Genomic DNA, 115343 nt, shown 5'->3' with positions numbered 1-115343 from the left:
TCGGCCGCGGCGATGTAGGTGACGTCGACCGAGTTCTTGCCACCGTTGTTCACCCCGAGAGCGCCGTCGCCGTTGGTGTAGGACGGTGCCATTTCTCCGCGCAGTTCTGCGAGGGCGTAGTTCCAGTCGATCGGCATCGGAATCTTCGATACCGGAAATCCCTCACGCTCCGCGTTCCGGGCGAACACTCGCGCTGCCTGGTAGTTGGGACTGTCGATCAGTTCGTCCGGTGCGGTGGCCAGCCCGAGCATGCGTGCCACGCGCGGGTAGTGCACGCGGTCGAGGGTCTTCCAGTCGAGGCCGTCCGGGAAATTGGCGTCGAAGACGTGTTCCGCGGGTTGCAGTGTCATTCCCTGGTAGACGAGTGACCCGCCTCCGACGCCGGCCGCACACAGCGCCGTCATGTTGTCTCCGACGACGGCCTCGAGGAGACCGGCGTACGGATCGAAGGCGACCGGTCTCCCGAAGAGCTGCGGGTTGGACCTGTGCCACAGAATGCGTTTGTCCGGGTTGGCCGCGTGCGGGAACGTCTCGGCGTTCGGGCCGGTCGGCCAGCGCATTCCACGCTCGAGCACCGTCACCGGCACACCGGCCTCCGCCAATCGAAGCGAGGCGACGCCGCCGCCGAATCCGGACCCCACGACGACGACGCGGTGGTCCTCTCGAACGAGGGGCACCCGGTTCACCCTCGAGCGGGCACCGGCCCGGCTACCTCCCAGTGCGGCGCCCGCAACAGCGACCCCCGCCCCGGTCAAGAACGTTCTGCGACTCACAGTCGGCAACGAGCCCACCCCCACCCCGTCGGAAACGACAGCCCCTTCGGACCGCGCGGATCCAAAACTAGACACCCCAGCGAAGAAGTGTCAAGGTTTTCTCGGGTGCGGTGTCAGGCCAGTCGGTCGAGCGCGGGTTCGAGCCACCTGCCGAGGAACTCACGAAGGGACTCGTCCGTACGCACTGCATCGCTGTCGAAGACGATCACCGACAGGCCGAGGCGCACGGTGATCTCGACGATCTCGTCCAGGTGCCGCTCGTCGACCATGCCGCGATCGACGAGCGAGTCGAAGAACTGCCGCGCAACAGGTTTGGCGCGCGCGATCATCCCGTAGTCGAAGACAGGGTTTCCCTGCTCCGCCACCAGAAGCGCCGCGAGCACGGGATTGGAGCGAAACGCGTCACGTCCCGACACGATCATCTCGGTCGCGAACTCCGCCACGGAGCCGGTGGATTCGAGCCTCGCACGAATGCCGCCCAGAATCTCCAGCACCAGACTGGCCACCGCCTGAGACACGACCTCTTCGCGAGACCCGAAGATGCTGTAGACGGTTTGCCGCGAGACCCCCGCGGCACCGGCGACCGCGGCAACGTTGACCCCCTCGAATCCACCGTCCTCGATCAACCGCAGAGTTGCGTTGAGGACCTTCTGGCGCGACCGCATTCGTCCATTATCTACGTCGTCAGCAGTTTCACGCGGACAGGCGCGGTGGCAGGTGTTCGCGAAGATGGTCGACGGCCGCGCGCACCCGTCGTGGAACCTGCGGAGCCGCCGAGTAGACGGCATGAATGTCCGCGTCGGGGGTAGCGATGTCCGGAAGAACCTGCACCAACGAGCCGTCGCGCAGCATCGGACCGACGTGCCACAGCGATCGCATCAGCAGACCGCGTCCCTCCACACACCACGCGGTGGTGACGTCCCCGTCGTTGCTCGTCATGTTCCCGGAGACCCGCAGCGCCGTCTCGTCGGCGCCGACGCCGAATCGCCACAGCGCGAAGTCACCCGCGTCCTGCCGCAGCACGATGCAGTTGTGCCGGCGGATCTCCTCGATGGTGCGAGGCGATCCGTGTTCGGCGACGTACCCGGGCGAGGCGACCACGATCCGACGGCTGCGCGCGAGCCGCTTGGCGGTGGACCTCGAATCCTGCAGCGCACCAACCCGGATGGAGAGGTCGTACGGCGTCATCGATGCCGCCGGAGGTGTCGCGGAGAGTTCCACGTCCACCTCAAGTCTCGGGTGCAACGCCACGAACTCCGCCATCAGTGGCGCGATGTGCGCCCGCCCCAACCCGACCGACGAGTGAACCCGAAGTCGACCCCGCAGCTCCGCGTAGTGGCCGCTGATCGATTCCTCCAGCTCGGCCACGTCGGCCGAAATGGCCGCGGCACCGCGTGCGTACCGCTCACCTTCCGGCGTCAACGTGAGCCTGCGGGTACTGCGATGGACCAGGCGGACCGCCAACCTGGATTCGAGCTGAGCGAGTCGTTTGCTGACCGAGGAGACGGACACCCCCAGCTCGCGCCCCACAGCGGTGAGGCTCGCCGATCTGGCCACCACCTCGAAGAATCCGAGATCGTCCTTCTGCATTCGACGCCTTTCTTTCCTCCAAGGAAAGAATACTTTGCCAGATGCCCCCTTTCTCCGCGGCTTCTTGCGAATTACTGTCGAACCGAACGTTCACCTACAGACCGACGCCTACAGACCGACACCTACAGACCGAAACCAGGAGGACCGCTCGATGGGTTCCACGCACAGAATCGCTGTCATCGCCGGAGACGGAATCGGCAAGGAAGTGGTTCCCGAGGGTCTCGCGGTTCTGCAGGCGGCCGCGTCGACGTTCGACTTCACGCTCGACATCGAGGAGTTCGACTACGCGAGTGCGGAGTACTACACCGCCCACGGAAAGATGCTGCCCGACGGCTGGTTCGATCAACTGAATCGCTTCGACGCCATCTTCTTCGGCGCGGTCGGGTGGCCGGATGTGGTGCCGGATCACGTGTCGTTGTGGGGCAGCCTCCTGCAGTTTCGTCGCACGTTCGATCAGTACGTCAACCTCCGGCCGGTCAAGTCGATGCCGGGCGTGACAAGCCCTCTGGCCGGACGCGAGCCGGGCGAGATCGACTTCTATGTCGTTCGCGAGAACACCGAGGGTGAGTACTCGAGCATCGGCGGCACGATGTTCGAGGGCACGGACCGGGAGACCGTCATCCAGGAAACCGTGATGACCAGGACGGGAGTCGATCGAATCCTGAAGTACGCCTTCGATCTCGCCCAGCAGCGGCCTGCGCGCCACCTGACCTCGGCCACGAAGAGCAACGGCATTTCCATCACCATGCCGTACTGGGACGAACGCGTCGAGAAGATGGCCGCCGGGTACGACGACGTCCGAGTGGACAAGTACCACATCGACATTCTGACCGCGAACTTCGTGATGCATCCGGATTGGTTCGACGTGGTCGTCGCCAGCAACCTGTTCGGCGACATCCTGTCCGATCTCGGCCCGGCATGCACCGGGACGATCGGGATCGCGCCCAGCGCGAACATCAACCCGGAGAGGAAGTTCCCGAGCCTGTTCGAGCCGGTGCACGGCTCCGCACCCGATATCGCCGGGCAGGGCGTCGCCAATCCGATCGGGCAGATCTGGAGCGCGTCGCTGATGCTCGAGCACCTCGGCGAGCCCGAGGCAGGCGCCGCGGTTCTGCGTGCCGTCGAGTCCGTTCTGGCCGACGGCTCCTACGCCACACCGGATCTGGGTGGCACGGGTACCACCGCCGGCCTCGGCGCCGCGGTGAAGGATGCTCTGCTCGCGTCGGACGTCAGCGGCCACTGAGCATGGCACGGATTCTGATCACCACCGACTATCTCGAACCGGGTGACGACGTCGACCGGCTTCTTCGCGGCCGTGGGCACACCACCGTCCACAGCCCGGCACGCGGTGCGCGCCCTCCGGGTGAGATGGCCTCGCTGCTCTCCGTCGCCGAAGCCGCCCTCGTGGCGGGAGAACCGATCACGGCCCAGATGATCGATGCAGCACCCGATCTCACCGTCATTGCGCGCAGCGGGGTGGGTTACGACACCATCGACGTGGACGCGGCCTCGCGGCGTGGGGTCGCCGTGTGCAACACACCGGGGGCCAACAGCAACGCCGTCGCCGAGATGGCGTTCATGCTGGTCTCGATGTGCGCTCGACGCGTCGGCGAGACGCTCGCCGGGGTGGCGAGCGGAGGTTGGCCGCGGCACGACACCGTCGAACTACGCGGGTCGACGCTGGGGATCATCGGATTCGGGCCGAGCGGGTCACGTCTGGCCGAGCTTGCCGCGTGTTTCGGAATGCGAGTGCTGGTCCACACGTCGTATCCCGACCCCGCGAGGCCGGTGCAGTACTGCGGTCTCGACGAGGTGCTGGCCGAGTCCGATTTCGTGTCGCTGCACGTGCGGCCGACGGCCCGAAACACGCACATGATCGGCGTTCGCGAACTGTCGATCATGAAAAGCACTGCTTCGCTGATCAATACGGCCCGAGGTTCCCTGGTCGACGAGGACGCCGTGGCGGACGCGGTGCGCTCGGGCGGTATCGCCGGGGCCGGGCTCGACGTGGTGGACGTCGAGCCGTTGCCGACCGCCAGTGCGCTGCGCGAGCTTCCGAGCGTCGTGGTCACCTCCCACCTCGCCGGCCAGACCGCGCAGGCACGCGCGAGCGCGAGTCGCTCGGCAGCGGAAGACATTCTGCGAGTCCTGGACGGTGACGAGCCGCTCTCCCGTGTCGACCTGGCCTGACCCTGACAGTTCAGTGCGAGGTGTAGACCTTCAGCAACACGATGACGGCGGCCAGAGCCGCGGTCACCAGGCCGGCGACGAACACCTTGAACGTGAGGGGTTCGCCGCGTAGTCGCTGAGCGACGATCTGCAGTGTCGCGATGCGGAACACCACGACCCCACCGGCGATGAGCTGCGCCCAGAACGTCGGCAGGATCCACAGCCAGGCGAGGGCGAGGATCGCCGCCGGAACGGTGCCGGACGACGCGATGGGGACGGCGTCTCGGATCTCGTCGATCACCGTCTGCTTCTTCTGGGTGTCGGTCGATCCGTGCACCGACTCGGGAATGTTGCTGCGCGCGACGATCTCGGCGAACACGTGGGCAACGAACGTCGTCGATGCGGTGGCCAGCACGAGGAGGAACGCGTCGCCGTCGTCGATGCTCGCGGGCGACGCCGCGACCACCGCGGTCAGCACGAGGATGTTTCCATAGACGTACGCCGACAGCCTGGCGGCAGCGCGGGTGGGGGTCAGCGGTCCGCTCGCCCGAGTGGACAGGCGCCGGTACGCAGCCGTCCGAACGATGCGGCTCCGCAGTGTGGCAATCATGTGGAGAAGACTATTGCTGCCCGATCACCTGTCGCAGTTCACCGCGCGTAGTTCGATAGATTTCCGCGAGATCGGCGTCCTCGCCTGCATCGACGCGTGTGGCCCACTCGTCGAACGCGATCCGAAGCGTCATCCCCGCACTCTCGACCATCAGCCGTGCGAACGTGCGTGATCGCGTGCCGTTCAGGGCGCTAGTCAGCGCGTCGGACAGGCGGCACAGCGCGGTCGCATCCATCGCGATCGCAGTGGCTCGCAACTGCGCGTCTCCGTTGATGAGTCGACGCGCACGCAGCACGCGGCTCGTGGTTTCCTCCGAGGCTCCGACGAGCCGAAGAGCGGCGCGTTCGTAGATCGCTTCCATCCCGGCGAGGTCGATGTCGCGTGCGTCGGTGTGCTCGAGCCACTGCTCGATCTCGGCGTCCAGATCGAGATCCACCGACAGGATCGACTCTTCCTTCGTCTTGAACTGACGAAAGAACGTACTGGGCGACACGCCTGCCGCTTTGGCGATCTCGTCGACGGTCGTCGCGGCCACTCCCCGCTGCTCGAACAAGTCGAGCGCAGCCAGGTTGATGTCCAGCCGGGTCTCGCGCCGCCGTCGTTCCCTCAGATCGAGCACCGGCGGCGCGTGATCGGACTGCGCATGATCGGACTGCGCATGATCGGACTGCGCGTGATCGGACTGCGCTGGCGCCCCACCCGCATTGTTCATCTCCGCGTCACCCTTTCTGTTGGCCTCAACATACCAGTCCATTCCAAGTTGACAGTCACTGTCAGTTCGCCGCACACTGTCAACAAGAACGTCGGCCACACTTCGAGGAATCACTGAACATGCAGACAGACGCGATGGATACTTCGCCGAGCAAGAACGAGGCCTCACAGCTGCCGCCGGGCGGGAGGCTGCTCATCGGCGTCCTGGTGGTCGCGGCATTCGTCATGATCCTCAACGAGACGATCATGAGTGTCGCGCTGCCGCGGTTGATGGTGGACCTGAGCATCACCGCAACGACCGCACAATGGCTGACCACCGGCTTCATGCTCACCATGGCCGTCGTCATCCCGACGACCGGATACCTGTTCCAGCGCTTCACGTTGCGTCAGGTGTTCGTCGCCGCGATGACGTTGTTCACCGTCGGCACCCTGCTGGCGGCGTCGGCTCCCGGGTTCGAACTGTTGCTCGCGGGCCGCATCGTCCAGGCCAGCGGCACCGCCCTCATGCTGCCGTTGCTGATGAACACCGTCCTCAACCTCGTTCCGGCCCACGAGCGAGGAAAGATGATGGGCGTCATCTCCATCGTGATCGCCGTGGCTCCTGCCGTCGGCCCGACGATCTCCGGCATCATCCTCGACGCACTCGACTGGCGCTGGATGTTCTGGCTCGTGCTGCCGATCGCGTTGATCGCCTTCGGCATCGGCGTCGGACTGGTCAAGAACGTGACGCCGACCAGCAGGCCATCCTTCGATGGGTTGTCGGTCGTACTGTCCGCGCTGGCATTCGGTGGACTCGTCTACGGGCTGAGCAGCATCGGCCACTCCGCCGAGGGATCGTCGATCCCCGTGTGGATTCCGTTGACCGTCGGAGTGGTTGCGCTGGCGATCTTCGTGATGCGACAGATCGCCCGTCAGGACTCGGAGCGTGCCCTGCTCAACATGCGGCCGTTCTCCACACCGACGTTCACCATCGGACTCGGCATGCTGATGATCAGCATGATGGCCCTGTTCGGTGCCTTGATCCTGCTGCCGATGTACCTGCAGAACATCCTCGGACTCGACACGCTGACCACCGGACTCATGCTTCTGCCCGGCGGTCTGACGATGGGCTTGCTCGCGCCGTTCGTCGGACGCGCGTTCGACCGAATCGGCCCGCGGCCCCTCGTCATTCCCGGGGCGATGATCGTCAGCGCCGCTCTCTGGGCGATGACCCTGCTCGACGCCGAGTCCTCGCTCCCGATGGTCGTCGCGATCCACTGTGTTCTGTCGGTCGGTCTCGCCACGATCATGACACCGCTGATGACGTCGTCGCTGGGATCGCTGCCGAAGCACCTGTACTCGCACGGCAGCGCGATCTTCAACACCCTCCAGCAGTTGGCGGGCGCCGCCGGTACGGCACTGTTCGTGACCGTCATGTCCACGACGGCAGCCTCACGCGTTGCCTCCGGAGTCGCGGAGACCGCGGCCAGCCAGGACGGTATCCACACCGCCTTCCTGTGCGGAGGCGTCGTCTCCCTCGTCGCGGTAGCGGCCTCGTTCTTCATCCGCAGGCCTGCAGCCGACCAGCCGGCCGAGCGCGTTCAGCCGGAGGAAGTCAGGACCGCCTAGCGCCCGTACCGTGCCCGGCGGTTGAAGCCGCTGGACAACGGTTACTCCAGTCGGCATGACCAACACCCCTGACCACAGCAACACCCCTGACCACAGCAACACCCCTGACCACAGCAACACCGATGCCCGCTCCGAGGATTCTCCGAAGGGCGGGCATCCTGGTCCCGTCGACGAAGGCAAGAACGGCGGCATGGCCACCCGCGAGCTCGCTCCGGATCTCGCCGACGGGGATGCAACCGACGGGGATGCAACTGAAGGCAAGTCCTCGGACTGACGCCCGGCGTCGAACTCGCACCACGTGCGGTCCGCGATATCCGGCGTTACGGTGTTGAGCCGAGCCGAGCCGAGCCGAGCAGTGAGGACCGTCCGTGGATCTTGCCCAGTACGACGTATTGAGTTTCGATTGTTACGGCACTCTGATCGATTGGGAAACCGGAATCGCCGCGGTTCTCGCGCCCTGGGCGCGGGATGTCGGGCTGACGATGTCCGACGAGGAACTGTTGCTCGCGTACGCCGCGAACGAGGCGCAGGCCGAGGTGGATTCACCCGGGTCGCTGTATCCCGACATCCTCGCCGACGCGTTCCGTCGCACCGGCGAGGTTCTCGGGGCTCCGGTCTCCGATACGTGGGCGACGCGCCTGGGCAGTTCGGTCCCCGAGTGGCCCGCGTTCGCAGACAGTCACGACGCTCTGGCGGCTCTCGCGTCGAGATACTCGTTGATCATCCTGTCCAACGTTCACCGCGACGGATTCGCCGGAAGCAACGCCCGTCTCGGCGTTCGATTCGACCGGATCATCACCGCGGAGGATGTCGGAGCGTACAAGCCGGCACCCCAGCACTTCGACGCTCTCGACGCCACGCTCGCGGATCTCGGCATCCCGAGGACCCGACTTCTGCACGTCGCGCAGAGCCTGTTCCACGACCACGTCCCTGCTGCGCGCCACGGCCTCGACTCCGTGTGGATCAACCGTCGACACGCACGACCGGGGTGGGGCGCGACACCCGAGCCGACGGGCGACGTCGGCTACGGTCTCGAGTTTCCGTCCATGGCGGACTTCGCTGCCGCAGCTTTAGAGTCGAACGACTGATGACGGCGGACGCACCGCCGATGCACACTGCTCTCTCGACACCAGCGTGAGGGAGCGTGATGGCAGGGCTGCGGGTAGTGATCGCCGATGACGACGTACTGCTGAGGGAGGGGCTGTCCAGCCTGCTGACTCGGGCCGAGCTCGACGTGGTCGGCACGGCAGGCGACGCGGAGGAACTGCTCGCACTGGTGGACCGTGAGCGTCCACAGTTGGCGATCGTCGACATCAGAATGCCGCCGACCTACACCGCGGAAGGGCTCGACGCCGCACTCCGCATTCGCAGCGAATTCCCGGGCGTCTCGATGCTTCTGCTCTCCGCTCACGTCGAGGTGGAGCATGCGCTGGAACTGCTCGACGACATGAAGAACGGGTCGGCCCAGGGCATCGGGTATCTGCTCAAGAGTCGCGTCACCGACGTCGACGATTTCGTCGGCGTCGTCGAACGCGTCGCCGCAGGATCGTCCGTGATCGATCCCGCGCTCGTCTACGAGTTGGTTGCGGCGAAACGCCGCGACGATCCGCTGGGCGCGCTGACCGCGCGGGAACGCGACGTGCTCACTCACATGGCCGAGGGGCTGTCCAACGCCGGTATCGGCCGTCGCCTGTGGATCACCGAAGGCACCGTCGAGAAGCACGTCCGCAGCATTCTCACCAAGCTGGATCTGGCCGAGACCGCGGACGACCACCGACGCGTGCGCGCCGTGATCATGTATCTCGACACACTGTCGTGAGCAGCGTTCGAATCGACTCGGCCGACAGGTCGAACTTCGGCAGGAACCCGACGGCCGAGCTCGATTCCACGAGGTCCGCGAAGTCGTCTTCGTCGTGCGTGGACACCAGGATGATCGACGGCCGTGATTCGGCGCCCGCCTCGGCGATTGCTTCCACCACATCGAACCCGCTCTCGTCACCGAGGTCGATGTCGACCAGAACCAGATCCGGGCGTGCGCCCAGGACGATCTCCACCGCCTGCGCGAGCGTCGACGCAGTTCCGACGACCGTGACCTCTGCCGCCTCCAACATTCGGCGCGCCGACAGGCAGAACGCGTCGCTGTCGTCGACGATGAGGCAGCTGCGGGCGAAGGACTTCACTTCACCCAGGGTGTCAGACGCCGCCTCGGCCGACATGCCCGCTAGCCGGAATACTCGTCCCGCGGGCTACGTCCGATGACGACGTCCGTGACGCGTAAGGAGCGCCTCGTCACCCTGGTGCTGCGTCCCAGCTCCCCTCCCGTCGCCTGCGGAATCGCCCTCGCCGCGGCGCTCGTTCTGGTCGAGATCGTCGTGGTTCTGATGCTCAAACGGATCGCACCCGAGAACGCCTTCGGCGCGGTCTTCCTGTTCGGTGTGCTGGTCGTCTCCGCCGGTTGGGGATTTCGGTTGTCGATCGCGACCTCGATTGCCAGCGCCGCGGCATACGCGTACATCCACGTCATCGAAAGCAGCGAAAGCCTGGTCCCCGCAGTCGTCGTCTTCCTGGCTCTCGCGCTGCTGACGAACACGCTCGTCGGGCAGTCCCGTTTGCGTGCAGTGGAATCGGCGCGGCAGAACCGCCGAGCCACGGCGTTGGCGCGACAACAAGCGTCGCTTCGACGGGTCGCCACCCTCGTCGCCTCCAGGGCCGAGCCGGACGAGGTCTACGCCGCCGTCACCGCCGAGCTCGCCGGAGGTCTCGGCATCGAGCACGTCTCCGTCGTGCATTTCGACCCCGTGCATTCCGACCCCGTGCATCTCGACCCCGTGCAGGCTCGTTCGGGGTTGGACAGCTCGACGCCGGGGACGTACGTGGTGCTCGCGGGGCGTGACACCACCGAAGGACATCGGCTCACTCCCGGTGAAAGGCTCACGCTCGGCGGACACAACGTGTGCACCGCGGTCGCCGCGACGGGCCGACCCGCGACGATCGACTTCACCACCGCAACAGGCGATATCGTCGACCGTCTCCAGGGCCGAGGAATTGCACTCGGCCTGGGCGTACCGATCAGCGTCGACGGAAGAATCTGGGGTGCGATCGTCGTCGGCTCCACCGAGAGCTCGGTCGAGCCCGATCTGCAAGACCGACTGACCGACTTCGCGGACCTCCTCGCCACCGCCGTCTACAACAGCGAGACGCGAGAAGAGCTCACCCGGTCGCGGGCTCGTGTCGTCGCCGCTGCGGACCAGGCCCGACGGAGCATCGAACGAGACCTGCACGACGGCGCGCAACAGAGAATCGTCTCTCTCGGAATGGAATTGAGAACAGCACAGGCCGTCGTTCCCGAGGATCTGCGCGAGCTGAGACAGAGCCTGGACCGCAGTGTCGACACACTCGCGCAGATACACTCCGATCTCCGCGAGCTCTCACGCGGCATACACCCCGCCATCCTCTCGCGCGGCGGACTGGCGCCTGCACTCAAGACGCTTGCTCGTCGCAGCCCGGTACCGGTATCGCTCACGACGGACATTCCGGTCCGCCTGGACGACTCCATCGAAGTGGCAGCGTATTACGTCGTCGCCGAATCACTCACCAACACAGCCAAATACGCCGGCGCCTCACATGTCCAGGTGACTGCGGTCGTCACCGACGGCGACCTGACCCTCACCGTCGCCGACGACGGTCGGGGCGGCGCCGACCCCACCCTCGGATCGGGCCTGATCGGTCTGCACGACAGGGTGGCGGCAGCAGGCGGCACGCTGGCACTGCACAGCCCTCCCGGTGCGGGCACGTCTCTCACGGTCACCATCGCGGCGCCTACCGGCTAGCCGGTATCGCGCCCGGCCGAAATCAGGCACACGGTGTGGACGCCAGCCGCGACGACATCGACGCGCGCGTGGACGAGTGTTCTGGGTACCACCCTTTCGGGGCCCAGCATTTCCATTCGAGGAGCTCACCATGCCGTACATCACCACAACCGACGGAACCGAGATCTACTACACCGAGCAGGGCACCGGTAAGCCGGTGCTGCTCAGCCACGGGTGGCCGCTGTCCTCGGATGCGTGGCAGCTCGAACTCAAGCTGCTCGCCGACGCCGGATACCGCGCCATTGCCCACGATCGCCGCGGCCACGGACGTTCCTCGAAGACCTACACCGGCAACGACATGGACACGTATGCTCGCGACCTCGCCGAACTCGTCGAGGCACTCGATCTGCAGGAGCTCACTCTCATCGGTCACTCCACCGGAGGCGGCGAGGTCGTCCGCTACGCAGCGCAGCACGGCGGAACCCGCGTCGCCCGGGTCATCACGGCGGGTGCCGTACCTCCCATCATGCTGAAGTCCGACGCCAATCCGGAGGGCACCCCGATCGAGGCGCTCGACGACATCCGCAACGGCGTCCTGACCGACCGGTCGCAGTTCTACAAGGATCTCGCCGAGCCGTTCTTCGGGGCCAACCGCGACGGCGCACAGGTGTCGCAGGGAGCGAAGGACGACTTCTGGCGTCAGGGCATGCTGGTGAACCTCGCCGCGGCGTACGACTGCGTCAAGGCGTTCTCCGAGACCGAGTTCACCGAGGACCTGAAGGCTCTGACCGTTCCCGTGTTCATCGCTCAGGGCGACGACGATCAGATCGTGCCGATCGCCGCGGCAGCGCTGAAGTCCATCGAACTCGTCAAGGACGGCACGCTCAAAGTCTATCCCGGTGCACCGCACGGCATCCACGGCGATTACCAGAAGGCCTTGGACGCAGACATTCTCGCTTTCATCGCGAAGTAGCGCGGGCCGTACCTCTCTTCCGTGCGTGTGGAGTCACGACCGTGGTGGTTCCACACGCACGGCACGGAATCTGCCCGATACTGCAAATTACATAGTGCAACATGCAGTCACGGGTGTATCGTCATCGCCACAGTGCGCAGCGTCCATCGTCGGGATCGGCGCGCCTGCCAAATCGATCTGTGCTCGTGGACTCGTGGACAGTGCCCACGAACCGTCCACGTGAGAACACGTGACGCTTCGGACGGAGCAACTCGATGGTCGGGACATGCACTCCCCTCGTTCGTGCGCGAATGTCGGCTCTCACCCTCCTCGCACTCGGGATGACCGTGCTTCTGGCGTGTAGTTCCACCGCCGGCACGGACTCCGCTTCCAACGCCGACTCCAATGCAGGATCGGAGACGAACGCGAGCGCACTCGCCGAGACTCCTCCGCAGGTTCCACCCGCGTCGATCGACCGGGCAGCCGTCGACGCCGCCGTCGGACAACTCGACGGGTACGTGGAGGACATGATGGCACGAACGGGCGCTCCCGGTATCGCCGTCGCGGTCGTCTACCAGGACGAAGTGCTGTATTCGAAGGGATTCGGTGTTCGGAAGGTCGGCGAACCGGACCCGGTGGACACCAGCACGATGTTCCAGCTTGCCTCGGTGTCGAAGCCCGTTGCGTCGTCGGTGGTCGCCTCGCTGGTCGGCGAAGGCAAGCTCGAGTGGGACGAGCCGATCCGCCGGTTCGAACCGGGTTTCGCGGTGTCCGATCCGTACGTCACCGAGAACGCCGGCTTCACCGACCTGATGTCGCACCGCTCCGGCCTGCCCGACCACGCAGGCGACCTCCTCGAGGACCTCGGCTACAGCTACGACGAGATCATCGCTCGCTTGAATCAGGTTCCGTTGGAACCGTTTCGAGACAACTACGACTACACCAACTACGGGTTCTCCGCAGCAGGCGTGGCAGCAGCCAAATCCCAGGGCACCACGTGGGCGGAACTGTCCGAGGAGAAGATCTACGAACCCCTCGGCATGACCAACACGACGTCGAGCCAGCAAGAATGGGTCGACTCACCCAACCATGCCTTCAATCACGTTCCGACGGAACCGGGTTCGACCACGTGGGAAGCGAAGTACGTCAGCGATCCCGAAGGCCAGGCCCCGGCGGGTGGTGCAGCGTCCTCCGTCGACGACATGGCCCAGTGGATCCGCATGGAACTCGCGGGCGGGGAGTACGACGGCACCACCGTCGTCGAGCCCGAAGCCCTGCAGTTCACCCACCAAGCGCATTCTCTCGCCCACCCCGCGGAGACGCCAGGAGCGCGAGACACTTTCTACGGCATCGGCTTCAATGTCGGCACCGACAGTCAGGGCCGCGTCGAGGTCAGTCATGCAGGGGCGTTCGGACTCGGCGCGAGCACCGACGTCGTGATGCTACCGAGCGAGCAACTCGGCATCGTCGTACTCGCCAACACCGCACCCGTCGGTGTCTCGGAAACCATTGCGGCACAGTTCATGGACTACGCCAAGAACGGTGAACTCACCGTCGACTGGGCGCCGTTCATCGCAGGCCAGTTCGAGAAGATGGTCGCGCACGGCCGTTCCGAGACGGACTACGAGAATCCGCCCGCGTCGACGACGCCTGCGCGGGAGCCGAGCAGCTACGTCGGCACGTACACCAGCCCGTTCTACGGCACTGCCGAAGTCACTGCCGAAGGCGACGAACTGGTGCTGAAACTCGGCAAGGAACTGCAGTCGAGTTACCCCCTCACCCACTACGACGGCGACACCTACTGGTTCGAGCCCGTCGGCGAGAACGCGTCGGGGCCTACGGGTGCCGAGTTCGCCCTCACCCCCGGGGCGCCGACCACACTCACCGTCGAGTATCTCGATCCTCTCGGACTCGGCACGTTCACCCGCTCCTGACTTCGTAGACGCCCACGACACGAACGGACCCCAGACGATGCACCGCACTTCAGGCAAACTACTGACCATTCTGTTCACTGCAGGACTGCTCGTCGCGGCATGTTCGTCGGGCAACGACAGTGCTGTGTCCGAGAGTGCTGTGTCCGAGAGTGCTGTGTCCGAGAGTGCTGATTCGTCCTCGGCCCTCGTGCCGTTCGACACTGCGGCGATGGACGCGGTAGTGGACGAGAAGGCGAAGGAATACCGCGAGATCGGCATGGTGGTGTTGATCCGGACTCCGAACGGCGAGTACGTGAACACCTGGGGCAGCACGGATGCTGGTACCGCGACGCCACCTACGCTCGACACCAAGGTGCGCGTCGGGTCCAACACCAAGACGTGGACGGGCACCGTCATCCTGCAGATGGTTCAGGAAGGCAAGATCTCCGTCGACGACCCGGTGAGCCAGTATCGCCCCGATGTCCCCAACGGTGAGAACATCACCATCGGACAACTCCTCGACATGCGCAGCGGTCTCTACAGCTACACCCAGACCGTCGAGCTCAACCGAGCGCTCGACGAGGATCCCGAAAGAGTCTGGCAACCAGAGGAACTGGTTGCACTCGGGCTCTCGAACCCGCCGACGTCCGCTCCGGGCACCGAATACAACTACTCCAACACCAACACCGTGCTGCTCGGGCTGATCGCGGAGCAATTGGACGGAAAGCCGATCGCGCAGATCTACCAGGATCGACTGTTCTCCGCGCTCGAGTTGACGGACACCTCGTTCCCGGCGAACACCGACACCTCCATTCCCGCGCCGTACACCGCCGGATACTCCTACAGCGGAAACCTCGAAACCCTCGGCGAAGGAAAGGAATCGCTGTCGCCCGAACGTATCGCCGCCATCGACGCAGGCTCCGTCACGCCGAGAACGACGACGAACGACAACCCGTCGTGGACGTGGTCTGCCGGACAAGGAATTTCGACGGCGAACGAGATGGCCACGTGGGTGAAGGCTCTCGCCGTGGGCGAACTGCTCGACGCCGACACCCAGCAGCTGCGGATGGACAGCATCACCCCGAGCGACGACACGGGAACCGCGGCGTACGGCTACGGAATCGCACAGATGGGTCCGCTGTACGGGCACATCGGCGAGATGCCGGGATACAACTCCTTCATGGGATACGACCCGGAGAACGACGTCACGTTCGTAGTCTGGGCCAACCTCGCCCCGGCGGTCGACGGCAGCGCACCCGCCGCCAAGGTCGCCCGAGAACTGTTCCCGTTCGTGTACGCGGCGCCGTCCGCCGAAGCCTCGAACGCCGTCGAGGAGCACAGTGACGATGCCGGCGAGTGACAGGCAGGCACATGACAGGCAGGCACATGACAGCTCGGGCCGATAGTTAGGATCGGGACGTCGGCGCCGATCGGCGATCGGTCTTTCGGCAGGAAGGACCATCGGTGGCGCAGGGCGATCTGAACACAACCTCGTACGTCATCCTCGGATTGCTCGCCACGCGGGATTGGACGGCTTACGACATCTCGGTGCAGTTCGGCCGTGGAGTCGCCGAACTGTGGCCCCGGGCCGACCGCCAGCTGTACAACGCGCCGAAGAAGCTGCTCGAACGGGGCCTCGTCTCGGCATCGACGGATCCGGTGGGCACCGGCCGCAGCCGCACCGTCTACTCGATCACCGACGCAGGCCGCGACGCCCTCGCATCATGGCTCGCGACGGCGTCCAGGCCGTCGGCCATGGAGTTCGAAGGCATGATTCGGGTGCTGTTCGCCGAACAGGGCTCGCTCACCGACCTGCGCAACAACATCACCACGATGCGCGATCAAGCCCGGCAGACCCGTGCACTGTTCCTGGCCCACGCCGAGCGTCTGCACGACGTCGACAACTCGACGTTCCCCGAACGCCAACACCTGATGACGCTGGCCAACCGCTTCATGATCGGCCACTTCACCCACATCTCCGACTGGGCGGAGTGGGCTCTGACCGAAACCGACACGTGGTCGGACACGACGTCTCCGGCCACCACTCACCGCGAACGCAGCCGCGCCATTCTCGAGGAATCTCTGGAGCAGGATCGAACGCCACCGGACTGAACACTCCGGCCTGCAGGTTTGAGAGCACGCCGGGGTGGAATCCATGCTCGTGAACTCACCCAGCGGCGCAACTACGTGCTGAGCATTCTCGGACTCGTGTTGGCCGCGACGGCGCTGATCGTCCTGGCGCAGGTCGTGTCCGAGAAGTCGTCGATCCCTGCCGCAGCGTTGCTCACCGTGGCAGGTCTTGCGGTGTCGACGTCGTCGCTACCGGACATCGTGTTGGACCCGGAACTCGTGCTGACGCTGGTGATTCCGCCGCTGCTCTACAGTGCAGCGTTGAACTCGTCGCTGGTCGCGATCCGTCGCAACGTGTGGACGATCCTGAGTCTGTCCGTCGCGTTGGTCGTGGTGACGGCCTCCATCGTCGGCGTCGGATTGGCGCTGCTGATACCCGGGGCGACCCTCGCCGCGGGAATGGCCCTGGGAGCTGCCGTCGCACCGCCCGATCCCGTGGCTGCACTCGCGGTCGGCAGGCGAGCCGGCATACCGCCGAAGTTGATCACGCTGATCGAAGGCGAGGGACTGCTCAACGACGCGACCGCGCTGACGATGCTGACCGTCGCGGCCACGGCGATCGCGGCGCAGGACATGACCTTCACGCACGCGGGCGGACTCTTCGTGCTGGCCGCGGTCGGCGGAGTCATCGTCGGGTGCGCGATCGCGCTCGTCATCAGGTTCGTGCAGAAGTTCCTCGGCGATGCGCTTCTGCTCAATGTCGTATCCCTGGCCACACCGTTCGTCGCCTACGTCGCCGCGGAGGAAGTGCACGCGTCGGGAGTGCTCGCTGTCGTCGTCGCTGCTCTCTTCATCGGCCACGACACTCGCCACGCCGTGTCCGGAGCGAGCAGATTGCAGACGGGCGCCGTGTGGAGATTGATCGATCTGCTGCTCGAGGGTTTCGTGTTCCTGCTGATCGGCGAACAATTGCCGACGGTGATCGAGGGGCTTGCGGCCTACCCGCTCACCACCGTCGTCGGCGCCGTCGCGGTCACGCTCGCCGGCGTGCTGCTCGTCCGTCCCCTGTGGCTGCTCGGCACCGAGGCAGCGGCACGCATGGCCGACCGGTCTTCCTCTCGGTCTTCGCGGCTGTCGGGACGGGAGGTTGTGGTGATGAGCTGGGCGGGAACTCGCGGAGTGATCACCGTCGCCGCCGTGTTCTCGCTACCGCTGACGACGGAATCGGGTGAGCCGTTCGAGATCCGAAATCTATTGCTGTTCTGTGCTTTCGTGGTCGTCCTGGTGACCGTGGTGGCGCAGGGCACGACGTTCGCCCCTCTCGTGCGACTGCTGAACGTGCGGGCCGACCCCGCCGCCGAATCGAGGTTGCGCAACGAAGCGCGCGTGGGCGTGACGAAAGCGGCCTTGCAGCAACTCGATCACATCGCCGACGAGGAGGAGATCGACGACGACGGCCGCGCGCTCATGCGCCGCGAGCTCGAGGAGCGCATCGACCGGTACAACCGCAGGCTCGATCATCTCGACGAGACCGACGACGACGCACCCGTCATCTCCCCCGAGCAGCAGGCAGCGACAACGGTCCGCCGTCGCCTCATCGACGCCCAGCGCGAGGAACTGGTGCGCTGGCGTGACGCCGGGCGCCTCCCCGACGCCGGGATGCGGAGCCTCGAGCACGAACTCGACCACGAGGAGCATTCCTTCAAACAGCACCCGGACGAGACGGACCAGCCGGGCTAGGTTTTCCTCAGCGCAGTTTCCTCAGCGCAGTTTCCTCAGCGCAGTTTCCTCAGCGCGTGGAATCGCGGATGGTGAGGGTCGGCTGGAACTGCACGTGGCGTGGTTCGGCGCGGTGGTCCTGGGCCGATTCCTCCAGCAGATCCACCGCTGCCCTGCCGATGTCGCGGCTGGGCTGCCTGATCGAGGACAGCGACACGACGGCCGACGCTGCGAAATCGATGTCGTCGTAGCCGATCACGGCGATGTCGTCGGGGACGACCGAGTTGCCCAGCATCACCAGGCTCTGCAGAACTCCCAGTGCGAGCAGGTCGTTGGCGCAGAATATGGCATCCGGTCGGTCTTTCGGGGCGCGCTCGGCGATCGAGGCCGCAGCCGCTCGGCCTGCCAGCACGCTGGGCTCGCGGGTCGGCACGACCTCGATGACGGCGCCCGCCGCCTCCGCGGCCATGCGCGCGCCTCGCAGTCGATCCGCGACCTGTCTCAGCGAGGTGGGCCCACCGACGTAGGCGATTCTGCGCCGGCCCTGCTCACACAGATGACGGACGGCGAGTTCGCCTCCGGCGATGTCGTCCACCGCGACGGACGAGAACGACGTACCCGTTCCGTCGCGGTCGACCAGTACCACCGGGGTGCCTCGGGACTGGAGGAGTTCGAGTCGCTCGAGATCCTCCCCGACCGGAGACACCAGCAGGCCGTGGACACGTTGCTCGTCGAACGTGTCCAGGTAGAGACGCTCACGTTCCGGATCGTCGTCCGTGGACCCCAGCAGAACGGTGAGCCCTCGGTCTGTGGCACTGGACTCGACGCCTCGTGCGATCTCTGTGAAGAACGGGTTGCCGATGTCGAGCACCACCAGCCCGACGCATCGAGACCGGCCGGCACGCAGCTGCCGGGCAGCGTCGTTGCGGACGAATCCGAGTCGGTCGATCGCGGACATGACACGTTTCACCGTCGCGGGCGCAACCTTGTCGGGTGCATTGAGCACGTTGGACACCGTGCCGACGGACACACCCGCCGCCGCAGCAACCTGCTTCATGCTCTTCGCCACGACTGCAGTCTTACCAGCCGACCACGGTCACCGTGGGCGCGGGACCAACCGCTCGAGCTGAGTGACGTGGCCAGGGCCCAGTTCCTCCAACGCGGTGACACCCAAGAGACGCATGGTGCGTTCGACCTGCTCGGACAGAATGTCCACGGCACGGTTGACCCCGGCTTCGCCGCCCGCCATGAGCCCGTACAGGTAGGCGCGGCCGACGAGCGTGAATCGGGCTCCGACGGCGATCGACGCCACGATGTCGGCGCCGGACATGATGCCGGTGTCGATCATGACCTCGGTGTCCTTGCCGACCTCGCGGGCCACCTCGGGCAGAAGGTGGAACGGAATCGGAGCACGGTCGAGTTGTCGTCCGCCGTGGTTGGACAGAACGAGACCGTCGACGCCCAGTGCGGTGACGGCCTTGGCGTCGTCGAGCGTCTGGATTCCCTTGACGACGAGCTTGCCCGGCCACTGCTCCTTGATCCACGCCAGGTCCTCGAAGGTGACCGTCGGGTCGAACATCGTGTCGAGCAGTTCCGCCACGGTGCCGGACCAACGGTCGATCGACGCGAACGACAGCGGTTCGGTGGTGAGGAAGTCGATCCACCACTGTGGACGCGGCAGCGCGTTCAACACGGTTCCCGGTGTCAGTGCAGGCGGAATCGTCATGCCGTTGCGCTTGTCTCGCAGCCTCGCTCCCGCCACAGGAACGTCGACGGTGACCAGAAGGGTGTCGTACCCCGCCTTCGCGGCACGGTCGACGAGGCTCATCGACCGCTCGCGGTCCTTCCACATGTACAGCTGAAACCAGTTGCGACCGTGCGGGTTGGCGTCGCGGACGTCCTCGATCGAGGTCGTTCCCATCGTGGACAACGAGAACGGGATGCCCGCGCGAGCTGCCGCATGCGCACCGGCGATCTCCCCCTCGGTCTGCATCATGCGGGTGAAGCCCGTCGGGGCGATACCAAAGGGCTGCGCCACCGGTGCGCCGAGCACGTCCCATCCCGTCGACACCTTGGACACGTCGCGCAGGATCGACGGAGAGAACTCGATGTCCTGGAACGCCTGACGCGCCCGGCTGATCGACAGTTCGGCCTCCGCCGAGCCGTCGGTGTAGTCGAACGCCGCCGTCGGGGTCCGACGCTTGGCGATCCGGCGAAGATCCTCGATGGTCAGGGCGGCGTCGAGCCTGCGCTTCTTGCCGTTCAACTCCGGCTTCTTGAACTGCATCAGGGGCGCGAGATCGCGCACCTTGGGGATTTGCCTCTTGACCATGGTCAATCCTTTGTCGTGTGTGTCATAGCGCTGTGGTTCAAAGAGCTGTGGTTCAAAGAGATGCCGCCCGGCGGGAGGACGCAGGTTCGTGACGAACGGGAGGGAAGGTGGTTGCGACCGTGTGCCGCAGCCGTGTCAGATCTCCGGAGATCAACCCGTGGGTCCGTGCCTGTACCAGCACGTTACCCAACGCGGTCGCTTCGATGGGCCCGGCCAGTACGTCGAGTCCGGACCTGTCGGCGAGAATCCGGCACAGCAACGAATTCTGTGCTCCGCCGCCGACGACGTGGATCCGCCGCACGTCGATGCCTGCGAGTTCCGCGGCGTCGTACACCGCCGCGCTGAAGGCGACGGCCAGGGATTCGACGATCGCCCGAACCATCTCCACCCGTGACGACGGAACCGCAAGGCCACGATCGGAGTACCAGGCCGCGATTCGTGTCGGCATGTCGCCGCGAGGAAGGAACATCGGATCTTCGGCGTCGAAGACATGCGTGGGGGCCGGGCAGTGTGCCGCTGCCGCCAACATCTCCGGCAGGTCCACCGCCGCGCCGTCGGCTCGGCTCCATTCGCGCACCGATTCCGACAGCAGCCACAGACCCATCACGTTGTGCAACAACCGGTTGCGACCGTCCACTCCGGCTTCGTTGGTGAACCCCGCGTCGCGCACTCGGGAATTCACCACCGGCGAGGAGGTCTCGGCGCCGACGAGACCCCAGGTGCCGCAGGAGATGTAGACCGCCGAATCAGGATCCATCGGTACCGCGGCAACCGCGGAGGCGGTGTCGTGGGAACCGACAGCAGTGACCGACACCGACGGATCACCGTCCACCACACCGGGCAGGATCGGCCCGAGAACCTCGCCCGGGTCGACGACATCGGGAAACAGCGACCTGTCGATTCCCAGGAGATCCAGCAGGACATCGTCGAGCACGCCGTCGGTACCGAAAATGCCCGTCGTCGACGCGTTGGTGCGCTCGGCGACCTCGCGGCCGGTGAGCCAGTACGACACGAGATCCGGCACCAGTAGCACGCGGTCCGCTGGTTCGAGCAGACCGTCGGCCCGGTCCACCGCAAGCTGGTACACGGTGGTGAACGGGAGGAACTGCAAACCGTTGCGGGCGAACAACTCCGCGCGGTCGACGACGGATTCCACGAGCTCGACGCCCCGCTGGGATCGTTCGTCCCGGTAGTGGTGCGGCAACCCGACCAGGCGACCTCCGCGCATGAGGCCGTAATCGACGGCCCACGAGTCGACTCCGACGCTCACCAGGTTGTCCGCGTCGCGAGCGGCGTCGGCGAGACCACGCCGAACGTGCCCGAACAATCCGGGCACGTCGGTGTGCAGCGCTGCCCGCGACCCGTTCCAGAGCCGGCAGGGTTCGTTGGGAAACCGGGTGACGACGTCGAGACGCAGCACGTCCCTGCCTGCGGTATCGCTGCCGACGGTGCCGACCACGACGCGACCGCTCGTCGCACCGAGGTCGACGGCCGCGACCTGAGCTGTACTCATGCCCGTCTCATCTCAGGAAGGCGGCGGCGACACCCGCGTCGACGGGCACGTGCAGTCCGGTCGTGTGCGAGAAGTCCGACGTGCACAGTGCGAACGCGGCATTGGCGATGTTCTCCGGCAACACCTCTCGCTTGAGCAGCGTGCGCTGCGCGTAGAACTTGCCGAGGTCGGCCTCGTCGACGCCGTAGACCGCAGCGCGGGACGCTCCCCAGCCGGCGGCGAAGATGCCCGATCCCTGCACCACCCCGTCGGGGTTGATGCCGTTGACCTTGACACCGTGTTCGCCGAGTTCGGCGGCGAGCAACCGAACCTGATGTGCCTGATCGGCTTTCGTCGCCGAGTAGGCGATGTTGTTCGGTCCCGCGAACACCGAGTTCTTCGACGAGATGTACAGGATGTCGCCGCCCATCTTCTGGGCAATCAGCGCGGCCGCCGCAGCGCGCGAGACGAGGAACGATCCGCGAGCCATCACGTCGTGCTGCAGATCCCAGTCCGCGACGGTCGTCTCCAGCAGAGGCTTCGACAGCGAGAGGCCTGCGTTGTTGACCACCAGGTCGATACCGCCGAACGCGAGCACCGTCGCGTCGACGGCTGCCTGCACCGCAGCTTCGTCGGTGACGTCGGCCCGAACTCCGATGGCCACGTCCGTCGAGCCGATCTCGGCGGCGACGTCGGATGCTTTCTGCGCGTCGAGGTCGGCGATGACGACGCACGCGCCCTCCGCGGCCAATCGTGTGGCGATCGCCTTGCCGATGCCCGACGCCGCGCCGGTGACCAGGGCGATGCGCGTCGCGAGCGGCTTGGGTTTCGGCATCCGAGCGAGCTTGGCTTCTTCCAGCGCCCAGTACTCGATGTCGAACTTCTCCGACTCGTCGATGGGGCTGTAGGTGGACACCGATTCGGCGCCCCGCATCACGTTGATCGCGTTGACGTAGAACTCGCCTGCCACCCGGGCGGTCTGCTTGGTGGCGCCGTAACTGAACATGCCGACGCCGGGGATCAACACGATGGCCGGATCGGCGCCGCGCATCGCAGGTGAGTCCTCGGTCGCGAAGCGCTCGTAGTAGGCCTGGTAGTCCTTGCGGTACGCCTCGTGCAGTGTCTGCAGGCGTTCGACGGACTGCTCGATCGATGCGTCCGCAGGCAGGTCCAGAACGAGGGGCTTCACCTTGGTCCGCAGGAAGTGGTCGGGGCAGCTGGTGCCGAGCGCGGCCAGACGCGGATGCTCGGCGGCAGCCAGGTAGTCCAGGACCACGTCGGAGTCGGTGAAGTGCCCGACCTTGGGTTCGTCGGTGGATGCCATCCCTCGGATGTACGGGGCCAGGGCTGCGGCCTTGGCGCGTCGCTCGGCCTCCGGCAGGGCCGAGTAGCCGTCGAGCGCGGCGCCGAACGGTTCTGCTCGGCCGTGTTCGGCAAGGTAGGCCTGGGCAGCGCGGATGATCTCGAGCGAGTTCGCCTCCGACTCCTCGGACGTCTCACCCCATGCGGTGATGCCGTGTCCGCCGAGAATGCAGCCGATCGCCTGCGGGTTCTCGGCTTTGATAGCGGCGATGTCGAGTCCGAGCTGGAATCCGGGTCGTCGCCACGGAACCCACACCACCGTGTCGCCGAATATCTTTCGGGTCAGTTCGGGACCGTCCGCGGCGGTCGCGATCGCGATGCCGGAGTCCGGATGCAGGTGGTCGACGTGTGCTGCGTCGACGAGTCCGTGCATCGCCGTGTCGATCGACGGCGCCGCTCCCCCGCGTCCGTGCAGGGTGTAGTCGAACGACGCGACCATCTCGTCCTCGCGGTCCAGTCCCGGGTACACATCGACCAGTGCGCGCAGCCGATCGAGCCGCAGGACGGCCAGGCCGGACTCGGTCAGCGTTCCGAGATCGCCGCCGGATCCCTTCACCCACATGAGTTCGACATCGGCACCGGTCACCGGGTCGGTGTCGGTTCCCTTGGCGGAGGTGTTACCGCCGGCGTAGTTGGTGTTGCTCGGGTCGGACCCGAGACGGTTCGATCGTGCCAACAACGCTGCGACAGTCTCGTTCATCGTGTTCGCTTCCTGCTGTGTCGTCATTGCTCATGCACCCCAGGAGGTCTGGGTGCCGCCGACGCGGTCGGCTTCGATCTGCTGCTGATAACCCGATTCCGCGAAGGCTCGCATCGGGTCGGCCGGTAGACCGCGGCTCTCTCGCCACTCGGCGAGCCGCGGACGCACGTCGGTGTAGAAGGCATCCATGAAGATGCCGTTGGCGCCCAGTACGTCTCCGGCTTCCTGCGCCGTGGTGAGTGCCTCGGTGTCCACGAGAGCCGCGCGCAGCGTCATCTCCTGGACGTTGAGGACCGAGCGGATCTGCCCGGGTATCTTCGCCTCGACGTTGTGACACTGGTCCAGCATGAGCGCGAGGTCCGACTCGGGTGCGAGCCCTCCGCCGCGGATGACCTCGAACAGAATCCTGAACAGCTGGAACGGATCCGCCGCGCCGACGATCAGATCGTCGTCGGCGTAGAAGCGTGAATTGAAGTCGAAGGAACCGAGTTTGCCGAGGCGCAGAAGCTGCGCGACGATGAACTCGATGTTCGTTCCCGGCGCGTGGTGCCCGGTGTCGAGGCACACTGCCGCGCGCTCACCGAGCGCGACGGTGTGCGCGTAGGACGTGCCCCAGTCCGGCACGTCCGTCACGTAGACGGCAGGCTCGAAGAACTTGTACTCGAGCACCAACCGCTGGCCCTCGCCGACGTGCTGGTAGATCGCGGCCAGCGATTCCGCGAGACGGTCCTGCCGACCGCGAATATCGCCCTGACCCGGGTAGTTGGTGCCGTCGGCCAGCCACACCTTCAGGTCCTGCGAGCCGATCTCGGTCATGACCTCGAGGCACCGCAGATGGTGGTCGATCGCCTTCTGCCGCACGCCCTTGTCGGTGTGCGTGAGACTGCCGAACTTGTAGTCGTCGTCCTGGAAGGTATTGGAGTTCACCGTTCCCAGACGAACACCGAGATCGGCGGCGTAGGACTTCAGTGCCGTGAAGCTGTCGACGTTGTCCCACGGGATGTGAAGCGCGACAACGGGAGCCAATCCGGTGAGCCGATGCACGGTGGCTGCGTCGGCGATCTTCTCCTCGATCGTGCGGGGTGTGCCGGGGGTGCCGAACACCTTGAAGCGGGTTCCGGAGTTTCCGAACGCCCACGACGGGAGTTCGATGGCGAGGGCGTCGAGGATCGCGTCGGGACTGACGGTATGTGTGGTCACAGTGCAGGCTCTCGGGTCTGGGTGACTCCGTCTCGGGAGTCGGGAAGTTCAGGGGACACGACCGCACCGTATCGCTCGGTCTCGATCTCCGGCAGGGACTTTCCACGCGTGTTCGGTGCGAAGATCGCACCGATCGCGAGGGCGACGGTGAGCAGGCCGATGAGCAGCAGGCCGACGGTGGTGAGTCCGGTGGCGGCGAGCAGGGTCGGGAAGAAGTAACTCAGCAGACCGGTGGCGGTGCGGACGACGAAGAACATGAAGCCCTGGGCGCTGGCGCGGTACGGCGTCGCGAACAGCTCGCTCGCCCAGAGGCTGTAGAACGCCTGGGCACCGATGCCGCTGGAGATACCCCAGGTGATGGCGAAGATCAGCAGCGTCGGGAGTCCGTTGTCGGTGAAGAACACCAGGATTGCCCAGGCCGCGATGCCGAGCAGAGCCCCGATGGAGTAGAGCAGCTTCTGGGACACGCGATCGGCGAACTTCATGAAGCCGAAGTACGTGGCGAGCACGGTGCAGCCCCACACCAGAACCTGCAGGAGGTTCTGTTCGACGGCGCTCTCGACGCCTGCGCTCTCGTACACACGCGGCATGAAGATGCCTGCCTGTCCCGCGACGGTGTTCCAGAAGCCGTAGATCCCGATGAGGACCAGCAGCGCGGTGATGTTCACTTTCTTGGTGAACAGGCCCTTCAATCCGGCTGCGCCGAAGGTCTTCTCGCGTGCAGCCGCCCCTGCGGTGTCGCCCGTTTCGTTCTTCCAGATCACCGACTCGGGCAAGCCCTGGCGAATCCACCACACCACCGCGGCCACGACGAAGAGGTGCAGGAAGATGATGCGAGAGCCGAGTAGATCCAGGGGCGCGAGCAACGCAGCGAGTGCGAATCCGACGAACGGCCCGACCGACCACGCCAATTGCGCGGTTCCGACGTGTCGTGCCCGCTCACGCGACGGCGCCTGTTCGGCAATGTACGTCCACGATGCGGGTACACCTGCTCCGACGGCGATGCCGGTGATCACGAACGCGGTCAGCAACATGGCGAAGTTCATCGCGAACGCTGCGATCAGCACACCGACCATGTAGACCATCAGGTCGTAGGTGTAGATCGCCTTGCGGCCGAACCTGTCGCACAGCGGACCGCCGATGCCGGCGCCGATCGCCGCACCGAATGCATTGGCGCTGAACGCGGCCAGCAGCCCGACGGCGAGGTTGCTGATGCCGAACTCGTTCTGCCACAACGTCAACGACGTGGCGATGGCGATGATCGATCCGGCTTCGATGTAGTTGCTCATCGCGACCGATATGGTCGCTCGCCACCCGGTGGTGGACTTGGCGCCGATCTTCATGAGGGCTCCATGTAGTGAGGGGGGTCAGTGTGAGGGGGGTCGGTGTGAGGGTGATCAGGGGAGATGGAAGTAGTGGTGCAGAAACTCGAGAGGGGCGTCGGGGCGGGCCGCGGGTTCGAAGTACTGGGCCATGGTGGCCTGCCAGCGTGCGTCGACGTCGGTCGCGCTCATGGCCGTGGTCATCGCCGCGGGGTCGTCCGACTCGACGTAGCCGACGACGAGACCGTCCTCGGGTCGAAGGAACAGCGAGTAGTTCTTCCACCCCGTCTCGCGCAGAGCATCGAGCATCTCCGGCCAGACGGTCTCGTGCGCGGCCAGGTAGTCCTGCACCCGCTCGGGGCGCAGTTTCAACAGGAAGCACAGCTTCTTCGTGTCGGACAGAACCGATGCCATGGAGGACCTTCTCGACGATCAGAGTGTGGGGGCCACCATCGACTGTTGCAGATTCGACGGGATTGAAACGTTTCAATCGATGGCTTGGATCACATTAGGGCTCTCCAGTGCGCCGCGTCAACCCCTTGGTCTTCCGGAGCCGGGCTCGTCACTCGGACTCGCGCAGCACCTTGCTCAGACGCGCTGCCTGCACCGACAGGTGATGCCGCTCGGCGAGGTTCGATGCTGCCTGCGCTGCCTCGCCGTACAGCCGCGCGGCCGAGACCAGGTCCCCCGCCTTTTCGTGGAGGTACGCCGAAGCAGCGGCGAAGCGGGGCACGCTCGGATCCACTGCGCCGAGCGCCGCGAGACCCGAGGCCGCGCCGTCGGCCTCCCCCACGGCGATCGCCCGATTGAGCTGCACGACGGGGCTCGCGGTGATGGCGAGAAGTTCGTCGTACCAGCTCACGATCTGCACCCAGTCGGTCTCGTCGACGCTTCTGGCGTCGGCGTGCAGTGCGGCGATCGCCGCGTGCACTTGGAACTCGCCCAGTCGGTCGCGCGCCAACGCGGCCTGCAGGATGTCGACGCCTTCGCCGATCAGCGTGGTGTCCCACTGCGATCGGTCCTGCTCGGCCAGGGGGACGACGCTGCCGTCGGGCCGTGTCCTGGCACTCCGGCGGGCATGATGCAGCAACATCAGCGCGAGTAGTCCCGACGTCTCCTCGTCGTAGGTCGACGCGGCCAACTGCCGGGTCAGTCGGATCGCCTCGGCCGCGAGGTCGACGTCGCCGGTGTACCCCTCGTTGAAGATCAGGTAGAGCACCCGGCGAACCGTCGACAGATCTCCGTTCTCCGTGAATCGCACGTGCCCGACGGTTTTCTTCGCGCGGCTGATGCGCTGACCCATCGTCTTCTCCGGGACGAGGTACGCGTCGGCGATCTGCTTGGTGGTCAGGCCACCGACCGCGCGCAACGTCAACGCGACCGCCGCCGACGGCGTCAACGACGGATGCGCGCACAGGAAGAGCAGCTGCAGGGTGTCGTCGACGTTCTGGGTGTCCGCCGGTGGCGGCTCGGCCCAGGTCCGCAGCTCCCGTGTTCGACGGGCTTCGTCGGCTCGATGCCCGTCGAGAAACTTCCGCCAGGCGACGGTGACGAGCCACCCCTTGGGGTCCGACGGCATCGTCGTCGGCCAGGACGTCGTGGCCTGGATCAACGCTTCCTGCACGGCGTCCTCGGCTGTCGTGAAATCGAGTCCGCGACGAGTGAGGACGCCGATCACAGCGGGAGTCAACTGCCGGACCAGGACGTCGTCCATCCCGGGCCGATCCGGAGACGTGCCGGACCCGAGGTGCATGTCAGTCTTCGATGGTGGTGGGCGTGCTCATCAGCGGGCGGACTTCGAGCCACTCGTGAATCGGCTCACCGCCTGCACCGGGTGCGGCGGACAGTTCGGCCGCGAGCTCCAGCGCGCGGTCGTAGGAGTCGACGTCGATGACCATCCATCCGGCGATGAGATCCTTCGTCTCGGCGAACGGGCCGTCGGTGACCGGCGGCTTTCCCTGGCCGTCGTACCGGACCCACGCACCGGCCTGCTTCAGCGCCTGACTGTCGACGAACTCGCCGGTCTGCTGCAGCTTGGCGGCGAAGTCGTCCATGTACTTCAGGTGGGCCTCCACCTCGTCCTGTGTCCATTCGTTCATGGGGACGTCGTTGACTGCCTCGGGAGCGCCGCGGTAATGCTTGAGAAACAGGTACTTGGCCATGATGATCTCCTCGTCTCTGTGCAGCCTCTGTGGTTGCATCCAACCCTGGGACGGAACCGGGTGAGCGTTTTCGACATCGTCCCCGAAGATATTTCTCCGATTCGGCAAAAGAGTAGGTGTTACCTCTATTCACAGCTACTATGTGCTCCCATGAAGATGCGGTACGACGTCGCCGGTAGCGGGCCCACTCTCGTCCTCGTTCACGGAGTGGTTCACCGGAGGCAGGCGTGGGATCCGATCCTCGATCTACTCACGCCCTATCGACGGGTGGTCACCGTCGACCTGCTCGGTCACGGCGAGTCCCCCGCACTCGAGGCGAACGTAAGCGATCCGCTCGGCTACGTCGTCGATGCCCTCGACGATCTGCTCGGAGACTTCGACACTCCGGACGCGAAGCCTCACATCGGTGGTAACTCCCTGGGGGGCTGGCTGGCGATCGCCATGGCGTGCCGCGGGCGGGTGGCGTCGGCGACCGCGCTGTCTCCCGCCGGGTTCTTCGTGAACGACCTCGATCGACGCCGGGCGATCGGCACGTTCCGCGTTCTGCGGACCCTGGCCCGCGGAATGGGCGAGCATGCGCCTCGCCTGCTCTCCTACAAAGCCGTGCGCTACCCGGCCATCTCCGCGTTCTTCGCCCACCCCAGCCGTGTGCCGTACGCCGACGCCGTGGTGGACACCGCGTCCCTGGTCTCCAACACCTTCGTCGACGAAGGATTGGACGCGGTGTTCGAACTTCCCGTCGCGGCCGAGCCGCAGGTTCCCATCACCATCGCCTGGGGCCGACGCGACCTCACCCTGCCGATCTACGAGCGTGCAGTCGCGAAGCGGAACCTGCCGCACGCCACGTTCATCACCGTGCCGGGCGTCGGCCACGTCCCGATGAGTGACAACCCAGAGCTCATCGCGTCGATCCTGTTGGCGGGAAGCGAAACTCGCACGGCCTAGTCGAGAGCGCAGCGGGCCCCCTCCGGTGGGGATTTCAGGTCTACGAGGTACTCGGCCACGACCGTGTCGACGCAGTCGTTCGCTCCGGAGAACGCGACGGTGTGCTGGTCTCCGTCGACGGAGAGCAGTGACCCACCCAGCGTCTCGGCAAGGCTGACACCACCCGCGTAGGGCGTGGACGGGTCGCCGGTGATGGAGATGGTCAACGTGTCGGGCAGACCGTCGATATCGGTTGCGTACGGGAATCCCAGAGTGGGTTCGACGGGCCAGGATTCACACGGGTCGCGTGCACCTTCCGGCCCCAGACCTGAGTCGGTGAACGGCGCGATGCCCTGAATTCGCTCCTTGAGCTCGACCTCCTGTTCGGCAGTGTTGCGCTGCTCGTCGTTGCAGTTGATCGCGTACAGCGCCTCGGCGAAATTCGGGTAGGCGCCGTCGACGTCACGCCCACCGAACACGTCACTGATCTTCAGCAACGTCTCCGCCTGCCCCACCTGTAGTTCCGCGATGCCCTTGGTGATGACCGGCCAGACGGTCGAGTCGTACAGCCCGGCGATCACGGCCCCGTAGGCGGCGTCGAAGTCCATCTTCCTGCCGTCCGGGGTCACGATCGGATCGTCGATCAGCGGGCGGACGATGTTCTGGAAATTCTCGACGGACCTCGCCGGATCCTGCCCGAGAGGGCAGTCGGGCTCGGTGGCGCAGTCCGCAGCCATGGCGTCGAATGCCTCCTGGAACGCCGTGAACTGATCGATCCGACGGTCCGCTGTGCTCTGCAGTGGATCGATGGCACCGTCGAGCACCATGGCTCGAACGTTCTGCGGGAACATCTCTCCGTAGACCGCGCCCAGGCGAGTGCCGTAACTCTGTCCGAGGTAACTGAGCCGGTCGTCGCCCAGCACTTCGCGTAGCACATCCATGTCCCGGGCTGCGTCACGAGTTCCGACGTTCGCCAGAACGTCCTCGCCGCCGGACCGCTCGGCACATTGCCGAACCAGCTCGCGTGCCCCGTCTTCCGACAGCGACCTCGCTCCCGTCAGAACTGTCGTGTACGCCTCGCCTGCTTCGTTCTCGGCGTCGGTGAAGCAGTCGATGGCCGGCGTCGACGCCGCGACGCCGCGCGGATCGAATCCGACGATGTCGAACTTCTCGGTCAACGGACTGTCCGCCAGCGTTGTCGCCGCGGCTGCGGCCATGCTCATGCCAGGGCCTCCGGGGCCGCCCGAGTTGAGCAGCAACGACCCGATGGGCTCGCCTTTCGCGGGGACTTTCAGCAACGCGATCTGCGCCGTCCGTCCGTCGGGATCGTCGTAGTCGAGCGGGACGTCCACGCGCGCGCACCGAAACGTCGGATCGCTGACGAACGCTGCCTCGTCGGTCGACGTCGTGCCGTACCCCTCGCACGGCTCGAACGTCACCGCCTGATCGTAGAAGCGATCCAGATCTGCAGTCGTGTTCGGCTCCGGCTCGGCCTGGCTGCATGCCCCGAGGACGAGAACTGTTGCGGCCAGGAGGCTTACGCTCCGGCGCGGTCGGTGACGATAGTTCACGGGTGGCTCACTCCCTGTGTGTTCGGAAAGGTGTCGTTCACGAGACGCTTCGTGGAGCGTCGGAAAGCCCCGACGGTGACCAGGATCGCGAGGGCGAACAGCGGGGTGCCCATGGAGATCTTCGCGAAGGCCAACCACCCGGTGGCGTCGGTGTCGTAGAGGTGATCCTGCACGATGTAGCGGGCACCGAACAGCAGCGCGAAGGCGCCGGTCGCGATGTCGTGCGCACGCAGAGTGGAGCTATCCGATCGCCACGGGTACTTGTTGCCGTGCAGCGCGTTCCACAGGAGTCCGGTCAGTGGTCGACGCGCGAGCAGGGATGCCACCATCAGCGCACCCATGACCAGGCTGGTCCAGATTCCGATCAGGAAGTATCCGCCGGCCGAGCCCGTCCACGCGGCAACGGCACCGGCCGTCACGACGCCGATCAGTCCGCCGCTCGCCTGGACGATCGGTTCACCGCGCACCATTCTCAGCGCTGTCAGCACGACGGCGATGGCGACGGCGATTCCGATGGCAATCGGAAGCGAGGCCACCGCGTTGGCGGTCACGAAGGCGACCACAGGGACCGCCGTGTAGATCATTCCGCTCACGCCGCCGAGGTTGTTCAGCAGGAGTTGGGTGGCGTCGGCTTTCTTCTCGTCTCGAATCGGTGTGGGGTCCGGAGTCGTCATCGTGTCCTCCTCGTGTCGAAGTCGTCGCTCGGTCGTCTGTTCCCAGAGTCGTCGACACGCACGCTCCACAACAGTGCAGACGGGAATCGAAACCGCGCTACTTCGTCACGGGTCGGGCATGACAGATGTCATGCAGGCGCCGGCTCAGACGGCTTCGACCTCGGGCCGGGCGGGTACCGACGCGACGCGCTCGGCCGTCAGGACGGTTCCCACCGTCGCGGCGATGACCAGTGCGATGGCAGTCAGCCGGATCGCCCCTGCGGCTTGGTGCAGCAGCAGCCATCCCGCCAGTGTCGCGAAGATCGGTTCCAGGGCCAGTAGGACGCCGAAGACGTTGCGCGGAACGATTCGCAGCGCAGCAAGTTCGAGGGTGTACGGAACGACCGACGACAACAGCGCCACCACCGTTGCGAGGGCCAGGGTTTCGGGGTCCGCGAAGGCGGTGAGCCCTTGCATCATCCCGACGGGAAGGACGCAGACCGCGGCGATCACCATTGCCGCAGCCAGGCCTCCTGTGCCGGGAACCGTTGCCGCTACCCGTGCATTGGTCAGGATGTAGAGGACCCAGAACGACGCGGCGAACAGCGCGAACATGATGCCGACAGGATCGAGACTCGTTGCGTGAACCGCGGATTCGACGCCCAACAGCACCATTCCGACCAGCGCGAGGCACGCCCACCCGACGTCGGCGCGCCGACGTGACAGGACGGCGGCCAGAACGAGTGGACCGAGAAACTCGATCGATACGGCCACGCCGAGGGGGATTCGATCGATCGCGGCATAGAAGCATCCGTTCATGGCGGCCAATGCGAATCCCAGCGCAGCCATGCTCTTCCACTGCTCCCTCGACCATCCGCGTACCCGTGGACGCACCAGCAGGAGCAGCAGAGCGGCTGCGATGGCCAACCGGGCTGCAGTGACGGCCCACGACCCGGCGACAGGAAATATCTGAACGGCAAGAGCCGCGCCGAACTGCAGGGACAGACACGACCCGACCATCATCGCTACTGCTGATCCCGTGCCGGGTGTCCGGGAGGTTGCCGTCATGACAGTGAATGCTTCTCGCGTAACTCACGTAAGTCCAGCGAATCATTTTGTAGAATAACGGTCATTATTGCTTACCTATGACGGGAACCCGATGCTCAACGTCCCTCGCCTGCGGATCCTCCTCGAATTGCAGCGGCGCGGCACGCTCGCCGAGGTAGCCCGTGTGATGTCCTACACGCCGTCGGCGGTGTCGCAGCAGCTGTCGCTGCTCGAGAAGGAGTCCGGCGTTCGGCTGCTGGAACCGGTGGGGCGAGGGGTGACACTGACCGACGCCGCCATCGGACTCGCCGCTCACGCCGAGATCGTCCTTCGCCAACTGGAGGAAGCCGAGGCGGATCTCGCGTCGGCTCAGTCCGCAGTTCAGGGAACACTGCGGGTCGCGTCGTTTCAGACGGTCGTGTTCGCGATCGTGCCTGCAGTGCTGGACCTGCTGGCTGCCGAGGAACCGTCGTTGACCGTCGAGTTCGACCAACTTCAGGTCGTCGCTGCCTACGACGGCCTGTTGTCGCACTCCTTCGACCTGATTCTCGGTGAGGAATACCCCGGTATGCCCGAGCCGGTCCGAGCCAACATCGACCGGGCGGATCTCGCCGTCGATCCACTGCTGCTCGCCGTCCCGTCCGAGGCCGCGTGGTTGCCGTCCGCGCGTACCGACCTGGCAGGCCTGTTCGACGTGCCCTGGGCGATGGACCCGCCGGACAGTGCGACAGGAACGTGGGCCCGGTCGGTGTGCCGTGCCGCAGGATTCGAGCCCCGAGTCCGCTTCGTCAGCCCGGACCCCCTGATGCACGCCCATCTGGTGCGCACCGGCCACGCCGCGGCGTTCATTCCCGCACTGATCGCCGCGAACCAGTCCGACGGACTCGATCTCCGCGCACTGCCGGGGCGTCCGGACCGCACCATCTACACCGCAGTTCGTGCCGGACGCGGCGGGCACCCCGCGATCCGGGCGTTCCGAGCAGCGCTCGCGTCGACGGCGGCAGCTCGAACCTCCGAGTGGAACACCGCCGACGGACTTCGCATACAGAATGGACTGGTGACACCCGAAACAAGCCCTGCCCCCTAGTCGAAGCCCGTCAATCCCGGAGGAGTGTGGACCATGGCACCGAGGACGCGCGAAGAACTGGCGGACGACGCGGTTGCCCTGGCACGGCGTTGGGTGACTCTCTCCGCCGACCGTCCCACCGACCGTGCCGCCGTGCGTCTCGCGGGCCTGCTGCGCGACGAGCGTGGTCTGGAGTTCGCCGTGGGGTTCATCGACGGCGTCGTACGGCCGGAGGACGTGCGGGTCGCCGCCAGGAACTGGGCGCATCTGACGGACGGTGATCTGCCGCAGTTCCTGGGCGTGCATCTGCGTGTCGCCCTTCGTCTCGGCAACGTGGCCGCGAGGGTCGCACCGGCATTGGTCGTGCCCATCGCGAAGAAGGCGTTGCGAGCGATGGTCGGCCACCTCGTGCTCGACGCCTCGCCGCGCGCACTCTCTCGCGGTCTCGCTCGCATCCGCCGGAACGGAATGCGTCCGGGCATCAATCTGCTCGGCGAGGCCGTGATGGGGTCGGCCGGGGCTCGGGCACGTCTCGACGGAACCACGGCGTTACTGGCGCGATCGGATGTCGACTACGTGTCCGTCAAGGTGTCGGCGGTCGTTGCGCCGCACTCGCCCTGGGCGTTCGAGGAGGCCGTCGCACACACCGTCGACGAGCTCGCACCGCTGTACTCGGCGGCCGCGCAGTCCGGCACACCCAAGTTCATCAACCTGGACATGGAGGAATACCACGATCTCGATCTGACGATCGCGGTGTTCACGACCCTGCTGGACCGACCTGAACTTCTGTCGCTCGAGGCGGGAATCGTGTTGCAGGCGTACCTTCCTGACTCGTTGTCCGCGATGATGCGGTTGCAGGACTGGGCCGCCCGGCGTACTGCACGCGGAGGTGCAGCGGTCAAAGTCCGCGTCGTCAAGGGCGCGAATCTTCCGCTCGAGCGAGTCGAATCCGCTCTGCACGGATGGCCCCTGGCCACGTGGTCGTCCAAACAGGACACCGACACCAACTACAAGCGCATCCTCGACCACGCGCTCGATCCCGATCGAATCCGCAACGTGCACATCGGCGTTGCCGGGCACAACCTCTTCGACCTCGCCTGGGCACGGTGTCTCGCCGAACAGCGCGGCATCGAGTCCGGATACGAATTCGAGATGCTGCTGGGCATGGCGTCGGCGACGGCGCAGGTGATCGCCGAGGACACCGGCGGGATGCTTCTCTACACCCCCGTTGTCGGCGCCGACGAGTTCGACGTCGCGATCGCCTACCTCGTCCGCCGGCTGGAAGAAGGAGCAGCGCCGGAGAACTTCATGCCCTCGATGTTCGAACTGACCACCGAGAGCGGGCAACCGACCCCGCAGTTCATGATGCAGGAGAATCGATTCCGCGCTTCCCTGACCGCCCTGGACGACTCCGTCCCCGCGCGGCGACGGAGCCAGAACCGCACCACCGACAGCGCCGACCGCGCCGACAGCACCGATGTCCCAGTACCGTTCGCCAACACCCCCGACACGGATCCCTCCTCGGCCGCCAACAGAGGGTGGGGCCGCGGCATTCTCGAGCGCGCCGAGGCGTCGGGCATCGGGGAAGACCTCGTCGTCGAGTACACCGTCGACGATCCCGTCCGCCTCGACGAGCTGATTCAGCAGACGTGCGACGCAGGGGTGGGCTGGGGTTCGCTCCCGTCGCCCGAGCGAGCACGCATCCTGAGGTCCGCGGCGCGCGAGCTGTCTCGCGCACGTGCGGACCTGCTCGAAGTCATGGCCGCGGAGTGCGGCAAGACCCTGGAGGAGGGCGACCCCGAGGTCAGCGAGGCCAGCGACTTCGCCGGGTACTACGCCGAACTCGCCGAGGAGCTTGCGCACGTGGACGGCGCACTCCATCGGCCGAGGCGTCTGACCGTCGTCACACCACCGTGGAACTTTCCGGTGGCGATACCGGCGGGATCGACCCTGGCCGCGCTTGCCGCGGGTTCTGCCGTCGTGATCAAGCCTGCGCCGCAGGCGAAACGCTGCGGTTCGGTGATGGTCGACGCTCTGTGGCGGGCGGGCGTGCCGCGAGATGTGTTGCGCCTCGTCCACGTCGACGAGGCGTCTCTCGCCGGCACCCTCGTCGCGGATCCGCGGGTCGATCAGGTGATCCTCACGGGTGGCTACGAGACGGCGGAGCTGTTCCACCGGCTACGCCCCGGCATTCGGCTGTTCGCGGAGACGAGCGGTAAGAACGCCATGGTCGTCACACCCGCTGCCGATCTCGACCTGGCGGTGAAGGACCTCGCGAAGTCTGCCTTCGGCCACGCGGGCCAGAAGTGCTCCGCAGCGTCCCTGGCGATTCTGGTCGGATCCGTCGGCACATCGGACCGTTTCCTGGGCCAGCTGGTCGACGCCGTCCGGTCCATGAAGGTCGCGTACCCGACGGACCCGGAATCGCGCATCGGTCCACTCGTCGAACCTGCGAGCGGCAAGGTTCTCCGGGGTCTCACCCACCTCGATCCCGGTGAGTCGTGGTTGCTCGAACCCCGCGCACTGGACGACGAGAGCCGGCTGTGGTCGCCGGGAATCCGCGTCGGCGTTTCTCCTGGTTCCGAGTTCCACCGAACCGAGTACTTCGGTCCGATCCTCGGCATCATCACCGTCGCCACCCTTGCCGAGGCGATCGAGGTACAGAACGACGTCGACTACGGGCTCACCGCTGGCCTTCACTCCCTCGACGACGCGGAACAGGCGCAGTGGATTCAAGGCGTCGCCGCAGGCAATCTCTACGTGGGCCGAGGAATCACCGGAGCCGTCGTGCGACGGCAGCCCTTCGGCGGGTGGAAGAAATCGACGGTCGGCACGGGGAGCAAGGCCGGCGGACCGAACTACCTCGTCGGCCTGTCCGACTGGTCGCCCCTCCCCTCGTCCGGCACGACCGTCGGCTGTGTGGCCGACGCGTGGGCGGAGGCCTTCCTGCGCGAGACCGCAGCGGTCGGCGACGACCTCGACTTTCTACGGCGCTCTCTGGCAAGCGATCTCGTGGCGTGGGACACGGAGTTCGGCGTCACCCGTGACGTATCGCATCTCGGGGTGGAGGCGAACGTGCTGCGCTACCTTCCTACCCCGGTGACCGTACGAGCGGAGGCCGACGCTCGCCCCGTGGAGGTTCTGCGCGTCGTCGCCGCCGGGTTGCGAGCCCGTTCCCCTCTTCGCCTGTCCGTGCACGCGTCCGTCGCTCTCGGGGAGGACGTGCTCGGGTTCCTGACAACCAATGACGTGACGGTCGACACCGAAACGGACTGGGCGCGTGCGGTTTCGCACGGCGGGACGGACAGAACCCGCGTCGTCGGGTCCGGAACCGACGTGCCCACCGGGCCGTCTGCCGCAGTGTGGTCGGGCGCCGTGACCGAAGCGGGTCGCGTCGAGATGCTGCCGTTCCTGCGTGAGCAGGCCCTCAGCATCACCCACCACCGGTTCGGTACCTACCGCGAGATTCCTCGGGTGGACGCTCTGCTGAACATCACGCCAGGCGGCGGCCGTTTCGATTCGCCGTGAACGGCTACTCACACCGCATGCGCCTGAACCTTCGTCGCGGGATGCCCGTCGTCGAACTCCCCATGTCCGTTCCGCCTGCCGCGGCATGGGAGGTTCTGGTGGACCTGACGGCGTGGCCGGTGTGGGGTCCGACGGTGGCCGGCGCCGAACTGGACCGCCCCGGTCCGCTTGCCCTGGGTTCCCGAGGCCGGGTGTTCACCCCGGTCGGGGTGCCTCTGCCGTTTCGCATCACCGAGTTCGAGGACGGTCGTCTCTGGGCGTGGCGGGTGGCGGGTGTTCCGGCGACTCGACACGAGGTGATCCCCGACGGCGAGGGCTGCGTGGTGAGCTTCGGCGTACCGATCTGGGCGCCCGCGTATCTGACGATCATGGCCGTTGCGCTCCCCCGGATCGAGCGATTGGCCGCGGAACGCGCGCACTGATCGCGGGAGGCTGTGTAGTCCGTCACGCCCGGTCCTAGGTTTGATCGAGTCCAGAAAGCCCACGCTGGATCGATAAGCTCGAGCTATCGAGATCTGAGCAATCATCGATTGGCCCGATCAATCCAAGATCATTAGGGTCGTCAACCGACACCAACGCACCCGAATACGAATGAGGCCGTATATGTCGCTCATCAACAAGAAGATCAAGCCGTTCACCGCTGAGGCCTTCAAAGACGGTGCCTTCGTTACCGTTTCCGACGAGGACATCAAGGACAAGTGGGCGGTCTTCTACTTCTACCCCGCCGACTTCACATTCGTCTGCCCCACCGAGCTCGGCGACCTCGCCGATCACTACGAAGAGCTGCAGCGTCTCGGCGTCGAGGTGTTCTCGGTCTCGACCGACACCCACTTCACCCACAAGGCGTGGCACGCGTCTTCCGACACGATCGGCAAGATCAAGTACACGATGATCGGTGACCCGACGCTGAAGATCAGCACCGACTTCGAGGTTCTCCGCGAGAACCAGGGCCTCGCCGACCGCGGCACCTTCCTGGTCGACCCGGACGGCGTCGTGCAGTTCACCGAGGTGACCGCAGAAGGCATCGGCCGCAACGCATCCGAGCTTCTCCGCAAGGTCAAGGCCGCACAGTACGTGCGCAGCCACCCGGGTGAGGTCTGCCCGGCGAAGTGGGAAGAGGGCGAAGACACCCTCGCACCGTCGCTGGAGCTCGTCGGCAAGATCTGATTCGTTCGGATCGGTGCGTGGCGGCACAGGAGTGTAATGCCCTGTGCCGCCGGTGCATCCCCCACGTTCGGATCACTCGGCCCGAGCTGAGAATCCACGACCATCCCTTCCGATCTCAGGAGTACACCTCATGCTCGACGCCGCACTTGCCAATCAACTGAAGTCCCTGCTCGAGAACGTGACGCAGCCGATCGAGCTCGTGTCCTCTCTTGGCGACGCACCCAAGTCCGTCGAGCTCGGCGAACTCCTCGACCAGATCGCCGGCCTGTCGGACTCGGTCACCCACTCCCGCACCGGTACCGACCCACGCAAGCCGTCGTTCGCCATCCGCCGGATCGGCACCGACATCGAGGTTCAGTTCGCCGGTATCCCGCTCGGACACGAGTTCACCTCGCTCGTGCTCGCGCTGTTGCAGGTCGGTGGCCACCCCTCCAAGGAAGACGCCGCGCTGCTCGCCCAGGTCCGCGACCTCGAAGGCGACTTCTACTTCGAAACCTACTTCTCCCTCTCCTGCCAGAACTGCCCGGACGTGGTGCAGGCGTTGAACGTGATGTCGGTGCTCAACGCCAACGTCAAGCACATCGCCATCGACGGTGCGCTGTTCCAGGACGAGGTCGACGACCGCGGCATCATGGCCGTTCCGTCGGTGTTCCTCAACGGTGAGCCCTTCGGGTCCGGCCGCATGACCCTCGAACAGATCGTCGGCAAGCTCGACACCGGTTCCGCGGAACGCACCGCGACGGCGATTTCCGAGAAGGACCCGTTCGACGTGCTCGTCGTCGGAGGCGGCCCTGCGGGTGCAACCGCAGCACTCTACGCTGCGCGCAAGGGAATTCGCACCGGCGTCGTCGCCGAGCGCTTCGGTGGTCAGACGCTGGACACCATGGGTATCGAGAACTTCGCGTCCGTTGCGTACACCGAAGGACCGAAGTTCGCCGCCGAGCTGGAGAACCACGTTCGCCAGTACGACGTCGACATCATGAACGTCCAGAACGCCACCAAGCTGACCCCCGCCGCCACCCCGCAGGGACTCGTCGAGGTCGAACTCGCCAGCGGCGCACGACTTCTCTCCCGTAGCGTGATCCTGTCCACCGGCGCACGGTGGCGCTCGATGAACGTTCCCGGCGAGAGCGAGTACCGGAACAAGGGCGTCACGTACTGCCCGCACTGCGACGGCCCGCTGTTCAAGGGCAAGCGCGTCGCCGTCATCGGTGGCGGCAACTCCGGTGTCGAAGCAGCCATCGACCTGGCCGGCATCGTCGCGCACGTGACCCTCGTGGAGTTCGACTCGCACCTGCGCGCCGACGACGTGCTGCAGCGCAAGCTCCGCAGCCTCCCCAACGTCGACATCCTGGTCAGCACCCTGAGCACCCAGGTCATCGGCGACGGTTCCAAGGTCACCGGGCTGGCGTACAATGACCGAACGAACGACACCGCGCACACCGTCGACCTCGACGGAGTGTTCGTTCAGATCGGCCTGCTGCCCAACACCGAGTTCCTCTCCGACACCGTCGATCTCACCCCGCGCGGGGAGATCATCGTCGACGATCACGCACGGACCTCGGTACCGGGCGTCTTCGCAGCAGGTGATTGCACCACCGCGCCGTTCAAGCAGATCATCGTCGCGGCAGGATCGGGCGCGACGGCAGCGCTCAGCGCGTTCGATCACTTGATCCGCACCAGCACCCCGGCCGAGGAAGCAGTCTCGGTCTGACGCTCCCGGGTACGCTCGGGCGATGCTGACCGCCGAACTCGCCCAGCGCGTGGTCGACCAAGTGCGTCCAGTCGTCGCACACAACGTCAACATCATGGATGCCCACGGCATCATCATCGCGTCCGTCGATCCAGCGCGCCTGGGCACGCTGCACGACGGCGCGGTGCGAGCACTCGAGCGCGGGGACGTCGTCCGGATCGACGCCGACGGTGCCGATCCGGACATGCGCGAGGGTGTGAACGTGCCGTTCTACCTGAGCGACGACGGGGCGGAACCCGGCGCGGTGAAGAACGAAGCGGTGAAGAACGAAGCAGCGGAAAGCGAGGCGGTGGGGGTCGTCGGAATCACCGGCGACCCCGCCGTCGTCGAGCCTCTCGCCCGCATCCTCGTGCTCACCGTGTCGCTTCTGCTGAAGCAGGAGCAGCACCTCGACGACGCGCGGTGGAGGGAATCGTCGCTGCGAGATCTACTGAACGCGATTATCGTCGATTCCCGAGTGTCCGAGGCCCGCGTCGTGGCCATGCTCCGCGACGTGGGCAGACCGATCCGGCCGCCGTGGTCGATCGTGACTGCCCGCAGTACGTCGACCGGCCCCGCTGCGCTCGGTCGGTTCCGCAACAGCGTGGTGGGCATCGGCAACGTCGTCGCATGGGAACGCGACACCACACTGTGGCTCCTCGTCGGTTCGTCCGACGCGAGCACCCGCGCGGTCGTCGTCGATCGACTGCGGACGGCAGGCGCCTCCGTCGTCACCGGGCGTGTGGGGGCTTCCACGCCCGAACTGGTCGTCGACGTGCAGCAGATGGACGTACTGCTCCGGCACCACCTGCCGGACGGCGTCGTCCACGAGCTCACCGCACTCGACATCGACATCCTCGTCGGCCGTCAGCCCGAGGCCATCGCGCTGGACTCCGCGAGGCGAATCGTCGGCCCACTGTCGGACGCGTTGCGCGAGACCGCGGCAGTACTGATCGAGAACAATCTGTCGATCGTGACGACGGCATCCGCTCTGCACACCCACCGGAACACCGTCGTGCAGCGGTTGAACCGCATCGAGCAACTGACGGGGCTGGACCTACGGGTCTTCGACGACGCCGTGGCCATGAAGCTGGCTCTCGCGTCGGCCCGACGGGTCGACGCGGACGACATCCGTCGATGACTGTGCGCCGTGCACCGATATCTGCCACAATTTCACTCGAACAATGTGCACGAAGCCCATACCTCGACCGGAGTCGGTGACCTAACCTACTGTCATGGAACAGCACAGAACCGACGCGCGGCGAACCACGATCGTCGTTGCCCCGGACTCGTTCAAGGGCTCCGGCACGGCCGCCGACGTGGCGTCGGCGATGGCCGACGGCTTCCGGGACGTGCTGGGACCGGATGCGCGGATCGTCGAATGCCCGATGGCCGACGGCGGGGAGGGGACGCTGGATGCGCTCGCAGCATCCCTCGACGCGCGGATCAGCGAGATCGACACCGTCGACGCGATCGGACGACCCCGATCCGCGCGGATCGCGGTGTCCGCCGACGGCAGGACCGGCGTCATCGAAGCTGCTGAAGCCAACGGTCTCCCTCACGTATCCGACGCCCCGCTGCAGCCTCTGCGAGCGGACAGTCACGGCGTGGGCGTACTCGCCCGGCAACTTCTCGACGACGGGGTCTCCGAGATCCTGCTGTGCATCGGCGGGAGCGCGAGCAACGACGGCGGTACAGGTTTCCTGTCCGCCCTCGGCGCACGGTTTCTCGACGGCGCGGGCAGCGTCGTCGAGCCGGGTGCCGCCGGTCTGGCCGATATCGACAGCATCGACGTCAGCGGCCTGCATCCGCGCGCGGGCGAGGTGACTGTTCGGATCGCCGTCGACGTCGACAATCCGTTGCTCGGGAACAGCGGTGCCGCAGCGGTGTTCGGGCCGCAGAAGGGCGCAACCCCGACGGACGTGGAGACCATCGACTCCGGTTTGGCGCATCTCGCCGACGTGCTGAAATCCGCCACCGGGACCGACGTCACCACGACCGAGGGCATGGGCGCGGCGGGCGGGTTGCCTGCGTCTCTTGCGGCCTACCTCGATGTGCAGCTGATGCCCGGATCGGACATGGTCATGAGTGCTATCGGGTTCGAGGAACTGTGCTCCGACGCATCCATGATCGTGACCGGCGAGGGATCCTTCGATTCGCAGTCGTTGCGAGGCAAGGTCGTTGCCGGTGTGCGACGGACCGCGCCTCCCACCTGCCCCGTCGTCGTCATCGCCGGACGGGTCGTCTTGACGCCCGAGGAGATACGCGACGCGGGGATCGCCGCGGCCTTCTCCATCGCGGCGGGTCCGTCCACCCTCGCGGACATGTCTTCGCGGACAGGGGAACTGGTACACGACACGGCCGCGCACGTCGCAGGCCTGTACAAGACGCTCGCGCAGCACGCGGCGGTGTGAAGGAGAACGATGTCGCTCGATCCGCATTCCGCCGTCACGCGCTACCGTTCGTTGCCGCCGAGCCTGCCTCAGCCCGTCGCCGAGCAGTGGGATTGGCAGCTGCGTGGGTCGTGCAGACACGAGGACCCTGTGCTGTTCTACCCGCCGACCACCGCGCGGGGTAGATCGCTCGCGGCCATGGAAGCTCGGGCCAAAGCCATCTGCACCGGCTGCCCGGTGATGCGCACCTGCAGGGACTACGCACTGGAAGCCGCCGAGCCGCACGGCATCTGGGGTGCCACCACATCGAAGGAACGGGCCCTGGCCGGTGCCTCGTTCGACATCGGGCCGGCACCGACACCACCGACACCACCGGCACCGACACCACAGCCCCCGGAACCCCCGGCAGTGGAGAAGATCGACGAGACCGAGCAGCCGCCGCGTCGTATGCACCGCATCGGACCACCACAGCGGCCCTACCGGCGCATTTCCCGCCCCGACTCGGCGCAGCCCGTCACCGCGGACCGGCCGCCGACGAAACCCTGACTCTGCGCGCGTCGAGCAGTTCGGTTGCTCCGCACACACGATGCCGAGCTCGGCGTGACCTATCCTGGTCACCAGGTCGACAGTGAGGGCGAGATCGTGCGGAGAGCGTCTGGCGAGTTGGAGGAGTCGGTCCTTCAGCTGCTCGGGGAACACCGAGAACTGTCGGTGGCCGAGGCCAGGGATCTGCTCGGTTCCGACCTCGCCCATACGACCGTGATGACGGCATTGGTCCGTTTGCACGGCAAGAGGCTCGTCGATCGCGAACGACGCGGGCGCTCGTACGTCTACACACTCCGGGCGCCGGTCGACGAATTGCCTGCTCTGCGTGCGGCCATGCGAATGCGCACCGAACTCGACACGCGCGCGGAAAGGGCAGACGTTCTGGCCAACTTCGTCGCATCGCTCGACCCCGAAGACGAAGTCGTACTTCGTGAACTGTTGTCTCGGAACTCCTCCGACGGCGAGACATGACACTCTTCGTCGTCGTCGCCGCACTCCCGTGGATCATGTCGGTTGCGCTGAGAACGTACGCACACCGCACGGCCGACGATCGTTCTCCGTACTCCACGGTCGTCGTGGTCCCTGTCCTTGCCGCCGTCACGGCCTTCGGCGTCGTCGCATCCAGTGCAGCCCTCGGATCCGTGCTGTGTGCGTCCGGCAACGCAGCACTCATCGGAGTGGGGGTAGTCGTACTCGGTTGGGTCGTGTGGAGGCTCGCCTCCGTCGTGGCCCACTGTCGTCGGGTCGTCGTCAGTGCGCGCGACGCACGCCCGTTCTCAGCATCCGCGCGTACGAACGGAGGGACGGTGGTCGTCGAGTCGACCGAACCGGATGCCTTCGCCGTCGCGTCGGGAGGTGGTGCGGTGGTCGTCACGACCGCGCTCGTCGAGATGCTGTCGGACACCGAACTGCAGACCGTGATCGAGCACGAACGTGGACATCTCCGTTTCCGACACAGTGCCTGGACGCAGATGGTGGAGATCGCAGCCCAGCTGAATCCCCTGCTGCGGCCGGTCGTCGGACACGTCCGTCATGCCGCGGAGCGCCATGCCGACGAACACGCGGCAGCACTGCACAACAGGCGCGCCGCGATGTCGGCGCTCGCGCGGACCGCGTTGCTCCGCGCACACGTCGAACGGAACACGACCGCACTGTCCAGTACCGGCGGTGACGTCGTGCGGCGTGTCCGCGCACTGACCGAACCCGCGCCACCGCCCCAACGTCGACCGGTCGTTGTCGCGGCGGTCGTGTTGATCGTGGCGTTCTCGGCAATGTCCATAGCCCTCGCCGACGTCGTGCAGGACGTGATCTCGCCGGAAGCCGGGGAAACTCCCACCTCGGTCTTCCGGTGAGAAACGCCGCCGTCAGATCCCGGCGACACCCGCGAGTTGCCCGATACCGTAGGTGACAACCATGGCCAACGCTCCCCCGATCACGATTCTCGTCACGGCGGGTCGAGCGGGCGCGTCGCCGAGCCTCGCACTGATCGTGCCCGTCGCGGCGAGTGCAATCAGCACGACGACGAAGGTCACCGGGATCCGGACGGACGCGGGCAGAAGAACGATGGCAAGCAGTGGGAGAAGAGCTCCGCTGACGAACGCCACCGCCGATGACCCCGCTGCCTGCCACGGATCGGTCAGCGCATCCGGATCGATACCCAGTTCCGCGTCGACGTGGGCTGCGAAGGGATCGCTCGCGGTCAATTCTTGGGCGACCGTCATGGCCGTCGCCGGCGACAGGCCTTTGGCTTCGTACAGCGCGGCAAGCTCTGCCAGTTCCTGCTCGGGCTCGTCCTCGAGCTCACGGCGTTCCTTGTCCAACAGCGATCGCTCGGTGTCGCGTTGTGTGCTCACCGACACGTACTCACCCAGCGCCATCGACACCGCGCCGGCAACCAGGCCTGCAATGCCCGCGGTCAGCACCGGACCACGCTCGACGGTGGCAGCGGCAACACCGACGACCAGGCCGGCGGTCGATACGATGCCGTCGTTGGCACCCAGAACTCCGGCGCGTAGCCAGTTCAAGCGGCCGCCGATGTCACGGTGCGGTTCTGCCTCGTGGGTACCGGGAACGGAGTCCGGCATGCTCACCTCCTGTGAACCGACTGTCCGAGGACCGGTGGGGATCACCCGTCAGCGGACTGGACCATCCTGCGCCGGCGCCGAGGTGAAAGCGTCTTCCCACGCCGCACGGGCACCGGATTCGCCGATCCGATAGACCTGCACGATCGTCGCTGCTCCCACCACGACGGCGATCAGGACGACGGCGATCGACTGCCACTTCACCGGACGAATCCCACGTAGATCGCGACGATGGCGGACGACGAGCAATGCAGCCACGACAACCGCTGCTAGAGCGAAGTAGAGCATCGTGTCACCCAACTCGGCATGGGTCTCGACGACCGTGGACTCGGGAACGCGCTTCTCCAGCCATTCACCGGCATCCGTCGTCAGCGGGGTCAGCACGAGCGTCACGAGCGCAAGCACTGCGATGAGCCATACGAGCCTGCGACGCATCGCAGGCCAGATACTTGCCCCCACGGCCAACACGGCTTCGAGCGGGGCGAGCACTACGACGAAGTGGACCAACAGAACGTGAACGGGCAAGCCATCGATAGTCGACACTTCAAGTCTCCTCGGGTTCGGACCATCGTAATACTACAGGCTTTGTAGTATTACGATGCTGTGGTCCACGTATCGGACGGGTTCTGGATCATGCGCCGCAGGATCTCCACATAGCGCTCACCGATCGACCGAACCGTGCCGTGATCGAACAGCACTGTGGGATAGACGAGTGCGAACGACAGGCCCGATACCTCGCCCGCCTTGTCACGACGCTCGACGACATGCATGTGCAGATCGCATTTCGCGAATTCGAGCGGGCGCGGAGTCACGTCGAAACGCGTGCCTCCGACGTCGACATGCGACGCCGTGAAGACGTCCAAGGAGAGCGCAATCTGAAACAGCGGATGACGCGCCGGGTGGGTTCCGGGATCCAGTTCCGCGGCGACGCGATCGAACGGAACGCTCGAATGGTCGAGGGCACGTGTCTCACTGACGTGCGCAGCGGCGACGACGTCCGCGAACGTCGTCGTGTGCGTGATGTCGGTTCTGATCGCGAGAGTGTTGACGAACATGCCGACCAGAGGGTCGTACCTAGGGTCGTCTCGTCCGGCGATCGGTGTACCGATCGCAATGTCGGTCCGCCCTGTCATCGTGGAGACGAGAACGACGAGTGCTGCTCGAAGCACGGTGAATCTGCCGGCATCGCACCGTCGCGCCAGCAGATTCACGTCCTCGACATCACCTCCAACGAGATCGAATTCGATTCTGCCGCCCGTGAAATCCCACTCCTGCGGCCTGGCGCGGTCGGTGTCGATCTCGGTGTCGAAGGGAAGGCCACTCAGCTCGCGGCGCCAGAAGTCCAGAGCCGACGCATGGGATCGCTGCGAATCCCAGACGCTGTGATCGGCGTACTGCAAAGGCAGATCAGTCCATGCCGGTGCGTCGCCCGATGCTCTGGCGCGATACGCCACCGAGAAGTCGTGGGCGAGCACACCGAGCGACCATCCATCCGCAGCGATGTGGTGCACCGCACACGCGAGCACTTGGGCGCCGGGCGCTGTGTCGAACAGCGTTGCCCGAATGGGCATTTCGAATCGTACGTCGAACGGTGCTTCGAGGACGCCGGCGAGAGCGTGCGCGTCGAACGATGCACGGCCGAGGACGGACTGCAACCGCGCCATGTCGTCGACGACGATCTGACGCGGACCCCACGGCGAATCCGGGTGCACAGTGCGCAACGTCCGGTGCCGAACGAGCACGTCGACGAACGCCGCCTCGGCGGCCGACACATCGAACGGGCCAGTGATGTCGACCGTGAACGGCAGATTGTAGAGCGGCAGCCGACAGTCGCGATCGATGTCGACTTGGCTCGTGGACAAGGGAACGACCGCAACGCCGTTCGACCCTCCGGAAATGGCACGGTCCATGGAAGACCGATCCCGAGTCCGCGTAGCGATGATCGCGGCGAGTGCCCGCACGGTCCGAGCACCGACGAGATCCCGAACACCGACGTCGACACCCAGTTCCGCCCGCAGGCGCGCCACCACTCCGGTTGCCGCCAACGAGTCACCACCCAGGTCGAAGAACGACGCCGTGACATCGACCCGTTCCACCTGGAGCACAGTCGTGAATATCTGCGCAACAACCACTTCCAACGGCTCTGCCGGCTCCTCGATCGAACCGGATGCCGTGTCGGCAACGGGCTCCGGCAGCGCGGCTCTGTCGAGCTTCCGGTTGACCGTGAGAGGTATCGATTCGACGGCGGTAACGGTGGCCGGGACCGCGTGGGCAGGCAGAATCTTCGCGACGAACCGTCTGATGTCCTGTGAATCGACTGATCCGACCCCGTCATACACGACGTATCCGTCGATCCGCGATTCACCACGCCCTCCTCGGCGCAGTGCGGACGCCGCGGAGACGACGTTCGGGTATCGGCGGAGTGCCGCGTCGACCTCACCGAGTTCGACGCGGTTGCCACGGATCTTCACCTGGTCGTCGATTCTGCCGACGAAGACGAGCGAACCGTGTGCGGCCAACCGCGCCATGTCCCCGCTGCGGAACATTCGAACTCCGGTGCCGCCGAAGGGATACGCCACGAACCTCGATGCGGTGGCTGCGGCGCGATCGGCGTAAGCGCGCGCCACACCGGCTGTCGCGATGTAGATCTCCCCGATCGCCCCGGGCGGCACGGGCCTCATGTTCCTGTCGAGCAGGTGAAGGACGGCGCCCACCATGGCAGTTCCGATTCCGGCGTCGGCTGCGGCTGCGGCGCTCAGCGGACCGGTCATCGTGACGCTACAGGTGGTCTCGGTGGGTCCGTAGGCGTTGAGCAACCGCCGGCCCGGCGCCCAGGCGTCGACGATGTCGGTCGATGACGACTCGCCGCCGATGACGATCGTCCCGACGTCGTCGAGCGCCGAAGCATCCAGCGTCGCCAATGCGGACGGTGTGATGAACAGATGGGTGACTCGTCGGTCGGCGAGCAGGTTCGTCAGCTCGTCACCTGCGTAGACATCGGACGGCGCGACCACCAGGCACGCTCCCGCCACCGCGGCGGCAAGTTGTTCGACCACCGAGGTGTCGAATCCGAGCGATGCCAGGTGGCACACTCGCGACGTCGGGTCGAGCGCGTAGCTGGACCGAATCTGCTGTACCAGTCCCGCTACACCCTCGTGTGTGACCACCACCCCCTTCGGCGTGCCGGTCGAACCGGACGTGTAGATGACGTACGCGGCATTGCCAGGGCGAGCTCTGCTCGACACCTGGTCGTCGTGCAGCGATGCCTGTTCGACGGCGTCGTCGACGAGTACCCACTCGAGTCCGCTTGCCGCCGCGGGTGCCTCGGACCTCGCTGCGAGGCCGATCACGGCGTGACTGTCTCGGAGAACGAACTCGATCCGGTCGTCGGGCAGTCTCGGGTCGATCGGGACGAACACCGCACCCGCACGGGCGACGGCCCAGAACGCGATCACCGAATCCACGGTGCGGCTCATGCACACTGCGACAGTGTCTTCCGCTTCGATTCCTCGGTGCCTCAGCACACGCGCCAGACGGTCGACACGCTCGTTCAGATCCCAGTACGTCAGTACCGTCGCACCGTCGTCGACGGCGATTCCGTTTCCCACGAGACGGACGGCCTCGTCGAATACATCGATCAGGGTTGTGTTCGCATCCACGGTGGCGCCGACGGACGCTGCGGCCGTGGACGATTCGTCGGGGAGGAACAGATCGAGGTCCCCGACGGCGGTGTCGGTGACGTTCGGGGCCGTGAAGAGATCGAGAAAGTGCAGGAACCGCCTGTGATGTCGAGCCAGATCGCGACGCGGGTACACGGACGGGTTGCCCTCGAAGTCGATCCGCGGCCCCCGGTCGCCCCGATCGGGGTAGATGTCCACCGCGAGGTCCACCACGGGACCGGTGGTGAGGATGTGCACCTGTCCGTCGATGCCCCCTACTGCGATGCTGTTGGAGAACATCATGACGTTGACCGCCGGGCCGAAAGACACTGCAGGAAAACGTAGGTCACCGAGAGCGCTGGGCCCCGCATCGGGCCGCCGCCGTTGGTGGCGCAGCACGGACCCGAGCGCGGTCTCGGTCATCTTCACCGCGCCACCGACTGTCGTGCGCCCGATGCCCACCAACTCCAGCGGCACCACATTCGACGTCGTGAACCCGGCCCTGCGAAGCACTGCCGTCGATCGCGCCGATACCGGGAGGGACAGCCGCACGTCCGCCGAGTCCGTCATACGCGCGAGAAACGCCGCAAAGGCCGCGATGACGATGCTCGACGTCGCGTGCCCCGCTGTCGGCGAACCGGCAAGGTTCTCGAGATCCGGCGACGCGCCTGCTCCGACGATCGTCGTCGACATCGCCTGCGGCGCAGCGACACTTCCCAGAGTCACTCCGGCAGAGCGAGCGTTTTCCACTGCCGATGCGCGCCAGTACTCCCGGTCGCGTGTCGCGCGAGCCGAAGCCTGGTATTTGCGGTCCTCGTCCACCACCGCTTCGGGGGTCGAGACATCTGCCGCCGGCGGTTCCTTGCCCGAGACAACGGCATCGTAGATCGATGCGGCCCGCTCCAGTACTCGCACCGATGCGTATCCGTCGAGCGCGATGTGGTGCGCGCGGGTGTACCAGAGGACATGGTCGTCGGCGAGACGGAACAACCGCAGTCGAACCAGACATCCGTCCAGCGGAAAGCGGGTTCGGCAGTCCTGGTCCATCCAGCGCAGAGCGGTGTCCCTGGCCGAGTCGACGCCGCGTAAATCGACCACCGCGGTTGCGTCGCGCACGTCGGTGGTGAACGTCTGGACCGGACGCCGCCCGTCGTCGCGAACGCGCATGGACACCGATCCGTATTCCACGTGGGCACGTACACCGCTGTCCAGCAACGCCTCGACGTCGATGTTTCCGTTCAGTTCGACGTAGTAGGCAATGGCGAAGGGGATGTCCGGCACCATGTGCTGCGCGTACCAGATATCGACCTGCGGCGTGCTCAACGGCAGTGCATCATGCTTCATGGATCCCCCAGTGACCACTCGACCCCATTACCGAACCCAACTACTACAGCCTCAGTAGTACAAGACTACCGACCGATCCCCGACTGTGCATCGACGCTTGTCGGCAGCAACGAGTTCGCAGAACACAATGTGGTTACGTCGGGTAACAACTTGGCGAGAATCGCCACTTCTGCATCCGCGGCACCTACGGTGAGCACACATCGCTCGTAGAAGACGGGGAGCCCGACATGAAACGTGGAACCACACTGACCTCTCTCGTCGTAGGGTTCGCCGCCACCGTCGCGCTGACGCTCGGCGCCGGGGGCACAGCTCATGCGAGTCCACCCGTCGACCCCGTTGCCGCCCTGCAGGCCGTGGGTGTACCGGCCGACGTCGCCGGACTTGCCGCCGTCGCCACGCCTATCGCGAACGGGGTCGACACCGTCAACCTCGCGAATCGGACAGGCGGCTTCCCCGGTGCGAAAGTGGACGCGATCATCGACCACCCCGCTCGCCACATCACCGTGGTACAACGCTGGCTCGACTACCAACCGTCGGACCTGCGCGTGGGCTGGGTCAACCTGAGCACAGGCCGATCCGGTCTGACCGGCCTCCCGAACGCGGTACCGGGCACCCTCGACGGCATCTACCCGGCCATCGATCGCACGGCGGTGCTACCGACCGGCGCCGGACCGGTCCTGCTCGTGGTCTACGGTCGCGTCCCGGGGTGGACCGGACTGATCCCGCTCGCCCCCGAATACTTCGGTTATCTCACCCCGGCCGTCACCGTGCTCGGCGTCTGATGACGCGGTTCTTCCGGTCGCGTGACGCCGCCGAACCGGATGCTCCTGTTCGCACTGCAGCTGCGTGCGCGATCATCGCGCTCTCGGTAGTCGCATTCAGTGGATGCGCGAGTTCCGACGACGTTGCCGCCCCGAGCCCCGGGGCGACGAGCACTTCTCGAACCCCGGCCGCACCGGCCGCACCGACCGCACCGACCGCACCGACCGAGCAGGTCGAGCAGGTCGATCCGGCAACCCTGGCCGCCGACGGCAACGGCATCGCGTGGACGTCGCCCACCAAGAACATCTCCTGCCGAATCTCCTCCGACACCTACGGATCCGGCTGCCAATCGCGCGACGCGCCAGTGCCGCGGGGCGCGGCCTGCACCAACCCCACCTTCACCGTCGATGAACTGTCCAAAGGGTTCTTCCTGCACCCGGACCGAGTGGAACCGACCTGCTTCAACCAAGGAGTATTCGCCTCGGAGTTCCCAGTAGTACTCGAGTACGACCAGTCCGTCACCTTCGACGGATACACATGTACATCCAGGCGCACCGCAATGATGTGCAGCACCGCAAACGGACACGGATTCGAACTGTCGAGGGAAACAGCGAACTGGTACTGACCATTCGCCGCTGGCGGCCCTGTCGCACAACCGCGCGTCGTCCATGAGTGATCGTGCGTCGACCGCAGTGCTACGAATTGCCCGATACTTCACGAATTCGCGGAATAGCGCCGAATCGACGAAGTATCGGGCAATTCGTGTCTTCCGACCACACTCTGTGCAGCGTCAGCCGACCGTCACGTATCCGATGACCATGTCGGTGAGCATTTTTCGAAGACGCTCCCGGTTCTCGGGCGCGACGGGGTCGAACTGGAACAGCCAGTCGAAGGTGTACTGGTTGGAGACGCGGAAGAAGCTGAAGCTGGTGATGGTGAAGTGGAGGTCGACGGCGTCGATACCGTCCTTGAAGACTTTTGCTTCACGGCCGCGGTGGAGGATGTCGGACAGTAGATCCAGTGCCGGGCCGGCGAGTTCGCTGCGCTCCCCAGATTGTCCCAGGTAGAAGGCTTTGAGCGTGTTCTCGCTCGCCATCAGACGGACGAAGTCGGGGTTCCGCTCGTGGTAGTCGAAGGTCAGCTCGACGACGCGCCGGAGTGCGTCCACGGGATCGAGTTCGTCGACGTGAACCCGCTGCTCCTCGGCGCGAATGTTGACGATCGCGCTCTCGAGCACCGATCGGTAGAGACCTTTCTTGTCGCCGAAGTAGTAGTAGATCATCTTCTTCGTCGTCTTCGTTCGCAGCGCGATGTCGTCCATTCGGGCGCCGGTGAAGCCCTTGGCCGCGAACTCCGCCATGGCCTCCGTCAAGATGTTGCCCCGAACATCCCCGCCGCGTGCACCTCGGCGGCCCTGAACCTCGGACGCTGTCGACATCGTGTCGAACCCCCTGGCTGTCTCCACTCGTTCCCTACGCCTGTTCGGCGACTTACACCAGACAGTGAACCACGGCACAGGCCGATCCGGTGGACGAAGACGTCGATCGCGGGGCCGGAAGGCCGGTACACGCCCATTCTTTTTGGCATCCGTCGATTCAACTGGGGCATCGACGCCGGTAGAGCGGCACGAACAGCTGTCTCCACCGGTCAGCGCGTGGACGTTGTCTGCTGGCGATCTATGGACGTGTCGACGATCACGTTGTACGGTTCGCCTAGTTCACCAAAAAGTGAAACCCTGTTCATGCAGACGAAGTAGTCGCTGCCGATCGCGCAATCGGGAGCAGATGCACCACCGAGCGGTGCAGGCACGCCGGAATGCCTGCGCCCACCAGTCCTCGTCGAGCCCGCACCGTGTCGGCAACCCCAGTCGTCGTTCGGTCACAACGATCCAGCCCTGAATTCGATCCCTCACCGAAGGATGAATGGCCATGACAGCATCCGAAATACAGACAAGCGCAGCGCCCGCAGGCGTTCCGACTCCTGCCGCACCGCCGGTTCGAGTACCGACCCGCAGGCCGTGGCCTCGTCGCGACTCGCTCGTCACCGGCACCAAAGCCGTCGTCGGCATCCTCGGGCTGTTGGGCCTGTGGGAACTGGCAGTGGCGATAACCCGACCTCCTGAATACATTCTGGTCGGACCCGTCGCGGCGTTCGCCGAACTGTTCTCCCGCTTCGACTATTTCGCGACGAACGCCTGGGTGACGATCGGCGAGGCGCTGGCTGGATTCGTCGGCGGCACGTTGCTCGGCATCGTGTGCGGCGGCCTGCTGCACTATTCACCGACGATCCGGACGTTTCTCTATCCGGCCCTCGTCACGATCGACACGATTCCCAAAGTCGCCCTGGCACCTCTGTTCATCGTGTGGTTCGGCTTCGGCTTCGAGTCGAAAGCGTTCGTCGCCATGGCAATTGCTTTCTTCCCACTGGTCATCAACACGTTCGACGGTCTCAGCACCGTTCCGCACGAGCTGAAGGAACTGGCGCGGATCAACAAGGCGTCGACATGGAAGCGTCTGACGAAGATCGAGTTCATCTACGCACTTCCGTCGATCTTCTCCGGTGCCAAGATCTCGATCTCCCTTGCTGTGGGCGGCGCCGTCGTCGGCGAGTTCATCGCCGGGTCGAAGGGCCTCGGATACGTGATCATGCTCGCCAACAGCCAGGTGGATCTGGCCGCCATGTTCGCGGCGTTCTTCGTACTCGCCGCCATCGCGCTGGTTCTGTTCTTCGTCGTCGACTTCGCCGGCAAGAAGCTCATGCCCTGGAAGTCCCACGCGAAATGACCGATCGAACTGGAGACCAGAATGCGTAGGACACGCACTGCGGCGTTGATGATCGCCGCCGCCCTCGTCGCACCGTTGACCGCCTGTAGCGCAACAGGATCCGGCGAGAAGATGTCACTGATGGTCGACGTCGGATATCTGCCCAAGCACGCACCCTTCTTCGCGGCCGTGGATCGTGGATTCTTCGAGGAGGAAGGCCTCGACGTCACCGTGATGCCCGGATCCGGGTCGGGTAACACCGTCGCCGCCGTGGATACCGGCAAGGTCGACGCCGGGTGGGCCGATTTCGGTGTCACCGTCCTCAACCAGGGTCGCGGCGCTCAGGTGACGCAGGTGGACCTGCTGCAGGCCCGGTCGGCCTACGCGGTGGTTGCCTTGTCCGACGGCGACATCCACAGTTGGGAAGACCTGCCGGGCAGAACCATTGCAACCGAGGGTGCAGGCGCGATGACGGCCATGTGGCCGTACGCCCTGAGCAAGTTGGGCCTCTCCGCCGACGACGTGAACGTGATCCACGCGGCCAGCAGCGCCAAGATTCCCGGGCTCGTCTCGGGCCAGTGGGACGCCAATTTGGCTCTCTCGGTATCCGACGGTCCGGCTATCGATGCCCTCGGCAAGGAGCCGGTGGTGTTGAAGTGGTCCGACCTCGGCATCGATCTGTACGGCAACGGAATCGTCTTCTCCAACGAGCAACTGCAGGACAACCCGGAGCGCGTCGTCAAGTTCAACCGGGCGCTGCAGAAGGCATACCTGTGGTCCTGCGAGAACCCGGAGGGCGCTGCCGACTCGTTCCACAAGGAGGTGCAGGGGTACGAGACCAGCACCGTCGTTCTTGCCCTGGACGAACAGTGCGCGCTGAACAATCGCCTCGGCGAGGAGTCGGAGCCCTTCGGCCTCATGACCGACGACGGCGTCCAACAGATGATCGACGTCTCCCGAGAGTTTCTCGGTCTCGATCCGAACTCGACGCTGACGCCCGCACAGGTCTACAGCAACGACTACATCGACCCACTACCCACTTCCGACGAGATCTCCGCACCATGACCGCCTACCTGACCGGGAGAGAACAATGAACAAGGCAGTTGAAGTCAACAACGTAGGCGTCTCGTTCCGATCGCGTGACGGTGATACCAACGTCGTACTCGACGGCGTGAACTTCGACGTCGAGCACGGCCAGTTCGTCTCGATCGTCGGCCAGTCCGGCAGCGGCAAGACGACCCTTCTGAAAACCATCTCCGGGCTGCAGGCGGCGACGAAGGGCGAGGTGCTCATCAAGGGCGATCCGATCGCCGCGGGGGTCGAAGAGATCGGCATGGTCTTCCAGAGCCCGGTCCTGCTGCCGTGGCGCAACAACCTCGACAATGTCCTGCTGCCGCTGGAGTTCCGAGGCACTCGCGACAACGCATCGAAGGCCAGGGCACTCGAACTCCTGGACATGGTGGGGCTGAAGGACAAAGCCAAGCGCTACTCCTACGAGTTGTCGGGCGGTATGCAGCAGCGAGTCGCCATCTGTCGGGCTTTGGTGTCGGACCCGGAGCTGCTCTTGATGGACGAACCGTTCGGTGCACTCGACGCGATGACCCGCGACACCATGAACTTCGAGATCCAGCGCATCTGGCAGAAGACGGGATGCAGCGTCGTCTTCGTCACCCACAGCATCTCCGAGGCCGTCTGGCTGGGTGACCGCGTCGTGGTCGTCGGAGACCGCCCGGGCCGGATTATCGCCGACATCACGATCGACTTGCCCCGCCCCCGCGACAAAGAGCACCGCTATTCACCCACGTTCGCCGACTACGTCACCGAAGTCGAGTCGCACATCGGGGTCACTGCCGGAATCAGCTGACCTCGAACAGTTTTCAACGACAGGAGTATTCATGTTGCGTCTATCCGCACATCTCGACACGCTGGCCGACGAGTTCGGCCTGCACCCCCGGAAGAGTCTGCTGTTCTCGGCCATTCGGTTGGACTCTCATCCGCTCGTCACGCCACTGATCGCATCCCGCGACGGTGAGGACGCCATCCTCCTCGTCCGCCAGCAGGAACAGGGCAACGTCCTCTCGGCCGGCGTCGCCCCCGAGCGCATCCGCTTCTACGCACCGTGGGTCACCATCGATCCACGTCCCATCGCCGATGTCACCGTCGCGCAGAGTCTTACCTCCCTGGTGAAGGACCTTGCCGACGACGACGCCGTGCATCTCGACGCCGACGTGGTCTACAGCCACCAGTTGACGCTCTCGGACAGCCTGACGGTCACTACCGAACCTCTCGCTCCGAGTCCTGTTCGTGTTCACGCGATCTCGACGTCGGAGATCGTCGATCGGTTCACCGACTGGCGTCGACGTGGGGCCGACGTCGCCACCGCGCTGATTTCCGACGTCCCGCACCTGCAGGGTCTGACCGAGGATTTCGGTGCCGCGGACACTCGTTTCACGGGCTTGGAATCCATTGCCGCCGAACGCGGTGTCGACGGTCTGGTCGTGCTCGCGCCGCCGAACTTCTCCGAGATCACCGGCAGGTCGGCACGCGGTGACGTCGCGGTGTGGGCACCGGGGAGCGACCGGGTGTTCGTGATCACCACCGCCGACGCAAGCGAGTACGGCGACGCGGTCGGCGACTATGCCTCTCTCGCCGAGGCCGTCGCGGCGCTGGTGCCCGGGAAGCGGATCGGTATCGAGGAAGAATTCATGTCCGTCGGGATCGCCGGCCAGCTCGTGGACGCCGGGTTGAGTCTCGTTTCCGCGTCGATCGATCTGGCGCACTGGCGCGACATCCGCGATCACGAAGATTTACCGTTCCAGGTCATCGCTGCCCGCACGAGCGTGTACGCGATCGAGGAGGCGCTGGCCTGGGCCGAACAGGAAATCGACGCAGGCAACGAGTTCACCGAACTGGACATCTACGGCCGCTACGTCGACTTCATCGACAAGTTCACGACCGAGAATGCCATCGGGTTCGTCGTCGAGCCGTATTTCACCAACCTGCACTCGTCGAACCGCATGCTGTTCCCTGGCCCACCCGTCGACTTCCCGATCAACGGGGACACCACGTGCATTCAGCTCGACGCCGGTGTGCAGGTGACCATCGACGGCGTCGTCGTCGCGACGTCCGACATGGCGCGTTCGCTGCCCCGCACTCCTGCAGCCAAGGAGGCGTACGAGTTCTTCTTCACCGTCGTGCGGGAGGGCATCATCGGTCAACTTCGTCCCGGCGTCGTCTGCGAGGACGTACACGAAGGAACACTGCAGTTCCTGGCCCCGCACCTCCCCCGCATGATCGAGATCGGAATGCTGGGCGAGGAAACCGATTTCGACACCATCTATCGTCGCCGCAACGTCGGCCATCTCATGGGCAAACAGGAGTCCTTCGCCAACGAGCTGCGTCCCGGGTACAAGCACGCCTTGGACGTCGGATCGTACGGCGCCGCCGAGATCCCCTGGCGGTACGGAGATGTGGCGATCGGAACCGAAGATCTCTGGTTCATCGGCCGGAGCCGAACCTACAACCTCACTCGACGCGACAGGACCACGGCATGACCGACACCAGCACCATCGATCCCCGGCAGCGTCTGGCAAAACGGAACCTGAGCTTGCCCGAGCTCGGCGCCCCGGCGTACTCGTACGACGCCTGGACGCAGCACCGCGATGTGCTGTACCTGTCGGGACAGATCTCGCGGACCCCGAGCGGAGAGGTCCTCAGCGGCAAGGCAGGGGTGGACGCCACCACCGAGGACGCCGCGGCCGCCGCCGAAGTCGCCGCTCTCAATCTGCTGGCCAGAATCGACCAGGCCGTCGGACTCGAGAACGTGACGCAGGTTCTCAAACTGACCGTCTGGATCGCCAGCGGACCGGACTTCACGGACCAACCGGCCGCTGCCGAATCCGCGTCGGGACTTCTGATCGACGTGTTGGGCCCTGCGGGTCGTCACGCTCGAACGACGTTGCCGACGCATGTGCTGCCGAAGAATGCTCTGGTCGAGCTGGAAGCCGTCGTCGCTGTAAGGCAGTAGCGTTCAGCCACCGACCGAGGCCAGGATCGGCGACGGTACGGCCACGAACAGTTCGGCGGTGGCGATGCGGCGAACCGCCCGACGCAGCGTGACCGAGTGCAGCAGTCCGGCCGAGTCCAGGGCGATGTCGACGTCGAGAACCCCCGCGGCGGTGCCGATTCGGATGGAACCCGGCCATCCGATACGGGCATTGGTGGCGACCACCCCACCGGAGACGGTGGCTGCGGCGGCAACGGCGACAGCGGACGTCAGACCGATGGCCGGATGGGGCGCCATCATCGACAGCATGCGGACGGAGACGTCGTAGTCGGCCGCGTCGACGTCGACACCGGCGGTTGTGCGGTAGTCCCGCGGCGGTCCGACGACCCCCACCTTGGGGATCGCGTGGGTGATCGGCTCGTCGGGTGCGCTGAGTCCCATGCGAAGCGCTGCTTGTCTGCGCAGTGCTACGAGAACCGGCAGATGCAGGCCGAGAACGTCGTTGGGTTCGGACCCGCCGAGTCCCAGGTCCGAGGCGTCGAAGAGAGCCGCCGGGGCGCCCGCTCGAACGAGGGTGCCCCGGTACTCCTTCCCGTCCAGTTCGATCCTGTCGACGGCTTCACCCGTCGGCAGAAGCGAGACTCGATCGGCAGCAAGATCGGTGAAGGTCAGCCCGACGGGGACGCCGAGTGCGGTGGTGCCTGGCACTGCGGCGTCGCCCTCGGTGGGGACTCGGCCGCCGGGTGTCGCGATGTCCGCGGCGAGAATGGCACCGGTGTTCTCGTTGCGCATCCGGACGACGGTGACCGTGTTGCCTACGGGAACCAGTCCCGCCTGCACCGCGTAGAGACCGATCGCGGTGGCGCAGTTGCCGCAGTTGCTTCCCCATTCGACGGTTCGATTCTCGACGGCGACCTGCGCGAACAGGTAGTCGACGTCGATGCCGGGGGTGGCCGAGCGTCGCACGATCGCTGCTTTGGACGTTGTCGAGCTTCCCCCGCCCACGCCGTCGAGTTGGCGGGGATCTCCCGACCCGAAGGCTGCGGTCAGGATCGCGTCCAGTCCCCCGGCGTCGGCGATGTAGGGGTCGATGTCCACGGCATTGAACAGCCAGCACTTGCTGGTGCCGCCGCGCATCCAGGTTCCTCGAAGAGTGAACATCCGGTGTGCCTTTCGATCATGTTCTGAAGCTTGATCCCAGCGTGCGTTCTCCGCGCGTCAAGGACAATTACGAAATATGTTCGTGAGGTTCAGGAGAACTTAACGCGATCAGAGCATCTCCGGCACGACGACGAGGATCAGCCAGCACAGCGCAGGTGCGATGGCGACGACGATGCCTGCATTGAGGAGAAGCTGGCGGTAGAAACGCGGTCTCTCGATGTTCTGAGCGTTGGCCAGCACCAGTGCGCCGTTGGTGGAGAACGGGGAGACGTCGACGACGGTCGCCGAGATCGCGAGGGCAGCCACCACTCCGACGACGGGCAGCGCTCCGGTCCCGAGCAGCGGCATCGCGAGCGGGATGATCGCGGCCAGCAGCGCCGTCGACGACGCGAATGCCGAGGTGACGCCGATGACGTAACAGAGAACGATCGCGACGACGATCGGTGCGCCGATCGTGATTGCCATCTCGGCCAGGTGATCGATGGTGCCGACCTCTTCGAGGATCGAGATGTAGGTGACCATGCCTGCGACCAGCAGGACCGTCGACCAGCTTATGTCCGCGATCGCCTCGCTCTGCTTCTTCAAGTCGGTGAAGGCCAGGACGGCGCCCGCGCCGATCGCGATGAAGCTGATCGGCAGATGCAGGACCAGGACGAGAACGAGAAGCGCGCCGATGAGGAACAACGTCAGCTTCTGCACTGCCGTGACGGGCTCGGGCGCGCCGAGCACTGCGGTGCCGCCTGGCCTGGCGAGAACCTGCGTGGCCTGACGACCACCGCCGGCCGGAACTCCCGCACCCCCGTCGCCGCCGGTCCGGGGAGTCATACGAGGTGAGCCGTCACGCGACCCGCTGGTGGGCTCGGGTTCGCTGGTGCCGGTGGCGGTGTACTCGAGACCGCGGACACGCGCCAACGTGGCGTAGCCGACGACGGTCAGGACCGAGAGCAGCAGGTTGATGCCGTAGCTGGCGAAGAAGAGGGTCCACGGGTTGATGGACAGCCCGTTGGATTCGACGATGTCGCGGACCAGCACACCCGACACGGAGATCGGTGAGAAGGCGCCTGCGTGAGCGCCGTTGATGGCCATGATGCCCATGACCAGAGGGCTCATCCTGGTGCGAGCGGCGAATCCCATCGCGGCGGGCGTGATCAACGCGACGGCCGCCGGGCTGAACGTCCCCAACGCGGTGAGTACCGATGCGGCGAAGAAGAACACCCACGGCACCACCGTCACTCGGCCGTGAACGGCCCGGATACAGCTGTTCACCAGTAGGTCGATAGTGCCGTTCTTCTTCGCCATTCCGAAGAAGTAGGTGACGCCGACGATGGTCAGGACGATCGAACTCGGGAAGGCCGTGAGGATTTCCTTGTCGTCGTATCCGAGCGCGAAGTACCCGACGGCGAACGCGCCGATGAAGCCGAGGATTCCGATGTTGATCGGGAAGAAGGTTGCAATCACGAACATCGCGACCAGGGCGACGAGTGGCAGTAACTCGATGGAGGTCATGGGAGGTCTTTCGGTGGCTGGGTCGATCCTTGGTTACATTCAGCGCTTGAACGTTGTCCACGTCACATTATTGACCTCTGCCGTTCAGAACAATATCGTTCTGCTACCAACTCGTTTAGCTCAACTGAAAGCAGACCGGCCGTGCAGCATTCTTTCGACGTGGTGACTCTGTTCCTCCTGCTCGACATTGCCGAGGCGGGTTCGCTGACCGCAGGCGCCGAACGTGCGAACATGACCCCGTCCGCTGCGTCCCAACGCATCGCCAAGCTCGAACACAGCATCAAACAGCCGGTCCTGACACGGCTCCCCCGCGGCGTCCAGTTGACGGAAGCAGGAGAGATCCTCACGAGCAGGGCCCGACTGTTCCGCCGTGAGATGCGGGCGGCAAGCGGCGATCTCGAAGCAATCCGCGGATTGACGCGTGGATCGGTGAGACTCGGCTCGTTCCCCACCGTCAGCGCATCACTGCTCTCGGACGCACTGAAGGACTACCACGCACGATGGCCGGGGGTCGACGTCCGCGTCAGGTCGGCGGTACGCCCTCAGCTGCTGGACATGCTTCACTCCAGCGAAGTGGATCTGGCCCTGCTGTGGAGCTACGCATGGACGGAGGAAGCCGAGAGGTCGCTGTCGCTCGAATCGTTGATGGAGGACGAGACTCTCCTGCTCCGCCCGATCACCGACACTCACGCAGACAGGGAAGTTGCCCTGTCCGACCTCGAGAAGTCGAGGTGGATCATCCGTAGCAGCGACCACCCGGCCGCCGAAGTGTTGTTCCGCAGTTGCCGCGCAGCAGGATTCGAGCCGGAAGTGGTGTACGAGGCCCACGATTATCAGGAGATCGAAGCCATGGTCGCCGCCGGAGTCGGCATTGCAATGGTTCCCAGACTTGCAGTGGTACACCATCGCCCGGATGTACAGACCGTTCGCTTCCGCGCACAGGACAACGTTCCGACACGCGTCATCTACATCGCGTCGCTTGCCCGCCGCCAGTACACACCCGCGATGTACGCGATCTCCAGCGCCCTGCGGGGTGCCGCGGACCGCATCGCAGGAGCCCCTGCAACGGCGTGAGCCGGGCCGATCACGCCTGAAGTGACGCGTCACCACCACACCGTGAGGTAGCGTCGGGCAATGGGTGTCTCGGAGTTCGGTGCGAAGAAACTGACCATTGCGGCCTGCGCTCTGGTGCTGATTCCCATCACCGCCTGCACCACGTCACAGGACGACGCCTCCGCGCCCGAGCCCTGCACGTTGCCCGCGTCGGACTCGGTGACGACGGTGGACGCGGCGCCGTCGGCCGGCGGTGACATCGGTACCAATCCGGAGATTGCCACCGGGTATCGCTCCGGGATGGAACCGGTCGATACCACGGACTTCGCTGTGTCGACGGCCAATCCGATCTCCACCGACGCTGCGTGCGAGGTGCTGGCGGACGGCGGAACCGCCGCCGACGCATTGATCGCCGCGCAGACCGTCCTCGGTCTGGTGGAACCACAATCGTCGGGAATCGGCGGAGGCGCGTTCCTCCTCTACTACGACGCGGCGTCGGGCGACATACAGGCGTACGACGGACGTGAGGTCGCACCCGCGGCAGCCACCGGTGACTACCTGCGGTACATCGACGACGTGAACCGGACGGTGCCCCAGCCCGACGCACGGTCCAGCGGCAGATCGATCGGCGTGCCGGGCGTCATGCGTATGCTCGAGCAAGCCCACGCCGACCACGGAAAGCAGGACTGGGCGGAGCTCTTCGATCCGGCAGTCGCGCTCGCGGACAACGGCTTCGAGATCAGCCCGCGAATGGCACAGTCCATTGCCGATTCCGCGCCGAAGCTCGCGCTCGACCCGTCGTCGAAAGAGTACTTCCTGAATCCGGACGCGTCCCCGAAGGCCGAGGGAACGGTACTGACCAATCCTGGGATGTCGAAGACGTTGTCCGCCATCGCATCAGGCGGCGCCGACGCCTTCTACACCGGCGACATCGCGCAAGCCATCGTCGACGCCACCGCGGACACCTCCGCCGGCCGGACACCAGGACTGCTGACCATGGAGGACCTGGCCGCCTACGAGCCGAAGACCAGAACCGCCGTCTGCACCGAATACCGAGACCACGACATCTGCGGGATGCCCGGTCCGTCGTCCGGTGGGATAGCCGTCGCGTCGACGATGGGGATTCTGTCGAACTTCGATCTCGGCCAGTACGCGCCCACCGACATGGATGCCGACGGCGGTGTCCCGACGGCCGAGGGTGTACATCTGATCTCCGAAGCAGAACGGCTCGCCTACGCTGATCGCGACTTCTACGTCGCCGACCCGGATTTCGTACCACTGCCCGGTGGTTCACCCGACGCCCTCCTCGACCCCGAATACCTCTCGGGGCGTGCGGCTCTCATCGATCCTGCGCGCAGTATGGGCAAGGCCGAGCACGGCGACTTCGGCCCCGTGCAGTTCGCGTCGTCCACCGAGCAGGAACACGGAACCAGCCACATCTCCGTCGTCGACAGCTACGGAAACGCCGCGTCGATGACGACGACCGTCGAGTCCGCGTTCGGCTCGTTCCACATGGTCGACGGCTTCCTGCTGAACAATCAGCTGACGGACTTCTCCGCCGAGCCCGTGGCACCCGACGGCACTCCGTTGGCCAACCGAGTGGAACCGGGCAAGCGCCCACGCAGTTCCATGGCGCCGACCCTCGTCTTCGACAAGACCGACGACGGCAGCCGGGGCGACCTCTCCTTGGTCGCAGGTTCGCCCGGCGGATCCGTCATCATTCAGTTCGTCGTCAAGACACTTGTCGGCGTTCTCGATTGGGGAATGAACCCCCAGCAGGCCGTCTCGATGGTGGACTTCGGTGCGGCGAACTCCCCTGCCACCAACTACGGCGGTGAACACCCGAACGTCACCGGCCCGGACGACCCCGTCGTACGCCAACTCGAACAATGGGGACACCAGGTCTCCACGGCGGACCAATCCAGCGGCCTCAGCGCCCTCCAGCGCACCGACAACGGTTGGACCGGCGGCGCCGACCCTCGTCGAGAAGGCATCGTGCTGGGGAACTGATCGAGTCACGACCGTTTCGGCCCAGATCGACGTTGGTCAGATCTATTGGTCGGCGAGACCCGTTGCTGTCGAAAGGTATTCACGTGCGTCCCGAAATGTTTGCGTCACGCCGCGTCCCGCGACGGCACGGTACCGACTGATCTGATCGTCGTCGAGAAGATCGAGCACCGTGCTGGAATCGGTGTGCATCCATCCGCCGTCGCGGACCAGTTCGTGGGCACGTTTGCCCTGCAGGGCAGAAATGCCCTCGACCCGGATTCCATTCGGGTCGGTCGACGCCGCGATGTAATAGGCCTTCTTGCCGGGGTAACCGGCCTTGACCTTCGCACGCAACCGCAGGACAGCGTCGACCGCGTCGTCGATGGCAGACGACTGCTCGTCGGAACCCGAATCGGCAGCAGCGACTCGCGCAATCTCCGCATCCAGTCCAGCAAGCAACGTGGCCAGGTATTCGAGATCACTCATCCCCTCATGATGCCCTACGACGAACGGACTATGTCTTTACAAACTGATCTAGCACGTTCTAGTGTTGGCTGACCACCACACCAGGAGACTGACATGCAGATCGGACTGATCACGGATTCGCTGAGCCATCTTCCGTTCGAGGAAGCGCTCGACATCGCCGCCGAGGCCGGTCTGTCGTCGGTGGAGATCGCTACCGGCAACTGGTCGACTGCGCCGCACGCGAACCTGTCCGAACTCGTGGAATCCGAAGCGGCCCGCGCGAAACTGACCGACGCAGTCCAAGCGCGACATCTCACGATCAGCGCGCTCAACGCGAACGGCAATCAACTCCACCCCGTCACGGGACCTGCCCACGACGACGTCGTCCGCCGCACCATCGAGGCCGCCGGGTTGCTCGGGGTGCCCACCGTCGTACTGATGTCGGACTACCCGGTGGGCCCGGCGACTCGTCGGCCAACTGGATCACCACCTCGTGGCCGCCCGAGAACCTCGCGATTCTCGAGTACCAATGGAACGACATCGCGCTTCCCTACTGGGATTCATTGGCACGCTTCGCGAAAGACCACGGCGTACGGCTTGCAGTCGAAATGTGCGGCTCGCAACTCGTCTACAACGTCTCGACGATGAAACGACTCGCCGACGCAACCGACCCGACCGTCGTCGGGGCGAACCTCGATCCGTCGCACCTGATGTGGATGGGCGCAGACATCCCGTCGGTCATTCGCAGCCTGGGCCGCAGCATCTTTCATGTGCACGCCAAGGATGTACGAATCAACCGACACAATGCAGCACACAACGGCGTGCTCGACACCGTCGACGTCACCGATCCGCATGCGCGCGCATGGTATTACGTCACACTCGGACTCGGGCACCTACGACGCCACACTGAACATCGAGCACGAGGACGCGTTGGTCAACGCTGCCGAAGGTGTTCGGAAGGCCACTCGCCTACTGCAGCAAGTGATTCTCGAACACGCACCCGACTGGCAACCCGCACAGATCTGAGCGGCGCTGCCTTACCGGTGAAGCGCTCGGGTTACCGAGAACGGGTCGAAGTCACTGCACCACGACGGTAGCGTCGCTGTCGAGACGACTTCTCCGGACCGTATCTCGGCGACCAGATCTCGCCCGACGATGGTCCCGGCGGCGTGTACGCCACGGAGCATCGACCCGAGAAGCACAGATCGCCGCCGCAGCCGCGCACTCCACCCCACGCGAGGGCCTGGCTTCATTCATCGCGCAGTGTCAGAACGTGGTGTCCGGCAGCGAATTCACCGCAGGCTGCCCATCGGGCAGCCGCAGTCTCTCGCGCCACCACTCCCGCGGTCGCAACATCGCTGGTCGAGCACGGCATCGAGCAATCCACCGCAGAATCCCTCGCGAACACGATCTTGGCAGCAATCGAAGGCGCCGTGATGGATGTGCGTGGCACAGCGCTCGACGATGTCGAGCAGCACCTGACCGTGCTGCTCGATCACCACCTCACCCAGGCAGACCCCCGCCGACAGCGGGCCTGATCAACTTTTCAGTCGAGCGCCCACGTCATCGATACGACGGTTCCCACTGCGGAGTGGTCGAGAGCGAGGTGATCGCTGACGGCTGCGGCCAGATCGAGTCCGTGTCGGCGGTGGGGCGTGGGATCAGGAGGTTTCCAGATCCCGGCGTCGACGACGGTGATCGTGATGGTCGAGTCCTCGCGGACGGCAGTCAGCGTCATGATTCCGGGTTCGTCCGAGGTGGTGTACGCGTGCTCGACGACGTTGGCGAGGGCTTCGTAGGTGGCGAGCTCGATGGCGTCGACGAGGTCCTCGGTGACGTCGAACGATGCAGCCCAACGTCGTACGCGTCGACGCAGCATCGTCGCAGACGACGGGTCGGCGTGGCCATGGTGTGTCCACCGAGCGGGGTCGACGGCGCGGTGATCGGCGTTGCGTTCGGTCATCAGGTCGCGTCGCTGTCCTGGCCGCTCACGTGCGCGATCGCGGAAGCGAGATCAGGGAAGGCCTGCATGAAGCGATCTATCCCGCTGAGCTCGATCGGACGCAGCACGACCGGCCGCGTCGCAACCAGCGCCATCACCGCCCCTTGCGGCAGATGCTCGGATGTCTTGACCAGGGTCGTGATGGCGCTGGAGGACAGAAAAGCAGCGTCGGTGAGGTCGACGACCAGACCACCCTCGGCCTCGGCAGCAGCGGCAAATGCAGCTGTGGCCAGATCCGGCACGACAGACATGTCCAGTTCGCCGTCCACAGTCAGCACCCGAGTCCGCCCCGTCGAGGTGAGTACAGCGCAAAACGGTGACGGATCCGCGTCGTCGGTCACCACGAGTGCACATTCTTCTGCGATGTCCACAGCATCATGACCATCTCAGTACCCGTCGTCCATGCGGCCAACCCTCGACACCCTCACGCGCCTACGCGCCCTGGCCCCCATCGCGAACCCTCGTGTCGTCAGGCATGTCGATCGGAGTTCTCTCGGAGAAGATGTTCGGCGCCGAGAGCGCCGAAGATTCTGCACGCGACGCGGTTCGCGCCGACCACCTGCATCTGCTGCCCGAATGCTTCCGAGGCATCGACGGCGTCGATGATCGACCTCGCCGCACCCGAGTACAGAAACGTCACAGCCGAGAGATCGACATCGGCCTTCGATCCGGTGCGTATCGCTCGGTCGAGGACTGCGGCAACGTCGGTACGGGACTCCATCTCGAACTCCCCCGCCAGTCGCACCACCCTGCGGTCGGCGGATACGGCTTCCACATCGATGTCGTACCGGTCCGCCGCATCGGCAACCACGCTCGGCGGCGCGTGCGTATCGGTCCACGAGAAGGAGGAGTCGGGCATGGCGGTGGTCATCGTGTCCTCTCCCGGGTGCTCGCGCCGTGACGGACTCGTGACCGTCACTCCTGCGTCACCTCGTTGACTGTGCAATTAGTTTTCCAGTGTCCGATATCGAAGACTCGACCGGTCTATCTCGAATTGATAACCAGGGAATAACATCGCGATAACGGCTCTTCGGGGATCGATCGCGGTAGCTCCCCGGCCGAGACGGAGCGCGTCGGTCACGTCGGAGTATCGGTCACCGTTGTACTGACCTCGCTGACGGCGGCGACGAATTCGACGGCGATCGAACGAAGACGGCGATTGGTGTTCTGAGACCGAGTGGACAGGATGTCGAAAGCCTGGTCGGGTCCGATGCGATGCAGAGCCATCAGGATCCCTTTCGCCTGCTCTATCGGGGCCCGATGTTCCATAGCGGTACGCAGGCCGTCCACGGTGTCCTGGGCGGCGCCGATCCGCGCGAAGTCGCCGACGGCGGATCCGATCGCGGCGGTCAATGCCGCCAGCAGGGATCGATCGATATCGTCGAAAGCATGCGCGGTGCGGCTGTAGAGGTTGACGGCACCGAACGTCACCTGCGCCGACGAGATGGGTTCGGCGACAATCGAATGCACACCTGCAGCGCGGGCGGTCGGCCCGAAGTTCGGCCATCGCTGGTCGATCACGTCGCAGTCCGCGACCACTGTTTCCGGCGTGCGAGCAGCGGTCAGGCACGGCCCGGAATCGAGGTCGTACTGCTCGAGGTCGATAGCCATCGTCGAGTCGTCGGTCGAGCACGCAGTGAAGCTTCGGCCGTCGACGTCGATGGTGACACTGGCGTGGTCGACGTCCCCGATGTGCTCGCATGCTACTGCGACGAGCCGGTCGAGGGTTTCGAGGACATGGTCGTCGTCGCGAATGGAGTCACCGATCGAAGCGACCACCGCCCCGAAGCGAGCGGCAGCCGCGCGGGTTGCGTCGTCGGCGGCAGCGAGGCTCTCGCCCTCCGCCGTACTGGCATCAGTGACCACAGAATCCTTCACCAACAGATTCGACCACACGATCATCCGGAACCGGAATCGAATGCGCCGCCGATGCTCGACTTACCGCAGGGGGGCCAGGTTTGGGTACGCGGCAGTCGTGGCATCCGAGCTGCCGGTACCCCGCTACACGGACGTACCGCGGCGCGGGGCGCTGTCAAGAAACCGGCAGCGCCCCGCGCCACCCCCACACAGGCACTTCCGCCTGATCTACGCCGCCCCGACAACCTCGAAGCGAGCGGTCGGTGGATACGCATCGTCCTCGAACGGGACTTCGATACGCTGCTCGACGAAATCTGCCGGCGCACACTCGTACGGGCCCTCGGGCCACATGACCGGATCGATCATTTCGACTGCGTCTCGATCGACCGTCGACCGTCGGAGGCGCCGGCGCTGATCTGAACCTTCCGCGGTTTGGCGCGCTCGGCCAGCGGGATCGTCACCGACAGGACCCCGTTGTCATAGGACGCGGAAATGCGCTCGGAGTCGACGCCGTCGCCCAGCGCGAGCTGGCGACGATACGTACCGGCGAAACGTTCCGAGGAAATCCATTGCACCCCATCGGTATCCGGTGCAGTGCGATGTGCTGTCAGCGTGAGGGTTCCGCGGTCGACATCGACATCGATCGAACCCGGATCCACCCCGGGAAGATCCGCCGACAGAACGTAGTGATCGTCGAGTTTGTACAGGTCCATCGGCATGAACCGTGGCGCACGATCGGAACCGCTCGACGTCCCCAGCATGGCCGAGGTAATGGAATCGAGGTCACGGAACGGATCGAAGCGAAGCACAGCAACCACCTCCATCAACTCCAGATGCACCCGCCCCTGTAGCGGGCTGCTCTTGACTGTGCGATACAGAAATTAGCACTCTCACCATCCGAGTGCCAAGATGGTTGTGCACAATTTTTCGAAAAATTTTCGAGGCAGGCGCCGTCTCACGAGGACGGCCGATGATGCTGCGCGAGAACCGCATCGGGCAGCATGCGACACACGAAGGAGCACACGCAATGACGTTGACGGCCGACAGGAACAATCCCGAGGGAACCGCCGGCGGACCCGAGGATCGGCGGTGGTGGAACCGACGAGCATTCGACCGCCGCGAGAACACCGACTCAGCGCTGATGATCGGCGCACTGTCCATCGTGTGCTTCTGGACCCCAGGCTTCGGAGTCGCGCTCGGCATCCTCGCTCTCGGCGCCGCGCTCTGGGCCGACCGCAGCCCGATCCTCTCGGGGCCTCCCGCATCACGCACCGACGCTGCCCTCGCCTACGGCGCCGGCGCCCTCGGCATCATCCTGGGAATCGGATTCCTGACAATGGTTCTCTGGTAGCCATCGGCCCGCCGAATGTACTACTGACCCCAGAGCACACAACTACCGACAATCAGCGGAATCCCGCAGATCCGCATCGATACCGTGCACTGGGGTCACCTGCACCGGGGCCGACGCACCTCGCAACGACGAAGGCCCCGACCACGTGACGTGGTCGGGGCCTTCATGTGCGGAGCCCCCTAACGGGATTGAACCGTTGACCGCTCGCTTACAAGGCGATTAATTGGGGTTCCATTGGGTCCCAGTGTGATTCGTTTCCTCGCTCCGACCTGCTGTTACTGGGTCAGTGAGTGTCAGTGGGTGTCGGTTCGTTTGTACCGAGTTGTGACAACCTTGTGACAAGTCGATTGCTCACCGGCGTTACTCCCGAACGGCCAGACCTGTCTAGGACAGAGGCGAACCCGTGCCTGTCCTAGACACGGCTATTGACGTCAGTTGCGGGGACTTAATCGCAGCCCATGCTCATGCGACGGAGTTGTCTACGACCGAGCTGGCCCTGACGCGACGCAGGATGTCCGCAACGACCTCGACGTGGCCATTTTTTCGGGCAGACCCCAAGCCTGGCCGCACGAACCAATCACCAACAAGGCCCTGACCTGCACCGCTCGGTGAGATCAGGGCCTTTCCCGTTGGCGGAAGCGGAGGGATTTGAACTCTTCAGCGCCCCGCAGCTCAAGGCCATTTACCTGTCCTGAGCAGCAATTCTCTACTTGGCCGGTGCTTGCCGATTGGTGCGGATAGTGGGCAAGTGTGGGCAGAGTCGCCGGGCCGGTTAGCGCTTTAGCGAATGCTGGGCGGCAAGGATCTGCCGCTCGATTCGCCGCATCGTGTCGACCTCAGCGCCCAGAATCTCATCGCGCGAGGCTGCGGCGAGCTGCCGCTTGTAAAGGTCATACCGTTCCATGGCGAGCTCGTCTGCTCGAGCTCGCGAGAGCCTGCCGTTGTCTGTCAGGACTGGATACTCGTTGAAGGCGATGAACCTGTCGGTCTGAACAACCCAAGCTGTCATCGTCATCGAGTTCCGTCGCTCGGCCTGGTCCTGCGCGTAGTCCAGGAACATGGTCGTGAACCGGTTGAGGATCCTGAGCTCGTCAGCAGTGAGGTAGTTCTTAGCGACCTTCGCTTCCTGCTTCGTGGGCTTCTCGCCCTTGAAGTGCTGCACGCCCATGTTCGGCGCCGACGGGTCGGCTCGGAGCGCGATGATCTCAGGAGCGGTCTGCCCCGCGATGGCGAAGTGAAGCTTGTTCTGGATCTGCTGGAAGAACTGGGCGGTGCTGAGACTCTTGGGGTCGTAATCAGCACTGGTTGCGAAGATGTCCCGGATCTGTTGGTAGAAGCGTGCCTCCGACGCGCGGATGTCACGGATCCGCTCAAGGAGCTCGGCGAAGTAGTCCTGGCCTGCCGGGTCCTTCAGCTTCGCATCGTTCATCGCGAAGCCCTTGATGAGATATTCGGCGAGGACCGTCGTTGCCCAGTTTCGGAACTGATTGCCTCGCGGTCCCCTCACTCGGTAACCGACGGCCATGATGAGGTCCAGGCTGTAAACCTCAATCCGGCGTGTGACAGATCGTCCCTGTTCAAGGGCAACATTTTCACGTTGTGCAACAGTTGCCGCACGGTCCAGCTCGCCCTCGTCGAGGATGGCCTTAACGTGCCTGCTCACGGTTGATACCCCAATGCCGTAGAGCTCGGAGAGCTCCTTCTGGGACAGCCAAACCGTGCCGTCTACGAGTAACAACTGGACTTCGGTCCGTCCGTCCTCTGTTCGATAGACGATGAACTCTCCGGAGGATCGTTGTTCTGGGGTGTTGTCGGGGGAATCTGCTGTCATTGTGTTCTGTCCATGTCTCTTCGTACCGGTTTGATTCCGCGGGAAAGAGAGGACTCGACGGGTCAAACTCTGCAGAAAAGCCGCCCCCATGTCGAGACACAGATCGAGGCGTCGCTTATTATCGGGGGTGTCCGACCAAAGACATCCCGAGCCCTGCTGGAGTTCGCTCCGGCGGGGCCTCGGCGTTTCCGCAGTCAGCAAAAGGTTGCCGACCGCTGATCAGTTTATGCGGTGAAGCCGACAGACGTCCCCGCACTCTCGGTGTGTCGCCACTGTCAGCGTGTTGCACGTGGCCGGCGCGGTATGCCGTGTGGAGTCAGTAAACAAGTAGTCCGCCGTGCGTCGGCCATGTCAGCCCCTGCGGGTAGTCTCCCGAGGCCTCGGGCTTGGGGATGATCTCGCATGCTGAGATGAGTAGCTCGGCGTTGTTGGTGACGCCGGTCTGACCGGACCGCCCGGCCACTTCGCAAACTTGACGTTCGCAAGATCCGTGGGCGCGTCGAAGGTGGCGGGGTCGGCGGTGTATTCGATTCCGCCGGCCGATTCGAGCCAGCGGTCAGGGTTTCGTAAGGCTGGCCCTAGGCCCCGGATACTCTTTGAGCTGCGAATATGACGTAAGCGATGACGACGGGTGACTTGCGTTGACCACAGATCATGGGCAAAAAGTGGGCAACACTGGACCGTCCTTGAGTGTTGGCTCGGACAATCGAAACTGCGTTTTCCTCATGGCTTCCTACACGCCTGTGCTGGCCAAAGATTTTTCAACCGCCGTAAGGCGGAACCCTGATCGGCCCCTACCGTCCGCTACTCCCCAAGATCGGTGACAGTAACGCGCTTCGGCGGCCGGTTCGGGCGTCTCACATCTGTATTTGAGCCGTGGTAGAGGTCTCCGTTCAGCGAACCCGGATCCAGGGCGGCCCGCGCATACGCGGGCAGTTCCGCTATCCGACTATCGCGACCCACAGCTCCCGGTGGGATTACGGAATTCGCTCGCAGATCCTCAAGCGTCAGCCCTTGAGCCAGCCAATTCGTCGACATTGCCGACCCAAGAGATGCGCGATACGCGTTGAACTGGAGCAAGTTCGTCATAGATGCCGCATTGTGACCCGGGCTCAGCCCGGAGAACAACTCCGACCAGGGAAACCCTCGTTCCAAGTATCGAGGAATTCGATATTTGCGTAAGCTGACCGACGAATGCAGCTCCTTCACGTCCTGGGTCGAGACGCCCATACACCCCCAGTGCGATACACGGCTGGTGCGCGAGGTTGACCACCAAGGCGGGGCATCGGGGGTTTCTGGTTGAGCCCGCCTATATTCGGCGAACCGGCTCGGCTCCCATCCGTTGTAAAAAACGTGGAACGCGTACTCCCCAGGACGGGTCGAAGTCCGGACGAGCATTGTTTGATACTGAAGCTGGCCAGTCAGCTTGTCCTTGTGGTTGAGAGCGCTGTAGTCCAGCCCGTGCGCCCGCTTGGCTTGAATCCGCAGCACGAACCAGCCATGGAAGTCGCTGCCAATCCACCATTCCCAGTCGGCGCCTGACAACGCTTCTTCGCGCTGGTTATAGCGGAGGACACTCATGTGACGCCCGAACCTTCGATGCAGTGCCAACAGGTTGTGATCGGTGATGGAATCCTCTCGAAACTTGATGCGGGCCTGATCGCCATCGGCGAGCTTATGCCAAGTCTCAATCGCGAGCTGGTCCATATGAGTAGCGATGGAACTTATCAGGATGGCAGACATCGGTCCCCTATCGTGCAGTGCGCTGCGGTCTCCGAATCTCAGTCGGGACTTCCGTTCTGCGAACCTACAGCCTTGCCGACCGCCCTCACATGCAGCGGCGCTCTTGGACCGTCAGTTGGAATACATCTGGGTCAGCCGGTTGGATAATTCAGGCGACACCAACACCGACGCCAATTCTGGCGGTAAAGAACTGGATCCGGATCAAACGAGATCAGTACTTCGCTCAAGTCGCGTGTGACGGATCGCCAAGTGCGTTGACTCAGCGAGGTGTAGCCCAGCCTAGGACGAGTGCGTCACAATGCTCAGCAACGGGGGCGAGCCCCCAACCCTCGGATCGCCTATGGGCGTATGCACGCCTCACACCGTCGCCGCGAAGGCCGAGCCCTACCGTGCTCTGCGGCAAATCGCTTCCAAGAGGCCGTGATGTCGGAGCCGGTGTCGGTACCCCAAGTATTCCAGTCCAGAGATCTCAACTGGGGAACCATGACTGGTGCAACCGAACCTTCGCAGCCCATCCGGAATCGCCTGGGAGCTGCGGCTCGTAATCTGGCTTGAGCTCTGTTATCTCCACAGATGCCAGTGCGCAGCCAGCCATGAGCGTTGTGCATCCGTCAATTCAACTCGCAGCTTCGAGCCATGCAGCTCCGCATACACGGGATAGCTGGCTACTTCGGAGGTGACGTCGATGCTGCCGCCGCCATCGACCGAGATAAGGCCCGAGTCGAACAGAGTGTGCAGGTCTCGCCGAATCAACAGCCCCCCGTCATCTTCATGCTTGCCAACGGTGGCGTAGCTGTACAGGTGGGCGGCTTCAAGAACCTGTTCTGGAGCTGGTCCCGAGAACGCGCACACAGAGCCGTACTTATCGATCAGCTTGGTACGGAATGCTCCCTGTCCAAGCCGCGCTCGTACGATTCGCTCGCTGTGGCCACCACGTATCTGCCTGCTCGTGGCATCAACCAGCGCCATCGGCGCACCGGCGCTGTGCGCAGATACACTGGCACGAAAGTCTACGAGCCGAAGTTCGCGAATACTGTTCTGCGAGTAGTTCAGAACCGTAAGTTTCAGCAGCTCGTCTCGGCTCAGTGAGGGCGTGGGCTGAGTCCACCCCCGCGCATGCGTCGTTTTGAACCGGTCCACGATCTTTTCTGACAGCACAGGTGTCTCGAACGCATCTTTGCAGTCATCACACCGGTACGTTGGCCTCATCTTTTTCCGACGCTCGATGTTGCCTTTTCCACACGAAGGGCAGCGACCCATGGTCTTCGGACCCCGGGAGATCTCGATAGACTCAATGATCGATACGCCCAAGAGCTCCGCTTCATCCCAGATGGCAATAAGGTCACCGGTGGCGATCTGCTTCCAGTTCGAGACGTTGCTGTCATAGCTGTAATGACTTGGATAGAGGTCATCGTAGGTAGCCCCGCCAACTAGCCGCCGATAGTCATTTTTGGTCACAGCAAGCCATGCCCGCTGGGTGCCGCTAGGTCTTGTGTCAATGATCGTGAACCCTAGGTCAGTCAGTGCGCGAACAGTCTCTGCCCGCCCACCCGAGAATGACCGGGGCTCAAGAACGTCACCTGTCGCGTACCGCTGTGCTACACCGGCAATTGCCTTGGAGTCGTAGTTCACTCCGTCGAACACCAGGTCGTAGCCGCGGGCCTCTCCATAGCCGTACAGCTTCAAGAATTCGGTCTGCCCGCGCCGGTTGAACTCCTCGATTGCCTTCAGGACAGAATCGCGGGTCAAGGCGTGGAGCGGCATACACGTGAGGCTAACGCAGGCTTGTCAGTGCAAGAGTGGAGGTGCGTCCATGGGGGCACCTACCGAGCCACTACTGGCCTACCTCCGTGAGAACAACCTGAACTCAAGCTGATCCGCTGAGATGGGGATCCCTCGCTGATCCACCTCTCCCGCCCACCGCGCTAGTAGCTCGCAGTACCGACCGTACGTGTCAGCCGGCCAGCCCGCTCGAGCATCGAGCGAGTCCCAACCGCTGTGATACTTCAGAGCAGCAGCCACACGTGCGTCGAGAATGAGGCACGGATGGGACGCGTTGCCACCTCCGGCGAAGTACAAGAACTTCGTGAAAAACGCGGGGCCTAGATGTTTGATTTGGCGAAAGAGAGCCTGGTAGGCAGCTTCGGGATCGCTCAACGAAATGTCTGCAGCCTGCACAAGTAGGTCAGAGTTGCGATCACGGTCCATGAGGAAAGACCGGACTCGTCCTGGATTTCTGAATGCGCGGGTCCCCTCCCCCCAGGCTAGCGATGCCCAAAGCACGGCTCTGGCAACTTCGGGGTCGTCAGTGCAACGTGATGCAAGATGAAAGATGTCGCTCCTCTTCAACCGGCCGTCCACAGATGGCGGGAGCTCAGCTTCCAGGCCAGCCTGCGAGAGAACTCGCTCCCACCACTGGGTGTTGACTCGGATTGCGCTATCGAAGCCTTCCGACGATGCCACAGCAAGCCATTCCGGAACTGGCAGGGCGTCGGTGTCGGTGCGCATCCGATTACGCTACCGACGCCTTCGGGCTTAGGGAGCCACCTTGGGGTGAACCAGAGATGGTTCCGCCGAGGAGACGCGGAGGTGGCGGTACACCGTGGCACGACTGACACCCAGCATCTTGGCGATCTCACCAGCTGTCAGGCCTTTGCTGAGAAGGTCACGCGCCCGAGCCACATCGGCCGCGGCGACCTTACTGGGCCTTCCCCCGCGACGGCCCTTCGCCGCTGCGGCGACAAGTCCTGCCCGAGTTCGCTCGAGCATGATGTCTCGTTCCAATTGAGCGAAGGCGGCCATGATCGTCAACATCGCCTTGCCCATCGGGCCTTCGGTGTGGAGACCTTCAGTCACGCTCGCAAACGTCACTCCTCGGGCTGTGAGGTCTGAAATGACATCAAGGACGTGCCGGGTGTCGCGACCGAGACGGTCCAGCTTCCACACGACGAGCGTGTCGCCGGTTCTGAGGTGATCGAGACACGCGGCAAGCTGCGGGCGGTCCGCCTTGGCCCCGCTTACTCCCAGATCCGTGAACACCCTCAACGCCCCCGCAGTCGCCAGCGCGTCGAGTTGCAGCTGTGGATCCTGATCAACCGTGCTCACTCTTGCGTATCCGATGGCCGCCATAACCGTTCCTGTCTCACTACCTCATTACCCCACTGGTTTTGAGACTAACAGATATGAGACAGGTTTTTGAGACACAACGAACTGCGACTGGGTCGGATCCTGAGCGAAGAAGCCGGGAAGCTGCGTTGTCTCATCAACCCATCGTTTTTGAGACATGCTGGCAGGGCGCGGGTTCAGTCTTGTAAGCGCATAAACAACCGTGGGCTGCTCCGCTCGCCGGGTTGTAGGAGTGACAGGAGGGTGTCGCTCACGCCAGTCTGATCAAAGAACGTGGAGCAGACCCAGTTGTGGTAGTGCGCCAGCCACACGAACTTGTCTCGGATTCCACCAGGCTCGACGAACGTCTTCAGATTGCGTTCGATGTGCTCAGCGTGCTGTTGCAATTGGGTGGCGCGCTCGTCCCTAGTCTCCGCATCGTGCGCCTGATACAGGTAGTTGATGAAAGCCCACCCATCCTCATCGACAGCGAAGTCACGAGAGTACGGAGATGAGAGTGGGTCGCCCCCGAAGGCCTTGATGGTTACATGACGCGGCGCTATCGCCTCGGGCGTGGCAAGAATGCGCGGGACCCGTGCTACCCCCGACTCCAGCTTGTAGGCAGTTAGGAGGGCCCGCCCAGTTACCTGCTGGTCACTCATGTACAGGGGCCCCCGCGCCAAAGCCCCCCTAATGTAGACACCTTGCAGAGCAGCCCTGTACTGGTGAAGGGCGACAGGCCGGAAGAGGCTATGTGGACCTTCCGCCCAATCGAACTGTGGGTCGTCGAGCGGCGCACCAATAAGCACGTTGTCGCTGAACGCATGGATCTGCAGACCCGACCACTCAAGGTCATCTCGGAGTTCCTGCGTCCTGCTAAGAAAGACCCCGAGTGCGTCATTGTCGTATGCGCTCAAGGCCATGCTCGTTCCGAGCTCATCCAAGTGGACCACGTATGAATCCAGCAAGCGGTGCTTGCCGTTCCTGAAGTATGGGTTAGTCATGCACGAGACCTTGTCATTCCGATGCAGTAAGTCTCTGCGCTATTACTGAATTTGTCCTGACTTTGGGCCTTGAGAGACGAGCAGGTGGAGGTTGCACCCGTGAGTCTGCCGGACGATACCCAGAAGTCGCGCACATCGAGTTAAACGCGACGAAGGTCAGGCTGGACCCCGCCCCAGCCAGTAAGCGTCAACTACTCCGCCCGCTCGAAACTAAAGCAGGAAGGGAGGTCTCAGGTAGTCGACGCTTTGAGTGCCTCCCATGGGATTGCTTGCTCGAACTCCAGAAAGTGATGTCCTCGGAGGTAGATCGTCTCGCCGACTTCGAACCAGTGTGAAAACACTTGGCTACGTCGCCAGCGGGAATCAACTTCACCGCCGTTGTGGACCACGAGATTGCGTAGGTGGCGGAGATCGCCAAGCGGTGGACAAATCACAGCTTGGCCGTCACATGCGTGCGCATCGGCAAGTCGCTTCCTGAAGTGCTCCTCCCACCTGGCGTAGAAACTTACGATCCAGCTCTGACTTAGATTGATTTCTATGGGCCCCCGCAGGGCCATCATGCGCAACGCCTCCGATCTCAGGATGCTGGCTGAAGGCGTGTGTCGGTCGGCGTCCGGGCTCTCTGGGTCTTCAGCGTCATTGAAGTGCACCGTGGGATCGCCCAGCCAAATGTTGAGTGGGTGTCGGCCGACTTTGCTGTCCCAAGACCGCATCTCGTCGGCGAAATATCCCAGCGCGTGGGAGGCCAGGAGGGTTGAAGCGATAGAGGTGTTCAGCTCGTTTCTGAGCTCGTCAAGCACTACATCGACAGCGCTCACGGCGTGAATCCTTCCTCCGGCGACGTCGCTACACACTAGTTGCGATCTACATTCCGGCCCCGGCCTTCGCTCGTCCAAGTGACAGAAGCTCTAGTCCGAGTAGCGCAATCCTGGGTCGCAGGCTTGTCCAGGCGGGTGGCGGGTGCGTCGTTGTCGGTCAGGCGAGCTATCGTCTCCGCGTGCCCGACAGTGAACCGATCCCAGCCGATATTTACGGCGCGAGTCCGAGCATTCTTGTCGGCGGCGACGCGCACGAGACCTACCGCCCCGTTGGGGTGGTGGCGGCATTGCCGAACACAACCTTCTGGACCACGCTGGGCCGGAGTACAACCACTCGATCCCGCGGTGACCTGGCGAGTTCTGTGGACACATCCTGCAACCTGAACAAGCCAGGGTGGTGGTCAGAGAGGTTTCAGCACACAATAGAAGGATCGCGGTTCGGGAACGAGGTGCTTTGCCCGTTCTATGGGCATCTGCAGGAGCCGGGGCGAAGCGAGTTTCTTGAGTATTGGGAGCGGATCAGGTACTGATCTCCAACTGACCTACTGAGCCCACGATGTGACAAGAAGGAACGCATGCAAGACCTGAGCCTAGACAGGGCTCCTAATTCCATCCCCCCTGAGGGCCGCGGTGCATGGGAAGTTGGCAGTTGTCCCCAGCCAAGTGTCGGCGAGCTTTGGCTGCTCAGCTGGAATAGTGCTGCCGTCGGTCTGGTTCTGATTTCCCGAGTTCGGGACGACTACATCCTTGCCTGGCCGGTGACGGTTCCACCTGATCCCGCGGCGGGGCCAGCGCTCAGATTGCCAAGTGCCGATCTCCACGCGGAACTCGCACTCTGGTCTGTGGCCGAGACCGGCCTCGGACGCCATCTGCTGCATCGGCGTGTCGGACTCGGGCTTTCGACCGACGTGGTCGAGGAAGTACGGGCCGCGGTCCGCACTGGTCATTCACCCCCGCTTGAGGTCTTCGGTGGGGAGGAGGCAGACGAGGCCGCCTTTATCGCTGAACTGCTGCGGCAATACCAACACCTCTGCTTCAACGAGTGGCCGACTGCTCTGCCTGGCTACGGTGTGTTCCGGCGGGATGTCCTACTGGAGCAGGGTGCCAAGGTGAGCGAAGTCCGAGAATCGCTAGGCGTGACTGTGCCCGATGCGTCCAGTTTGTTGAAGCAGGACCGTGTCCCCACGAAAGAGCAGGCTGAGTTGCTTGCGGACGCGTGGGGTCTTGATGTGCGAGAGATTCTTGAGCCAGCGTCGGGCGAGTGGGTGAGAGAGTTGCGAAAGCCCCGTTACAAGGACGACCTCAGGGCCGTCGGAGATGCCCGCAACCTGCCCGAGCTGGACGTCCGGCTTGCGCTGCAGTCAGAGTTTGCTCTGGCCGCTCGCACGGCAACTGGCACCCACCGAACTGCCGAGCTGATGAAACGGGCAGTGCGCCGGTTGAGGAACGAGAAGTGATACTCATTCCGGAGGTGGGTTCTAACGACGCGTGGCGTCAGCAGGGCATCCTCGAGCAACTTGCTGCTCGGCTTCGAGAGCGCTCTATGACGATTGATGGAATCCCGAACGATGCGCTGTTCGAGAACCCCACCCAAGCGATCACCGAGAACTCGGTGATCCGGATCCGGATCACCGACCACAGGCCTGAGGGGTGTTCCGTCGACGGGCTGTATCGCCCCGATCCACCGACTATCACCCTGGCACGCACTGGCAGTGGACGCGACAACTTCACCGTTCTGCACGAATTTGGTCACCACCTCCAAGCTCACGACGAAGGCTGGCAAGACATCTTGTGGAAGATCGGTCAGCCACTGCGGGGTTGGATCGAAGAGGACCTCAGCGACGTCTATGCCTCGACTGTTCTGATTCCTGATCACTTTTTAGACCCAACCGCACGGTTCTCGTCACAAACGCTGGTCTCCTTGTTCGAGAAGACTCGGGCGTCGAGGCAAGCGGTTCTGGTCCGGGCCGTCCGTTCATACCTCGATGGGGAACAGCTGTTCGCAACAGTTTGCGATCTCGTGGGCCGTGTTGAGCTTGGGATATCGACGAACAACGCTCTCGCTCCGCCACCCCGGGGCATGATTCAACCTGACTTTGCGCACTTGATCGCCGAGGTCTTGCGTGAAGGGGTGAATGGTGGGCACGGTCGCTCGTCAACCGGAATCATTTACGGTAGCGGTGCAACCCGCGATGACGTTTCGCTCGATGTTGCGCTAGCCGGGGGTAGTTATGCCTTCGTGGTGGGACGAAAGCTTGAGCGGTACGCGGACGACAGCTGGTCGGTTGCCGACCGGGTGTGCTCTTCCGAAGCATGCAATGAGGTATTCGAGGTAACAGCGGCTTCCGAGCGCTGCATCAAGTGCGCCGAAGCGCTCTGTCCGGCTTGCCAGAGTTGTGACTGTCTGTCTCACGTGGCCACCCGTGGGACCTGTCCTCGGTGCTTCACGGCCCTTTACGCCGCCGACATCGCTGCCGGTCGCGCAGAACACGACGAGTGCTTTTAGTCCTGGCCCCAGCCTCGACGGATGCTGTAGTGTCTTGCCCCCACTAGCCGTGTGATGCGCACCTTCTTCGGAGCTCGTCAGTCCGGCCCTTCTCCGCGCCGTCTGCAACCGGACCTCGTGGGCGATCTGGTGCTTGACTGCCCGCTTGCTTGCCTTTCTGCGATTCATTCGAGCCTTCAAGGAATTCGGGTGAGGGCCACTACGTCGTGAGCCGCCAAAAATGTAGAAGAGAATCCACATGAACTGTCCTTGGTGCCGTCGGGATGGACGTCGCTCGACAGGTCAGTCCGCCGAGTGCTTAACCCCTCGATCCCGGTCCGTGGCCAGGGCGTTACATCCGGGACAGGATCTCACAAAACCTGCCATCGGGGCGGCTCACTTGTGGCAGACGGTCGCCGTAGAGACACCGCTGCCGCCGTGGGCCTGTCACCAGCACGAACTGAAGCGCTTCAATCAAGTCAAAAGCCAAATGATCCGGTTGGCAAGCAAGCCGACCCGGTGCAGATCGGAACCTCAGGCTCTGGGACTACGACTGCTGGAACCTCAAGCATGGTCGGCGAACTGTAGCCAGGCTGCCCGGCCAGAGCCGCTGTGGTTCCGTCATGAACCAATTGACCGGTTTCCGGGTCGAACATGTAGCAGATCCACTCGATGGCGTATTTGCCATCAGGCACGTCGGTATCCGTGACGGATATGACGGGACGGGGCGGCTGGCTGGATCCGCTAGTGCCGTAGAGGAGCAGTTCACCGCTAACGGCGTTGTCGCTCATGACGCAGGAGAACGGCTGGTTCGCCTTCTTCGCGGAAAAAGTTCCAGTGACGGAATTGCCGCCATCAGGATTGACCGTGGTGGTGAAGACAGCTTCAATGTCGCCCGGATTTGCCGACGCCGGCGTGGAGGAGAGAAAGGCAAGCGGGACAGCTGATAGTGCTCCAATTACGGCAATTGCGGTACGACGCATGTATGTCCCCTGAAGAGGCGGGGTTAGCTGCAAGGACGAGTGCAACGAGGGTGGGTAGACCGACCCTTGTTGAACTGCACCGGGCAAGGTGGGTGGGAACGGGCCAGGGGCTGGGCGGCACGCTGGGTCAAGACCCTGCGCACCTTGTCCATAAGGCCGAGTTACCCAGGCGAAGGCCAAGTGGAGTCGGACGAATAGGCCGAAGTAATCCGCGGCAAAACTCGGTAGGCCGGTGGCAGGTTCGTCGACAACGGCTGTTAAGGGCGGACCGAGTTGACAGCCGTCTCGCAAGCGTCCGCCTGCTTCACAGTGTGTTCGGCCGTACTCACACAGAATTTCCGGTGGTATGTCGAATTGGAAAAGTTGGGAGGTCGCCGATGTGGACCTTCCGACCTGTAGGTATGCGCACTTAGTACAGGTTCGGTACAGGGCATGAGTTGCTTGAGGGGTGCTGTACCGCCTGACAGTTGAGACACATCGAGAGGTCAGCAAGCCGGGACGATGGGCCCCGAAGCGAGTCTCGTGGTCAGACGGCGACTCAATCCTCCGGTTTGAGGCCCAACAAGATCTGAGTGGCTGTTGTACCCAGTGCATGGGCTACGTGCTGGAGCTCAATCACGTCCAGCCTTCGTTCTCCGGACTCGTACTTGCTGACAAACGATTGTGGAACGCCCAGGGTCGCCGCCACTGTGGCCTGAGTCAATCCTCCCGCGACCCTCAGCGAGCGGAGCTTCAGGCAAAGCTGCCTGTACTCGGCTGAGTAGATCGACTTTTCCACGGGACAAGGGCATCGCCCTGTAACCAAATATCCCAAAATCGGATATAGCCCACGATGTAGTTCGCCGGACAGTGGAGGGATCAGGCGTTGGGTAGCTCGGGTGGCAGTGGCAACAGATTCGTTCGGATTACGCGACAAGGGGTCGGCGCAACGCTTGCCGTGGCCGTCGTGTCGGCGGCGGCTGTGGCGGGTTGTGGAGCGACGAGTGACCAGGCACCGAGCCTGAGCATCCCCAGCACAGTGAACTGCACAGAAGCTCCAGAGGGAACGGCAACGTCCCAGGTGGCCGAGAACATGACGCTCTCCAGGTTCGACCAATCGGGTATCGATCTGTCCGTGGCATTCGTCGAGCCGGTTCCGTCTCCGACTCTGCCGACCGAATGGTACGAAGGCAGCGAGTTCCTGACGGTCTTGTTTCAGTTCTCGGACCGGTCGGAGGCCAGCGGAGAGTTGTCCGTCTCCATCGGCCCCAGCACCTCACTCAGGGGCTCCTACGAGGCATATGTGGACGGAACATCCGGGGAGTCAGAAGATCGAGTGGTAATCGAGAATCTGAAGGTGCGTCAGAACGGCAACATGCTTGCGGTTGATATACCCAGCACGGCCTTGAGCGGCCTCAAACTCCCAGACGGGCCAACATTCACCGGCAGCTCGATGGTGAGCAGCGTGTACTACGAGGGCCCGTACCCGCGCTTCCGTGACCTGCTGGCCCAAGATTGCGCAGCCGACACCCGGCCAGTGGCCACAAGTTCAACCCAGCAGCCAACATCGCCACCTCGCGGCCGAACCCCAACAAGCGCGGAGCCTCCCGAGCCAGCTTCCGAATGCGGCGTCGTCACTGAGCAGCAGGCCGTCGTCGGTGGCTTAGCGAAACTCGGGCCTGAACCCCTTACCGGACGATCATGGTCAGATGTTCCGCTAGCTAGCAACTTCGACCCGTGCGCCGAGTTGTCCGCTGTCGTAGTGTCCATTGAGGGTGGTACTGGCAGCTCTCCATCGCACGCGCTGATGTTCAACCGGGGCATCTTCCAGGGAACAGCTACCTACGAGGCTCTGCCGTTCACGGATCTGGCCGCAGGCACCGGAGAATCGGACACGGTGACTCTCACATACCGAACCGGCCAATCGTGCAATGCGTGCTCTGACGGTGAGACTACTTCTGTCCGCTATCAATGGAATGGTTCCGCTGTCGAGATGCTCGATCTCCTTCCGCCAGAGCTGAGATGAGGGGGCTCAATCACCTCGGAACTTCCAGATCGACAACCGGTGGCCGTACCTTGGTGACTGACGCTACAGCCGCATACGGCGTGATGAACCAAAGGCAATATGTTCAAGGCATATGCAACCCAAGCCAGCCAGACCCCAATGCGCCATCCGACTACCTGGCAGAGCAATACCTACGAAACTGACTCTCCCCCGCCCGGGCGAGGAAATAGAGCCCACTGAGCCAGCGCTTGTCCGCTGATCAAACTTCACACCTTCGGACTACACGCTTGTGAAAACCGCTGTGTTGAAAAAGGTGCGCAGACAGACGATCCACAGCCTGGATTGCAAAACCTCTCAGACCGCTTCTGCTTGTTCCTGCAGTAACCAGTGAAGCAAACCCTGTCGCGTTCATGACTATACAGCCAGGGCAGGGATCAATACTCACTTCTCCTCTTTCACTTCCCTTCCGGATCGGAAGGCTCGGCCCCAGCGGAGTCCCTGCCACAGAAATTGCAGTGTGCCCCTCTCTGACACTTGATATACGTGGACTTGGGTCAATTCATACAGTCTTGGTACGGACTACAGCCGGGTCTACTTCGCTATATGGACTCGAAGGTGTCCAAAGATCAGCAGGTCAACGACTTGGGACACCTTTGCGGTACGCGGGCCCATAGCTAAGATCGCTAAAAATCAAAGCCAGCTGGACACCCACAACGACGATGATCGACTCTGTACTTAGAACCGTCTGCACTGCGCATATCTTGGATAACCGGGGCTGCCTTCCACAGCTTGGAGACTTACATGACGGGATCGATCATGCGACCACTCCAGTGGCACCGCAAACGAATTCGGTTCTTTGAGTCAGACGTTTCGTCGACGAAGCTAAGACACCTGGCTTGAGGTGTTGTGGATCGCCGGTTCATCGCTCACCGCGGCGAGCTCCCACTTGCTCCCAGGCAAACCCTATGTCGCGTTACTTTCGGTCTGAAAGTTCAATCTCTCGGTTGACGTGCCACCCGCCTGTGAAGGACGCTGCTCCGAGTTTGGTGTGGTCTCTAGAAGGCGTCCTGAGGTGTCCGATGGCGTCCGGCGAGCGATAAACCGGACACCAGAGGACCTCGCCGTTCATGAGCAATACAGCTTGACGGATGACCGTCAGGTAATCCGCTACCTTCACAGTCCCTCCCAGCCCGCCCCTAATTTAGCCAGTTACGCCTCCGGAGCAAGCACCGGTAGGTACCGCTCGAAGGCATCCCGGAAGTCGGCAGTCCGGTACCCACGGCCGGACTTGTCAGCGTTGTGAGCAGTCCGGATTCCATACGGCTTAAGTTGATGCCCAAGCTTCGAGGGGTTCAGCGACCTATCGGCCCAGGGAGACTCGTCCAGACGCATCAGCGCGGCGCAAAGATCGTCGGCCTTGAAGAAGTGGGTAGTGGGGCAGCCCTTGAAGACGGCTCGTATGTCCCCCAAGATGCGGGTCTTGCTTGCCTCCACGTCGTCGATTTAAGCCTGCGTGGTCAGGGCAAGCGCTGCCTTGCGAGCTCTCGTCGGCCAGTCTGAGCCCGCCTCGTCCGCGACTGCGACTAGGGGCTCCCAGACGTCCGCTGCACGATCTTCGACCGGCATGTCGGGCTGAGCGTCCATCAATCGAGTAGCGGCGTCCACAGCCCACAGAGCGATCCGGTCCTTCATCACCTCGAGCGCCGGCCTGTCACGGCGAATCCTGAACGGAGCGACTGCTTCCGAGTCCTTTCTCCTTCGCATTCGGATGATGACGGAACGGTCCTCGATTGTGTCGGGCATCCGGCCGATTCCCGCCACGACAGCCGGCGCGAACGCGTCGAACTCCTCTGGAAGCATCTCAGTCGACATTCGACCGTAGGTGAGCCCGCGCTGAAATCCGGCATTCAAGAGGCCGCGAAGGCTCTCGTGCTGGTCTGCCTTGTTGCGGGTCCCGAACAGGGCGTCAGCTTCGTCGATGAACAAGGTGCGTCCGCCATCCTCGTTCAGCGATCTGAAGATGTACGGGACGGACGCGTTCACGGTCCTCAGTGGCGAGTGTGCGAGTTCTGCGAGTATCTCCAGCAAGCGCGTTTTGCCAGAACGCTTTTCGGGGCTGCGGACTACCAATCGAGGTGCGAAGTCGAAGATGTCGCTTACGTGGGTGTGAACAACCCAGAGACTCACCGCGTCGAGGGCTTCGTCGCTGGGCAACTGACAGTAGCGGCTGATCGCAGCATGCACGTCGTCGAGAATCGCCCGCCCGCTGCAGTCTTCGTCCTGTGTCGCGTCGTCAGCAGGGACATTGTCGGATTCGCTCGTCGAGCACTCAGCGGGCATCTCGGCCCTTCCCATCTGCAGCCAGTAGATTCCTCGCCCTGATCCGGGCCACGCTCCCGTTGCACATCCAAAGATTCGAGGGTTTACCCCTATCCAATGGAAAGTGAGATCCGCCGTACCCCGCGTGTTGAAGCAAGCCCTTGGCCTCCATGTCCCTGACGATCAGTCCATTCATCCAGTGGTGAGGACGGCGGGCCTTGATTGAGGACAACACAGCACTGACAACGAAGCGTCGGCCGGACATCACTGCGGCCAAGAGGAGGCGAGTTGCGGCCTCCTCGTAATCATTCGGGCTCAGCGGACTAGATTGGGTCATTGAATTCCTTCTTAGTGTGGGTGTTCTGGCCGTCCCGCTCCCCTCGGGTGCAACCGACGGGATCAAGCGGGGCGGTTCTGTTAGTCAGGCGCTCTGCCGTCCGGCTTCGGCCTCAAGCTTCGCGATGAACTGATCGATGGCCGAATCGGAAACCAGTCGGCGCTTGCCGACCTTCACGGACGGCAGCTCGCCCGACTGAATAAGCCCAAAGAGCTTGCTGCGGCTGATGCCGAGTCGACTGGACGCCTGGTCCGTCTGAAGTAGCTGTGCCATGCCGTTCTCCTAATGTTTCCTCTGGATACAAAAACGGGGTGCGGTTGCTTCCCATTGAGACCTAATCAGATCAATCGACACGATGCAATAATTGGCATAAGATGCATCCTCATGATGCAACTCATGGAACAGCAGTGGGCCGACTGGGAGCAGAGGTCAGCCGAACGACTTGGCAACGATTTAAAGGACCTGAGGTCCGCCGCTGGACTCTCTCAGGCCAAGCTCGCCGAAGCAGCAGGACTTCCACGCTCAATCGTCTCCAACATCGAGTACAAGCGACTCAAGACCATGCCGTCCGTCTCGACCGTCGTCAGACTTGCTCTTGCACTTGGTGTCCCGCCAATCTCGCTGATCTACCGCGACGTTCCCGACGGCCCTGTCGAGGTAGCTCCGGGTGTTGAGCGGCGTGCAATCGACGGCGTGCGGTGGTTCGGTGGCGAGATCCCGCTCGACCCGTTAGAGGAGTCTCCGTCGCCGGAGATTGCTCGGCTCAGGGCATCTCGCACTCTGGCCCGCATGCGTCAGATGCAAATCGACGGTGACCTCCCCAAGTCGACCCGACCCATCCAGGTCGGTGACAGTGACGTTGACGGTGGGATCACCCAAACTGGACCGAGCACGTTCCAGATGGGTTTCGCGGTATCTGCCGGAGAAACAATGCTGTCGGTGCACGCGAAGCAGATGCGCGACAAAGGCTGGACGGTGGACTCTGATGGCTAGGCAGCAGCTCCCGCCTCAGATCACGAAGTACATGGTCACCGACCGGACGACCCGTAAGAAGGTGGCCCGATATCAGGTCACCGTCGACGCCGGTACCCGTGAGATCCCAGTCCAAAACGCGGACGGCACGCACTCGATCAAGGTCAAGCGTGTACAGACGCGCAAGAGGTACGACACAGAGAAGGAGGCACGGGCAGTGCTGGCCCGCGTGCTCGATGAGGTGGCTCGAGGCACCCATGTCTCATCCTCGGAGCTGACCGTTGACACGGCATGCGAGAACTGGCTGATGGGCCGCCGGGTACGCCCGACCACACTCAGCGCGTCACGTCACGCCCTTGCTCCGTTCCGGCAGAAGTACGGGTCTCTGCCTGTCCAGAAGGTCACCAAAGCTCATATCGATGCACTGATCAACGAGCTGGTAGCGGGAACGCTGTCGAACAGCAAGGGCAAGCCCCGCCGGCCTTGGGGGCCACAGACCGTAAATCCCATGATCAACACGATCAGCGCGGTCCTTACCGGCCTGGTGAAGCAAGGCATGTTGGTCCGCGACGTGGCTGCACTGGTCGACCGGATGCCTCGGACAAAAAAGGCCATGAAGACCTTCACCGAGGCCGAGGTTCGGACCGTGTTGACCAAAGCCAACACAGACCGCAACGGGCATGCATGGCACCTATCGCTATCCGGACTTCGGCGAGGTGAGGTGTGCGGACTCCGATGGATCGACATCGATTTCGACGCTGGTCGGGTGCGGATATCCAACAACCGGGTCTCAGTGAACGGCAAGGTGGTTGAGGGTGAGACCAAGACCGAGAGGTCAACCAGGAGTCTTCCGCTGACTCCAGCACTGACGAAAGCGTTGAAGCAAGCACGGACTCAGCAGCAGCGGGAGCGTCTGGCCCTCGGCGAGGCCTACGGTCCCGGCACCCACGTTGTCAGCGACGAGAGCGGCCAGCCGTACCACCCGGACACCGTCTCGAACTACTGGCAAGCCATCTGCAAGTCGGCAGGCGTGACCCCGATTCGACTGCACGATGCTCGGCACACGTGCGCCACCCTGATGCACCTTCAAGGGGTCCCAATTGCCGTCATTTCGGCTTGGCTGGGGCATGCAGATTCGGCCTTCACGATGCGTACCTACGCGCACTCTCAGGATGACGCCCTAGGCCTCGCTGCAGCGAGTTTGGAACGACTTGTGACAAGTCGTGACAACTCGGCAATCCAGCCTGAAAATCAAAAAGGCCCCCGACTCGCATAATTGCTGGTCAAAGGCCTTCTTGGGCGGAGCCCCCTAACGGGATTGAACCGTTGACCGCTCGCTTACAAGGCGAGTGCTCTACCGCTGAGCTAAGGAGGCGTTGTGCGGGGACAGCATATCCGTTCATCGAACGCACAGTCCAAACAGGTACCTTGTCGGTGGATCACCCCAGCTACAGAAAACGGACATGAGCTTTCTGCAAGACTTGACGACCTCGCTGAGTCGTCTGACCGGCGAGCGTCGCGCCACTATCGATACACCCACTGCAGCGCCGTCACCGCTGCAGCCGATCGACCTCACCGACGACGCGGTGGTGGCGGAGGTTCTGGATCTGGCTGTTCGGGTGGGTGAGGTTCTGTTGGCGTCGGGCACCGCTGCGATGGATACGACGACCCAGGTCCAGAATGTAGCGGCCACGTATGGTCTTGCGCGCTGTGATGTCGATGTGACGTACAACTCCATCACCATCAGTGCCCATCGTGGTCCAACGCGTCCGCCGTCGACGACGATGCGCATCGTTCATTACCGTTCGATGGACTTCACGCGGCTCGCGGCTGTCGACCGGTTGATCCGCAGCATTCGGCTGAAGCTGATTCCGCCGTCGCAGGCACTGGACACGTTGGACGCGATCACCACTGCCCCGCACCCGTACAACCGGTGGACGGCGACGTTCGCGTGGGCGGGCATGGCCGCGTCCATCGGTGTGTTGCTCGGCGGTGGTGTGCTGGTGGCCGTCGTGAGCTTCCTGACGACGATGGTGATCGACCGAATCGGCCGCGTCCTCAACCGGGTCGGTCTTCCGTTCTTCTTCCAGCAGGTCGTCGGCGGCTTCGTCGCGGCGACACCGGCGATCACGCTGTTCAACTTCCAGGATCAGCTGGGCGTCACGGTGTCGCCGTCGCTCGTCATCGCGGCCGGTGTGACTGTGCTGCTGTCCGGGCTGTCGTTGGTGGGCTCGGTTCAGGACGCCATCACGGGGGCGCCGATCACGGCGTCGGCCAGGTTCTTCGAGGTCTTGATGATGACGGGCGGCATCATTGCCGGCGTCGCCACGTCGTTGAAGCTGGCGGCGATCATCGGCAGCGATCTGCCGCTCATCAGCAATACCGCCCCGCCGGACATTCTCGAGGTTCCGACCAAGGTGTTGGCCGGTGCTGCGGCAGCGCTGTTCTACGCCCTGGCGTGCTACGCGGAGAAGCGTGCACTGACGGCTGCGTTCCTCGGCGGTTTCGCCGGGGCGTTGGTGTCGCTGCTGGTGCAGACCGTCGACACGGGTCCGATCATCGCCTCGGCGTTCGCTGCCACGGTCGTCGGCTTCGCCGGTGGTCTGATGGCACGTCGCGCGCTGATTCCACCACTGATCGTCGCGGTCGCGGGCATCACGCCGCTGCTGCCCGGTCTGGCGCTGTACCGAGGCCTGTACGCGATACTCAACGACCAGCTGCTGCTCGGCATCAGTTCGCTGTTCGCCGCGTTCGGCATCGGCTGCGGAATCGCCGCAGGGGTCACACTCGGTGAGTGGGGCGCTCGTACTCTCCGCCGTCCGCGCATCCTCGCGCGCACCGAAGAGCTGCTTCGCCCGACTCTTCGCCGCAAAGAAGAACCGCGCCGTCCGACTGTTCGTCGGCGACGCGGTCCTGTCGAGCTGAAGAAAAAGAAGAAGGCCTAGGCCTCGGGAGTGCCCTCGGCGGACTGACGTGCTGCAGCGTCGGCCTCCATGGCCTCACGCAGGCTGCGGGGGCGCATGTCCGTCCAGTTCTTCTCCACGTACTCCAAGCACGCTGCGCGGCTGTCCTCGCCGAAGACGACGCGCCATCCCTGCGGGACATCGGAGAAGGTCGGCCACAGCGAGTGCTGGTCTTCGTCGTTCACCAGCACGAAGAAGCGTCCGTCTTCGTCATCGAATGGATTGGTACTCATCTCGCCTCACTCGTCGCATACGTAAATAGGCAGTCTTCATGGGTGAAGTGCCCCCCTGACCCTAGCAACGCACACTAGCGCAGCGGGCAGTCAGCTCTTCAAGAACTCGAGAATGACGTCGTTGACGGCGTCGGGACGCTCCAGGTAGCCGTAGTGACCGACGTCGGGGATCTCGATGTACTGCGCGTCGGGAATGGCTTTCGCGAGCTCGGCTCCGAGGAACGCGGGAATCATCCGGTCGTGCTCGAACCCGACCGACAGGCAAGGCAGATCGATCTTGCCGTACGCCGAGGTGCGGTCGAAGGAATCGTCCATGCCGATCTGGGCGCGTACCCCGGGAGTGACGGGTGCGACGGAGAATTCCAGCAGATCCAGCCAGTCCCGAGCCGTCCTCGAATCCGCCAGCGTGGTCGGAGAGAGGTTCAGCGCAGCAGTGATGGCTGCCGCGTACTTGGGTGGCAGCTGCGTCTTGGCGTCGGCCAACGCGACCTCACCCTCGCCCAGAGTGCGCTGGAACTCGTCGAGGCGAGCATGACCGGCGAGGAACACAGCCTTGCGGAGGAGCTCCGGGCGTCGGAGAGCAAGCTCCTGGGCGACCCGAGCACCCATGGACGTACCGACGACGAACGCCTTCTCGTCGCCCTCGCGCACCAGCTCGATCAGCGCGGCGGTGTCTGCGACCAGGTCGTCGATGGTGATGCCCTGCACGGACTCGAACGAGGGCGCGATGCCGCGATTGTCGAAGAAGCACACCCGGTATCCCGCCTTGACCAGCGCCGGAACCTGATGCAGATCCCACACACGACCGGGGCTGCCGGTGCCCATGATCAGCACGACCAGCGGCCCGGAACCCTTGACCTGGTAGTTCAGCGTTATCCCGTTCACCGTCGCGGTGGGCATGAAACTCCTCGTCTGTTGCCTTGTGCTCGCGCAGAGTTTACGGCCGACCGTGGACATGCGTCGAACGACGGGTTTCCAGCATCGGCGTTCGGGTAGTTCTCTCCCGCCCTATCGACACGACTGCACAGGAGGCACCATGACCGACGACAGTGCATCGCACGAGGCACGAAAAGGCCTGCTCGACGCCGTCAAAGGCAAGGCCAAGGAGGTCGCCGGCGCCGTGACGGGCAATGACTCGCTGACCACCGAGGGGCAGCTCCAGGCCGCACAGGCCCGTGAGAAGAAGGAAGCCAAGGCCACCGAACTGGCGGCGGAATCACAGGCAGCCGAGGCCGGCGAGGGTCTGGCCGAGGTCAAGAACAGTGCGGACGCCCAGCGAGATTCCGTCGAGGCCAGTGCTCAGGCGTCCGAGGACGAGGCTCGTCGCGCTCAGCAGGCTCAGAGAATCGCTGCCGAGAAGGCCAAGGACCGCGCCGTGGCCGCCGAAAGCGCCGACGCGGAGGTCGACGCTCGGGCCGAGCAGATCGAAGCCGCAGCCGACGCCCGGTCGGAGGTTGCGGACGCCGACCAGGACGAGTTGGAAGCCGTTGCCCGGTACCGGCAGGAAGCCGCCGCCGCGGACGCAGCCCGGGACGCCGCCGATCGCATTCGTCGCAATGCGTAGACCAGCCGACATCAAGCATCAGGAGAACCGACAATGAGTGTGCTCGACATACCGCGTTCGATACTGCGTTTCCAGTACCGGATCGTTCGCATCCCGCTCGACCTGTTCGAGAGCAACGTCGTGCAGACGTGGAGTACCGAAGCCCCTGCGCGGCTCGCGTACGAGCGGGCCGTCGGAACCCTCGATCACAAGGTCGGCAAGATCCTCGGAGACGCCGATGTCCAGTCGCGCGGCCAGGACAAGGTCGATCACGCGGACCACATCGGTCTCGCGAAGAAGCTCGACGCGCAAGCCGACGCCGCGGAGACCGAGGCCAAGACCAAGCTCGAGACAGCTCGTCGCACTGCCGAGCAGGAACGTGACGCCGCAGCGAAATCTGCACGCGAGGCGGCCGAGAACGCACGGGCAGAAGCCGAGCAGCGCAAGGCCGAGGCCGAAGAAGAGGCCGACCGAAAGGCTGCGGCCCGCAAGAAGCAGGCCGACGACGCAGCGGCGGCGCGGGTGAAGGCCGCCGAGGACGCGGAGCGCAAGCAGAAGGAACAGATCGACAAGGTCGAGAAGGCCGCGTCAGCGCCTGCGGAGTCCGAGCTCGCCGACGCGGCGGAGCGTCAGGAAGAGGCCGAGGACAAGAAGGAAGAGGCAGCGCGGATCGAGAAGCTGTTCCTCGCTGAGAAGGAATCGGACTGATCACCCGGGCACGATAAATCGCTCGCTCGGCCGGCTCGATCGTCCTACGGTCAGGGCATGGGACCTCGTGTTGCAGTGGTGACCGGTGTCGGGCGGATCCGGTCGATCGGCTCCGCCCTCGCTGTCGGACTCGCCGAGGACGGGTGGGATCTGATCCTGAACTACTGGACTCCGTACGACGACCGGCTTGGATACATCCGTGACGCCGACGACCCCGAGCGCGTGGCAGAGATTTGCCGCGCGCTCGGGGTCTCCGTGTCTCTGGCACCGGGTGATCTGAGCGACCCGTCGGTGCCCGCTCGGTTGTTCGACGCCGCTGCACGTCCGGTGACGGGCTTGGTGATGTCGCACTGTGAATCGGAGGACAGCTCCATCCTCACCACCGACGTGGACAGTTGGGACCGTCACTTCGCTGTGAACGCCAGGGCCACCTGGCTTCTGGTCAAGGCATTCGCGGAGCAGCTCGACGGATCCGGAGGCAGAATCGCGGCGTTGACGAGCGATCACACCGCGCACAATCTGCCCTACGGCGCGAGCAAGGGGGCGCTGGATCGCATCGTCACGGCGGCCGCTGTGGAACTGGCGGATCTGAACGTTCGTGCGAACGTGGTGAACCCGGGCCCCGTCGACACCGGCTGGATGACCGAGAACATACGAGAAGCCGCCATTGCTGCAACACCTGCCGGCCGACTCGGAACCGCGGAGGACACGAGCAACCTCGTGCGTTTTCTGTTCTCCGACGCCGGTTCCTGGATCAACGGGCAGGTGCTGTACAGCAATGGCGGCTTCCGAATTACGTGAGACGGACGCTAGATGGCGTCGTCGAGCCGGACCAGGTCGCGTCCGCGAGTTTCGGGCGCGAGGTACGCGGACACCAGCGTGATTGCCGAGTAGACCACCAGCATTGCGGCGATCGGCCACCAGCTTCCGGTCACTGCCGTCAGCGTTGCTGCCATCAGCGGTCCGATGGCCGTGGCCAGGATGCCGCCGATCTCCTTGGCAAGTGCAAGCTGGGTGAATCGTGTTCTGGCACCGAACAGTTCGGCCATCGTGACGCTCTCGAGCGAGAACAGGCCGAGCACACCGATGTTGAGTGCGAGAACGACCGAGATGATCAGGGTTGCGTTGTTGCCGCTGGTCACCAGGTAGATCAACGGGAACGCCAACACCATGGTCGCGGCGCTGAGAATCATGTACATCGGGCGGCGACCGAACTTGTCACCCAGGATGCCGATGACCGGAATGGTGATGAATCCGAGCAGCGAACCGTAGACGATCGCCGTGGTGGCGATGGACTTCTCCAGCAGCAGAGTCGACGCGATGTAGCCCACCAGGAACGTCTGGATCAGACCCGAGTTGCCGGCCTGCCCGAAGCGAAGCCCGAGTGCGACGAAGAACGCACGGCCCTTGCGCTGACGCAGTCCGGACTCGAGAACGCTTTCCTTGGTTTCGGCGTCGACCTGCTCGATCTCCGCACGCGAGAGGGCGACACCGTCGACCACGTCGGCGCGATCCTCGAACACCGGGCTTTCCTTGAGGTTGGAGCGCAACCACACCGCGAAGAGCATCAGGAAGAAGCTCGCGAGGAACGGGATACGCCAGCCCCAGCTGACCAGTTGGTCGTCGGTCAGTACGACGAGCAGGATCGCCCAGATTCCCGACGCCGCAAGCGTTCCCGAGTTGGTCCCCAGCGAGACCAACGAACCGATGAGACCGCGACGCTTGTCCGGCGCGTACTCCACGAGCATGACCGTGGCGCCCGCGATCTCCGCTCCGGCGCCGAATCCCTGGATCAGGCGTAGTGCGACGAGCAGGATCGGCGCGAGGATGCCGATGGTCTGATACGTCGGCAGCGCACCGATCAGCGTCGTGGACGCTCCCATCATCGCGATCGTGATGAAGAGGACCTTCTTACGACCGATCCGGTCGCCCATCCGGCCGAAGTAGATGGCACCGACGAGGCGGGCGACGTAGCCGACGCCGTAGGTGGCCATGGCTGCGATCAGGCCGATCGCCGGGCTGACGTCGGGGAAGAAGACCCGGTTGAAGACGATGGCGGCGGCCAGCGAGTACAGCTGGAAGTCCATGAACTCCATTGCTGTTCCCAGCCAACCGGACACCGCGGCCTTGGTCAGGTCGCGGGTCGACCGCTTCGGCTTCTCGTCGGCCACGGCTGGGCTCGGCGCTTCGTTCGTGTCGTGAGACATCTTGTGCTCCGTTTGTTCAAGGCTGTCCGGTCGTCCATCGCGGTGTCAACGGAATCCGTTGCACCTACGCCCCTACTGAGACCTACGACCTGCAAGAGATGGTGAGTGGCCCGTGCCACACTGATATACAAGCACTGTTATACCAATGAGTCAACAGTGCTGTCGGACTGAGCTGCGCAGACCTGCCGCCGCACGCGCCAATTCGCTCACTGCAGTCCACTCCTTGGCCTGCACGAGGTTTCGAGGCGTCAACCAACTTCCGCCGACACACGCGACGTTCGGCAACCGGAGGTACTCGGTGGCGTTGCTCGACGAGATTCCGCCCGTCGGGCAGAACGTCAGATGCGGAAGCGGTCCGGAGAGGGCACCGAGAGCGGCTGCACCCCCGGAGGTCGACGCCGGGAAGAACTTCAGTTCGGTGTGACCCGCGTTCGAGACGTTCATCGCCTCGGTTGCCGTGGACACCCCCGGCAGCCACGGAATCGACCACCCGTGCGCAGCGTCGAGCAGGTCCGTCGGAGCGCCCGGTGACACCAGGAACCGCGCCCCGGCGTCGATCGATTTCTCCGCGTCCCGGCGCGTGAGCACCGTCCCGGCGCCGATGACGATCTCGGGCACCTCGGTCGCGATCGCTTCGATCGCAGCGAGCGCCGCCTCGGAGCGCAACGTCAACTCGATCACGTCGACGCCACCCTCGTGCAGGGCACGCGCCAACGGAACTGCGTCGGACGCATCGTCGACGACGACGACGGGAATGACCGGGCTGATGCCCATGACCTCACGTGTGTTCATGACAGTTCTCTTTCGATGTTCGCTACGAATTCGGTGGTGACTGCGGCAGAGCCGACGAGCAGATCGGCGGCTGCTGCAACCCGGCGACCGAACGGAGAATCCGGGCCGAGGTCGGCACCGAAGATCTGCTCGACGCTCAGCAGCGCCGCTACCGCGTCGTCCTGTGTGGCGGCCCGGGACAGGACGTCCGCCATCGGGTCGTCGAGCGCGCGTCCGGCGCGTACCTCGTCGATCACGTACGCGACCCAGGACGCCACCGCCACAGCGAGCCAGGTCGTCGACGATCCACGTTCCTGGGCGTCGCGCACGGTGCCCAGTAGCCTCGGACCGAGTTTCTGGGAGCCGTCCATCGCGACCTGACGGGTGGTGTGCGGCAACGTCGGGTTGGCGAAGCGCGTGAGCACCTCGTTCGCGTACGCGTCCGAGTTCATGTCTGGATGCAACGTCGGAGCGACGTCGGACACGATCATCCTGTGCGCCAACGATGTCAGGACCGGGTCCGCCACGGCGTCGGCAATGGTCGAGTGGCCCGACCGCACCCCGAGGTACGCGAGCAGCGAGTGCGACGCGTTCAGCACGCGGAGCTTCATCGTCTCCCACGGCTCGACGTCGGTCACGAACTGAACTCCGACGAGATCCCACGCGGGCCGCTCGGCGGCGAAGCGGTCCTCGATCACCCACTGCCGGAACGGCTCGCACACGACGACGGCATCGTCGCGTAGGCCCGTCTCGTCCTCGAGCCGACGCCTGTCTTCGTCCGTCGTGGCCGGAACGATGCGGTCCACCATCGAGTTCGGAAATGCGACGGCGGAGTCGATCCAGCCCTGTAGTGCGGTCGAATCATCCCTCTGCGCAACGTAATCCCGGACGATCCCCGCCAGAAGGGCCCCGTTGTGCGATAGGTTGTCGCAGCTCAGGACCGTCACGGGCGCATCGAGCTTCGCTCGCAACGCAAGCCCGGCGACCAGCTGACCCACCACCGTCCCAGGCGATCGACCGGTCAGGTCGGCCACGATCTCCGGGTCGTCCGGCCGGAGCCGTCCGGTCGCCGGGTCGAGCCGGTAGCCCTTCTCCGTCACCGTCAGGGACACGATTCGCACGCGCGGGTCGGCAATGGCGTCGACGACGGCATCCGCGTCGTGCACGGCGCTGATCACCTCGGTGATCGACCCGACGACGGAAGCGCGATCGATACCCGGCCCCTTCTCCACCAGCGTGAACAGACCGTCCTGAGGGCGCAACTGCTCTGCGACGGCAGCGCTTCGCTGCGTCACCCCGGTGATGCCCCACGACGAATCGCCGGTGAGCAGAGCTGCCTCATGGGTGAACGCCGCCTGGTGGGCACGGTGGAACGCACCGAGGCCGAGGTGGACGATTCCACGCGTCACCGGCCTCGGTACGTCGGGAGCCGTAGCCGACGAGAGCCTGCTCATACGGCGACCCGATCGCGGTGCGCACGGACCTCGTCGAGGGACGCGATCAGGCCGGTGCCGCCTCGCCCTCCGACACTGAGCGATGCCGCACTCGCAGCGAGCGCCGTGGCGTCGAGCAGGTTGTCTCCCAACGCTATCCGTGCCGTGAGGGTGCCGGCGAACACGTCGCCTGCCCCGGTCTGATCGACGACGGCCGGTGCCGGAATGGACGGCTGAAAGCGGACGTCGTCGCCGGTCACCACCGTGATGCCCTCGGACCCCTGCGTCACGGCAACAGCTTTCGCGCCCCACTCCATCAACCTGGTGGCTGCGGCCTGCGGGTCGGTGATGCTCAGAAGGTCGTCGATCTCACCGGGAGCCGACGGCACGACGACGGAGCAGTGCGGCGCGATCTCGCGGAGGAAGTTCACGGACTCGGCGGCCGTGGTGAGCCGGGGCCGGAAGTTGGGGTCGTAGACGAACGTCGACGCGTTCTTCGCGGCGAACGCCAGTGCACGACGTGCGGAATCGGACAGTGCCGCCGTGATTCCGCTGCCCAGCACCGCCCCTGCCGCAGCGAGGACGTCGGCCGGGACGTCGGAGACGTCCAGTCCCGACCCCACGGAACCGGTGCGTGCGTAGGAGAACTGACGCTGCCCCAACGGATCGATGTGCAGGAAGTACGCGCCCTGTTGGCCGTCGACACGCCTGACGTAGGTGTCGTCGATGCCGAGGGACCGGATCCGTGCACACACCGCGTCGCCCAGTTCGTCGTTGGATACCCGGGCGACCAGGGCGACGGACGCGCCTGCGGCCGCCGCTGCTGCGCCTGCGTTCACCACGTCGCCGGAGACACCGAGAACACTGGACGTACCGTGCGCGAACGGCTGCGTCGTCGATATCTCGACGAGTGGCTCGCCGAGGAGGACGACGTCGAAAGCTGTGTTGCTGTTCATTGTTCGTCTCACCAATCGTGCATGCTGCCGTCGAGGCGGCGGTTGACGGGAAGATAGCGGGGGTTGTACGGGTACTTCGCGGCGGCGGCCTCGTCGACGTCGACGCCGATGCCCGGCTTGTTGCCCGGATGCATGAAGCCGTTCTCGAACGTGTAGTCGGTCTGGAAGACGTCGGACGTCGGGTCGACGTGGCCCATGTACTCCTGGACGCCGAAGTTCGGGATGGACAGGTCCACGTGCAGGGCCGCGGCGAGCGACACCGGTGAAAGATCGCCTGCGCCATGCGAACCGGACTTGACTCCGTACAGATCGGCGAGCGAGAAGATGCGACGCAGGTGCGTGATTCCGCCTGCGTGCGACACCGAGGTGCGGATGTAGTCGATCCACCGGTTGGTGATGAGGTCCTGGCAGTCCCAGATGGAATTGAAGATCTCGCCGACGGCGATCGGGGTGGTGGTGTGCTGACGGATCGTCGCGAACGCGCTCTGATCCTCGGCAGGCGTCGGATCCTCGATCCAGAACATCCGCATGTCCTCGAGGTCGCGGCCGAGACGACCCGCTTCGATGGGCGTCAGGCGGTGATGGACGTCGTGCAGCAGGTGGAACCCGAAACCGTGACGCTCACGGACGGCACCGAGCATCTCCGGGGCGAACTTCAGGTACGGCGCGGTGTCCCACGAATCCTCCTGCGGCGCAGCGTCGGACGCCGGCTCGTAGAAGCCGTTCTTCGGGATGCCGTAGGTCTTGTCCAGACCGGGGATGGCCGACTGCGCACGGACGGCCTTGTATCCCTCGTCGAGATGCCGTGCGACGTCGTCGAGCATCTCGTCGACGCTGGTGCCGCTGGCGTGCCCGTAGACCATGACGCCGTCGCGTGCGGCGCCGCCGAGGAGTTGATGGACCGGCATGTCGGCGGCTTTGCCCTTGATGTCCCACAGCGCGACGTCGACCGCCGCGATGGCCGTCATCGTCACCGGGCCGCGTCGCCAGTACGCGCCCTTGTACAGGTACTGCCAGGTGTCCTCGATGCGCTGAGCATCGCGACCGATCAGCAAGGGGCACAGATGATCACGCAGGTACGACGCCACGGCGAGTTCCCGGCCGTTGAGGGTGGCGTCACCCCATCCGACGATACCCTCGTCGGTGGTGATCTTCAGCGTGACGTAGTTGCGCCCGGGCGCAGTGACGATGACGGTTGCGTCGATGATCTTCATCGGTTGTCCTCGGAGTTCGGTGAAGCGGTGTCGATGACGATCTTGAGTTGAGTGGGGTCGGACAGTGCAGCGTCGAGCGCTGCGGCCGACTCTTCGAGCGGGAATCTGGACGTGACCAGAACGTTCAGGTTCACGCGGCCCTGAGCGGCAAGGGAAATCGCGTGGGTGAACGCGTCGGGTCCGTAGCGGAAGCAACCCCGGATGTCGAGCTCCCACCGTTGCACCAGGCCGATCGGGAATTCGGCGTCGCCGCGTCCTGGAACGCCGACCAGGGCGAGAACGCCGGCCGGGCCGAGGGCTCTTGCGGCGTCGGCGATCGCGGCGGGGTGGCCGGAACAGTCGAAGGCGACGTCGGCGAAACCTGTGTCCAACGACGTTTCTCCGGAGAGCAGCGCGACGTCGGCGCCGAGCCGGAGCGCGACGTCCAAGCGCGCCTGCGAGACGTCGGTGATCGTGACGTGCTGGGCGCCGAGCGCGATCACGGTCTGCAGCACCAGGAGCCCGATAGGCCCTGCGCCGGTGATCACGACGGTCTTGCCCAGCACCGATCCGGCCCGGGCTGCCGCCCACGCGGCCACGGCCAACGGTTCGATCAGTGCCGCGACGTCGTCGGTGACGGTGTCCGGGAGTGTGTGCGCGAAGGCGTCCGGCATCACGACCGACCCGCGGAGCAATCCGTTGTTCGGCGGGGAGCCGAAGCAGACGACGCTGGGATCGACGTTGTAACGGCCACGCAGTGCGTGCTGGGCGTGCGGTCCCGGCACGGCAGGCTCGATCGCGACGCGCTGACCGAGGCGATGGGACGGGACCCCGTCTCCGACCTCGACGATGCGGCCGAAGCCTTCGTGCCCGAGCACCGTGGGCCGGGTGAGGACGTTGGTGCCGTTCTTGCCGTCGGCGTAGTAGTGGAGGTCGGATCCGCACAGACTGACACCGGCGATCTCGACGCGCACCTGACCTGGGCCGACCTCGGCGCGGTCGACGTCTTCGATTCTCAGATCGCGGCGTGCGTGCAGGATCGCAGCACGATCTCGGCCCTGGGTGTTCATCGGTGCCTCGCAATTCGTCAGTCTTGAATACCAGCACTGCCATACTAGTGCGTAAGTGACGTGCGTCAACTTTCCTGTCCGTGCCGCGCATAGCTCACGTATCCGACCGGCCATTACTGTTGACGCGGTGAGCACCCGAAAAATCACCGCGCGCGAAGCCGCCTACAAGGAGCTGCGGCACCGAATCGTGTCGTTGAAGCTGCCTCCGGGCAGCCCCCTGTCGGAGAACGAGCTGGCCGAACACCTGTCGGTGAGCCGTACTCCCGTGCGCGAATCACTGATTCTCCTCGCCGAGGAAGGCCTGGTGCAGGTCTTTCCTCAACTCGGCACGTTCGTGTCGCGGGTGGACACCGAGAAGGTCGCCGACGCGCAGTTCGTCCGGGAGGCCATCGAGATCGCGTCGTTGAAGGACGCGGTCGCCGGACGATCCGACGCGGACATCGCCGCCCTGCGTGACAACCTGGCTCAGCAGAGCGAACCAGGCCTGAGCATGGACGACTTCTTCGAACTCGACGAGAAATTCCACCAGGCGCTTCTTGCCGCCGGTGGGCACTCGGCAGCATGGCGGTCCGTCGAGTCCGCGAAAGCGCACCTCGACCGTGCCCGGCGCCTCGGCCTACGGGACACCCGCCCCATTCCTGAGCTCATCGCCCAGCACACCGCCATCGCCGACGCTGTCGAGCAGGCAGATTTCGCTGCCGCGGAGCGAGCGATGCGTGATCACCTGCGCGCAGTGTTCGACGACGTCGAGCGCATCAAGGAAGCAAGTCCACACCTGTTCTCGGACAGTAACGAACGGCCCACCCGACGAGTCATCGCGAGCTGGTGACGCCGGCCCACGTCGCGCGGTAGGCCCTGGGCGAGACTCCGATGTCGGCCATCAGCTGCTGCCGCAGGGACGTGGCGGTACCGAAACCGGCCTCGGCCGCGACACGGTCGATGGTGTGATCGGTGTTCTCGAGCAGTTCCTTGGCGCGCTGCACACGTTGCTGTGCAATCCATTTGGCCGGAGATACACCCACTTCCGCGGTGAATCGACGCGTGAACGTACGGACGCTCATGGACACCGACGACGCCAACGCCTCGTTGGACAACGGCTCGTGCAGCCTCTCCAGCGCCCACTCCTGCGCCGCAGCAATCGAACTGGCCGTGGAGCGGCGAACGGGCGGCGCGACGTACTGAGCCTGACCGCCGCTCCGATGCGGCGGTACCACCGTTCCCCGCGCAACCCGGTTCGCGACAGCCGAGCCGAAATCGCACCGAATCATGTACAGGCACAAATCGATACCCGACGCCTCCCCCGCCGCCGTCAGTACGTCGCCGTCGTGGGTGTACAGGACATTCGGTTCGAGCCGGACCTGGGGATACAACGCCCGGAACTGCTCCGCCGACGCCCAGTGCGTCGTTGCGCGTCGGCCGTCGAGCAGACCCGAGGCGGCCAGAACGAACGCACCCGTACAGATGGACGCGATCCGAGTCCCGGGCCGAATCCGCTGGAACAGTGCGGTGTCCGAGACGGGATCGTCGCCGTAGTCCAGATCCGACGCAGGAACGATCACCGTGTCGGCATCGGCAACGGCCTCCAACCCGCGCTCCACCACGATGCTCACGTCCGAATCCGTGCGCACCGGACCGGGCGTCGCGGTACACGTCACCACCGAGTACAGCGGCTCACCGTCGTCGGACCTCGCCTGGCCGAACAATCGATGGACCGAGCCGAATTCCATCCCCAACAGTCCGTCACGGACGACGACGACCACCCGATGCGGTTCTCGGGTGGTGTCACGATCTCGACGTGTACGCATGGCCGAATTCTTTCACATGTTGTCCGGTAGGCCACTGGCTCGGCCGATCCGCTGGTGACAGGCTCAGGACATGAACATTCTTTGGGTTTCCGCGCATCCCGACCCTCGCTCGCTCAACGGATCGTTGCGTGACTCGGCGCTGAAATGGCTCGCCGGGGCGGGTCACACCGCCATGGAGTCCGACCTGTACCGCATGGGATGGAATCCGGTGGTGACCGCGGAGGACTACGCACACGATCCGGCACACCGACTGCACGTGGCCACTGCGTCGTCGACCGCTCTCGCAGACGGGACGATAGCCGCCGACATCGCCGCCGAGCAGGACAAGGTGCGCCGAGCCGATGCCGTCGTACTGCAGTTTCCGCTGTGGTGGTTCTCGATGCCCGCCATCATGAAAGGCTGGGTGGACCGCGTGTTCGTCGAGGGCTTCGGATACGGAATTCGCAAGACGGAAGGTGGAACTCGCCGCTACGGCGACGGTCTGTTGGCGGGCACCCGAGCACTGATCGTCACCAGTATGGGCGGCAGTGAACACACGGTGTCGCCGCGCGGTATCAACGGCTCACTGGACGAACTGCTGTTCCCCATTCAGCACGGATTCTTCTGGTACACAGGCATGTCCGTGCTACCACCGGTGCTGATTCCCAGCGCCGACCGAATGACCGACGACGGTTACGCCGCGGCCGAGACGCACCTGCAGGCCCGGCTGGCCACACTGTTCTCCGACCGGCCGATCCCGTACCGCACCCAGAACGGCGGTGAGTACGACGCGAACTTCGTCCTGGACGACACCCATGCCCCCAGCGAATCGGGCCTGCGAGTTCACACCCGCTGAGCTGCACCGAATTCCGAAAGGACCTGCTACCTGCCGCTCACCGGCGTGGTGCCCTCCCACGCCGCCCAGAGCTCTGCGTAACGGCCGCCGGCGGCGACGAGTTCGTCGTGGCCGCCCTCCTCGAGGATCCGCCCGTGTTCCAGCACGACCACACGATCGGCGGCGGCGGCCTGCGTCAGGCGGTGCGCGACGACGAGCGTGCTGCGGCCACGGGTCGCTGCCTGCGCAGCGGCCTCGAGATCGCGCGCACCGGAGCTGCCTGCCTCGGCGGTCGCCTCGTCCAGGACTGCGACGGCAGGATCGGCCAACACGAGCCTCGCCAACGCAAGCTGCTGCGACTGCGCCGCCGTCAGCTCGTGGCCGCCCTCTCCGACCTGAGTGTCGACGCCGTCGGCGAGCGCGTCGACCCACGCGCCTGCGCCGACGGTCGTCAGCGCCGCGTGGATCTCGTCGCGGGTGGCATCGGGAGCAGCCAACTGCAGATCCTCGGCAAGAGTGCCGGAGAAGACGTGCACCTCCTGGCTGACGATCGCGATGTGGCGACGCAGACCGTCGGCGCCGAGGTCGTCCAGGCTCGCACCGCCGATGCGCACCTGCCCGTCCGTCGCGTCGATGGACCCGGCTGCGATGGCTGCGATGGTCGACTTGCCTGCACCCGTGGAACCCACCAGCGCAACGGTTTCCCCGGCACGGACCGTGAGGTCGATGCCGTGCAGCACCTCGTTCCCACCGTCGTACGAGTGACGCAGCCCGGTGACCTCGAGGGTGGCGTCGGCGGGCACCACGCCGGTGCCGCGTGACCGCTGATCCGGGATGTCCATGACGCCGACGAGTCGGGCGAGAGACGCTCCCGCCGACTGCACGTCGTCGAACGAGAACATCAGCATGCCGATGGGATTGAACAGCCGATGGAACAGCAACGCCGCGGCGGTGACCTGACCGACGGTGACGTGGCCGTCCTGGACGAACAGGAAGCCCGCCGCGAGGATGACCGAGAGGCCGACGCATTCGGCGCGATTGCTGCGCGAACCGAATCGCGTGAAGAGGCGAAACACCGTGATGCCGATGTCCCGTGCCTTGCCCGACGCCTTGTCGATCTCGCCCAGGTGCGATTCCTCGAGTCCGTAGGCCCGAACGGTGCGGGCGCCCTGCATGCTGGAGATCAAGGCCTGCGACCGTTCGCCCATGGCGACGCGTTCGGCGGCGTACAGCGGCGCGGACCGGGGTAGGTACCAGCGCAGCGCGAGCACGTACATCGGAATGGCGACCATTCCTGCGAGTCCGAGTCGCCAGTCGAGGCTGAGCATGGCCACGACACTGAGGGTCACCAGCAGCAGAGCGGACACGATGTTGGGGATCACTTCGCCGATGGACTTCGCCATGACGGCCACGTCGTCGCCGACACGAGAGAGCAGGTCTCCCTTGCCGACTCGCTCCAGAGTTCCGACGGGAAGGTGCAGTGCGCGACCGAGCACGCGTTCCCGCAGCGACGCCAGGATGCCCTCGCCGAGCTTGCTGATCAGGTACGAACTCCACGCGGTGAACACGCCACCGACCACGGCGGCGACGGTGATGATCGCGACGACGGAGACGATGGTCGACGTCGGTGCACCGTCGGTGACCCGGTCGACCAGCACGCCGAACACGTAGACCGGCACGAGCGACATCGCCGCTGCGACAGCGGAGATCAGCAACGTGACAGCCCCGAGTCCGCGTCGCCCGTTCAGTTCGCCGCGCAGGAACGCCCACGATCGTCGGCCCGTCGCGATGGGCAGCAGTTGGGGTGTCGTGGTCATCGCAGCACCGTGTCCTTGTAGCGGTCGTCGTGGGCGGCGAGTTGGTGGTGCGTTCCCTCGGCGACGACCCGTCCGTCGTCGACGACGATCACCCGGTGAGTGACCGCGAGCAGCGCGGGACTCGTCGTGATCAGCACCGTGGTCTGGGCCTGGTCACCGTCGTGGCGCAGTTCCTTGATGCCGGCGGCGATGGCATGTTCGGTGACTGCGTCGACGGCGGTCGTCGGGTCGTGCAACACCAGCACCGGAGCGGATACCGACAGTGCGCGGGCCAGCGCGACGCGCTGACGCTGACCACCGGACAACGAGGCACCCCGGTCGGTCACGGCGTGATCGAGTCCGGTCTCGTGCAGCGCCACCACGTCCTCGACAGCCGAGGCCGCCAGGACCGGCGCCAGCTCGTCGTCGGCGCGTGCGGCTCCGGCGGTGATGTTGGACCGCACCGTCCCGGCGAACAGGTCCGTGTTGTGCGGCTCCACCAGCACCGTGCGGCGAACCTCCGTCAGACCGAGCGTGTCGACGACGGCACCGCCGATGGTGACGTCGCCGACGTAGTCGTCGGACGCGACCTGACCGGACAGCACGGCAGCCAGCGCCTCCCCGTCCTGCGCGCGCAGAGCGACGACTCCCAGCAGCTCACCCGGAGCGACCGACATCTCCAGACCGTCCAACGACCGATATCCGACGCCGTGGACACCCAGATTCGTCGACGACGGTGCGTCCGAGCCACCCTCGGGAAGTACGTGGTCGGCGCCGAGAACGAGGGCGAGCCGGTCCGCGGAACCACGCACCATCGCCGCGACGCCCGGCAGGCGCGACATCGTCGTCAACGGCTCGATCAGAAATTGCGACAACCCGACGACGGTGATCAACTCGCCCACCGAGATTCGGCCCTGCAGCGCGAAAAACCCGGCGGTACCGGCGATGCCGACCGACAGAAGCGCGGTGACCGTCGTCGAGAATCCGAGGTAGACGCTGTTGGCCTTCGCCATCTTCATCGTCGCGCCCAGTGCCGTACGGCTCGACGCGTGGAACCGCGCCGCTGCAGCGTTCTCGGCGCCGATGCCGCGCAGCGGTCGAACGCCACTGACCAGATCGGTGGCCATTCCGGAGACACGAGCGACCTCGGCCTGCTGCGTCGTCGCGGTCCGCGTGAGCAGCGGCGCTGCGCGCTGAAGCAGATACATGATGACGGGAGTGCCCACCAGCACGGCGATTCCCAACGGAATGTCCACGATCAGCAACGCCACCGCGCACACGACCGTCGCGGCGATGGCAGCCACCGTCCGCGCGATGACGTCGAGAATCCAGGACGTCTTCTCCGCGTCGGATGTGGACACCGTCAGCAGTTCACCGGACACCAGATCGGTGCGAACACCGCGCGGATCGAGTACCCGACCAGCGACCTCGACGCGCATCATGTGCGCCTCACGTTCGATCGCGACGACGATGATCCGCGCCCCGAACCGGTACGCGAACGACAGCACCACGAACAGCCCGGCCAGGCCGAACAGTGAGACGATCATCGCCCGGCCGTCACCGGTGTCGATCGCGCGGCCGACGATCAAGCCGATCGCGACGGGCACCATGGTCTCGCAGAACTGGTGCACGCAGAAGAACAGTGACGAAATGATCATCCGGGCCCGTTGACGTACGACGGTTCGCCGAAGAATCGCACTGCCCGTGACAGGAGTGGAGCCCGCGGAACGACCCAGGGGGCCAGCAGTGGAGCCTGCGGGAGAAAAACGCATTGCCTGATGCTATTTCATTCCGGGGGTCCGTCGGGACGCTCGCTCGCGGCGCAAAGTGGCGAGAGAGCACCGCATTCTCATAGAGTCGGGGCGCACCATATTCGAGCAGCCACAGAAGATGGAGAACACCATGGCCGCCAAGACCACCACCGACACCGACATCGCCGACGAGGACCTGGAGCCGTTGGCCGACGAGACCGCCAGCCAGGCGCAACGCGTCGTCGCCGCCTATGCGACGGACGCCGACGAGTGCCGCATGCTTTTGTCGATGTTGGGTATCGATCCCACAGCGAAGGTCGACTGACCTACCCCGGTTTCGAGAAGATTGGACAGTAGTGGCTGACGCCTCGCAGGGCTCGGATTTTGTGGTCGTAGCCAACAGGCTGCCCGTCGACCTGGAGAAACTCCCCGACGGCAGCACGCGATGGAAGCGCAGCCCCGGCGGACTCGTCACGGCTCTCGAACCGATCCTGCGCGCCAACAAGGGCGCATGGGTCGGATGGCCTGGGGTCCCCGACGTCGACGTCGAGCCGTTCGTCGAGGACGAGCTCGAACTGTGCCCGGTCGCATTGACCGAGCAGGAAGTCGCCGACTACTACGAAGGCTTCTCCAACGCCACCTTGTGGCCGCTCTACCACGATGTCATCGTCAAGCCGGTGTACGACCGCTCCTGGTGGAACGCGTACGTCGAGATCAATCGCCGCTTCGCCGAGACCACGTCCGCGGCGGCTGCGCAGGGCGCGACCGTCTGGATTCAGGACTACCAACTCCAGCTCGTCCCGAAGATGCTGCGGATGCTGCGGCCGGACCTCACGATCGGCTTCTTTCTGCACATCCCGTTCCCTCCGGTCGAGTTGTTCATGCAGATGCCGTGGCGCACGGAGATCGTCGAAGGCCTCCTCGGGGCCGACCTCATCGGATTCCACCTCGCGGGCGGCGCCCAGAACTTCCTCTACCTCGCCCGACGCCTCGCCGGCCAGGTCACCTCACGTGGCACCGTCGGCGTCCGGTCACGGCTCGGTTCGGTGCAGGTCGGGTTCCGCACCGTCCGCGTCGGCGCGTTCCCGATCTCGATCGACTCCGGCGACCTCGACGAGAAGTCCCGCTCGAAGGCTGTCCGTGATCGCGCGAAGCAGATCCGCAAGGAGCTGGGCAACCCGAAGCGCATCATGCTCGGCGTCGACCGCCTCGACTACACCAAAGGCATCGACGTCCGGCTGAACGCATTCCGTGAACTGCTCGAAGAGCACCGCATAGACCCGGTGGACAACGTCATCATTCAGCTCGCCACCCCGAGCCGTGAACGCGTCGAGAGCTACAAGGCGATGCGCGGTGAAATCGAACAACAGGTCGGCCGTATCAACGGCGAGTACGGCCAGGTGGGCCACCCGGTACTGCACTACCTGCACCGTCCGATCCCCCGCGACGATCTCATCGCGTACTTCGTGGCCGCGGACGTCATGCTCGTCACTCCGCTGCGCGACGGCATGAACCTCGTCGCCAAGGAGTACGTCGCCAGCCGCAGCGATCTGGGTGGCGCCCTGGTTCTCAGCGAATTCACCGGTGCCGCAGCCGAACTGCGTCAGGCGTACCTGTGCAACCCGCACGACCTCGACAGCGTCAAGGACGCCATCGTCTCCGCGCTGGAACAGCCGGCGGAAGAAGGTCGACGCCACATGCGGGCGATGCGGCGCCAGGTCCTCGCGCACGACGTCGACCGCTGGGCGCGGGCCTTCCTCAACGCACTGTCGAACCCGCAGCAGGAGGGCACGCTCCCCACCCGGTCGCAGTAGAACACGTTTCTGTTTCCCGTGACCGGCGGGAGCACGCCTGACCTCGGTTCATGGCCGAATCAACGAGAACACGTTCCAACCGGTGCTAGCGTGCGTATCCATGACCCATACGCTCACCTGGCACGACGACATCAGCCGCCAAGCCCGCGTTCTGTCCTGCGCGATGCGCCTGACGTTGAAGCCGACGTTCTCGCTGTGGCCGTTGACCGACGGTGGCATCAAGGCCATCGGTCAGCTCGACCGTGCCGTCGACAGGTTGCCCAAACCCAAGCGTGTGACCATCGAACAGGTTCGATTGGGCGGCGTCCCGTGCGAGAAGACGACGCACCCCAAGACCGCGACCGGATCACTCGACGGCGCGTCCGTGCTCTACTTCCACGGCGGCGGATTCGTGTTCTGCGGCCTCGCCACGCACCGAAGTGCGTGCGCGACGATTGCAGCTCGCGCGGGGGTCCCCGTCTACTCCGTCGAGTACCGACAGATCCCTTACGGCGGCATCGGAACATCGATCGCCGACGCCATGGCGTCCTACCGCGCCGCGCTGGAAACCGTCGCCGACCCCAGCAAGATCATCGTCGCCGGCGACTCGGCGGGTGGATACCTGGCAATGAAAGTCGCCGAACTGGCCGTACTCGACGGTCTCACCCCGCCCGCGGCGGTCCTCGGGTTCTCTCCACTGCTGAACCTCGACCTGAAGAGCCATCCGAAGGAGTTCATGAAGAAGGACGCCTACCTTCCGATGAAGCAGGTCATAGCGTTGGAGGATCGGTGGCTGAACGGGCCCGACGCCATCGCCGGCTCACCGTCGCCGATCGACGTCGACCCGGCGATCTTCCCGCCGGTGTTCCTGTCCACCGCGCAGTACGAGTTGATGCGTCCCGACGTCGAAGCGATGACGGCCTCGCTCGCGGCAGCAGGCAGAACCGTCGAGACGCACGTCTGGAAGGGCCAGGTTCATGCGTTCCCGGTGATGGCGGGCGCCCTGCCCGAGGCACGCGTCCTCCTCGATCTCGCCGTCGCGTTCGCCGCTCGCGTGCTGGCCGACCCGTCTCCGCAGTGAGCACCGTTAAATCGATGGCGTAGCCCAATTCTGCCCTGATACTTTCCATCCACCCGAGCATTCGAGGCGAGACGAGAGGAGGAGAAACCATGGTCATCCGGCGTACGGCCGTGCCCACGGCCTCCTCCTCCCCCATCATCGGCTGACCCGGGCACCGGGTCGGCCCTTCGAAAGGCTCACCCGTGTCCTCACCGACCACACTGTCCCACTTGGGTTTCGACACCTACTGGCACCATCGATTCCACGAGAACAGCTCACCCGGAGAACCCGGGCGCGTCACCGCGGTCTACCGCGGGTCCAGCGACATCGCCACCGAACACGGAACGCTGCGCGCCCACACCGGACACCTCGACGTGTGCACCGGCGACTGGGTACGCATCCACACCCAGCCGACGGGCGGGGCCGTACTCACGACAGTCCTACCCCGCCGCACAGCCATCGTCCGAGCATCGGCAGGCACGACGTCCCACACTCAGACCCTCGCCGCCAACGTCGACACCGTCGTCGTGACCGTCGCCGCCGACACCGAACTCGACCTCGGCCGCGTCGAACGATACGTCGCCCTCGCATGGGACAGCGGCGCAACACCACTGGTCGTACTCACCAAGTGCGACGCCGGCGATTCCAACCGAGTCACCGACCTGAAGGCGTCGTCACCCGGCGTGACCGTACTCGCGATCAGCTCCCGCACCGGTGATGGAATAGCCTGCCTCACCGAGCATCTCGGTGGAACCATCGCCTTGATCGGACCGTCCGGATCCGGAAAGTCGACGTTGGCGAACACGCTCGTCGGCCAGGAAGTCCTGAGCACAGGCGATGTACGCGAAGCCGACGGCAAAGGGCGTCACGTGACGGTTCGACGCGAACTCGTGCCGCTTCCCACCGTCGGAATGACGGTGATCGACACTCCCGGACTTCGCTCCGTCGGCCTCGTCGCGTCGGAAGAGGGCCTACAGCAGACCTTCTCGGACATCGAGGACGCGTCGGCGCGATGCAGATTTCGCGATTGCACTCATAGCAGCGAACCCGGATGCGCAGTACAGGAGAGTATCGACCCCCGGCGGATCGCCAACTACCGCCGCCTGGAACGCGAGAATCACTGGGCCACAACGCGACACGACGCCCGCGCGAATGGGCAGAGACTCGCCGAGGCCAAACAGCTCGCCAAGCTCCAGCGGCGCATGTACAAGTCACGTGGCCGATGACGCATTCATCACGCCCCTCGTTCAATCCGCCATATTGATGAGCAAAGGTAATGTTTCGCGCATCCGCCGAGGCCATTACTCCCAGTTAACTCGCGGGCAATACGCCGCCCATAGATTCTTGTCAGCTCAAAAGAGCAGCGCCGCAAGGCGAATCACAGAAAAGAGGAATCACATGGGACTCGTAGCCGGCCTGATCGCAGTCGTCGGAGATACTCTTCACCTGCTGCTCGGCGGACTGTAGAACGACCCACTTCCCGCCAGTGACCTGAGCGGGTAAGCCACGAGGACGCGGCCGTCGGGGACGCGTCTCTCTTGTTTCGCCGACCTTCAGTCGAAGAGGGTAGGCGAGTCCGGCTCGTCCACGACGGGCTTCGTAGCCTCCGAGGGTGACGCTTTCCGAACCACGGACAGCGTGGTCGTGCGAACCGACAGTCGATGACCGGCATGATGCTCGAGAAGCGCCAGACCCTGACGGATTTCCAACACCTTCCACGGTCCGGCGTGCCCGGTCGCCTGAACCAGGTCGCCCACTGCGATCTCGGAAGCCACTGCTCGTCTCCTCTGGTAGTCACGTGCTGTCGGACCGACGTCCGGCCCAGCCTAACCGCCGGCCCGATGAGCGAATCATCGAGCATGACTTCACCCCGTGCAATCCCGTCGATCCGACCGGTCGACCGCCCTCGGCGGACAAAACGAACTCGACCTCGACAAAACACCCATGTATCAGCGAATTCACCCGAATACTCTGATACACAATACTTTTCGATTCGACTCCACACCTCGTCACCGATAATCTCCCAGTGTGTCGACTCCCACGCTCCCCGCCGAAACCTTGTCGGTCGTGATCCCGGCCCACAACGAAGAGGCCTACATCGGCCCCTGCCTCGACGCATTGGTCGCGCAGGGTGACGACATCCACGAGATCATCGTCGTGGACAACAACTCCACCGACCGCACCGCCGCTGTCGTCGAGTCCTACGCCGACGCCCACCCCAAGATCACGCTCCTGCCGGAGCGCGCACCCGGCGTCGCGCACGCACGCAATGCCGGATTTCGCGCGGCCCGCGGCGACGTCCTGGGCCGCGTCGACGCCGACACCCGCGTCACACCGGGATGGGCCCGGGCCGTTCTGAACTACCTGTCTGCGGACGGAGCACACGTCGGCGGTGTCACCGGACTCAATCAGCCGTACGATTCGCCGGTCCGTGGCCTCAAAGCGTGGTGGTTCGGTCGGCACCTGAGGAAGGGCGCGATCGGAGGCGGTCGCCTGGTCACCAACCTGCACGGCGCCAACATGGCAATCCGCAAGTCCGCGTGGCACCGCGTCGAACCGATGGTCAGCACCGACGCCGAACTTCACGAAGATCTCGATCTGGCCCTGTGCCTGACCGCCGTGGACGTCAAGCTGGCTCAGCTGTCCGACATGAATGTCGACGTGTCGCCCCGCCGCGCCCTCACTCCGCCGTCGAAATTCGGTGAGTACATCGAATGCGGTATCAGGACGTTCGAGCGGCACGGGGTCATGACTCCCGAGCGACGCAAGGCACTCCGGTTGCACTGGTGGTGGCACATTCTCGTGTTCGCCGTGTATCGGCCGTACGACCCGGCCAAGGGTCGGTACTCCGTGCGTCGCTTGTTCTCGCCCGCGCCGCCGCGGGTGTTGCCGGTCGGCACGAACACCGCGACGCACGTCGGCTGACGTACGGCGTCACCGCACGATGGCGGTCTCCGGGGTTCCGTTGTCGATCAACGCAGCAATCGTGGCCGCTTCCATCCCGGGTGAACCGCAGACCAGCACCTGGGAGTCGAGGAACGGCTGCTGCACACTCATGACGTCGGCCAGACTGCCCTCCCAGCAGTGCTCGGGGCCGAACATCTCTGCGACACCCGCGATCTCGGCTCCGATGGCGTCGTGCCAGCGGTCGGGAGCCCACGGATCCGTCAACTGGTCCACGACGGGAACGACGGTCAGCCACGGCAATTCGGACGCCAGTATCCACAGCAGGTCGGCCGCGTAGAGGTCACGTGGTGAGCGTCCACCGACGTACAGCGTCACGTTCGGCGGTGTCTCCCGCCGGGTCAGATCCAGAATCAGCGCACGCAGCGGTGCGAGCCCGGTGCCCCCTGCAATCATCACGACGTCGCGTCCGGAGTGGTCGACCTTCAGACTGCCCGCGGGATTGCCGAACGTCCACACGTCACCCGGCCTCGTCTCGTTGACGATCGATCCACTGACCCACCCAGCCGGCACGGCCCGGACATGGAATTCCAACTTTCCATCGAGCGACGGCGGCAACGCCGACGAGTACCGACGACTCAGCCGCGCATTCTGCGGAACAGTGACGTCGAGCGACTGACCTGCCTCGAAAGGTATCGCGTCACCTTCGAGTCGAACCACGGCCAGGTCATTGCGCAACCGGTGGTACTGCACCACCTCGGCATTCCACGTCTGCATGTGTCCAGAATATGCGGCGGGCCCGGGAGTGGAGCCTGCGGAACGACCCAGTCGGGGGCGGGAGTGGAGCCTGCGGAACGACCCAGTCGGGGGCGGGAGTGGAGCCTGCGGAATGACCCAGTCGATGCTGCAACAAAGACCAGTCACCAAGGGTCGTGGCGGACGAGGGAGAGATCGACTCCTGCGCCCTGCAAGCGGAATTTGGTGGTGTTGATCATCGAGGGTGAGCCGACGATCTGAATGTCACGGCCGTCCCATGATCCGAACTCCGCGACGACCTTCCCGACCTGCCCGACGATCGGCGACGAGCCGCCGAGTTGGTTCCGGTACTGCGGTCCGTCGTACCACCACGGATCGGTCTCTTCCTCGACGATCCCGACGACGGACAGCCACGGATTGATCGCTGCGATCTGCTGGAGAGTCTGCAGATCGTAGAGGTCGCACGGGTAGTGGCCGCTGTAGAAGACGTGGACGGACGGGTTGTCGGCCTTGGTGGCCATCTCCATGAGCTGCGCGCGCAACGGCGCGATTCCCGTGCCCGATGCGATGAGGAGACGATCACGACCGGGCGCGGTGTGCCTCGTCATGCTGCCGAGCGGCGCTCCGATGGTCCATCGGTCCCCGACGGAGGTGCTCCCCACGAGCGCCGGGCTGACCCACCCGCCCGTGACGCGCCGGATGTGGAATTCGATCTCGCCCGCTGCGTTCGCGGGAATCGCCGGCGACAGGTACCGCCACATGCGCGGACGGCTCGGAATCGACACACTGACGTACTGTCCGGCACTGTAATCCAGAGGCTCGTCGAGCATGAGCCGCACGATCGACACGTCGTCGAGAACACGCAGATGCTCGACGACGGTGCCCTGCCACACCGGCGGTCCGTCGTCGGCCTCCGCCGCTTCCATCATCGTGCCCGCCATCACCGCGATGACCTCGCGCCAGGCGGCGTCGACCTCGTCGGTCCAGATCTCGTTGCCCGCGAACTGCTCCAGGGCCGTGATCAGAGCATCTCCGACGGCCGCGTAGTGCGCGTCGACGATCCCGTACTTGCGGTGATCGCGGCCGAGCTGAGCCAGGAACGGCAGCAGGCGGTCGAGGTCTTCGAGCTGATCGATGGCATAGGCGATCGCCGTCACCAACTTGTCCCGCTGGGACTCCATCGACGCGGGGAAGAAATCCCGCACCTCGGGATTGCGAGCGAACAGAATGGCATAGAACGAACGCGTCAGCTTCTCCGGACCACCGTCGACGGCCGCGACCGCTTTGAACGTGGTTCTCACAAGCGAAATCGCCCGAGCATCCATCTCTCGAAGGCCCCCTCACCGCGTAGAAGTCGGCGTCCGACGTCTACCCGGACGTGCGCCAAGGCAGCCGGCACTAGTTTCTCGACCGCCGTGATTTCCAGGCAGTCTAACCCAGCGACTCGGACATGACCCACCGAGCGGATTCACTCGACCTGCTTTGACTGCGTTAACCGGGAAATAGCTTGCCGCGTTCGGCAATAACCAACCCAGAGGTCGAAATCGCTTGAGTCGCATCGATTTCCAGGCCTTTTCACCGACAGTTCGAGGACCTAGGATTCGGTTGCGTCGAATCGAGAACATTCAGCGGGACCGATCGAAACGGGGTAGGCAAAACGTGACTGTCGCTGTCGGGGCGGACGTGAAGGAACCAGCGAACGGCCGAAAAGTCGGGCCACGTATCGACGATCCCGGCCTGAGCGCGCGCCTCACCGAGTGCCGCGAGTTCTTCGACCAACCGGAACTGCAACACCTACCCGCGTCTCGGGCGACGCAGGCGCTCGCCGAGCTCCGCGCCACGGGCACCTACGTCCAATCCGCCGAGGAGATCCTCGTCGGCGCCAAACTGGCGTGGCGAAACCACGCACGGTGCGTCGGACGGAAACACTGGCGCACCCTGAAGCTGATCGACGCACGGCACGCCACCACGGCACAGGGCATCGCCGACGCCTGCTTCGAGCACCTCCGCGTGGCCACCAACGGCGGCGCACTGCAATCCATCGTCACCGTCGGCCCGCCGCCCCTGCCCGACGGCCGCGAATACCGGATCATCAGCCCCCAACTCATCCGCTACGCCGGCTACCGCGCCGACGACGGCACGATCACCGGCGACCCCGCGCACCTCGAACTCACCGCCCTGGCCCAGCGGCTCGGATGGCGCGGCGAGGGCACCGCATTCGACGTACTGCCACTGATGATCTCCACGCCCGACGAGCCGATCCGCTGGTTCGACGTCCCCCGCGACCTCGTCCTCGAAGTCGACCTCGTCCACCCCAACTACCGCTGGTTCGCAGGGCTCGGGCTCAAATGGCACGCCGTACCCGCCGTCTCCAACATGGACCTCGAGATCGGCGGCGTCCGCTACCCCTGCGCACCGTTCAACGGCTGGTACGTCAACACCGAAGTCGGCGCACGCAACTTCAGCGACACCGACCGCTACGACATGCTCCCCACCATCGCCAAGAAACTGCGCCTCGACATGAGCTCGGAACGGACACTGTGGCGAGACCGTGCACTGGTGGAACTCAACCGAGCCGTCATCCACAGTTTCCGCGAAACCGGCGCTTACATGGTGGATCACCACACCGTCGCCAAGCAGTTCGTCGACCACGTCGACCGCGAAGCCCGAGCCGGCCGCGCCTGCCCGACGGACTGGTCGTGGATCAACCCGCCCATGTCGTCCGGCATCACCCCGACCTTCCACCGGCTCTACGATCCACCCGACATGGACATCCGACCCAACTTCGTCTCCCGCGGGGCGTCGGGTTGCCCGTTCGGGTGATGCCAGGCCGAGTGACCGAACGACTCATTCGGTCACCAACCGGGGGTGAACGCGTGGGTTCCAG

Annotated in this window: 109 protein-coding genes, 1 tRNA gene and 2 pseudogenes (1 of these 112 only partly in view); 54 read left to right on the top strand and 58 right to left on the bottom strand. The window is 64.6% G+C overall.

Going from position 1 to position 115343, the window contains the following annotated elements:
• From BH95_RS24580 to BH95_RS24570, 3 genes are all read right to left on the bottom strand, one after another.
• Positions 1–782, bottom strand: the 5' end (the start) of a protein-coding gene (locus BH95_RS24580) for a GMC oxidoreductase (protein WP_196249964.1). Its footprint begins 805 nt before the window's first position; 782 of the gene's 1587 nt are visible here — the first part of the coding sequence; it begins with the start codon at positions 780–782; its stop codon lies off the left edge, out of view.
• Between the two features lie 104 nt (positions 783–886).
• The gene (locus BH95_RS24575) at positions 887–1438 is read right to left on the bottom strand and encodes a TetR/AcrR family transcriptional regulator (protein WP_033189243.1); all 552 of its coding nucleotides are present in this window, start codon (positions 1436–1438) and stop codon (positions 887–889) included.
• Positions 1439–1466: 28 nt separating this feature from the next.
• Positions 1467–2363: a LysR family transcriptional regulator gene (locus BH95_RS24570; protein ID WP_019663714.1), complete on the bottom strand. Its 897-nt coding sequence runs from the start codon at positions 2361–2363 to the stop codon at positions 1467–1469.
• 151 nt (positions 2364–2514) lie between these two features.
• Between BH95_RS24570 and BH95_RS24565 the strand changes: the two genes are divergently transcribed.
• Both BH95_RS24565 and BH95_RS24560 read left to right on the top strand, forming a co-directional pair.
• Positions 2515–3606, top strand: a complete 1092-nt coding sequence (locus BH95_RS24565; RefSeq protein ID WP_020111883.1) for a tartrate dehydrogenase — start codon at positions 2515–2517, stop codon at positions 3604–3606.
• A gap of 2 nt (positions 3607–3608) precedes the next feature.
• Complete coding sequence (locus BH95_RS24560) at positions 3609–4553, top strand: phosphoglycerate dehydrogenase (protein WP_037163635.1); 945 nt, start codon at positions 3609–3611, stop codon at positions 4551–4553.
• Between the two features lie 10 nt (positions 4554–4563).
• Here the strand turns inward: BH95_RS24560 and BH95_RS24555 are convergent, their stop codons facing one another.
• Together BH95_RS24555 and BH95_RS24550 are read right to left on the bottom strand one after the other, a co-directional pair.
• Positions 4564–5142 (bottom strand): hypothetical protein, encoded by a 579-nt coding sequence (locus tag BH95_RS24555; RefSeq protein WP_019663717.1) that lies wholly within the window; start codon positions 5140–5142, stop codon positions 4564–4566.
• Between the two features lie 10 nt (positions 5143–5152).
• Entirely contained in the window at positions 5153–5854 is a 702-nt protein-coding gene (locus tag BH95_RS24550) for a TetR/AcrR family transcriptional regulator (RefSeq protein WP_230594270.1), read from the bottom strand.
• A 119-nt stretch (positions 5855–5973) separates the two neighbouring features.
• On the opposite strand from BH95_RS24550, the gene BH95_RS24540 reads away from it, so the two are divergent.
• From BH95_RS24540 to BH95_RS24525, 4 genes are all read left to right on the top strand, one after another.
• Positions 5974–7461, top strand: coding sequence for an MDR family MFS transporter (locus BH95_RS24540; protein ID WP_037163628.1), 1488 nt, complete (start codon positions 5974–5976; stop codon positions 7459–7461).
• A 55-nt stretch (positions 7462–7516) separates the two neighbouring features.
• Positions 7517–7735 (top strand): hypothetical protein, encoded by a 219-nt coding sequence (locus BH95_RS24535; RefSeq protein WP_037184694.1) that lies wholly within the window; start codon positions 7517–7519, stop codon positions 7733–7735.
• Positions 7736–7829: 94 nt separating this feature from the next.
• Positions 7830–8549, top strand: a complete 720-nt coding sequence (locus BH95_RS24530; protein WP_037144935.1) for a haloacid dehalogenase type II — start codon at positions 7830–7832, stop codon at positions 8547–8549.
• A gap of 59 nt (positions 8550–8608) precedes the next feature.
• Positions 8609–9280, top strand: a complete 672-nt coding sequence (locus tag BH95_RS24525) for a response regulator (RefSeq protein ID WP_019663722.1) — start codon at positions 8609–8611, stop codon at positions 9278–9280.
• On the opposite strand, the gene BH95_RS24520 is transcribed toward BH95_RS24525, so the two are convergent.
• Positions 9255–9641, bottom strand: coding sequence for a response regulator (locus BH95_RS24520; RefSeq protein WP_347876821.1), 387 nt, complete (start codon positions 9639–9641; stop codon positions 9255–9257). The two genes, BH95_RS24525 and BH95_RS24520, sit on opposite strands and share 26 nt — an antisense overlap.
• A gap of 75 nt (positions 9642–9716) precedes the next feature.
• On the opposite strand from BH95_RS24520, the gene BH95_RS24515 reads away from it, so the two are divergent.
• The 6 genes from BH95_RS24515 to BH95_RS24490 all read left to right on the top strand — a co-directional run bounded on the left by BH95_RS24515 (position 9717) and on the right by BH95_RS24490 (position 17945).
• Positions 9717–11291 (top strand): sensor histidine kinase, encoded by a 1575-nt coding sequence (locus BH95_RS24515; protein ID WP_037184690.1) that lies wholly within the window; start codon positions 9717–9719, stop codon positions 11289–11291.
• Between the two features lie 130 nt (positions 11292–11421).
• Positions 11422–12243, top strand: coding sequence for an alpha/beta fold hydrolase (locus BH95_RS24510; RefSeq protein WP_037163618.1), 822 nt, complete (start codon positions 11422–11424; stop codon positions 12241–12243).
• Between the two features lie 290 nt (positions 12244–12533).
• Positions 12534–14156 carry a serine hydrolase gene (locus tag BH95_RS24505; protein WP_244165126.1) on the top strand — a complete coding sequence of 541 codons (1623 nt, stop codon included), beginning with the start codon at positions 12534–12536 and terminating at the stop codon, positions 14154–14156.
• 37 nt (positions 14157–14193) lie between these two features.
• The gene (locus tag BH95_RS24500; RefSeq protein ID WP_037163612.1) at positions 14194–15495 is read left to right on the top strand and encodes a serine hydrolase domain-containing protein; all 1302 of its coding nucleotides are present in this window, start codon (positions 14194–14196) and stop codon (positions 15493–15495) included.
• 104 nt (positions 15496–15599) lie between these two features.
• Positions 15600–16247, top strand: a complete 648-nt coding sequence (locus tag BH95_RS24495; RefSeq protein WP_019663728.1) for a PadR family transcriptional regulator — start codon at positions 15600–15602, stop codon at positions 16245–16247.
• Positions 16248–16265: 18 nt separating this feature from the next.
• A complete protein-coding gene (locus tag BH95_RS24490; protein ID WP_019663729.1) occupies positions 16266–17945 on the top strand; it encodes a Na+/H+ antiporter in 1680 nt (559 codons plus the stop codon).
• A gap of 49 nt (positions 17946–17994) precedes the next feature.
• On the opposite strand, the gene BH95_RS24485 is transcribed toward BH95_RS24490, so the two are convergent.
• From BH95_RS24485 to BH95_RS24445, 9 genes are all read right to left on the bottom strand, one after another.
• Complete coding sequence (locus tag BH95_RS24485; protein WP_037145010.1) at positions 17995–18981, bottom strand: LacI family DNA-binding transcriptional regulator; 987 nt, start codon at positions 18979–18981, stop codon at positions 17995–17997.
• A 39-nt stretch (positions 18982–19020) separates the two neighbouring features.
• Entirely contained in the window at positions 19021–20256 is a 1236-nt protein-coding gene (locus BH95_RS24480) for an alpha-hydroxy acid oxidase (RefSeq protein WP_037184683.1), read from the bottom strand.
• 52 nt (positions 20257–20308) lie between these two features.
• Positions 20309–21769: a rhamnulokinase gene (locus tag BH95_RS24475; protein WP_037184681.1), complete on the bottom strand. Its 1461-nt coding sequence runs from the start codon at positions 21767–21769 to the stop codon at positions 20309–20311.
• 7 nt (positions 21770–21776) lie between these two features.
• Positions 21777–23837, bottom strand: coding sequence for a bifunctional rhamnulose-1-phosphate aldolase/short-chain dehydrogenase (locus tag BH95_RS24470; protein ID WP_080738095.1), 2061 nt, complete (start codon positions 23835–23837; stop codon positions 21777–21779).
• A 3-nt stretch (positions 23838–23840) separates the two neighbouring features.
• Positions 23841–25010 (bottom strand): L-rhamnose isomerase, encoded by a 1170-nt coding sequence (gene rhaI, locus BH95_RS24465; protein WP_019663734.1) that lies wholly within the window; start codon positions 25008–25010, stop codon positions 23841–23843.
• Positions 25007–26353, bottom strand: coding sequence for an MFS transporter (locus BH95_RS24460; protein WP_019663735.1), 1347 nt, complete (start codon positions 26351–26353; stop codon positions 25007–25009). Before BH95_RS24460 ends, rhaI begins: the two co-directional genes overlap by 4 nt.
• A 54-nt stretch (positions 26354–26407) precedes the next feature.
• Entirely contained in the window at positions 26408–26746 is a 339-nt protein-coding gene (locus BH95_RS24455) for an L-rhamnose mutarotase (protein WP_019663736.1), read from the bottom strand.
• 148 nt (positions 26747–26894) lie between these two features.
• The gene (locus BH95_RS24450; protein ID WP_208601213.1) at positions 26895–28046 is read right to left on the bottom strand and encodes an RNA polymerase sigma factor; all 1152 of its coding nucleotides are present in this window, start codon (positions 28044–28046) and stop codon (positions 26895–26897) included.
• A gap of 40 nt (positions 28047–28086) precedes the next feature.
• Complete coding sequence (locus BH95_RS24445; RefSeq protein WP_027498833.1) at positions 28087–28494, bottom strand: YciI family protein; 408 nt, start codon at positions 28492–28494, stop codon at positions 28087–28089.
• Positions 28495–28644: 150 nt separating this feature from the next.
• On the opposite strand from BH95_RS24445, the gene BH95_RS24440 reads away from it, so the two are divergent.
• On the top strand, positions 28645–29439 hold the full coding sequence (locus tag BH95_RS24440) for an alpha/beta fold hydrolase (protein WP_020111901.1): 795 nt from the start codon (positions 28645–28647) through the stop codon (positions 29437–29439).
• Here BH95_RS24440 and BH95_RS24435 read toward each other — a convergent pair.
• The 3 genes from BH95_RS24435 to BH95_RS24425 all read right to left on the bottom strand — a co-directional run bounded on the left by BH95_RS24435 (position 29436) and on the right by BH95_RS24425 (position 32710).
• Positions 29436–30989, bottom strand: a complete 1554-nt coding sequence (locus BH95_RS24435; RefSeq protein ID WP_037184679.1) for an alpha/beta fold hydrolase — start codon at positions 30987–30989, stop codon at positions 29436–29438. The two genes, BH95_RS24440 and BH95_RS24435, sit on opposite strands and share 4 nt — an antisense overlap.
• Entirely contained in the window at positions 30986–31663 is a 678-nt protein-coding gene (locus BH95_RS24430; RefSeq protein ID WP_244165125.1) for a DUF3159 domain-containing protein, read from the bottom strand. The genes BH95_RS24435 and BH95_RS24430 overlap by 4 nt, the downstream gene beginning before the upstream one ends.
• Positions 31664–31807: 144 nt before the next feature.
• Positions 31808–32710: an EamA family transporter gene (locus BH95_RS24425; RefSeq protein ID WP_371828329.1), complete on the bottom strand. Its 903-nt coding sequence runs from the start codon at positions 32708–32710 to the stop codon at positions 31808–31810.
• A gap of 91 nt (positions 32711–32801) precedes the next feature.
• On the opposite strand from BH95_RS24425, the gene BH95_RS24420 reads away from it, so the two are divergent.
• From BH95_RS24420 to BH95_RS24375, 10 genes are all read left to right on the top strand, one after another.
• On the top strand, positions 32802–33776 hold the full coding sequence (locus BH95_RS24420) for a LysR family transcriptional regulator (RefSeq protein ID WP_020111905.1): 975 nt from the start codon (positions 32802–32804) through the stop codon (positions 33774–33776).
• A gap of 33 nt (positions 33777–33809) precedes the next feature.
• A complete protein-coding gene (locus BH95_RS24415) occupies positions 33810–37283 on the top strand; it encodes a bifunctional proline dehydrogenase/L-glutamate gamma-semialdehyde dehydrogenase (RefSeq protein WP_052060162.1) in 3474 nt (1157 codons plus the stop codon).
• A gap of 17 nt (positions 37284–37300) precedes the next feature.
• The gene (locus tag BH95_RS24410) at positions 37301–37705 is read left to right on the top strand and encodes an SRPBCC family protein (RefSeq protein ID WP_019663745.1); all 405 of its coding nucleotides are present in this window, start codon (positions 37301–37303) and stop codon (positions 37703–37705) included.
• A gap of 181 nt (positions 37706–37886) precedes the next feature.
• Positions 37887–38450 carry an alkyl hydroperoxide reductase subunit C gene (gene ahpC / locus BH95_RS24405; RefSeq protein ID WP_019663746.1) on the top strand — a complete coding sequence of 188 codons (564 nt, stop codon included), beginning with the start codon at positions 37887–37889 and terminating at the stop codon, positions 38448–38450.
• 130 nt (positions 38451–38580) lie between these two features.
• Entirely contained in the window at positions 38581–40164 is a 1584-nt protein-coding gene (gene ahpF / locus BH95_RS24400; RefSeq protein ID WP_037144949.1) for an alkyl hydroperoxide reductase subunit F, read from the top strand.
• A 22-nt stretch (positions 40165–40186) separates the two neighbouring features.
• Positions 40187–41323: a CdaR family transcriptional regulator gene (locus BH95_RS24395; protein ID WP_037184676.1), complete on the top strand. Its 1137-nt coding sequence runs from the start codon at positions 40187–40189 to the stop codon at positions 41321–41323.
• 94 nt (positions 41324–41417) lie between these two features.
• Positions 41418–42596, top strand: a complete 1179-nt coding sequence (locus tag BH95_RS24390) for a glycerate kinase (protein WP_037184675.1) — start codon at positions 41418–41420, stop codon at positions 42594–42596.
• A gap of 9 nt (positions 42597–42605) precedes the next feature.
• Complete coding sequence (locus BH95_RS27935; RefSeq protein WP_052060161.1) at positions 42606–43121, top strand: WhiB family transcriptional regulator; 516 nt, start codon at positions 42606–42608, stop codon at positions 43119–43121.
• 96 nt (positions 43122–43217) lie between these two features.
• Positions 43218–43592, top strand: a complete 375-nt coding sequence (locus BH95_RS24380) for a BlaI/MecI/CopY family transcriptional regulator (RefSeq protein ID WP_347876820.1) — start codon at positions 43218–43220, stop codon at positions 43590–43592.
• On the top strand, positions 43589–44473 hold the full coding sequence (locus BH95_RS24375; RefSeq protein WP_037184674.1) for a M56 family metallopeptidase: 885 nt from the start codon (positions 43589–43591) through the stop codon (positions 44471–44473). The genes BH95_RS24380 and BH95_RS24375 overlap by 4 nt, the downstream gene beginning before the upstream one ends.
• Positions 44474–44485: 12 nt before the next feature.
• On the opposite strand, the gene BH95_RS24370 is transcribed toward BH95_RS24375, so the two are convergent.
• The 3 genes from BH95_RS24370 to BH95_RS24360 are packed head-to-tail and all read right to left on the bottom strand — an operon-like array spanning position 44486 to position 50205.
• Positions 44486–45205 (bottom strand): VIT1/CCC1 transporter family protein, encoded by a 720-nt coding sequence (locus BH95_RS24370; protein WP_019663753.1) that lies wholly within the window; start codon positions 45203–45205, stop codon positions 44486–44488.
• 48 nt (positions 45206–45253) lie between these two features.
• Positions 45254–45745, bottom strand: a complete 492-nt coding sequence (locus tag BH95_RS24365) for a DUF2231 domain-containing protein (RefSeq protein WP_027498834.1) — start codon at positions 45743–45745, stop codon at positions 45254–45256.
• A gap of 50 nt (positions 45746–45795) precedes the next feature.
• Positions 45796–50205: a non-ribosomal peptide synthetase gene (locus BH95_RS24360; protein WP_037184673.1), complete on the bottom strand. Its 4410-nt coding sequence runs from the start codon at positions 50203–50205 to the stop codon at positions 45796–45798.
• Between the two features lie 227 nt (positions 50206–50432).
• Here BH95_RS24360 and BH95_RS24355 point away from each other — a divergent pair, with 227 nt between their 5' ends.
• Together BH95_RS24355 and BH95_RS24350 are read left to right on the top strand one after the other, a co-directional pair.
• Positions 50433–50987, top strand: coding sequence for a hypothetical protein (locus BH95_RS24355; protein WP_037184672.1), 555 nt, complete (start codon positions 50433–50435; stop codon positions 50985–50987).
• On the top strand, positions 50987–51592 hold the full coding sequence (locus tag BH95_RS24350; RefSeq protein ID WP_037184671.1) for a DUF6636 domain-containing protein: 606 nt from the start codon (positions 50987–50989) through the stop codon (positions 51590–51592). Before BH95_RS24355 ends, BH95_RS24350 begins: the two co-directional genes overlap by 1 nt.
• A gap of 165 nt (positions 51593–51757) precedes the next feature.
• Here BH95_RS24350 and BH95_RS24345 read toward each other — a convergent pair whose 3' ends face one another.
• Positions 51758–52405, bottom strand: coding sequence for a TetR family transcriptional regulator (locus BH95_RS24345; protein WP_019663760.1), 648 nt, complete (start codon positions 52403–52405; stop codon positions 51758–51760).
• Positions 52406–52895: 490 nt separating this feature from the next.
• Between BH95_RS24345 and BH95_RS24340 the strand changes: the two genes are divergently transcribed.
• Genes BH95_RS24340 through BH95_RS24320 form a run of 5 tightly spaced genes read left to right on the top strand, consistent with a single transcriptional unit; the run spans position 52896 to position 57756 of the window.
• Entirely contained in the window at positions 52896–53750 is an 855-nt protein-coding gene (locus BH95_RS24340; RefSeq protein WP_231383853.1) for an ABC transporter permease, read from the top strand.
• A gap of 21 nt (positions 53751–53771) precedes the next feature.
• Entirely contained in the window at positions 53772–54794 is a 1023-nt protein-coding gene (locus BH95_RS24335) for an ABC transporter substrate-binding protein (protein WP_037184670.1), read from the top strand.
• Between the two features lie 25 nt (positions 54795–54819).
• A complete protein-coding gene (locus BH95_RS24330) occupies positions 54820–55593 on the top strand; it encodes an ABC transporter ATP-binding protein (RefSeq protein WP_037184669.1) in 774 nt (257 codons plus the stop codon).
• Positions 55594–55624: 31 nt separating this feature from the next.
• Positions 55625–57283 carry a M24 family metallopeptidase gene (locus tag BH95_RS24325; protein WP_037184668.1) on the top strand — a complete coding sequence of 553 codons (1659 nt, stop codon included), beginning with the start codon at positions 55625–55627 and terminating at the stop codon, positions 57281–57283.
• Complete coding sequence (locus tag BH95_RS24320; protein ID WP_037184667.1) at positions 57280–57756, top strand: RidA family protein; 477 nt, start codon at positions 57280–57282, stop codon at positions 57754–57756. Before BH95_RS24325 ends, BH95_RS24320 begins: the two co-directional genes overlap by 4 nt.
• A 3-nt stretch (positions 57757–57759) precedes the next feature.
• On the opposite strand, the gene BH95_RS24315 is transcribed toward BH95_RS24320, so the two are convergent.
• Together BH95_RS24315 and BH95_RS24310 are read right to left on the bottom strand one after the other, a co-directional pair.
• Entirely contained in the window at positions 57760–58896 is a 1137-nt protein-coding gene (locus BH95_RS24315; protein WP_037184666.1) for a PrpF domain-containing protein, read from the bottom strand.
• A gap of 108 nt (positions 58897–59004) precedes the next feature.
• Positions 59005–60402: an SLC13 family permease gene (locus BH95_RS24310; protein WP_019663767.1), complete on the bottom strand. Its 1398-nt coding sequence runs from the start codon at positions 60400–60402 to the stop codon at positions 59005–59007.
• A 141-nt stretch (positions 60403–60543) separates the two neighbouring features.
• On the opposite strand from BH95_RS24310, the gene BH95_RS24305 reads away from it, so the two are divergent.
• Together BH95_RS24305 and ggt are read left to right on the top strand one after the other, a co-directional pair.
• Complete coding sequence (locus tag BH95_RS24305; RefSeq protein WP_019663768.1) at positions 60544–61476, top strand: LysR family transcriptional regulator; 933 nt, start codon at positions 60544–60546, stop codon at positions 61474–61476.
• A 60-nt stretch (positions 61477–61536) separates the two neighbouring features.
• A complete protein-coding gene (ggt, locus tag BH95_RS24300) occupies positions 61537–63465 on the top strand; it encodes a gamma-glutamyltransferase (RefSeq protein WP_020111922.1) in 1929 nt (642 codons plus the stop codon).
• A 42-nt stretch (positions 63466–63507) separates the two neighbouring features.
• Here the strand turns inward: ggt and BH95_RS24295 are convergent, their stop codons facing one another.
• A complete protein-coding gene (locus BH95_RS24295) occupies positions 63508–63930 on the bottom strand; it encodes a hypothetical protein (protein ID WP_020111923.1) in 423 nt (140 codons plus the stop codon).
• Positions 63931–64023: 93 nt separating this feature from the next.
• On the opposite strand from BH95_RS24295, the gene BH95_RS29685 reads away from it, so the two are divergent.
• The 4 genes and pseudogenes from BH95_RS29685 to BH95_RS30025 all read left to right on the top strand — a co-directional run bounded on the left by BH95_RS29685 (position 64024) and on the right by BH95_RS30025 (position 65447).
• Complete coding sequence (locus tag BH95_RS29685; RefSeq protein WP_231383854.1) at positions 64024–64557, top strand: sugar phosphate isomerase/epimerase family protein; 534 nt, start codon at positions 64024–64026, stop codon at positions 64555–64557.
• Positions 64473–64679, top strand: a pseudogene (locus tag BH95_RS29925) (sugar phosphate isomerase/epimerase family protein); the annotation flags it as partial. The gene BH95_RS29685 and the pseudogene BH95_RS29925, both read left to right, overlap by 85 nt.
• An 82-nt stretch (positions 64680–64761) precedes the next feature.
• On the top strand, positions 64762–64935 hold the full coding sequence (locus BH95_RS29920) for a hypothetical protein (RefSeq protein WP_331271171.1): 174 nt from the start codon (positions 64762–64764) through the stop codon (positions 64933–64935).
• Between the two features lie 143 nt (positions 64936–65078).
• The gene (locus BH95_RS30025) at positions 65079–65447 is read left to right on the top strand and encodes an LmrA/YxaF family transcription factor (RefSeq protein WP_020111926.1); all 369 of its coding nucleotides are present in this window, start codon (positions 65079–65081) and stop codon (positions 65445–65447) included.
• A gap of 8 nt (positions 65448–65455) precedes the next feature.
• On the opposite strand, the gene BH95_RS24280 is transcribed toward BH95_RS30025, so the two are convergent.
• The 6 genes from BH95_RS24280 to BH95_RS24260 form a co-directional block, all read right to left on the bottom strand.
• On the bottom strand, positions 65456–65872 hold the full coding sequence (locus BH95_RS24280) for an ATP-binding protein (RefSeq protein WP_020111927.1): 417 nt from the start codon (positions 65870–65872) through the stop codon (positions 65456–65458).
• Entirely contained in the window at positions 65872–66255 is a 384-nt protein-coding gene (locus BH95_RS24275) for an STAS domain-containing protein (RefSeq protein WP_244165123.1), read from the bottom strand. The genes BH95_RS24280 and BH95_RS24275 overlap by 1 nt, the downstream gene beginning before the upstream one ends.
• A 125-nt stretch (positions 66256–66380) precedes the next feature.
• Positions 66381–66830, bottom strand: a complete 450-nt coding sequence (locus BH95_RS24270; RefSeq protein WP_052060160.1) for an STAS domain-containing protein — start codon at positions 66828–66830, stop codon at positions 66381–66383.
• 158 nt (positions 66831–66988) lie between these two features.
• On the bottom strand, positions 66989–67777 hold the full coding sequence (locus tag BH95_RS24265) for an ANTAR domain-containing response regulator (RefSeq protein ID WP_231383856.1): 789 nt from the start codon (positions 67775–67777) through the stop codon (positions 66989–66991).
• Between the two features lie 219 nt (positions 67778–67996).
• Entirely contained in the window at positions 67997–68134 is a 138-nt protein-coding gene (locus BH95_RS29145; RefSeq protein ID WP_020111931.1) for a hypothetical protein, read from the bottom strand.
• On the bottom strand, positions 68131–68577 hold the full coding sequence (locus BH95_RS24260) for an Hsp20/alpha crystallin family protein (RefSeq protein ID WP_027498837.1): 447 nt from the start codon (positions 68575–68577) through the stop codon (positions 68131–68133). Before BH95_RS24260 ends, BH95_RS29145 begins: the two co-directional genes overlap by 4 nt.
• Before the next feature lie 218 nt (positions 68578–68795).
• Here BH95_RS24260 and BH95_RS24255 point away from each other — a divergent pair, with 218 nt between their 5' ends.
• Complete coding sequence (locus BH95_RS24255; RefSeq protein ID WP_230593860.1) at positions 68796–69119, top strand: hypothetical protein; 324 nt, start codon at positions 68796–68798, stop codon at positions 69117–69119.
• Between the two features lie 772 nt (positions 69120–69891).
• Here BH95_RS24255 and rhuM read toward each other — a convergent pair.
• From rhuM to BH95_RS24220, 8 genes are all read right to left on the bottom strand, one after another.
• A complete protein-coding gene (rhuM, locus tag BH95_RS24250) occupies positions 69892–70950 on the bottom strand; it encodes a RhuM family protein (RefSeq protein WP_052060159.1) in 1059 nt (352 codons plus the stop codon).
• 316 nt (positions 70951–71266) lie between these two features.
• Complete coding sequence (locus BH95_RS28855; protein ID WP_157773165.1) at positions 71267–71413, bottom strand: hypothetical protein; 147 nt, start codon at positions 71411–71413, stop codon at positions 71267–71269.
• 341 nt (positions 71414–71754) lie between these two features.
• Entirely contained in the window at positions 71755–72693 is a 939-nt protein-coding gene (locus BH95_RS24245) for a DUF6615 family protein (protein WP_037184664.1), read from the bottom strand.
• A gap of 561 nt (positions 72694–73254) precedes the next feature.
• Positions 73255–74457 (bottom strand): HNH endonuclease, encoded by a 1203-nt coding sequence (locus BH95_RS29270; RefSeq protein WP_080738094.1) that lies wholly within the window; start codon positions 74455–74457, stop codon positions 73255–73257.
• A 78-nt stretch (positions 74458–74535) separates the two neighbouring features.
• Positions 74536–75201 carry an 8-oxoguanine DNA glycosylase OGG fold protein gene (locus BH95_RS29915; protein WP_347876819.1) on the bottom strand — a complete coding sequence of 222 codons (666 nt, stop codon included), beginning with the start codon at positions 75199–75201 and terminating at the stop codon, positions 74536–74538.
• Between the two features lie 27 nt (positions 75202–75228).
• Positions 75229–75822: a recombinase family protein gene (locus BH95_RS24230; protein WP_037184663.1), complete on the bottom strand. Its 594-nt coding sequence runs from the start codon at positions 75820–75822 to the stop codon at positions 75229–75231.
• Between the two features lie 173 nt (positions 75823–75995).
• Positions 75996–76802 (bottom strand): hypothetical protein, encoded by an 807-nt coding sequence (locus tag BH95_RS24225; RefSeq protein WP_037184662.1) that lies wholly within the window; start codon positions 76800–76802, stop codon positions 75996–75998.
• A 230-nt stretch (positions 76803–77032) separates the two neighbouring features.
• A complete protein-coding gene (locus tag BH95_RS24220) occupies positions 77033–77620 on the bottom strand; it encodes a hypothetical protein (protein ID WP_157773163.1) in 588 nt (195 codons plus the stop codon).
• An 842-nt stretch (positions 77621–78462) separates the two neighbouring features.
• Here BH95_RS24220 and BH95_RS24210 point away from each other — a divergent pair.
• Together BH95_RS24210 and BH95_RS27925 are read left to right on the top strand one after the other, a co-directional pair.
• Positions 78463–79077, top strand: a complete 615-nt coding sequence (locus tag BH95_RS24210) for a hypothetical protein (RefSeq protein ID WP_157773161.1) — start codon at positions 78463–78465, stop codon at positions 79075–79077.
• On the top strand, positions 79074–80126 hold the full coding sequence (locus BH95_RS27925; RefSeq protein ID WP_052060157.1) for an ImmA/IrrE family metallo-endopeptidase: 1053 nt from the start codon (positions 79074–79076) through the stop codon (positions 80124–80126). Before BH95_RS24210 ends, BH95_RS27925 begins: the two co-directional genes overlap by 4 nt.
• Positions 80127–80584: 458 nt before the next feature.
• Here BH95_RS27925 and BH95_RS28850 read toward each other — a convergent pair whose 3' ends face one another.
• The gene (locus tag BH95_RS28850) at positions 80585–81088 is read right to left on the bottom strand and encodes a hypothetical protein (RefSeq protein WP_157773159.1); all 504 of its coding nucleotides are present in this window, start codon (positions 81086–81088) and stop codon (positions 80585–80587) included.
• Positions 81089–81626: 538 nt separating this feature from the next.
• Positions 81627–81866, bottom strand: a complete 240-nt coding sequence (locus BH95_RS29845) for a helix-turn-helix domain-containing protein (RefSeq protein ID WP_037184654.1) — start codon at positions 81864–81866, stop codon at positions 81627–81629.
• Positions 81867–82160: 294 nt separating this feature from the next.
• Between BH95_RS29845 and BH95_RS28600 the strand changes: the two genes are divergently transcribed.
• Positions 82161–83093: an LppP/LprE family lipoprotein gene (locus BH95_RS28600; protein ID WP_157773157.1), complete on the top strand. Its 933-nt coding sequence runs from the start codon at positions 82161–82163 to the stop codon at positions 83091–83093.
• Positions 83094–84281: 1188 nt separating this feature from the next.
• Here the strand turns inward: BH95_RS28600 and BH95_RS29670 are convergent.
• Positions 84282–84875, bottom strand: a pseudogene (locus BH95_RS29670) (DUF3631 domain-containing protein).
• 937 nt (positions 84876–85812) lie between these two features.
• Entirely contained in the window at positions 85813–86001 is a 189-nt protein-coding gene (locus BH95_RS24185) for an excisionase family DNA-binding protein (protein WP_037184652.1), read from the bottom strand.
• A gap of 111 nt (positions 86002–86112) precedes the next feature.
• On the opposite strand from BH95_RS24185, the gene BH95_RS27910 reads away from it, so the two are divergent.
• Positions 86113–86721 carry a helix-turn-helix transcriptional regulator gene (locus BH95_RS27910; protein WP_052060153.1) on the top strand — a complete coding sequence of 203 codons (609 nt, stop codon included), beginning with the start codon at positions 86113–86115 and terminating at the stop codon, positions 86719–86721.
• Positions 86714–87976, top strand: coding sequence for a tyrosine-type recombinase/integrase (locus BH95_RS24175; protein WP_052060152.1), 1263 nt, complete (start codon positions 86714–86716; stop codon positions 87974–87976). Before BH95_RS27910 ends, BH95_RS24175 begins: the two co-directional genes overlap by 8 nt.
• A 27-nt stretch (positions 87977–88003) precedes the next feature.
• On the opposite strand, the gene BH95_RS24170 is transcribed toward BH95_RS24175, so the two are convergent.
• Positions 88004–88075 (bottom strand) — tRNA-Thr (locus BH95_RS24170).
• Between the two features lie 88 nt (positions 88076–88163).
• Here BH95_RS24170 and BH95_RS24165 point away from each other — a divergent pair.
• Positions 88164–89645, top strand: a complete 1482-nt coding sequence (locus tag BH95_RS24165; RefSeq protein ID WP_019663792.1) for a threonine/serine ThrE exporter family protein — start codon at positions 88164–88166, stop codon at positions 89643–89645.
• On the opposite strand, the gene BH95_RS24160 is transcribed toward BH95_RS24165, so the two are convergent.
• Positions 89642–89896, bottom strand: coding sequence for an MbtH family protein (locus BH95_RS24160; protein ID WP_019663793.1), 255 nt, complete (start codon positions 89894–89896; stop codon positions 89642–89644). The two genes, BH95_RS24165 and BH95_RS24160, sit on opposite strands and share 4 nt — an antisense overlap.
• A 90-nt stretch (positions 89897–89986) precedes the next feature.
• Positions 89987–90796, bottom strand: coding sequence for an alpha/beta fold hydrolase (locus tag BH95_RS24155; RefSeq protein ID WP_020110789.1), 810 nt, complete (start codon positions 90794–90796; stop codon positions 89987–89989).
• A gap of 136 nt (positions 90797–90932) precedes the next feature.
• On the opposite strand from BH95_RS24155, the gene BH95_RS24150 reads away from it, so the two are divergent.
• From BH95_RS24150 to BH95_RS24140, 3 genes are read left to right on the top strand one after another with little or no spacing between them, the layout of a single operon-like run.
• Positions 90933–91460, top strand: a complete 528-nt coding sequence (locus BH95_RS24150) for a hypothetical protein (protein WP_037184650.1) — start codon at positions 90933–90935, stop codon at positions 91458–91460.
• A 33-nt stretch (positions 91461–91493) separates the two neighbouring features.
• Positions 91494–92147 carry a hypothetical protein gene (locus BH95_RS24145; RefSeq protein ID WP_037157733.1) on the top strand — a complete coding sequence of 218 codons (654 nt, stop codon included), beginning with the start codon at positions 91494–91496 and terminating at the stop codon, positions 92145–92147.
• A 57-nt stretch (positions 92148–92204) separates the two neighbouring features.
• Entirely contained in the window at positions 92205–92948 is a 744-nt protein-coding gene (locus BH95_RS24140; RefSeq protein ID WP_037184648.1) for an SDR family oxidoreductase, read from the top strand.
• An 8-nt stretch (positions 92949–92956) separates the two neighbouring features.
• On the opposite strand, the gene BH95_RS24135 is transcribed toward BH95_RS24140, so the two are convergent.
• From BH95_RS24135 to BH95_RS24110, 6 genes are all read right to left on the bottom strand, one after another.
• Complete coding sequence (locus tag BH95_RS24135) at positions 92957–94354, bottom strand: MFS transporter (RefSeq protein ID WP_019663798.1); 1398 nt, start codon at positions 94352–94354, stop codon at positions 92957–92959.
• Positions 94355–94504: 150 nt separating this feature from the next.
• Positions 94505–95146 (bottom strand): bifunctional 4-hydroxy-2-oxoglutarate aldolase/2-dehydro-3-deoxy-phosphogluconate aldolase, encoded by a 642-nt coding sequence (locus BH95_RS24130; protein WP_037184646.1) that lies wholly within the window; start codon positions 95144–95146, stop codon positions 94505–94507.
• The gene (locus BH95_RS24125; protein ID WP_037184644.1) at positions 95143–96579 is read right to left on the bottom strand and encodes a mannitol dehydrogenase family protein; all 1437 of its coding nucleotides are present in this window, start codon (positions 96577–96579) and stop codon (positions 95143–95145) included. The genes BH95_RS24130 and BH95_RS24125 overlap by 4 nt, the downstream gene beginning before the upstream one ends.
• Complete coding sequence (locus BH95_RS24120; protein ID WP_037184642.1) at positions 96576–97514, bottom strand: PfkB family carbohydrate kinase; 939 nt, start codon at positions 97512–97514, stop codon at positions 96576–96578. The genes BH95_RS24125 and BH95_RS24120 overlap by 4 nt, the downstream gene beginning before the upstream one ends.
• Before the next feature lie 8 nt (positions 97515–97522).
• On the bottom strand, positions 97523–98728 hold the full coding sequence (gene manD, locus BH95_RS24115) for a D-mannonate dehydratase ManD (protein WP_037184640.1): 1206 nt from the start codon (positions 98726–98728) through the stop codon (positions 97523–97525).
• Positions 98725–99777, bottom strand: a complete 1053-nt coding sequence (locus BH95_RS24110) for a sorbitol dehydrogenase (RefSeq protein ID WP_037184638.1) — start codon at positions 99775–99777, stop codon at positions 98725–98727. The genes manD and BH95_RS24110 overlap by 4 nt, the downstream gene beginning before the upstream one ends.
• 127 nt (positions 99778–99904) lie before the next feature.
• Between BH95_RS24110 and BH95_RS24105 the strand changes: the two genes are divergently transcribed.
• Positions 99905–100606, top strand: coding sequence for a GntR family transcriptional regulator (locus BH95_RS24105; protein ID WP_019663804.1), 702 nt, complete (start codon positions 99905–99907; stop codon positions 100604–100606).
• Here the strand turns inward: BH95_RS24105 and BH95_RS24100 are convergent.
• Entirely contained in the window at positions 100590–101582 is a 993-nt protein-coding gene (locus tag BH95_RS24100; protein WP_176458715.1) for a GlxA family transcriptional regulator, read from the bottom strand. The genes BH95_RS24105 and BH95_RS24100 overlap by 17 nt on opposite strands.
• 70 nt (positions 101583–101652) lie before the next feature.
• Here BH95_RS24100 and BH95_RS24095 point away from each other — a divergent pair, with 70 nt between their 5' ends.
• The gene (locus tag BH95_RS24095) at positions 101653–102417 is read left to right on the top strand and encodes an NAD(P)H-dependent oxidoreductase (RefSeq protein WP_037184633.1); all 765 of its coding nucleotides are present in this window, start codon (positions 101653–101655) and stop codon (positions 102415–102417) included.
• A gap of 26 nt (positions 102418–102443) precedes the next feature.
• On the opposite strand, the gene BH95_RS24090 is transcribed toward BH95_RS24095, so the two are convergent.
• On the bottom strand, positions 102444–104213 hold the full coding sequence (locus BH95_RS24090; protein WP_037184631.1) for an ABC transporter ATP-binding protein: 1770 nt from the start codon (positions 104211–104213) through the stop codon (positions 102444–102446).
• Entirely contained in the window at positions 104210–105850 is a 1641-nt protein-coding gene (locus BH95_RS24085; RefSeq protein ID WP_037157710.1) for an ABC transporter ATP-binding protein, read from the bottom strand. The genes BH95_RS24090 and BH95_RS24085 overlap by 4 nt, the downstream gene beginning before the upstream one ends.
• A gap of 244 nt (positions 105851–106094) precedes the next feature.
• Here BH95_RS24085 and BH95_RS24080 point away from each other — a divergent pair, with 244 nt between their 5' ends.
• The 4 genes from BH95_RS24080 to rsgA all read left to right on the top strand — a co-directional run bounded on the left by BH95_RS24080 (position 106095) and on the right by rsgA (position 110022).
• The gene (locus BH95_RS24080) at positions 106095–106268 is read left to right on the top strand and encodes a hypothetical protein (protein ID WP_167336916.1); all 174 of its coding nucleotides are present in this window, start codon (positions 106095–106097) and stop codon (positions 106266–106268) included.
• Positions 106269–106299: 31 nt separating this feature from the next.
• Complete coding sequence (locus tag BH95_RS24075) at positions 106300–107757, top strand: alpha,alpha-trehalose-phosphate synthase (UDP-forming) (protein ID WP_019663810.1); 1458 nt, start codon at positions 106300–106302, stop codon at positions 107755–107757.
• 100 nt (positions 107758–107857) lie between these two features.
• Entirely contained in the window at positions 107858–108817 is a 960-nt protein-coding gene (locus BH95_RS24070) for an alpha/beta hydrolase (protein ID WP_019663811.1), read from the top strand.
• A 209-nt stretch (positions 108818–109026) separates the two neighbouring features.
• Positions 109027–110022 (top strand): ribosome small subunit-dependent GTPase A, encoded by a 996-nt coding sequence (gene rsgA / locus BH95_RS24065; RefSeq protein WP_244165122.1) that lies wholly within the window; start codon positions 109027–109029, stop codon positions 110020–110022.
• A gap of 327 nt (positions 110023–110349) precedes the next feature.
• On the opposite strand, the gene BH95_RS24060 is transcribed toward rsgA, so the two are convergent.
• Entirely contained in the window at positions 110350–110571 is a 222-nt protein-coding gene (locus BH95_RS24060) for a hypothetical protein (RefSeq protein ID WP_037184627.1), read from the bottom strand.
• A 253-nt stretch (positions 110572–110824) separates the two neighbouring features.
• Between BH95_RS24060 and BH95_RS24055 the strand changes: the two genes are divergently transcribed.
• Positions 110825–111721, top strand: coding sequence for a glycosyltransferase family 2 protein (locus BH95_RS24055; protein ID WP_037184625.1), 897 nt, complete (start codon positions 110825–110827; stop codon positions 111719–111721).
• A 9-nt stretch (positions 111722–111730) separates the two neighbouring features.
• Here BH95_RS24055 and BH95_RS24050 read toward each other — a convergent pair whose 3' ends face one another.
• The gene (locus BH95_RS24050) at positions 111731–112477 is read right to left on the bottom strand and encodes an FAD-binding oxidoreductase (RefSeq protein WP_020110773.1); all 747 of its coding nucleotides are present in this window, start codon (positions 112475–112477) and stop codon (positions 111731–111733) included.
• A 143-nt stretch (positions 112478–112620) separates the two neighbouring features.
• The gene (locus tag BH95_RS24045; protein WP_026347560.1) at positions 112621–113781 is read right to left on the bottom strand and encodes a globin domain-containing protein; all 1161 of its coding nucleotides are present in this window, start codon (positions 113779–113781) and stop codon (positions 112621–112623) included.
• Between the two features lie 358 nt (positions 113782–114139).
• Between BH95_RS24045 and BH95_RS24040 the strand changes: the two genes are divergently transcribed.
• Positions 114140–115279: a nitric oxide synthase oxygenase gene (locus BH95_RS24040; protein ID WP_371828343.1), complete on the top strand. Its 1140-nt coding sequence runs from the start codon at positions 114140–114142 to the stop codon at positions 115277–115279.
• The last annotated feature ends 64 nt before the right edge of the window (positions 115280–115343 follow it).

This window comes from Rhodococcoides fascians A44A, assembly GCF_000760735.1.
GTDB lineage: Bacteria > Actinomycetota > Actinomycetes > Mycobacteriales > Mycobacteriaceae > Rhodococcoides > Rhodococcoides fascians_E.
Note: the sequence above shows the minus strand (reverse complement) of the source record. Positions and strands in the feature narration are given on the sequence as shown.

Bases quoted from the DNA above. Each gene is read 5' to 3' on its own strand.
- BH95_RS24150 (WP_037184650.1), top strand. From the start codon at position 90,933: ATGACCGACGACAGTGCATCGCACGAGGCACGAAAAGGCCTGCTCGAC.
- BH95_RS24445 (WP_027498833.1), bottom strand. From the start codon at position 28,494: ATGGCCAAGTACCTGTTTCTCAAGCATTACCGCGGCGCTCCCGAGGCA.
- BH95_RS24315 (WP_037184666.1), bottom strand. From the start codon at position 58,896: ATGTTCACTCTTCGAGGAACCTGGATGCGCGGCGGCACCAGCAAGTGC.
- BH95_RS24540 (WP_037163628.1), top strand. From the start codon at position 5,974: ATGCAGACAGACGCGATGGATACTTCGCCGAGCAAGAACGAGGCCTCA.
- BH95_RS24050 (WP_020110773.1), bottom strand. From the start codon at position 112,477: ATGCAGACGTGGAATGCCGAGGTGGTGCAGTACCACCGGTTGCGCAAT.
- BH95_RS29685 (WP_231383854.1), top strand. From the start codon at position 64,024: ATGCAGATCGGACTGATCACGGATTCGCTGAGCCATCTTCCGTTCGAG.
- BH95_RS24500 (WP_037163612.1), top strand. From the start codon at position 14,194: ATGCACCGCACTTCAGGCAAACTACTGACCATTCTGTTCACTGCAGGA.
- BH95_RS24450 (WP_208601213.1), bottom strand. From the start codon at position 28,046: ATGGACGACGTCCTGGTCCGGCAGTTGACTCCCGCTGTGATCGGCGTC.
- BH95_RS24350 (WP_037184671.1), top strand. From the start codon at position 50,987: ATGACGCGGTTCTTCCGGTCGCGTGACGCCGCCGAACCGGATGCTCCT.
- BH95_RS24085 (WP_037157710.1), bottom strand. From the start codon at position 105,850: ATGATCATTTCGTCACTGTTCTTCTGCGTGCACCAGTTCTGCGAGACC.
- BH95_RS24410 (WP_019663745.1), top strand. From the start codon at position 37,301: ATGCGCCTGAACCTTCGTCGCGGGATGCCCGTCGTCGAACTCCCCATG.
- BH95_RS24045 (WP_026347560.1), bottom strand. From the start codon at position 113,781: ATGGATGCTCGGGCGATTTCGCTTGTGAGAACCACGTTCAAAGCGGTC.
- BH95_RS29915 (WP_347876819.1), bottom strand. From the start codon at position 75,201: ATGCGCACCGACACCGACGCCCTGCCAGTTCCGGAATGGCTTGCTGTG.
- BH95_RS24555 (WP_019663717.1), bottom strand. From the start codon at position 5,142: ATGATTGCCACACTGCGGAGCCGCATCGTTCGGACGGCTGCGTACCGG.
- BH95_RS29920 (WP_331271171.1), top strand. From the start codon at position 64,762: ATGCGCGCGCATGGTATTACGTCACACTCGGACTCGGGCACCTACGAC.
- ahpC (WP_019663746.1), top strand. From the start codon at position 37,887: ATGTCGCTCATCAACAAGAAGATCAAGCCGTTCACCGCTGAGGCCTTC.
- BH95_RS24130 (WP_037184646.1), bottom strand. From the start codon at position 95,146: ATGAACACACGTGAGGTCATGGGCATCAGCCCGGTCATTCCCGTCGTC.
- BH95_RS24325 (WP_037184668.1), top strand. From the start codon at position 55,625: ATGTTGCGTCTATCCGCACATCTCGACACGCTGGCCGACGAGTTCGGC.
- BH95_RS24165 (WP_019663792.1), top strand. From the start codon at position 88,164: ATGAGCTTTCTGCAAGACTTGACGACCTCGCTGAGTCGTCTGACCGGC.
- BH95_RS24295 (WP_020111923.1), bottom strand. From the start codon at position 63,930: ATGAGTGATCTCGAATACCTGGCCACGTTGCTTGCTGGACTGGATGCG.
- BH95_RS24090 (WP_037184631.1), bottom strand. From the start codon at position 104,213: ATGACCACGACACCCCAACTGCTGCCCATCGCGACGGGCCGACGATCG.
- BH95_RS24430 (WP_244165125.1), bottom strand. From the start codon at position 31,663: ATGACGACTCCGGACCCCACACCGATTCGAGACGAGAAGAAAGCCGAC.
- BH95_RS28850 (WP_157773159.1), bottom strand. From the start codon at position 81,088: ATGCGTCGTACCGCAATTGCCGTAATTGGAGCACTATCAGCTGTCCCG.
- BH95_RS24480 (WP_037184683.1), bottom strand. From the start codon at position 20,256: ATGGTCAAGAGGCAAATCCCCAAGGTGCGCGATCTCGCGCCCCTGATG.
- BH95_RS24565 (WP_020111883.1), top strand. From the start codon at position 2,515: ATGGGTTCCACGCACAGAATCGCTGTCATCGCCGGAGACGGAATCGGC.
- BH95_RS24080 (WP_167336916.1), top strand. From the start codon at position 106,095: ATGGCCGCCAAGACCACCACCGACACCGACATCGCCGACGAGGACCTG.
- BH95_RS24475 (WP_037184681.1), bottom strand. From the start codon at position 21,769: ATGAGTACAGCTCAGGTCGCGGCCGTCGACCTCGGTGCGACGAGCGGT.
- BH95_RS24455 (WP_019663736.1), bottom strand. From the start codon at position 26,746: ATGGCATCGGTTCTGTCCGACACGAAGAAGCTGTGCTTCCTGTTGAAA.
- BH95_RS24470 (WP_080738095.1), bottom strand. From the start codon at position 23,837: ATGACGACACAGCAGGAAGCGAACACGATGAACGAGACTGTCGCAGCG.
- BH95_RS24360 (WP_037184673.1), bottom strand. From the start codon at position 50,205: ATGAAGCATGATGCACTGCCGTTGAGCACGCCGCAGGTCGATATCTGG.
- BH95_RS24345 (WP_019663760.1), bottom strand. From the start codon at position 52,405: ATGTCGACAGCGTCCGAGGTTCAGGGCCGCCGAGGTGCACGCGGCGGG.
- BH95_RS24375 (WP_037184674.1), top strand. From the start codon at position 43,589: ATGACACTCTTCGTCGTCGTCGCCGCACTCCCGTGGATCATGTCGGTT.
- BH95_RS24095 (WP_037184633.1), top strand. From the start codon at position 101,653: ATGAACATTCTTTGGGTTTCCGCGCATCCCGACCCTCGCTCGCTCAAC.
- BH95_RS24120 (WP_037184642.1), bottom strand. From the start codon at position 97,514: ATGAACAGCAACACAGCTTTCGACGTCGTCCTCCTCGGCGAGCCACTC.
- BH95_RS24175 (WP_052060152.1), top strand. From the start codon at position 86,714: ATGGCTAGGCAGCAGCTCCCGCCTCAGATCACGAAGTACATGGTCACC.
- BH95_RS24070 (WP_019663811.1), top strand. From the start codon at position 107,858: ATGACCCATACGCTCACCTGGCACGACGACATCAGCCGCCAAGCCCGC.
- BH95_RS29145 (WP_020111931.1), bottom strand. From the start codon at position 68,134: ATGATCGATCCGGTCATGTGGCCCGAGGGCCCGTACGAGTGTGCGCCG.
- BH95_RS24255 (WP_230593860.1), top strand. From the start codon at position 68,796: ATGACGTTGACGGCCGACAGGAACAATCCCGAGGGAACCGCCGGCGGA.
- BH95_RS24505 (WP_244165126.1), top strand. From the start codon at position 12,534: ATGTCGGCTCTCACCCTCCTCGCACTCGGGATGACCGTGCTTCTGGCG.
- BH95_RS24570 (WP_019663714.1), bottom strand. From the start codon at position 2,363: ATGCAGAAGGACGATCTCGGATTCTTCGAGGTGGTGGCCAGATCGGCG.
- BH95_RS27910 (WP_052060153.1), top strand. From the start codon at position 86,113: ATGATGCAACTCATGGAACAGCAGTGGGCCGACTGGGAGCAGAGGTCA.
- BH95_RS24335 (WP_037184670.1), top strand. From the start codon at position 53,772: ATGCGTAGGACACGCACTGCGGCGTTGATGATCGCCGCCGCCCTCGTC.
- BH95_RS27935 (WP_052060161.1), top strand. From the start codon at position 42,606: ATGTCGCTCGATCCGCATTCCGCCGTCACGCGCTACCGTTCGTTGCCG.
- BH95_RS24155 (WP_020110789.1), bottom strand. From the start codon at position 90,796: ATGCCCACCGCGACGGTGAACGGGATAACGCTGAACTACCAGGTCAAG.
- BH95_RS24185 (WP_037184652.1), bottom strand. From the start codon at position 86,001: ATGGCACAGCTACTTCAGACGGACCAGGCGTCCAGTCGACTCGGCATC.
- BH95_RS28600 (WP_157773157.1), top strand. From the start codon at position 82,161: ATGACGCTCTCCAGGTTCGACCAATCGGGTATCGATCTGTCCGTGGCA.
- ggt (WP_020111922.1), top strand. From the start codon at position 61,537: ATGGGTGTCTCGGAGTTCGGTGCGAAGAAACTGACCATTGCGGCCTGC.
- BH95_RS24560 (WP_037163635.1), top strand. From the start codon at position 3,609: ATGGCACGGATTCTGATCACCACCGACTATCTCGAACCGGGTGACGAC.
- BH95_RS24230 (WP_037184663.1), bottom strand. From the start codon at position 75,822: ATGGCGGCCATCGGATACGCAAGAGTGAGCACGGTTGATCAGGATCCA.
- BH95_RS24425 (WP_371828329.1), bottom strand. From the start codon at position 32,710: ATGACGGCAACCTCCCGGACACCCGGCACGGGATCAGCAGTAGCGATG.
- BH95_RS24135 (WP_019663798.1), bottom strand. From the start codon at position 94,354: ATGTCTCACGACACGAACGAAGCGCCGAGCCCAGCCGTGGCCGACGAG.
- BH95_RS24320 (WP_037184667.1), top strand. From the start codon at position 57,280: ATGACCGACACCAGCACCATCGATCCCCGGCAGCGTCTGGCAAAACGG.
- BH95_RS24110 (WP_037184638.1), bottom strand. From the start codon at position 99,777: ATGAACACCCAGGGCCGAGATCGTGCTGCGATCCTGCACGCACGCCGC.
- BH95_RS24225 (WP_037184662.1), bottom strand. From the start codon at position 76,802: ATGACTAACCCATACTTCAGGAACGGCAAGCACCGCTTGCTGGATTCA.
- ahpF (WP_037144949.1), top strand. From the start codon at position 38,581: ATGCTCGACGCCGCACTTGCCAATCAACTGAAGTCCCTGCTCGAGAAC.
- BH95_RS24245 (WP_037184664.1), bottom strand. From the start codon at position 72,693: ATGTCTGCCATCCTGATAAGTTCCATCGCTACTCATATGGACCAGCTC.
- BH95_RS24330 (WP_037184669.1), top strand. From the start codon at position 54,820: ATGAACAAGGCAGTTGAAGTCAACAACGTAGGCGTCTCGTTCCGATCG.
- BH95_RS24355 (WP_037184672.1), top strand. From the start codon at position 50,433: ATGAAACGTGGAACCACACTGACCTCTCTCGTCGTAGGGTTCGCCGCC.
- BH95_RS24525 (WP_019663722.1), top strand. From the start codon at position 8,609: ATGGCAGGGCTGCGGGTAGTGATCGCCGATGACGACGTACTGCTGAGG.
- BH95_RS24280 (WP_020111927.1), bottom strand. From the start codon at position 65,872: ATGACCGAACGCAACGCCGATCACCGCGCCGTCGACCCCGCTCGGTGG.
- BH95_RS24370 (WP_019663753.1), bottom strand. From the start codon at position 45,205: ATGCCGGACTCCGTTCCCGGTACCCACGAGGCAGAACCGCACCGTGAC.
- rhuM (WP_052060159.1), bottom strand. From the start codon at position 70,950: ATGACAGCAGATTCCCCCGACAACACCCCAGAACAACGATCCTCCGGA.
- BH95_RS24420 (WP_020111905.1), top strand. From the start codon at position 32,802: ATGCTCAACGTCCCTCGCCTGCGGATCCTCCTCGAATTGCAGCGGCGC.
- BH95_RS24535 (WP_037184694.1), top strand. From the start codon at position 7,517: ATGACCAACACCCCTGACCACAGCAACACCCCTGACCACAGCAACACC.
- BH95_RS24550 (WP_230594270.1), bottom strand. From the start codon at position 5,854: ATGAACAATGCGGGTGGGGCGCCAGCGCAGTCCGATCACGCGCAGTCC.
- BH95_RS24575 (WP_033189243.1), bottom strand. From the start codon at position 1,438: ATGCGGTCGCGCCAGAAGGTCCTCAACGCAACTCTGCGGTTGATCGAG.
- BH95_RS24100 (WP_176458715.1), bottom strand. From the start codon at position 101,582: ATGCGTACACGTCGAGATCGTGACACCACCCGAGAACCGCATCGGGTG.
- BH95_RS24160 (WP_019663793.1), bottom strand. From the start codon at position 89,896: ATGAGTACCAATCCATTCGATGACGAAGACGGACGCTTCTTCGTGCTG.
- BH95_RS24485 (WP_037145010.1), bottom strand. From the start codon at position 18,981: ATGAAGCAGGTTGCTGCGGCGGCGGGTGTGTCCGTCGGCACGGTGTCC.
- BH95_RS24510 (WP_037163618.1), top strand. From the start codon at position 11,422: ATGCCGTACATCACCACAACCGACGGAACCGAGATCTACTACACCGAG.
- BH95_RS24145 (WP_037157733.1), top strand. From the start codon at position 91,494: ATGAGTGTGCTCGACATACCGCGTTCGATACTGCGTTTCCAGTACCGG.
- BH95_RS24395 (WP_037184676.1), top strand. From the start codon at position 40,187: ATGCTGACCGCCGAACTCGCCCAGCGCGTGGTCGACCAAGTGCGTCCA.
- manD (WP_037184640.1), bottom strand. From the start codon at position 98,728: ATGAAGATCATCGACGCAACCGTCATCGTCACTGCGCCCGGGCGCAAC.
- BH95_RS29270 (WP_080738094.1), bottom strand. From the start codon at position 74,457: ATGCCGCTCCACGCCTTGACCCGCGATTCTGTCCTGAAGGCAATCGAG.
- BH95_RS24440 (WP_020111901.1), top strand. From the start codon at position 28,645: ATGAAGATGCGGTACGACGTCGCCGGTAGCGGGCCCACTCTCGTCCTC.
- BH95_RS24125 (WP_037184644.1), bottom strand. From the start codon at position 96,579: ATGAGCAGGCTCTCGTCGGCTACGGCTCCCGACGTACCGAGGCCGGTG.
- BH95_RS24310 (WP_019663767.1), bottom strand. From the start codon at position 60,402: ATGACCTCCATCGAGTTACTGCCACTCGTCGCCCTGGTCGCGATGTTC.
- BH95_RS24415 (WP_052060162.1), top strand. From the start codon at position 33,810: ATGGCACCGAGGACGCGCGAAGAACTGGCGGACGACGCGGTTGCCCTG.
- BH95_RS24460 (WP_019663735.1), bottom strand. From the start codon at position 26,353: ATGAAGATCGGCGCCAAGTCCACCACCGGGTGGCGAGCGACCATATCG.
- BH95_RS24140 (WP_037184648.1), top strand. From the start codon at position 92,205: ATGGGACCTCGTGTTGCAGTGGTGACCGGTGTCGGGCGGATCCGGTCG.
- BH95_RS24390 (WP_037184675.1), top strand. From the start codon at position 41,418: ATGGAACAGCACAGAACCGACGCGCGGCGAACCACGATCGTCGTTGCC.
- BH95_RS24515 (WP_037184690.1), top strand. From the start codon at position 9,717: ATGACGACGTCCGTGACGCGTAAGGAGCGCCTCGTCACCCTGGTGCTG.
- BH95_RS24340 (WP_231383853.1), top strand. From the start codon at position 52,896: ATGACAGCATCCGAAATACAGACAAGCGCAGCGCCCGCAGGCGTTCCG.